Source organism: Streptomyces sp. NPDC000983, from assembly GCF_040299205.1.
In the GTDB taxonomy this organism is placed as follows: Bacteria; Actinomycetota; Actinomycetes; order Streptomycetales; family Streptomycetaceae; genus Streptomyces.
Map to the genome: position 1 here is coordinate 1 of NZ_JBEPBM010000004.1, position 113656 is coordinate 113656.

The following is a 113656-nucleotide window of genomic DNA, read 5'->3' on the forward strand; positions in this document are numbered from 1 at the left end:
CTGTTTTTTCTTCCTCTCTCTCTGTTGTACCGGGGGGTCCGCTCCCCGGGGGGGGCCCCGCGCGCGCACCCGCGCCCCCCCCACGCCTCTCTTCGTTATCGCCCCGCCCGTTCCGGCGGGGGTCAGAGGAAGTCCGCGAGCCCGTCGAGGAGGCGGTCCACGTCGTCGGCGGTGTTGTAGGGGGCGAGGCCCGCGCGCAGGGCGGGGTCCTCCAGCTTGAGCGCGGTGAAGGGCTCGTACGCGTAGAACGAACCGGCCGGTGCCACCACGCCCCGCGCCGCCAGGTGGGCCTGCGCCTCGCGCGCGTCGCGGCCCTCCAGGGTCATCAGCACGGTCCCCGTCCGCTCGGCGGCCTTCGAGTGCAGGGTGACGGCGTCGCCCAGGGCCCGCAGACCGTCCTCCATCCGGGTGCGCAGCACCTGCTCGTGGGCGTGCAGGGAGTCCAGGGAGTGCGCCAGCCGCTCCCTGCGCGAGGTGCCCGCACCCGGGTCCAGCGCGGCGAGGAAGTCGACGGCCGCCGAGGCGCCGGCCAGGACCTCGTAGGGCAGTGTGCCGAACTCGAAGCGCTCGGGCACGGCGTCGGAGGAGGGCAGCAGCTTGTCCGGGCGCAGGGTCTCCAGGAACTCGGGCGACCCGGCCAGCACCCCGCAGTGCGGCCCGAGGAACTTGTACGGCGAGCAGACGAACAGGTCCGCGCCGAGCGCGGGGACGTCCACGAGAGCGTGCGCCGCGTAGTGGACACCGTCCACGTACACCAGGGCGCCCTCCTCGTGCGCCCGGTCGGCGATCCGGCGTACGGGCGGCTTGGTGCCCAGCACGTTCGAGGCGGCCGTGACCGCGACCAGCCGGGTCCGGGACGACAGGGCCCGCTCGTAGGAGTCGAGGTCGAGTTCCGTGGTGCCCGGGTCGATCTCGATCCAGCGGACCGTCGCCCCGGCACGCTCGGCGGCCTGGATCCAGGGCCGGACGTTCGCGTCGTGGTCGAGACGGCTCAGGACGATCTCGTCGCCCGGCTGCCAGGTCCTGGCCAGATGCCGGGAGAAGTCGTACGTGAGCTGCGTGGCGCTGCGGCCGTGCACGATGCCCTGCGCGGGAGTGTTCAGCAGGTCGGCGTAGGCGGCGCGGAAGTCGGTCACGGCACGCTCGGCGTTGCGCTCCGACGGGCTGACACCGCCCCGGTTGGACAGCGGGCCGGTCAGCGTCGCGGCGATGGCGTCGGCGACCGGGCGCGGGGTCTGCGTCCCGCCCGGGCCGTCGAAGAAGGCGAGGCCCGAGTCGAGGGACGGGAAGTGGGACCGCAGGGCGGTGAGATCGATGGCCATGGCCTCTGCTTTCTGCCGGGTGCGCGCCCGGCGTCGCGGTTCCTCTACTCTGGCGGCGACCGGTCGACACGTAAAGCGACGGATCTCGAAGCGAAAGTTCACGATCCATGAAGTCCTCCGATCCATGAAGTCCCAGCCGGATCTGAAGCTCCTGGCCACGTTCATGGCCGTGGTGCGCCGGGGCTCGATGGCCGAGGCCGCGTCGGAGCTGGGCTATGTGCCCTCCGCGGTGTCCCAGCACATCGCCGCGCTCGAACGCGAGACGGGCATCGAGCTGATCGTCCGCCGCCCCGGCAGCCGGCTGATCCTCACCGCCGCCGGCCGCTCGCTCGCCCGGGCGGCCGAGACGCTCTTCGACGCCACCGCGCGCTTCCAGGACGCCGCCCACGCCATCGCCGCCCAGGAGGTCGTCGAACTGCGCGTCGGCGTGTACCCGAGCGCGATGACGTACCTCTTGCCGCGGGTCCTGGCCACGCTCAGGGACCGCCGGCCGGGGCCCCGGATCCGTCTGGTGGTCGTGGAGACCGACGAGGGCGTGCCGCGGGTCAGATCGGGGGACATCGACCTGCTCGTCGCCTACCGCTATCTGCCCGAGGACCCGCCGCTGCCGTCCGAGGCACTGGCGGTCTCGGTCCTGGGGAGTGAACCGCTGATCCTGGTCACGGGCGCCGAGCCGGCGCTGGGCCGCCCGGTGGAACTGGCCGACTGCCTGGAGCGCGAATGGGTCTCGGGCCACGCGAACAACCCCGACCGGCGGCTGCTGCACCGCTGGGCCGGAGGGCTCGGCATCGCGCCCCGGGTGACGCTGGAGACCGACGATCTGCACAGCATGCTCGCCATGGTCAGGGCCGGGCCGGCGGTGGGCCTGATCCCGGCCACGCTCCTCGGGCAGGGCGGGGACACGGGCGTCGACAGGGTGGTCCTGCCGCCCGGCGTCACGCCCCTGCACCGCGAGATCCTCGCCGTGAGCCGCCCCGGCGCCCGGCCCCCGGTCGTCGAGGACCTGCTCGCGCTGCTCGGCCGGGCCGTCGCGGACGTGGTGTCACCGGAGGCGGCCGAGGGCCGTCAGTAGAAGGACGGCCCGTACCGGCCGAGGGCCGTCAGTAGACCGACAGCCCGTACCGGGTGAGGGCCTCCTGGATCGGCTGGTAGTAACTGGTCCCGCCGCTCGTGCAGTTGCCGGAGCCGCCGGAGAGGATGCCGATGACCTTGTCGCCCGCGTAGAGCGGGCCGCCGCTGTCGCCGGGCTCGGCGCAGATGTTGGTGCGGATCAGCCCGTAGACGATGTGGCCGCCCGCGTAGTTGACGGTGGCGTTGAGCGCGGTGACCACACCGCAGCGGACGCCGGTGGTCGCGCCCCGGCGGCAGACGCTCTGGCCGACGTAGGCGTTCGCGGTGCCGGTGACGTCGAGGGTGCCGATCGTGCCGGGGCGCGGTACGGCGTCGTTGGCGTACCGGACGATGCCGAAGTCGTCGCCGGGGAAGCTGGTTCCGGTGGTGGGGCCGATCGCGGTGGTCTGGGCGGAGGCGGTGTACCAGGTCGCCGCCGAGGCGGTGCAGTGGCCGGCGGTGACGAAGTAGTAGGCGTTTGCGCTGCGCACGTTGACCCCCGCCGAGCAGCGCAGGCCGGAGGCGAAGACCGCGTCGCCGCCGGACAGGAGGGTGCGCAGCCGCCCTTCGTCGCGTTCGAGGACGACGGCTCCGCCGGAGCGCGCGGCGAGCTGCCGCAGCCGTACGAGGTCGGCGTCCGGCACGGTGGCGTCGGCCCGCACCCGCAGGGTCCCGGTGTCCGCGTCGACCGCCCAGGCGGTACCGGCGATGTCCAGCGCCTCCACGGCCGACGCGGCCCGGGCGGTCGTGTACGGCGGGGGAGTGGCGGCCGAACTCGTGCCCGGCAGGGCCAGGACCGCGGCGGCGAGCAGGCTCAGCGCGCAGGTGACCGACCGGAACCGTGCCGTCGTACTACGGCGTGCTCGCATCGCCCACAACTCCCCGAGGACCGTTGGATGGTTGGCCAGGTGCGCATGGCTGCGGTGCGGTGGCACCGGTGTGCCGAGACGGGCCACGCGGCGTGCGCGTGCCGCCTGTCGAGAACGGGCAGCGCCCATTGTGCCGGGGCAACCGGAGCGGGGGTAGGTCGCCTTCCGGCCGTGCTCGGGGGCGGGCCGGTCAGCCGTACGGGCCTGAACCGAAGGACACGCGCCCGCGCGGGCGCGACGGGCGCGTGTGTCGTCCGTACGGGCGTCAGTCGCCCTTGGGGGCCGCCTGCTGGACCACGTCGAAGGACCACAGCGTGGAACCGGAGGCCGCCGGCCGGGGACGCTCGCCGCCCTCCGCGCCACCGCCCTGGCCCTGGTGGGCCGCCTTCATGGGGCCCTCCATCCACGCCTGGAAGGACTCCTCGTCACGCCAACGCGTGTACACCAGATAGCTGTCGGTGCCCTCGACGGGCCGCAGCAGCTCGAACCACTCGAACCCGTCGGAGTTCTCCACGGCGTGCGCGCGGGAGGCGAAGCGCTTCTCCAGCGTCTCGCGCTGCTCGGCCGGGACGCTCAGTACATTGATCTTGACTACGCTCATGCCGCTCATCCTGCCGCACGGACCTCCGGGGAAGGCCGCCGCCCCGCGCCCGTCGGCGGGCCAGCCGCGGCTCACGCCTGGTCGGCGAGGAGTTCCCCGAGGTGCTCGCCCGACGCCCAGCGGCGCAGTGCCGGGCCGTCGACCAGGCGGGTCCTGCCGTCCCGGTGCGCCCAGCGGACGTCACGGGCCGCGAAGGTGCCCCGGTGCACGACCAGCCGGAGGACCTCCTCGTCGGGCTTCCCGCGGCGCGTGTGCGGGTGTGCCGGGTCCTCGTCGGGGAGCGGTTCCGCGACCGGCCGGAAAGCCACGTCCAGGTGCCGGCCCTCGGCGCTCCGCGCGCAGACCCGCGGCCGGTCGGCCGCGGGCATCAGCCGCACCCGCCACCCGTCCCGGCGCAGCATCCGCGCCACCGCCAGCGCCAGGCCCTCGGTGTCGAGGTCGAGCAGTTCCTCCCGGGTGTAGTACCCGACGCGCCTGCGGGCGCCCGGCCGGCGGCGGCGCAGCCAGAGCGCGACGGCACCCGTGACGGCCAGGACCCCGGCGACCGGCGCCGCGATCCCCACCGAGCGGTAGCCGAGGGCCAGCAGCGCGACCAGGGAGCACACCGCGGTGACGAACAGGGCCAGCGGAGTGAGCACTTCGCGGAATCTCGGTCCGTACAGCCCGCGGGCCCGCAGCACTCGTACCGTCTGCCGCCGCCTCTGACGGCGTGATGTGCAGGGCCCGGACGTCCATGACAGGCGCGCCACCAGTCAGTCCCCCCATGCGTCCCCGATGCCACCCGTCTTGTGGATACCCACTGGGCGGTCAAGTAGCTTGCGGATCAAGGGATTTGGGGCGGCGCACTCCCGCGTGCGGGCGTGCGGGCGGCGCGTGGGGGCGCGTTCGGCGGTGCTCGGCAGCAGGCCTCCGCCGGTGCGCCTTTTATGGTCATTCGCACCTATTGGTCGCGATGTTCTTTATTGCCGCCAGGAGGGGCACCCGAGCGTGAACCCGCTGGTCGGCGCCCAGTAGAGTGCGCCCCTGTTGCCACCGCGCGTTGTCGCCGAATCCCGAGGTGCCGAGCTTGACCGCCGTACGTCCACAACCGCCGACCCCCGCCGTGACCGTCGTCGGGATCGGGGCCGACGGCTGGGACGGGCTGTCCGACGCCTCGCGCGCCGCCCTGCGGGACGCCGAGGTCCTGATCGGCGCCCGGCGCCAACTGGACCTGCTGCCCGCGCCGTGCGCCGGGGAACGCGTCACCTGGCCCACGCCCCTGCGTCCCGCCGTCCCCGCGCTGCTCGCGGCCCACGCCGGCCGCCGGATCGCCGTACTGGCCAGCGGGGACCCCATGTTCTACGGCATCGGACGCGCCCTCGCCGAGGAGACCGGCGGGGCGGGCGGGCTGCGTGTTCTTCCCCACCCCTCCTCCGTGTCCTGGGCCACGGCCCGGCTCGGCTGGCCGCTGGAGGACGTCGAGGTCGTCACCCTCGTCGGCCGTCCCACCGCCCGCCTCGCCGCCGCCCTGCACGAGGGCCGCCGGCTCCTCGTACTCAGCGCCGACGCCGGCACCCCCGCCGCCGTCGCCGAACTCCTGCGCGACCGCGGCTTCGGACCGAGCCGGATGCGGGTCCTGGAGCAACTGGGCGGCCCGAAGGAGCACATGGGCGCCGAGACCACCGCCGACGAGTGGCCGGAGCGAGCGGACGGCGACCCCCTCAACCTCGTCGCCGTCGAGTGCCACCGCGCCCCGCACGCCCTCCGCCTCGGCGCCGTACCCGGCCTGCCGGACGAGGCGTACGAGCACGACGGGCAGCTCACCAAACGGCACATCCGCGCCGCGACGCTCGGCGCGCTGGCCCCCGCTCCCGGCGAGACGCTGTGGGACGTCGGCGGCGGCTCGGGCTCCATCGCCATCGAATGGATGCGCACCCACCCCTCCTGCCACGCCTACACCGTCGAGCGCGACCCGGTGCGGGCCGCCCGCATCGCCCGCAACGCCGACCGGCTCGGTGTGCCCGGCCTCGTCGTCGTCACCGGCCGGGCCCCCGCCGCCCTCTTCGAACTGCCGCTGCCCGACGCCGTGTTCGTCGGCGGCGGCCTCACCGCGCCCGGTCTCCTCGACGCCTGCTGGCAGGCACTGCCCACCGGCGGGCGGCTGGTGGCGAACACCGTCACCCTGGAGTCCGAGGCGCTGCTCGCGGACGCCCACCGGCGGCACGGCGGCGAGCTGGTGCGGCTCGCGGTCGCGCACGCCGTGCCGGTGGGCGGCTTCATCGGGTGGCGGCAGGCGATGCCGGTCACCCAGTGGGCCGTACGGAAAACCCTCGACACCCCTGCAGGAGTGGACACATGACCGTGTACTTCATCGGCGCCGGACCGGGCGCGGCGGACCTGATCACGGTGCGCGGCGCCCGCACGCTCGCCGCCTGCCGGGTCTGCCTGTACGCGGGCAGCCTGGTCCCGCGCGAGCTGCTCGCCGAATGCCCGCCGGACGCACGGCTGGTGGACACCGCCGACCTCGACCTGGACCAGATCACCGCCGAGTTGGTGCGCGCCCACGAGGAAGGGCACGACGTGGCCCGGCTGCACTCGGGCGACCCGTCCGTGTTCAGCGCGGTCGCCGAACAGATGCGCCGGCTGGACGCGGCCGGGGTCCCGTACGAGGTCGTCCCCGGGGTGCCGGCCTTCGCCGCGGCGGCCGCCGCCCTGAAGCGGGAGCTGACCGTGCCGACCGTCGGCCAGACGGTCATCCTCACCCGGGTCGCCAATCGGGCCACGCCCATGCCCGAGGGCGAGGACCTGGCCACCCTCGGCCGCAGCGGCGCGCTGATCGTGCTGCACCTCGCCGCCAAGCTGGTCGACCGGGTGGTCGGCGAACTCCTCCCGCACTACGGCGCCGACTGCCCCGCCGCGGTCGTCGCCTACGCCTCCCGCCCCGAGGAGCTGATCATCCGGGGCTCGCTCGGCGAGATCGCGGGGAAGCTGAAGGAGTCCGGTGTCGAGCGCACCGCCGTCATCATGGTGGGGCGGACCCTGGGCGCCGAGCAGTTCCGCGACAGCCACCTGTACTCGGCGGAACGCGAACGGCACAACTGCTGACGGAGGTCCCGGACATGGACGAGGAAGTCATCCCGATCCTGCGGGTCCGCGACGCCGCCGCCGCGGTCGCCCGGTACGCGCGGCTGGGCTTCACCCGGAGCTGGGAGCACCGGTTCGAGCCCGGTCTGCCCGTCTTCACCGAGGTGGCGCGCGGGCCGGTCCGGCTGTTCCTGTCGGAGCACGAGGGGGACGCGCGGCCGGACACGCTGGTGTATCTGCGGCTCGCCGACCTCGACGCGGTCGCCGCGGAGTTCGGCGCGGTGCCCGAGGAGGCGCCCTGGGGCCGCGAGCTGGAGCTGCGGGACCCCGACGGCAACCGGCTGCGTGTGGGCGCGGCCGGCGCGTGAGCGGTATCCGCGCTCACGCCACCGTGCTGCGCCCCACCACCGTGCCGGCCCGGTCGATGCAGATCACGTCGACCGCGACCGGCGCCCCCCGCAGCACGGACAGCGCCTCGTCCCGGGCGGCCTCGGCGACGAGGTCGCCGAGCGGCACCCCGGCGGCCAGGCACGACTGGAGCGCGGCCAGCCCGGTGTTCGCCCCGGCCACCGCCTCCGCCAGCGCCTCGTCCGCGCCGCCGCGCCGGGCGAGGCCGGCGAGGAAGCCCTTGTCGACCTGGGAGCGGGCCGAGTGCAGGTCGAGATGGCCTGCGGCCAGCTTGGACAGCTTCGCGAAGCCGCCGCACACGGTCAGCCGGTCCACCGGATGGCGGCGGATGTACTTCAGCACGGCGCCCGCGAAGTCGCCCATGTCCAGCAGGGCGTCCTCCGGCAGGCCGTACTCGGCGACGACCGTCTTCTCCGACGTCGACCCGGTGCACCCGGCGACGTGCGTACGCCCCGCCGCCCGCGCCACGTCCACGCCCCGCCGGATGGAGTCGATCCACGCCGAGCACGAGTACGGCACCACGATCCCGGTCGTACCGAGGATGGACAGCCCGCCGAGGATGCCCAGGCGCGGGTTCCAGGTGGAGCGGGCGATCTCCTCGCCGTGGTCGACGGAGACGGTGATCTCCACGTCCCCGGTGCCGCCGTGCCGGGCCGCGACCTCGGCGACATGGTCGCGCATCATCTTGCGCGGCACCGGGTTCACGGCCGGTTCCCCGACGGGCAGCGGCAGCCCCGGGCGGGTGACCGTCCCGACCCCCGGCCCGGCCCGGAACACCACACCCGCCCCGGCCGGCAGCGGCCGCACCGTGGCCCGGACCAGCGCCCCGTGCGTGACGTCGGGGTCGTCACCGGCGTCCTTGACGACGCCCGCCATCGCGAACCCGTCGCCCAGCTCCTCCGCGGCCAGGGCGAACGCCGGGGTGTGCCCCCTGGGCAGGGTGATCGTCACCGGGTCCGGGAACTCCCCGGTCAGCAGCGCCGTGTACGCCGCCGTCGTGGCGGCCGTGGCGCAGGCGCCGGTCGTCCACCCCGGCCGCAGCCCGGTGTGCTCCAGCTGGGCCCTGCGGCCGCCCTTGACTTCGTTGCTCATGAACGGACCTGGACTTCCATGCATGTACTGATTCTCGGCGGGACCACCGAATCCCGCCGACTTGCCGAACTGCTCCACGGCACGCCGGGCCTGACCGTCACCAGTTCACTCGCCGGGCGCGTGGCCAGCCCCCGGCTGCCTCCGGGCGAGGTCAGGATCGGCGGCTTTGGCGGAGTGGAGGGCCTGACCGCCTGGCTCGGCGAGCACCGGGTGGACGCGCTCATCGACGCCACCCACCCTTTCGCCGGGACGATCAGTTTCCACGCGGCGCGGGCCGCCGCCACCGCCCATGTTCCCCTCCTCGCGCTGCGCCGCCCCGGCTGGGTCCCTGTGCCGGGCGACGACTGGCACGACGCCGCCTCCCTGGAGGCCGCCGCCGCCCTGCTGCCCGCCCTGGGGCGGCGGGTGTTCCTCACCACCGGGCGGATGGGACTGGGCGCCTTCGCCGGCCTCGACGACCTGTGGTTCCTGGTGCGGTCCGTCGACCCGCCCGAGGCCCCGCACCCGGCCCGCATGGAGGTGCTCCTCGACCGCGGCCCCTTCGGCCTGGACGGGGAGCGCGAGCTGCTGCGCCGCCACCGTATCGACGTCGTCGTGACGAAGGACAGCGGCGGAGCGGCCACGGCACCGAAGCTCACGGCCGCCCGGGAGGCGGGGGTGCCGGTGGTCGTGGTGCGCCGTCCGCCGATGCCCGAGGGGGTGCCGGTCGTGGACGGCCCGGAGGAGGCCGCCCACTGGGTCGGGAGGCAGGACGGCAGGGGCTGACCGCCGGGAGCGGCACCGGTCCGGCGCCGCTCCCCGCGCTCACGCCTCCGGATAGCGGCGCGGGGTCCACACGATCCGCGTGCCGTCCCCCCGCCGTACGGACTCGGTCTGCGAGGAGCCGACCAGCAGGATCGTGCGCATGTCGACCTCGGCCGGGTCCAGCTCGCCCAGCTCCACGATCCGCACGCTTTCGTCCGGCCCGCCCACGTCCCGCGCGACCACCACCGGAGTGCCGGCCGCCCGGTGCTCCAGCAGCAGGTCGCGGGCCTTGCCCACCTGCCAGGTACGGCTGCGCGAACCGGGGTTGTACAGGGCCAGGACCAGGTCGGCCGCCGCGGCGGCACGCAGCCGCTCCGCGATGACCTCCCACGGCTTGAGCCGGTCCGACAGCGAGATCGTGGCGTAGTCGTGCCCGAGCGGGGCGCCCGCGCGGGCCGCCGCCGCGTTCGCCGCGGTCACCCCCGGAAGCACCCGCACCGGAACGTCCGCGTACTCCTCCTGCGAGGCGGCCTCCAGGACCGCGGTCGCCATCGCGAAGACACCGGGGTCGCCGCCCGAGACCACGGCCACCCGCCGCCCCCGCCGCGCCAGCTGGAGCGCGAACTCGGCGCGCTCGGCCTCCACCCGGTTGTCGCTGCCGTGCCGCGCCTGGCCCGCACGCACCGGCACCCGGTCCAGGTAGGTGGTGTAGCCGACCAGGTCGTCGGCGTCCGCGAGCGCGCCCCGTGTCTGGGGCGTCAGCCACAGCGGCCCGGCCGGACCGGTGCCGACCACGACGACCTCGCCCCGCTCCCGCGCCGACGGACGCTCGGCGTCCACCCGGCTGGGCAGCACCGCGACCGAGAAGTACGGCACCGACTCCGGGTCCACCTCCGCCAGCTCGCCGACCCGCTCGCCCTCCATCGTGGCCCGCTCGACGTACCGCGCCTCGGCCAGCCGGCCGGAACTCTCCAGCGCGCCGCGCACCTTGGTGAAGGTCCGCCCCAGCTTCATCACCACGGCCGTGTCCGTCGACGCCAGCCGCGCCGCCAGCTCCTCCTCGGGCAGGGTGCCCGGCAGGATCGTCAGCACCTCCTCGCCCTCGACGAGCGGGGTGCCGAGGCGGGCCGCCGCCGCGGACACCGAGGTGACACCGGGGACGACCTCGGTGTCGTAGCGGTCGGCGAGCCGCTTGTGCATGTGCATGTAGGAGCCGTAGAACAGCGGGTCGCCCTCCGCGAGGACCGCGACCGTCCGCCCGGCGTCCAGGTGCGCGGCCAGCCGCGCCGACGCCTCCGCGTAGAAGTCCTCCATGGCGCCCTTGTAACCGCCGGGGTGGTCGGTGGTCTCCGTCGTGACGGGATAGACCAGCCGCTCCTCGATGTGGTCGGCGCGGATGTGCCGGGCCGCGATCGAGCGGGCGATGGACCGGCCGTGCCGCGCGCTGTGGTACGCGACCACGTCCGCCCCGGCGATCACCTCGACCGCCCGTACCGTCATCAGGGACGGGTCGCCGGGGCCGAGCCCGACGCCGTACAGCCGCCCGGCAGCCGTCTTCTCGCCGCTCACTCTTCCTCACTCGCAATCGCGTTGAGCGCGGCGGCGGCGATGGCACTGCCACCCCGCCGTCCGCGCACCACCAGGTACTCCAGGCCCGACTCGTTCGCGGCGAGGGCGTCCTTGGACTCGGCGGCGCCGATGAACCCGACCGGTGCGCCGATGACGGCGGCGGGCCGGGGCGCGCCCGCCTCGATCATCTCCAGCAGCTGGAACAGGGCGGTCGGCGCGTTGCCGACGGCGACGACCGCGCCCTCCAGCCGGTCCCGCCACAGCTCCAGCGCGGCCGCGCTGCGCGTGGTGCCGAGCTTCGCCGCCAGCTCCGGCACGGCCGGGTCGGAGAGCGTGCAGAGCACCTCGTTGTCGGCGGGCAGCCGCTTGCGGGTCACCCCGCTGGCGACCATCCGCACATCGGTGAGGATGGGCGCGCCGGCGCGCAGCGCCGCACGGGCGCGGGACACGACTGCGGGGGAGTAGGCCAGGTCCTGGACGAGGTCGACCATCCCGCAGGCGTGGATCATCCGGACCGCGACCTGGCTGACGTCGGACGGCAGGCCCGTCAGGTCCGCCTCCGCGCGGATGGTGGCGAAGGACTGCCGGTAGATGGCCGCGCCGTCCTTCTCGTATGCGTACGTGGTCACGGGATCTCTCGCTGCTTTCGGTCGGCAACGGGCTTGCACGGGCCCGTTCGGCTCATGAGGGTGGTGCGTGCCCGGCGGGGCACGCGGGTCGTGCGGCTCAAGGGGTGATCGCCGCCAGCGCGGCGGCGAGGGCGGACGGGCCGGGCATCGTGGTGGCAGGGGTGTCCTGTCCGGCCACCGCGGTGGACAGCCGGTAGCCGCCCTCGGCGACGGCGACCACGTCGACCCGGTCGCCCGGGGGATGCCCGCACCGGCGTTCGCAGCCCGACCAGTACAGGGGCAGGCCGCGGGCGCCGACCGCGGGCAGGGAGGCGGCGGCGTCGGCCCGTACGTCCGCCCGCGACTTGGCGCAGCCGGGACTGCCGATGCACGCGCCCACCCGCGGCCAGGGGGAGGCGGGGTCGACGACGAGGCCGTCGGCCGCGACCCCCGCGAGCACCTCGTCCGTGGGCGGTGCCGATGTGGGAAGTACCACACCGCGCCAGGGAGTCAGCCGCAGTTCACCGGCGGCGAGGCCGGCCAGCCGGCGCCACTGACCGGCCGAGAGACGTCCCAGGGGGATGTGCACGCAGAGGCTGTCGCCGATCGCTCCCGGCGGCGGTCCCGGCGTGTACGAGCGGTCCCTGGACCGCCCTTCGTGAACGATGCCGGCGGCCGCCAGACGGGTACGCGCCAGTTCGAGGAACTCGGCTCCGTTCAAGGGGAGTTCGGCGATCCGCCAGACGCGCGCGTCGCTCGCCGACACGGCCTCCAGGAACGTCTGAGCGGCCACCAGCGCGGCCCGCGGGGCGTCCCGCTCGGACACCAGGAGCGCCTCCCGGTGCGCCCCCAGGGCGAGTTCCGCGCCGCCGTCGGCCGCGCGCACCGTCACATCGGCACCGAGCGCGGCGACGTCCCCGCGCCCGTCGTCGAGCGCGAACAGAAAACGTCCGGAAAGCGACCGTGCCGAAGCGCTCGCGCACAACCGCGAGTCGAGGTCGCCGAGCCAGGGCCGGACGTCGAACCGGCCCCCTCCGTCGAGCCCCGACAGGGGCGAGGCCACGATGTTGCGGACCCGTTCGTGCGTGGCCGAGGGCAGCAGGCCGGCCGCCTCCAGCGAGGCCGCCAACTCCCCACCGCAGCCGCCCTCCAGGCCCCTCACCTGCACATTGCCCCGGGAGGTCAGATGAAGATCCCCGTCGCCCAGCCGCGTGGCCACGTCGGCCAGCGCCAGGGCCTGCGCGGTGGTCAGCACCCCGCCGGGAATCCGTATCCGGGCCAGGGCCCCGTCGTCCGCCGAGTGCAGCCGCAAGGTCCCCGGGCAGGCGTCCCCACGACCCCGTGCGACCACGGTGGCCTGGGGCGATGAGTTGAGGGAAGCCGACATGGCGGCGAGCATACATACCCTCACATGGGGTGTATCCCCGGACCGGATGCGGTGACCCTTACTATGCTCAACGGCGGACCAGTCCGGTCCGCCATCGCCATGACGGCGACAGGGGAGGAAGCCCGGTGAGACTCCGGCGCGGTCCCGCCACTGTGAACCCGGCCCACACGGTCCGGGCGAGCCAGGAACTCCCGCCGTCCGACACCGCCCGGGGCGCGGACACCCCGAGGAAGGCAGACGCAGCATGCCGCGTTCCACCGGGGCACGACCCCAGCACTCCCGCATCCTCCTGCTGTCGACGTCCGACACCGACCTCCTCAGCGCCCGCGCGGCGGCCGGCCCCGTCGAGTACCGCTTCGCCAACCCGGCCCGGCTGGCCCTCGACGACCTGCCCGCGCTCCTCGACGGCGTCGACCTGACCGTCGTACGCCTCCTCGGCGGCCTGCGCGCCTGGCAGGAGGGGATCGACCTGCTCCTCGCCGACGGCCGGCCCGTCGTCGTCCTCACCGGCGAACAGGCCCCGGACGCCCAGCTCATGGCCGCCTCCACCGTCCCGGTCGGCATCGCCGCCGAGGCCCACGCCTACCTCGCGCACGGCGGACCGGCCAACCTGGAGCAGCTGGCCCGCTTCCTCTCGGACACCGTCCTGCTCACCGGGCACGGCTTCGACCCACCCGCCGCCGCGCCGAGCTGGGGCCCGCTGGAGCGCGCCGCCCGCACGGACGCGCACGGCCCGACCATCGCCGTGCTCTACTACCGCGCCCACCACATGAGCGGCAACACCGCCTTCGTCGGCGCCCTGTGCGACGCGATCGAGGACGCGGGCGCCCGCCCGCTGCCGCTGTACGTGGCCTCCCTGCGCAGCCCCGAGCCCGAGCTGATCGACGAACTGCGCGCCGCCGACGCCATCGTGACCACCGTCCTCGCCGCGGGCGGCACCAAGCCCGCCGAGGCGTCCGCGGGCGGGGACGACGAGTCGTGGGACGCGGGCGCGCTCACCGGCCTCGACGTGCCGATCCTCCAGGCCCTGTGCCTCACCGGCTCACGCGCCGACTGGGAGGAGAACGACGAGGGCGTCTCCCCGCTCGACGCGGCCAGCCAGATCGCCGTCCCGGAGTTCGACGGCCGGCTCATCACCGTCCCGTTCTCCTTCAAGGAGATCGACCCCGACGGCCTCCCGGCCTACGTCGCCGACCCCGAGCGCGCCGCCCGCGTCGCCGGTATCGCCGTACGCCACGCGCGACTTCGGCACATCGCCAACGCCGACAAGCGGCTCGCGCTCGTCCTGTCCGCCTACCCCACCAAGCACTCCCGCATCGGCAACGCGGTCGGCCTGGACACCCCCGCCAGCGCGGTCGCCCTGCTGCGCCGACTGCGCGACGAGGGCTACGACTTCGGCGGCGCCGACATCCCCGGCCTCGCCTCCGGCGACGGCGACGAGCTGATCCGGGCGCTGATCGAGGCGGGCGGCCACGACCAGGACTGGCTCACCGAGGAGCAGCTCGCCCGCAACCCGGTCCGCATCCCGGCGGCCGACTACCGCCGCTGGTACGCCGAGCTCCCCGAGGAGCTGCGCACGGCGGTGGAGCGGCACTGGGGACCGGCGCCCGGCGAGATGTTCCTCGACCGCAGCCGCAACCCGGAGGGCGACATCGTCCTCGCGGCCCTGCGCTTCGGGAACCTGCTGATCCTCATCCAGCCCCCGCGCGGCTTCGGCGAGAACCCCATCGCCATCTACCACGACCCCGACCTGCCGCCCTCCCACCACTACCTGGCCGCCTACCGCTGGATCGCCGCCCGCGCGGACGACGGCGGCTTCGGCGCCGACGCGATGATCCACCTCGGGAAGCACGGCAACCTGGAGTGGCTGCCCGGCAAGAACGCCGGCCTGTCCGCCGCCTGCGGCCCCGACGCCGCCCTCGGCGACCTTCCCCTGATCTACCCCTTCCTCGTCAACGACCCCGGCGAGGGAACCCAGGCCAAGCGCCGGGTCCACGCCACCCTCGTCGACCACCTCGTCCCGCCGATGGCCCGCGCCGACTCCTACGGCGACATTGCGCGCCTGGAGCAACTCCTCGACGAGTACGCCCAGATCTCCTCCATGGACCCGGCCAAGCTCCCGGCGATCCGGGCCCAGATCTGGACCCTCATCCAGGCCGCGAAGCTCGACCACGACCTCGGTCTCGACGACCGCCCCGAGGACGACGGCTTCGACGACTTCCTGCTGCACGTCGACGGCTGGCTCTGCGAGGTCAAGGACGCCCAGATCCGCGACGGCCTGCACGTCCTCGGCACCCCGCCGGGCGGCGCGGACCGCGTCAACCTGGTCCTCGCCATCCTCCGCGCCCGCCAGATCTGGGGCGGCACCACCGCCCTGCCCGGCCTGCGCGAGGCGCTCGGCCTCGACGAGTCCGCCGCGACCCGCACCACCGCCGACGAGGCCGAGGCCGAGGCCCGCGCCCTGGTCGAGCGGATGGAGGAACTCGGCTGGGACCCCGACTCCGCGCCGGACACGCACGGCGAACAGGTCACCGCCATCCTGGAGTTCGCCGCCCGCGAGGTCGTCCCGCGGCTGGCCGCGACCACCCTCGAACTCCACCATGTCGTGCACGCCCTCAACGGCGGCTTCGTCCCGGCCGGCCCCTCGGGCTCACCGCTGCGCGGCCTGGTCAACGTCCTTCCGACGGGCCGCAACTTCTACTCCGTCGACCCCAAGGCCGTCCCCTCCCGCCTCGCCTGGGAGACCGGGCAGGCCCTCGCCGACTCCCTGCTGGAGCGCTACCGCACGGACAACGGCGACTGGCCCACGTCCGTCGGCCTGTCCCTGTGGGGCACCAGCGCCATGCGCACGGCGGGCGACGACGTCGCCGAGGCCCTCGCCCTGCTCGGCGTCCGCCCCGTCTGGGACGACGCCTCCCGCCGGGTGACGGGCCTGGAGCCCGTCCCGTACGAGGAGCTGGGCCGCCCCCGCATCGACGTCACCCTGCGCATCTCGGGCTTCTTCCGCGACGCGTTCCCGCACACCGTCGGGCTGCTCGACGACGCCGTACGGCTCGCCGCCTCGCTGGACGAACCGGCTGAGGCCAACCATGTGCGCGCCCACGTCCAGGCCGACCTCGCCGAGCACGGCGACGAACGCCGGGCCACCACCCGGATCTTCGGCTCCCGGCCCGGCACCTACGGCGCCGGACTGCTCCAGCTGATCGACTCCCGCGACTGGCGCACCGACGCCGACCTCGCCGAGGTGTACACCGTCTGGGGCGGCTACGCCTACGGCCGTGAGCTGGACGGACGGCCGGCCCGCGAGGAGATGGAGACGGCGTACAAGCGGATCGAGGTCGCCGCCAAGAACACCGACACCCGCGAGCACGACATCGCCGACTCCGACGACTACTTCCAGTACCACGGCGGCATGGTGGCCACCGTCCGCGCCCTGCGCGGCACCGCCCCCGAGGCGTACATCGGCGACTCCACCCGGCCCGAGACGGTGCGCACCCGCACCCTGGTCGAGGAGACCTCCCGGGTCTTCCGGGCCCGGGTGGTCAACCCGAAGTGGATCGAGGCGATGCGCCGCCACGGCTACAAGGGCGCCTTCGAACTCGCCGCCACCGTGGACTACCTGTTCGGCTACGACGCCACCACCGGCGTGATCGCCGACTGGATGTACGACAAGCTCACCGAGACCTACGTACTGGACCCGGTCAACCGCGAGTTCCTCCAGGAGGCCAACCCCTGGGCCCTGCACGGCATCGCCGAGCGGCTGCTGGAGGCGGAGTCGCGCGGTATGTGGGAGAAGCCGGACCCCGCGGTCCTGGAGGCGCTGCGCCAGGTGTACCTGGAGACCGAGGGGGACCTGGAGGACGGGGACTGACGCTCCCTCACGTCCGACCTCACATCGGACCTCACATCCGACCCGAAGGGCCCGTGCGCGATCCGCGCACGGGCCCTTCGTCGTGTGCTCGAAGCACGCGCCCTTGATGCTGATAGCGTGCAGTTGCATATCGTTCGCAATAACGTCGGAGGACGTCTGACATGGCGCTCTACACGCTTCCGGAACTTCCCTACGACTACGCCGCGCTGGCTCCGGTGATCAGCCCCGAGATCATCGAGCTGCACCACGACAAGCACCACGCGGCGTATGTGAAGGGGGCCAACGACACCCTCGAACAGCTCGCCGAGGCGCGGGACAAGGAGTCCTGGGGGTCGATCAACGGGCTGGAGAAGAACCTCGCGTTCCATCTCTCCGGCCACATCCTGCACAGCATCTACTGGCACAACATGACCGGCGACGGCGGTGGCGAGCCGCTTGCCGCGGACGGCGTGGGCGACCTCGCGGACGCCCTCACCGAGTCCTTCGGCTCGTTCGCCGCCTTCAAGGCCCAGCTGACCAAGGCCTCGGCCACCACCCAGGGTTCGGGCTGGGGCGTCCTCGCCTACGAACCGCTCAGCGGCCGGCTGATCGTCGAGCAGATCTACGACCACCAGGGCAACGTCGGCCAGGGTTCGACCCCGATCCTGGTCTTCGACGCCTGGGAGCACGCCTTCTACCTCCAGTACAGGAACCAGAAGGTCGACTTCATCGACGCGATGTGGCAGGTCGTCAACTGGCAGGACGTGGCCCGGCGTTACGGCGCCGCCAAGGAGCGCGGCGACAGCCTGCTCCTCGCGCCGTGACGGCGTAGCGCCACCTCGGGAGAGAGCGGTGCGGGTGCCGGGCGGAACTCCGCCCGGCACCCGCGTCCGTGTCCCCGCCTACTTGAGGTAGGGGCCGGCGGTGCCGATCTGGCCGGTGCCACCCAGCACGTACACCCGCAGGTTGCCCTTGCCGGGGGCGGCGACGGTGAGGCTGCCGTTGGTCACCTGGCGGACGTCACCCGTGACGGCGTCCACGTAACGGCCGTTGGGGACGCCCGTGAAGGTGGCCCCGTCGGTGACGGCGACCAGTGCGAAGCTGTCCGTCGACCCGCTGGTGTACCGGCGCTTGAAGGCCATGCCGCCCGAGACGCCCTCGGTGGAGTACTGCCCCATCTGCAGGGCGGGGACGGCCCGGCGGATCTGGTTCAGCCGCTGCACATGCTTGACCAGCGGCTTCTCCAGCGTGGTCGCGACGGCTCCGCTGGCGGACTCCACCTTGGAGAAGTCGGCGGCCTTCACCTCGCCCGCGATCTGGTCGCCGAAGTAGGCGCGACCGGTCGTGGCGAGCGGGCAACTGGGCCCGCAGTCGATCTTCTTGCCCGCCTGGAACTCGACCTCGGAGCCGTAGTACAGGGTCGGGATGCCGCGGAAGGTCCACATCAGGGACATGTTCTCGGCCCAGGCGTCGGTGCCGCCGGTGTAGCGCTCGCTCGACTTGTTCGGCCCGTAGTCGTGGCTGTCGACGTAGACGACGTTGTACGTGGCGTCGTTGTAACTGTCGTCGGAGTCCTTGCCGTTGGAGAAGGCGTTGTGCGCGTCACCGAAGTTCATGTGCATCCGCATGTCGATGACGTGCATACCGGAGAACTGCGAGTGGTCCGGGGTGTGGTAGCTGTTGCCCTGGAGGAAGGCGTTGGTCGACGTGGGCTGGTTCCCGGTGCCCTGCTGCTGCTCGTAGTCGTACATCTCCAGCGCCGCCTTGGCGTCGTCGGCGTCGTACTCCTTGCGCTCCTTCCAGGTGAAGAACTGCGCCGAGTGGTTCACCGAGCCGCGGTTCCACTTGTCGTTGACGAAGGCCGCGACCTCGCCGAAGACGAAGAAGTTCTTCGCGGCCTCGGCACCGAACCGCTGGGTGACGCGCTCCTGGATGGCGGGCAGGAAGCGGCGGTTCCAGGTGGTGCGCGGGATGTGTACGGCCGTGTCGACCCGGAAGCCGTCGACGCCCATGTCGATGTACTTGTTGTACGCGCCGATCAGGTAGTTCTGCACGGTGGCGTTCTCGGTGTTGAAGTCGGCGAGGTCCTCGTGCAGCCAGCACGAACGGGAGTCCTCGCCCTCCCAGTTGCCGATCCAGCACTGGTGGTAGAGCGCCTTCGGGAACATCCCCGAAGTCGGGCTCGGCCACTGGCAGTTGTAGAGGGTGTAGCCCTCGGCGCTCTTGCCGCCGGTCGGCTTGCCCCAGTTGAGGCAGGTGTTGCCGGTCGGCTCGGCCGTCGACCACAGGTCGCCGTTGTAGTACGACTTGCCGCTCTTGGTCTCGACGGTCAGCCCGTCGTACTCGAAGCCCTCGTTCTTCTCGTCGTAGTACCAGCTCCACTGCGTGTCCCGGACGCCGTACACGGTCGGCGTGTACAGGCCCTTGGCGCCCCAGCGGGAGGAGTGGTTGTAGACGACGTCCTGGTAGATCTTCATGCCCTTGGCGTGGGCCGCGTTGATCAGGTCCTGGTAGGTGGCGCCGGCCGACTCCAGGCGCTGGTCGACCTTGTAGAAGTCGTAGCCGTGGTACCCGTGGTAGTCGTAGTCGGAGCGGTTGAGCACGACCGGGGTGATCCACACGGCCGAGAAGCCGAGGGACTTGATGTAGTCGAGCTTGTGGACCAGGCCCTTGAAGTCGCCGCGGAACATGGGGTCGTTGTTGGCGGCGTTGCCCGACTTGGTGTGCTGGCTGCCGCCGCGGTTGTTGGAGCTGTCGCCGTCGTAGAAGCGGGCGGTCAGCACGAAGTAGATGGGGTCCTTGCGCGGGTCGGTGCCGAGCGGAGTGCCGGCCGCGGGGGCGTCGGGCTTCTCGCCGGTGGTCACCTTCACGGCGGCGGAGGCGGCGGAGACGTTGCCGGCCGCGTCCACGGCCCGCACGGTGTAGGTGTACTCGGTCTCCTCCTCCAGGCCGGTGTCGGTCAGGACGGTCGAGCCGACGTCCGTGACCGTCGTGCCCGCCCCTCCGGAGCGGGTGACCTGGTACTTGCTGACGCCCTTGTCGTCGGTCGACGGCTCCCAGGTGAGGACGACCGAGACGCCGTCGGCGCTCGCGCTCACCCCGCTGGGGGCGGTGGGTGCCTCGGTGTCCGGCTCCTCGGCGGCGCACGGGTCGGCGGCGTCCCCCACGACGGTGCGGTTCTTCACGGTGCTGGTGCCGGCGGGGACGGCGTAGTCGGCGCCGTTGTTGTTGTCCCAGGTGCCGTTGCCGTTGTTGAACGCGGCGGTCAGGGAGGTGGCCGAGCCGAGGGCGACGGTCTGCTTCCACCACCCGGTACAGGCGGCCTGCATGCCGATGCCGGGGACGGTCGTCCAGGCGCCGCCCGCGGGCTTGTAGTGGATGTTCGCGGTCGACCAGCCCAGGGACTCCGTCGAGTAGTAGACGGTGGCCGAGTTGTCGCCCGGTGTGCCCGTGTCCGCGCAGGGGTCGGAGTGGGCCACCACGCCGTCCTTGACGGTGATGTTCCCGGTGCCGAGCGCGTAGTTGGCGCCGCCGTTGTTGTCCCAGGTGCCGCTGCCGTTGTTGAAGGTGGCCTGCAGACCGCTCGCGGAGCCCAGGTCCACGGTCTTCTTGACCCAGTCCGTGCAGGCGGCCTCCATGGCCACACCGGGGACGGTCGTCCAGGAGCCGCCGTCCGGGGCGTAGTGCAGGTTGTACTGGGACCAGTTCCTGGTCTTCGTGTAGTAGAAGACCGTCGCCGTGTTCGCCGCCTGGGCGACCGGTTCCGCGGGCAGTCCGGCGTCCCGGGGGACGGCTTGCAGCAGGCTGAGCAACGAGCCGGCTATCACCAGCGCCGTCAGCGGCCGTCTCAGCCGCCGGGCGGTACTGCGTTCCATGGGAGAACTCCCTCGTGAGCGGACCGTGCTCGGACAAGCGCGGCCGTGGGCGCACTCACGACGGCAGGCGAGAGCCCTGGGGAGGCCGCGCCACCGACGCAAGATGATTCGGAAACTTGCAGCAAGCGATTTCGTCGGTGGAAGTTACCCGCGTGTGAGCGCCGCGTAAAGAGAAGCCACATTCCTTTCCGTGTAACGGAGTTGAGCCGTCCGGATGATGGTCCGGGGCAGCCGGAATCCGGACGCGCGACGGTGTGGCCCGGTCCGGAGCGATGAGTTCGGCGGCGCCGGACGGTCTGATCCGGCGGAGGCCCGACCGCGGCCGCCCGGAGAGGTGTCACTCCCATGAACAAGAGCAAGGTCGTCCTGCACGTCACCATGTCGCTCGACGGCTTCATGGCGGGCCCCGATGTGAGCGTCGAGCACCCGATGGGCCGAGGCGGCCTGCGCCTGCACGACTGGATCCTGCGGACCCCCACCGACGAGGTCGACTCGGCCGTCGGCGAGGAGGTGTCCGCCGCCACCGGCGCGGTCGTCCTCGGCCGGCGCACCTACGACGTCGGGGTGGAGGTCTGGCAGGACACCCCCTTCCCGCTGCCGTGCTTCGTGCTCACCCACCGCCCCCTGGCGCCGTGCGGAATGAAGAGCGGCACCTTCACCTTCGTCCCCGACGGCCTGGCCGACGCACTGCGCAGGGCCGAAGCCGTGGCCGGCGGCAAGGACATCGCGCTGATGGGCGCGGACGTCGCCCAGCAGGCGCTCGCCGCGGGCCTCCTCGACGAGATCAACCTCCAGCTCGCGCCCGTGCTCATGGGCGACGGACGGCGGCTCTTCGAACACCTCGGCGCGGACCGCGTCGAACTGGAGCGGACCAGACTCCTCGCCTCGCCGCGCGTCACCCACCTGCGCTTCCGGATCGACCGCGGGAACTGACCGGCGCGGACCCCGTCCGCCACCGTCCGGACAGGGGACCGACAGGTTCGTCGCATAGCCTCGTGACAGGGGACACCGCATGCGACGGGTGTCCACGGCGAGGGGAAGACGATGCTCGGACGGGACACGCGGCTTCTCGCGAGTGCCATGATCGTGGCCTGTCTGGCCCTGGTCGGCCCCAGCACACCCATCGGCGCCCTCGTCTCAGGTGCGCTGCCCGCCCGGGGCGCCGAGGACGTCGTACCCAACCGGGTCCTGACCTGGAACCTCTGCAACCCGTGCGACGAGAGCAACGTCGAACGGGCCGCCGAGATCGCCGCGTACGCGCCCCAGGTCATCGGCGTGCAGGAGGCCTGTGTCAGCGACGTGGAGCGGATCCGGGAACATCTGGAGAACCTGCACGGGCTGGTCTACCACGTCGAGTACGGCGCGGTTCTCAGGAACTGGGGCCGCTGTGGCGGACTGCCGTGGAACCCGGGAGGCTACGGGCAGGCGATCCTGTCGGCGTCGCCCATGACGGACCACGTCAGCGTGGAGTACCCCGAGGGCGGATCCGAGGACCGCGGGTACATGGCGGTCACCACCGAGGTGGCCGGCCGGCCCGTCCGCGTCTTCAACACCCACCTCGCCGAGCGGCGCCAGGAACCGATCCGGGAGGCCCAGACCCGCGTGCTCGCCGCCGCCGTCGCCCGCTACGACCGGGCCCTGGTCATCGGCGACTTCAACGCCGTCCCGGACGCCCCCGAACTCGCGCCGATGTGGAAACTCGCGGTCGACGCCGACCCCGACTGCCACCCCTCGCCCGGCGCCGGCTGCGCCACCACGACCGACTGGCAGAGCAAGTTCGACTACATCTTCCTCCGCGACATCACCCCGCTCACCCAGCGGGTACGCCCCACCGAGGTCTCCGACCACGACATGGTGTACGCGGACCTGGCCCCGCTCACCTGACCCCTTCCGGGGTCCTCACCTGGGGGTTTCACCGCCGGGCACGGTCCGAGGGCGGGCTGACACCGGAGTGCGACCGTGCTGAAAGCGGGCGCGCGCAAGCTCTGCTCATCAGGAAAGCGGAGCGGCCCCGCAGCGGGGGCGCCACGGACCCACAGGGAGCAACCAGCCATGACCGTCACCCCCGCCCTCACCGACCAGGACAAGAACACCCTGCGCACCGCGGCCTACGGCGCCGTGTCGCTGATCGCCGCCACGGCCGGCTCGGCCCACAAGGCGGCCACGCACGGATCCCTCGCCCTCGCCACGGCCGTCGGCCCGGTCGGGCACGTGCTCGCCGAGCGGTCCGCGGTCCGAGACCTCGGCGGGAGGTCCGTGGCGGAACTCGCCGACCGCGTACTGCCCGCGCTGACGGCGGCGATGGGTCTGCTCAAGGAGCGGCATCCGGCCGAGGCGGACGACTTCCGCGGCATCGTCCTGGTCGCCGTCGAAGCGGCGGCGCGGGTCAGCAAGGGCGGGCCCGGTCCCGTCGCGGCCGACCTGACGCGCAGGATCACCGGCGCCCTGGACGCCGCCTGACCGGACGCGGGGGAGGGCCGGACCGGTTCGGCCGGCCCCCCGCCGCGTCCTTCGGTCACTGCCGCTTCTCGACGTCCTTCACCGAGGACGGTCCCAGCTGCTTGGCGTCGGCGTACTCCGGCATCGACATCGGCTTGTCGAACAGGAAGAACGACTGGTTCGTACCGACCGTGAACTCCATGTACGCGTTCGTCGTGGCGTCGAAGCCGTAGTACGCGTTGCACGTGGAGCCCGAGGTGTACGTGCCGTCCATGCCGGGCTGCGCGAGGACCGCGATGCCGTTGGAGGAGGACTCCACGCGCTCGGTCGGCGTGAGCATCTTGCAGCGCGGCACCGGCAGGCCCTTCATGATGAAGTACCCGTACTCGCCCTTGGCGTTCTGGATGTAGACGTACGACAGTTTCCCGCGTTTGCCCCATGTGCTGACCCATTGGTTGATCGCCTCGCGGGTCGGCGAGTACTCCATGCGGCCCGCCGGCTGCTGCGCCACGAGACGGTCGTAGTTCTCCTGCTTGGCCGCGTTCTCCTTGTCCTGGCTGGAGTCGTCGGTGCAGGACGTCAGGGCGACGCCCACGACGAGCGCGAGGACGGTGGCCTGTGCCATGCGTACGAACTTCTTCATGCGGTGCTGCCCTCTTCCCTGGGTGCGTCGGGGATCAGTCGGTGCAGGTGGTGCGCTCGGCGTCGAGGTCCAGCCGGTACGGCAGGTCCTTGTCCCGGAAAGCGGCGCGGTGCTCCTGGGCCGCCTTCGAGTTGTAGGAGTTGACCGACTCGATCCGGGTCGTCGTCAGCGCCGTGATCGACTGGTCGATGTGCGTCCTGCGCGTCTCCGAGGCCGTGTCCCGCTCCTCCTGGAGCGCCTCGATCGTCCCCTCCGCGTTCTGCGCGGCGGCGCACAGGTCGAAGAACTCCTCGTACGTCGTCTGCCGGAACTCGCCCGAGGCGACGGTGTTCTCCCGCTGGTCCGCCTCACCCCGGAACGGCGCCGTGATCCAGGCCGCGCCGCCGAAGGCGAACACCCCGACCACGTACAGCACCGCCAGGCCGACGATCCCGGCGACCGCGTACGCCCCTAACCGTGCTCCCTCTCGTAGCTGCCCCACGACAGGCCCCCTTCCCAGGCGGTCCCCGGCGTGGAACCACCTCCCGCGAAGGAGGACACGAGGCCCGAGTGAACGGTTCCGCCTCCCCGCGGTGTTGTCGCACGGGCGTTCGTTCTAGCCTGGCCTGATGATCGATGCCGACGACGGTGACGAAGAGGCGCGCGCGATCCGCGACTTCTGGGGCGGGCTCGGGCTGCCCGGGCTGATCGACGTGCACACCCACTTCATGCCGGAGCGCGTGCTGCGCAAGGTCTGGGAGTACTTCGACACCAACGGGCCGCTGATCGGCGGACTGGGGTGGCCGATCACCTACCGCGAGGAGGAGACCGAACGGACGGCGGTGCTGCGCCGGTTCGGGGTGCGGGCCTTCACCGCGATGCTCTACCCGCACAAGCCCGGCATGGCCGAGTGGCTGAACGGCTGGGCGGCCGACTTCGCCGCCCGCACCCCCGACTGCCTGCACACCGCGACCCTGTTCCCCGAGCCGGGCGTCGAGCACTACGTCCGCGCGGCCGTCGAGTCGGGGGCCCGGGTCTTCAAGGCCCATGTGCAGGTGGGCGACTACGACCCGGCCGACGAGCGCCTCGACGCCGCCTGGGGAGTGCTGGCCGAGGCCGGTGTCCCCGTGGTGACGCACTGCGGTTCCGGACCCGCGCCGGGCAAGCACACCGGCCCCGAACCAGTGGCCCGCGTCCTGGCCCGCCATCCCCGACTGCGGCTGATCGTCGCCCACATGGGCATGCCCGAGTACGAGGAGTTCCTGGGCCTCGCGGAACGGTACGACCACGTCATGCTCGACACGACGATGACGTTCACCGACTTCTCCGAGTCCTTCATGCCCTTCCCGCGCCGGGCCCTGCCCCGGGTCGCCGCCCTCGGCGACCGCGTTCTGCTCGGCTCCGACTTCCCCAACATCCCCTACCCCTACCTGCACCAGCTCCGAGCACTGGAAGGGCTGGAGCTGGGCGGGGAGTGGTTGCGGGCGGTGTGCCACGACAACGCGGCCCGGGTGTTCGGGCTGTAGCCGCTGTCTGGGGCGGCTTCTGCGCCTAGGGGGCGCTGACCTGCGCGGTGGACCCTCGGACGACCAGTTCGGGTTCGTAGAGCAGCTCGCCCATGGGGACCTCGCTGCCCTGGATCTGCGCGACGAGCAGGTCGACGGCGGCCCGGCCCATGGCCTCGATGGGCTGACGCACGGTGGTCAGCGGGGGCTCGGTGCAGGTCATGAACGCGGAGTCGTCGAAGCCGACGACCGACACGTCGCCCGGCACCTTCAGCCCCGCGCGGCGTACCGCCCGCACCGCCCCGAGCGCCAGGGGGTCGCTGGCGCACACGATGCCGGTCACACCGCGCTCCAGCAGCCGGGCGGTGGCGGCCTGGCCGCCCTCCAGGGAGAACAGCGTCCGCTCGACGAACTCGTCGGTCAGTTCGCGGCCCGAGGCGGTGGCCGCCCGCTGGGCCGCCGCGAGCTTGCGGCGCGAGGGCGCGTGGTCGCCGGGGCCCAGGACCAGGCCGATCCGTTCGTGTCCCAGGGAGACCAGGTGCCGCCAGGCCTGCTCGACGGCGACCATGTCGTCGCAGGACACCGTGGGGAAGTCCAGCCCTTCGGTCGGCGCGTTCACCAGCACCACCGGGATGTTCCGCTCCTGGAGGAGGCGGTAGTGCTCGTGGGAGGCGTCGGCCTGGGCGAACAGGCCGCCGGCGAAGACCACCCCGGACACCTGCTGCTGGAGCAGCAGCTCGACGTAGTCGGCCTCGGACACCCCGCCCTTGGTCTGCGTGCACAGCACCGGCGTCAGCCCCAGCTGCGCCAGCGCGCCGCCGATGACCTCGGCGAACGCGGGGAAGATCGGGTTCTGCAGTTCGGGGAGGACCAGCCCCACCAGACGCGCGCGCTCACCGCGCAACTGGGTCGGCCGCTCGTACCCCAGGACGTCCAGGGCCGTCAGCACCGACTGGCGGGTCGCCTCGGAGACCCCGGGCTTGCCGTTGAGGACCCGGCTGACCGTGGCCTCGCTGACCCCCACCTTCTTCGCCACCTGAGCAAGTCGTCGCGTCATGCGCGCAAGACTAGCGCAAATTCTGCAAGCCGCTTGCCTTTGGTAGTCAGACAGCCGTTCCGGCCCGCGCCGGGGCCCGGGGTGGAGCGGTCCGGGTGGGCCTCAGCCTTCCGCAGCCCATCGCGCCTCGGCGACGGGCTGCAAAAGGTGCTGTCATTGTTGAAATCAAGGTGGAAGTAGTGAGGAAATTCCTTGCATCACCGGTCTTGCGTCATTGCCTCACCGGCTCGGTTCACCAGGTCGAGGGTGCCGGGGGAGGCACGACCGGAGGGCGGTCGTCACAGGTGATGGTGTTGGGCAGCAGCCACGCGCCGAGCCATCCGCCGTCGTTGCCGCCCCGGTCGGCCAGGGTGAACTCCGAGCCGGTCGGCGGGAAGTTGAACGACCCGCAGTTGTTCACCCCGACCGCGCCGACCCCGCGGGCGTCGACGTTCTCGAAGGTGGCGGACCCCTTGACCCGGGCGCTCACGACCGAGGTGCCCGTCCCGTCGACCCGGACGTCCTTGAAGTGCACGTTCGGGATGGAGTACCGGTCCTTCACGCCGTACTCGCTGACGAGCATGATCGCGTTGTAGGTGCTGTCGAGGTAGTGGTCGCCGGTGACGCGCACGTCCGCGTCGATGCTCCCGTCGAGGGCGTAGAACCAGATCGAGCCCAGTCCGATCCTCCAGTTCAGGTCGAGGGTGCCCGCGCGGACGGTGGTGTTGTCGGTGAAGTCGAGCCGCCCGGCGAACGCCTCGGAGCCGAACCGGGCGCCCGCGTGCAGCCCGCTGCCCTCGCGCACCGGGTCCGCGACGAGGTTGCCGGCGACGGTGTTGTCCCGGCCTCCGTAGACCGCGATGCCGTTGGCGAGGACGGGGGACTGGACGGTGTTGCGGGAGAAGACGTTGCCGGTGTTGGCCGTCTTCTCGGACCACATGGCGAGTCCGTCGTCGCCGGTGTTGCGGACGAAGTTGTTGTGGACGAGCGAATCGGTCACGCCGGTGTGGAAGTTGAGCGCGTCGGCGATCTGGTCGGTGATCACGTTGTTGGTGACCCGGACGTTCGACATGGGTCCGTCGAACCAGAGGCCGACCTTGGTGTGGTGGATGTACAGCCCGTCGATCGTGGAGTCGCTCATGGCTCCGCCGACGCCGTTGACCTGGTCGGTGTCGATGCGCTCGCGTACGTCGCCCTCGATGGCGAAGCCGGAGAGGTGGACGTCGCGGCTGCCGCCGTCGGCGGCGCTCTTCCCGTAGAACCCGACGCCGGTGTGCAGCGAGCCGTCGGGCGCGGGCTCGTCCAGGGTGACCTGGCGGCCCTTGACGATCGTGTGCCAGCTGCCGGCGCCCTTGACGGTCACGTCGTCGACCACGATGTGCCGGCTGACGCTGAAGGTTCCGGCAGGGAGATAGACGGCGCGGCCGGTGCGCCGGGCCACCTCGACGGTTCGCTCGATGGCCGGTGCGGCGTCCCTGCGGCCGGTGGGGTCGGCGCCGAAGCGCCGGACGTCGATGCCTCTCGGGTCGACGTACGCGGGCTTCACCAGTTGGGAGTCGAGCAGGTCGACGACCGTCCAGGCGGCCGGGGCACCCGCGGGCACGGTGAGCCGTACGCGTTCACCCGCGCGGAACGTCCGGTCCAGGAGCAGGCGTTGCTCGTCGTAGAAGTGGGTGGGCCGGAACGGCTTGGAGATCCGCGGGGGTTCCTCGGCCTGCGAGGGCACGCAGGAGCACTCGGTGATCCACCAGTCGGGGTGGAGCAGGTCGGCCTGCGGGTCGTTGGTGAAGGGGTACTGGTTGTAGAGCCAGGAGTACGCGGAGGTGAGCTTCATCGAGGTCTGGTGCCCGCCGGACACGGACACCCGGAGCGGGGAGGTGATGCCGCCCCCGCCGGGCGCGTCCGGGATGCTGTAACGGACCGTCAGCGCGTTCGCGGCGCGCGGCAGCACGAACTCGACGTACTGGCCGGGCAGCAGTTTCACCGCCTTCCGTCCCGACGCCTCGGACGGCAGCGTGTACGGCGTCCGGTCGGGGCCGATGACCTCGCCGTCGGTGCGGGCGTTCTCCGCCTCCTGTTCGTCGAAGTCCACGGCGGCCCCGCGGCCCGCGACGAGCGCCGGGTCCAGAGCGGCCCGGGTCACGACCGGTGCCCGGTGGCGGTCCGGGGCGTCGGGCCGGGCGGGTGCCGCCGAGGCCGCGCCCTGGAGCAGGGTGGCGACCGCGAGCGTCACCGACAGGAGAGCCGCGGCCCTCGTGCCGCTGTCCGACCGGCGTTGAGCATGTCTCCTGAACATCGTGGCTCGCTTCTGTCGGTGGCGGGAGCGCTGGGACAGTAAGCGCGCCATGTCCGGTCACACAAGGTGTGCGCACACTTTTGCGTTCTTGTGTGTGGAGATTGAGTGACAACTCTCTCCAAGTTGCGCCCTGCGGGAGCGTTCCCAACTTCCCGTCGCGTCACGGCCGTTGACAAAGCCGTCACCCGGTAGAAACCTGTGGCTCATGTGATGCAAAAGATTGACTGAATACCTCAAAAGATCAAAGTGCGCACTGTGAATTGTCGCCAGGCCGCCGTCGGTCACCTGGTGACGAGCCCTGTCGTGGCCGACGTCCCCACACCTGGAACAAGAGGGTTGTCCATGAGATGGAAGCGGCATTGCTGGCGCACGCTCGCCAGTACGGTGATCGGCGGCATGATCGCGGTCGGTCTGCTGCCCGTCACCGCGCAGGCGGCCGACGGGCCGAACCTGGCGCTCGGCAGACCGGCCACCGCCGGCGGGACACTGGGCGGGTTCCCGGCCGCCAACGTCACCGACGGCAGCCAGGCCTCGTACTGGGAGGGCCCCGCGGGCTCGTTCCCGCAGTGGGTCCAGGTGGACCTGGGCGGCGCCACCGAGGTCACCGAGGTGTCCCTGAAGCTGCCGACCGCCTGGGAGGCGCGCACCCAGACGCTGAGCGTCCTGGGCAGCACCGACGGGACGTCGTTCAGCGCCCTGTCGGCGTCCTCGGCCCGGGCCTTCAACCCGGGCGGCGCCAACACGGTGAACATCGCCGTCCCCGGGACCAGCGTGCGCTACGTACGGGTCCAGGTCGCCGCCAACACCGGCTGGAACGCGGCCCAGCTCTCGGAGCTGGAGGTGTACGGCACCGGTGACGACCCGGACGACCCGCCTCCGGTGGACGGCACCAACCTGGCCCGGAACAAGCCCATCGAGGCGTCCTCGACGACGCAGACGTACGTGGCGGCCAACGCCAACGACGACAACACCGGCACCTACTGGGAGTCCGCGGGCTTCCCCTCGACCCTGACCGCGAAGCTCGGCGCCAACGCCGAACTCCAGGCCGTGGTCGTCAAGCTCAACCCCGACGCCGTCTGGGGCGCACGCACCCAGAGCATCCAGGTGTGGGGACGTGAGCAGAACGCGACCGGCTTCACCTCCCTCAAGGCGCGGGCCGACTACGGCTTCAGCCCCTCGGGCAACCGGAACACGGTCACCATCCCCGTCACCGGACGTTACGCCGACGTACGTCTGGAGCTGTTCTCGAACACCGGGGCCCCCGGCGGACAGGTCGCCGAGTTCCAGGTGGTGGGAACCGCCGCGCCGAACCCCGATCTCACCGTCACCGGCCTCACCTGGACCCCGGCCTCCCCGTCGGAGGCGGACGCCGTGACCGTCGAGGCCACCGTGCGCAACAGCGGCACCGCCGCCTCGGCCGCGACCACCGTCGACATCAGCCTGGAGGGCACCGTCGCCGGAACCGCCCAGGTCGGCGCGCTGGCCGCCGGGGCCTCGGCCACCGTGCCGGTGAACGTGGGCAAGCGGCCCGCCGGCAGCTACGCCGTGACGGCGGTGGTCGACCCGACCGACACCGTCGCCGAACAGGACGACACCAACAACAGCCGGACCGCCGCGTCCAAGCTCGTCGTGGGCCAGGCACCCGGACCCGACCTGGTCGTCACCGGCATCACCACGAACCCCGCCAACCCCGCGGTCGGCGCGCAGGTCGGCTTCACGGTCTCCGTACAGAACCGCGGCACCAGCGCGGTCACCACGAACACGGTCACCCGGGTGGTCGTCGGCAACACCCTGCTGAACGGCACCACGGGCCCCATCGCCGCGGGCGCCACCGCCTCGGTGCCGATCAGCGGGACCTGGACCGCCACCAACGGCGGGGCCACCCTCACCGCCACCGCCGACGCCACCGAGGTGCTCGCCGAGACCAACGAGGGCAACAACGTCTTCGCCCGCTCCGTCGTCGTCGGCAGGGGAGCGGCCGTGCCGTACACGGAGTACGAGGCGGAGGCCGCCCAGTACAACGGCACGCTCCTGGAGACCGACGCCGAGCGGACCTTCGGGCACACCAACTTCGCCACCGAGTCCTCCGGACGCAAGTCCGTGCGGCTCAACTCCACCGGTCAGTTCGTGGAGTTCACCTCCACCAACGCGGCCAACTCCATCGTGGTGCGCAACTCGATCCCGGACGCGGCGGGCGGCGGCGGGCAGCAGGCCACCCTCAGCCTCTACGCCGACGGCCAGTTCGTCCGCAAGCTCAACCTCTCCTCCAAGCACAGCTGGCTGTACGGGTCCACGGACGACCCCGAGGGCCTGACCAACACCCCCGGCGGTGACGCGCGCCGGCTCTTCGACGAGTCCAACGCGCTGCTGACCCAGACCTACCCGGCCGGCACCAAGTTCCGCCTGCAGCGCGACGCCTCCGACACCGCCTCCTACTACATCGTCGACCTCATCGACCTGGAGCAGGTGGCCCCCGCGGCGACCCAGCCCGACGGGTGCACCTCCATCACCACCTACGGCGCCGTGCCCAACGACGGCATCGACGACACGGCCGCCATCCAGCGGGCCGTGACCGCCGACCAGAACGGCGAGATCGGCTGCGTCTGGATCCCCGCGGGGCAGTGGCGCCAGGAGCAGAAGATCCTCACCGACGACCCGCTCAACCGCGGCACCCACAACCAGGTCGGCATCCGCGACGTCACCATCCGCGGCGCGGGCATGTGGCACTCCCAGCTGTACACCCTGACCCCGCCCCACCAGGCGGGCGGCATCAACCACCCGCACGAGGGCAACTTCGGCTTCGACATCGACGACAACACCCGGATCTCCGACATCGCCATCTTCGGCTCGGGCACGATCCGCGGCGGCGACGGCGGCGCCGAGGGCGGTGTCGGCCTCAACGGCAGGTTCGGCAAGAACACCCGGATCAGCAACGTGTGGATCGAGCACGCCAACGTCGGCGTGTGGGTGGGCCGCGACTACTCCAACATCCCCGAGCTGTGGGGACCCGGAGACGGCCTGGAGTTCACCGGGATGCGGATCCGCAACACCTACGCCGACGGCATCAACTTCGCCAACGGCACCCGCAACTCGTCCGTCTACAACTCCTCGTTCCGCAACACCGGCGACGACGCGCTCGCGGTGTGGGCCAGCAAGTACGTCAAGGACCAGTCGGTGGACATCGGCCACGACAACTCCTTCCGCAACAACACCGTCCAGCTGCCCTGGCGGGCCAACGGCATCGCCGTCTACGGCGGTTACGGCAACAGGATCGAGAACAACATCATCTCCGACACCATGAACTACCCGGGGATCATGCTGGCCACCGACCACGACCCGCTGCCCTTCTCCGGGCAGACCCTCATCGCCAACAACGCCCTGCACCGCACCGGCGGGGCCTTCTGGGGCGAGGCGCAGGAGTTCGGCGCGATCACGCTCTTCGCCGCCTCCTCCGACATCCCGGGCGTCACGATCCGGGACACGGACATCCTCGACTCCACCTATGACGGCATCCAGTTCAAGAACGGAGGGGGATCGACACCGGGTGTGCAGATCCAGAACGTCGACATCGACCGGTCCAACAACGGTTCCGGCATCCTGGCGATGGGCGGCGCCAGGGGGAGCGCGACCCTGACGGACGTGACCGTCACCAACTCGGCCCAGGGGCACGTGGTCGTCGAACCAGGGTCCCAGTTCGTGATCAACGGGGCCGCCTCCTAGCCCCTTCCTGCGGGCACCTGACGCCCCAGGGCCTCCTCACGGGCACCTGACGCCCGAGGGCTTCCGCGGCCACCGCTCCGGTGACCGCGGAAGCCCGCTCAGCCATGCCCGCCGTCAGGTGTACCACGGCCCTGCGCACACCCCGGTCTCCCAAGTGAAATCACCGACTCCGAACCGGTAGACGAAGCGACGGATCTCTGCAACTCTCCGATCGCTCAACGAAAAAATGAAACGTTGAGCGTCTCGCACTTCCGACTGAGCCGTGCCCCGCCGTCCGCAGGGCGGGCGGGGCCGAGATCGGGGACAGATGAGAACCCAGCACTGGAGATCACGGAGCATCTGCGCCGTGATCGTCACCAGTCTCCTGGCTCTGGGCACCACGACGCTGTCGGCCTCCGCCGCCGGAGGCCCCAACATCGCCCTCGGTGACCCCGCCGCCGCCAGCAGCACCCAGTCCGGCTACGGCGCCGCCAACGTGACCGACGGAAACCAGGCCACCTACTGGGAGGGCGCGGGCGCGTCACTGCCCCAGTGGGTCCAGACCGACCTCGGCGCCACCACCCGGGTGGACGAGGTCGTCCTGAAGCTGCCCGCCTCCTGGGAGAGCCGCAACCAGACCCTCTCCCTCCAGGGCAGCAGCGACGGCACGAGCTTCACCACGCTCAAGACCTCCGCCACGTACGCCTTCACTCCCGGCGACGGCAACACCGTCACCGTGGCCTTCCCGGCCGCCCAGACCCGCTACGTCCGCGTCAACGTCACCGCGAACACCGGTTGGCAGGCGGCCCAGCTCTCCGAGTTGGAGGTGCACTCCGCCGACGGCTCCTCCGGCAACCTCGCCGCCGGCCGGACCCTGACCGCGAGCGGCAGCCAGGGCGGCTACGGCACGCCCAACGCCAACGACGGCAACAAGGCCACCTACTGGGAGTCCGCCAACAACGCCTTCCCGCAGTGGCTCCAGGCCGACCTCGGCGCCGGCCGCAGCATCGACCGCGTGGTGCTCCGGCTGCCGGACGGCTGGGGCGGCCGCAGCCAGACCCTGAAGATCCAGGGCAGCTCCAACGGCACCGCGTTCACCGACCTCACCGCGTCCCAGGCATACGCCTTCAACGCCGGGAACGGCCAGTCCGCGACGATCTCCTTCGACCCCACGACCACCCGGTACGTCAGGGTCCTCGTCACCGCCAACACCGAGCACCCGGCGGCACAGATCTCCGAGCTGGAGATCTACGGCCCCGCCACCGGTGACACCCAGCCGCCGACCGCCCCCACCGGCCTCGCCTACACCCAGCCGGCCACCGGGCAGATCAGGCTCACCTGGAACGCCTCCACCGACAACACCGGTGTGACCGGGTACGACGTCTACGCCAACGGGGAGCTGCTGACCACCGTCTCCGGCAGCGTCACCACCTTCACCGACACCCGCCCGGCCGGCCAGACCGTGTCGTACCGGGTACGCGCCAAGGACGCCGCCGGGAACGAGTCCGGCGACAGCAACACCGTGACCCGCATCGGCGAGTCCGGCGACACCCAGGCACCCACCGCGCCGGGCAGCCTCCAGTACACCGAGCCCTCGGCCGGGCAGATCCGGCTCGCCTGGACGGCTTCCAGCGACAACACGGGCGTGACCGGCTACGACGTCTACGCCAACAACGTCCTGCGGGACAGCGTCGCCGGGAACGTCACCACCTTCACCGACACCCAGCCGGCGTCGGCGACGGTGACCTACCAGGTGCGCGCCAAGGACGCCGCGGGCAACGTGTCGGCGTTCAGCAACTCCGTTACCCGCAACGGTACTTCGGGCGGGTCGAACCTCGCGGTCGGCAAGCCGATCGAGGGCTCCTCGACGACGCAGACGTTCGTCGCGGCCAACGCCAACGACAACAACACCGCCACCTACTGGGAGTCGGCCGGCCTCCCCGCGACGCTCACCACGAAGCTGGACGCCAACGCCGAGGTGAGCAGCGTCGTGGTCAAGCTCAACCCGGACGCGGCCTGGGGCGCACGCACCCAGAACATCCAGGTCCTCGGCCGTGAGCAGAGCGCCTCGTCCTTCAGCAGCCTGGTCGCCGCCCGCGACTACGCCTTCAACCCGGCGTCGGGCGCGAACACGGTCACCATCCCCGTGGCCGCGCGCGTCGCCGACGTCCAGCTCCGCTTCACCTCCAACACCGGCGCGCCCGGCGCGCAGGTCGCCGAGGTCCAGATCATCGGCACCCCAGCTCCCAACCCCGACCTCGTGGTCACCTCCCTGACCACGACGCCGTCCGCGCCGGTCGAGTCCGACACGATCACCGTCTCCGCGGTCGTCCGCAACAACGGCGACGCCGCCGCGGCCGCCAGCAGTGTCGCGCTGCGCCTGGGCGGCACCAAGGTGGCCTCGGCGGACGTCGGCGCCCTCGCCGTCGGGGCGCAGACCACCGTCACCGCCTCCCTCGGCGCCCGGGACGCCGGCACCTACCAGCTCAGCGCCGTCGCCGACGAGGGCGAGCGGGTCATCGAGCAGAACGAGAGCAACAACACCTACACCAGCCCCACTTCGCTCGTCGTACGGCCGGTGGACAGCTCCGACCTCGTCGTCTCCTCCGTGACGACCTCGCCGTCCAGCCCGTCCGCCGGGCAGAACGTGACCTTCAAGGCCACGGTCAGGAACCATGGCACGGTGGCCTCCGCGAGCGGTTCGCACGGGCTGACCCTGACGCTGGTCAACTCCTCCGGCGACACCGTCAGGACGCTGACCGGCGCGCACAGCGGCGCCCTCGCCGCGGGTGCCTCGGCCACCGTGGACCTGGGACCGTGGACCGCGGCCAACGGCTCCTACACGGTGAAGGTCACCGTCGCCGCCGACGGCAACGAGCTACCGGTGAAGAGGGAGAACAACACCACCTCACAGCCCCTGTTCGTCGGACGCGGCGCCAACATGCCGTACGACATGTACGAGGCGGAGGACGGCACGGCCGGCGGAGGCGCCGCCGTCGTCGGGCCGAACCGCACCGTCGGTGACATCGCCGGCGAGGCGTCCGGCCGCAAGGCGGTGAACCTGGACGCGACCGGCGAGTACGTCGAGTTCACCACCCGCGCAGCGACCAACACCCTGGTCACCCGCTTCTCCATCCCGGACGCCGCGGGCGGCGGCGGCATCGACTCCACCATCAACGTCTACGTCAACGGCACCTTCAAGAAGGCGATGCCCCTGACCTCCAAGTACGCCTGGCTGTACGGGGCGGAGGCCTCGCCGGGCAACGCGCCGTCGGCGGGCGGACCCCGGCACATCTACGACGAGGCGAACATGTTCCTCGACGAGACGGTGCCCGCGGGCAGCAGGATCCGTTTGCAGAAGGACGCGGCGAACACCTCGACGTACGCGATCGACTTCATCAACACGGAGCAGGTCGCCCCCGTCGCCAACCCCGACCCGGCCCGCTATGTCGTCCCGGCCGGCTTCACGCACCAGGCCGTGCAGACCGCCCTCGACCAGGCGCGCATGAACACCGCCTACGAGGGCGTCTACCTGCCGCCGGGCACCTACGAGACCGGCAGCAAGTTCCAGGTGTACGGGAAGGCCGTGAAGGTGGTCGGCGCCGGACCCTGGTACACGAGGTTCAAGGCGCCGTCCACGCAGGAGAACACCGATGTGGGCTTCCGCGCGGACAACACGGCCAAGGGCTCGCTGTTCCAGGGCTTCGCCTACTTCGGCAACTACACCTCGCGCATCGACGGACCCGGCAAGGTCTTCGACTTCGCGAACGTCACCGACGTCACCATCGACGACATCTGGAACGAGCACATGGTGTGCCTGTACTGGGGCGCCAACAGCGACCGGATCACCATCAAGAACTCCCGCATCCGCAACATGTTCGCCGACGGCGTCAACATGACCAACGGGTCGACGGACAACCACGTGACCAACAACGACGCCCGCGCCACCGGCGACGACAGCTTCGCGCTGTTCTCCGCCATCGACGCCGGCGGCGCCGACATGCTGAACAACGTCTACGAGAACCTCTCGACCACGCTCACCTGGAGGGCGGCGGGCCTCGCCGTCTACGGCGGCTACCGCAACACGTTCCGCAACATCCACATCGCGGACACGCTGGTCTACTCGGGCATCACGATCTCGTCGCTGGACTTCGGCTACCCGATGAACGGCTTCGGGACCGAGCCGACGACCTTCGAGAACATCTCGATCGTCCGGGCCGGCGGGCACTTCTGGGGCAACCAGACCTTCCCCGGCATCTGGGTGTTCTCCGCCTCGAAGGTCTTCCAGGGCATCCGGGTCAACAACGTCGACATCGTCGACCCCACCTACAGCGGGGTCATGTTCCAGACGAACTACGTCGGCGGTCAGCCGCAGTTCCCGATCAAGGACACCGTCTTCACCGACATCTCCATCACCGGCGCCCGCAAGAGCGGGGACGCCTACGACGCCAAGTCCGGCTTCGGGCTGTGGGCTAACGAGATGCCCGAGGCGGGGCAGGGGCCGGCGGTCGGTGAAGTGACCTTCAACGGCCTGACGATGAGCGGCAACGCGGTGGACATCCGCAACACCACGTCCACGTTCCGGATCAACAGAAACCCGTAGTTCCCGAGCGGGCGCACACACGCGCTTGCAAGCCGCCGAGGCCCCTCCAGGGCCTCGGCGGCACTGTCGTGCCCGTGAGGGCCCACGCCCGCGGGCGAGCCGCCCACGGTCGCACCAGGGATTCCCCCGCCTCGTCGAAAGTTTGCAGCGGCTTACCTGTGCATCGTGCGCCGATATGAGAGGGAGCGGGCCCGTGCAGCCGATCAGCTTCAGAGTCTTGTCGAGCAATTACGAAATCAGCGCGAGATCTTGCGCTCACTTGTCGGTGGTGGTTGAGTGTGCCACGCCTCACAGCGCATCAGCGATGGGGCGACTTCCACGCACATGCCCGAAGGGGGCCACTCATGAGAAGTGCCCGGATCCGCCGTGTCCGCCGTGTCTGCGCGGTCACCCTCGTTTCCGCACTCACGCTGACCGCGCTCGCCGCCTGCGGCACCAGCAGCAGTAACGACAGCGACGACGAGTCCGGGAACAACTCCTCGGCCGACCCGTCCGCGCCCCTGGACCCCAAGACGAAGGTGACGATCACCATCGACTGCATGCCGCCCAAGGCGAAGGCGGCGGAGCTGAAGGAGTGGAACGAGGACGTCGCCGAGTTCAACAAGACGTACCCGAACGTCACGATCGAGGGCCGCTCCACCCCCGGACAGTGCCTGGAGCCGCCGCGGTTCACCGCCATGCTCAAGGCGAAGTCGCAGCCCGACGTGTTCTACACGTACTTCACCGACCTGCCGCAGGTCCTCGACCACGACGGCGCGGAGGACATCACCGCCTACGTCAACGACAAGTCGGTGCCCCTCCTCAAGGACATCGACCCCAACGTCCTCGGCTCGCTCCAGCACGAGGGCAAGCTCTACGGCCTGCCCACCAGCAACTACACGATGGGCCTGCTCATCAACCGCAAGCTCTTCAAGGACGCCGGCCTCGACCCCGACAGCCCGCCGCGCACCTGGGAGGAGGTCCGCACCGCCGCCAAGAAGATCGCCGACCTCGGTGACGGCGTCGCCGGATTCGGCGAGTACAGCGCGGGCAACACCGGCGGCTGGCACTTCACCGCCCAGATGTACAGCGTCGGCGGCGAGGTCGTGGACGCGAGCGGCAAGAAGGCCGCCTTCAACACCGACCTCGGCAAGCAGGTCGCCGAGAACCTCCACGCCATGCGCTGGGAGGACGACAGCATGGGCAAGACCCAGCTGCTGAAGTGGGGCGACCTGCAGAAGCAGATCGCCACCGACAAGCTCGGCATGTTCCTCGCCGCGCCCGACGACATCGCCTACATGGTCCAGCAACTCGGAGCCGAGTACGAGAACTTCGGCATGGGCCCGATCCCCGGCGGCAAGGCCACCCTGGCCGGCGGCAACAACTACATGATCAAGAAGGGCATTTCGTCCGACAAGGTCAAGGCCGCGATCGCCTGGCTGAACTTCAAGAACCTCACCGTCGGCAAGGGCCAGTTCGACTGGGCGCGCACCAAGGCCGACAAGCTCCCCGTCGGCGTCCCGCAGCCCAACTTCTGGCTGAACGAGTCCAAGACGAAGGACGACGCCGCACGCGCCGAGAACGCGACCATGCCCGTCGCCAACTTCAGGACGTTCATGGACAACCCCGTCGCCGGCAAGGCCGAACCGGCCAAGGCGCAGGAGGTCTACAAGGTCCTCGACAACGTCATGTCCGGCATCCTCACCAACGAGAAGGCCGACATCGACAAGCTCCTCGACACCGCGGAGTCCCAGGTCAACCAGGTCCTCGCCACCGGCTGACCGGCATCCCCGGCCGGGGCGGGCTCCACCCCCGCCCCCGCCGGGCCGCCGCGCACCCCGGACCACCCCGGCCCGTGTCAGACAGCAACCCGGCCATCAGCACCAAGGAGCGACGATGTCGGCCCCGAGCCTGACCCCGACAAAGGCGAACACCCCCCGCCGCTCGACCCCGCCCCGAGCGGGCTCCAGGCCCGACGGCGGCCGTTTCGCCAAGGAACTGCGCCGCAACGTCACCGCCCACGGCTTCCTCATCGGCGCGGTCCTCTGCTTCGCGTTCTTCTCCTGGTACCCGATGATCAGGGAGTTCCTGCTCGCCTTCCAGAAGACCGAGGACGGCACCACCACCTGGGTCGGCCTGGACAACCTCCGGACCGTCGTCAACGACCCGGCGTTCTGGCAGGCCTGGCGCAACACGCTCCTGTTCACGGTGCTGGCCCTGCTGCTGGGCTTCGTGGTGCCGTTCGTCGTGGCCCTCGTCATCAACGAGTTCCGGCACGGCCAGGGCTACCTGCGCCTGCTGGTCTACCTGCCCGTCATGCTCCCGCCGGTCGCCTCGGTCCTGCTCTTCAAGTACCTCTACGACCCCGGCTACGGCCTGCTCAACGAGGTGTTCGGCTTCCTCCACCTGCCCGAACAGCAGTGGCTCCAGGACCCCGACCTGTCCATGCTCTCCGTGGTCGTCGCGGCGACCTGGATGAACATGGGCGGCGCCACCCTCATCTACCTCGCCGCCCTCCAGGGCATCCCCGGCGAGCTGTACGAGGCGGCCGAACTCGACGGCGCCGGCCTCCTGCGCAAGATCTGGCACGTCACCATCCCGCAGACCCGCCTGATCCTGTCGCTGATGCTGCTCATGCAGATCGTCGCCACCATGCAGGTCTTCGTCGAACCCTTCCTGCTCACCGGCGGCGCCGGCCCCGAAGGATCCACGACGACCGTCGTCTACCTCATCTACCAGTACGCCTTCAACTTCAACAACTACGGCGCCGCGGCGGCGCTCGGCCTGCTCCTGCTCGTCCTGCTCGCCGCGTTCTCGGCGGCGTACGTCAAGCTCAGCCGCTCCGAAGACGAGTAGATCCGGAGAGACCCCATGTCCACACGCACCCTCATCTCACCGGCCCAACTCGCCAAGCCCCGCGGCCGGTTCCTGTACTGGGCCACCTTCGCCGTCGTCGTCGGCGGCTTCACCCTGGTCTTCCTCGGCCCTCTGTACTGGCTGGTCTCCAGCGGCTTCAAGGACACCCAGGAGGTCATCCGGACCCCGCCGACCCTGGTGCCCGAGTCCTTCACCCCCGAGAACTACAGCCGCGCCTGGGAGGTCATGGACCTCGCCACCCTGCTGCTGAACACCTGCTTCTACGCCTTCGGCGCGCTCGCCTTCCAGCTCGTCCTCGACGTCGCGGCCGCCTACTCGCTCTCCCGGCTGCGCCCGGTGCTCGGCAAGGCCATCCTCGGCATGATGCTGGCCACGCTGATGATCCCCGCCACCGTGCTCGTCGTACCCCAGTACCTGACCGTCCTCGACGTGCCGATCTTCGAGCGGAACCTGCTCAACACACCGTGGGCGATCTGGCTGCCGTCCGTCACCAACGCCTTCAACATCTTCCTGCTCAAGCGCTTCTTCGACTCCATCCCCCAGGAACTGCTCGACGCGGCGGCCATGGACGGCGCCTCCCCGACGCGCATCCTGTGGTCGATCGTCCTGCCGATCTCCCGGCCCATCCTGGGAGTGGTGTCCATCTTCGCCGTCGTGGGGATCTGGAAGGACTTCCTCTGGCCGATGCTCACCCTGCCCGACCCGGCCAAGCAGACCCTCAACGTCGGTATCTACTCCCTCTCCAACGGCGTACCGGTGAACGTCCTGATCGCCGCGCTGACCATCGCCTCCCTGCCGACCCTGCTCATCTTCCTGGTCTTCCAGCGCAACATCATGAGCGGCCTGACCGCCGGCAGCCTCAAGGGCTGACCCGCGCGCGGACCATCCGCCCGGCCCGCTCGTCCACCATGAAGCCTTCGCCGCCGTCCCGTCCGACCACGCCCCGCAGCGTCCGGGACGGCGGCGAAGAACCAGCCCTGCCCGAAAGGACCGTCACGTGGCAGCCCCTCTCCCGCCCCGCACCGACGACTGGTGGCGCGACGCCGTCATCTACCAGGTGTACCCCCGCAGCTTCGCCGACGGCGACGGCGACGGCTCAGGTGATCTCGCGGGCGTACGGGCGAGACTGCCCTACCTCGCCGAACTCGGCGTCGACGCCATGTGGTTCACCCCCTGGTACGCCTCGCCCATGGTCGACGGCGGCTACGACGTCGCCGACTACCGGGCCGTCGACCCCGCCTTCGGCACCCTCGACGAGGCCGAGAAGCTGATCTCCGAGGCCGCCGCCCTCGGCATCCGGGTCATCGTCGACATCGTGCCCAACCACGTCTCCGACCAGCACCCCTGGTTCCGGGCCGCCCTCGACGCCGGCCCCGGCAGCCCGGAGCGCGCCCGCTTCCACTTCCGCCCCGGACGCGGCGAACACGGCGAACTCCCGCCCAACGACTGGCCGTCGGAGTTCTCCGGCACCACCTGGACCCGGGTACCCGACGGCGAGTGGTACCTCCACCTGTTCACCCCCGAGCAGCCCGACCTCAACTGGGCCCACCCCGAGGTGCGCCGGGAGCACGAGGACATCCTGCGCTTCTGGTTCGAGCGCGGAGTCGCCGGAGTCCGCATCGACTCCGCCGCCCTGCTCGTCAAGGCCCCCGAACTCCCCGACCTCGCGGCGGGCGCCGACGTCCACCCGTACGTCGACCAGGACGAACTGCACGACATCTACCGCTCCTGGCGGGCCGTCGCCGACGAGTACGGCGCCATGTTCGTCGGCGAGGTCTGGCTGCCCGACGCCGAGCGCTTCGCCCGCTATCTGCGCCCCGACGAACTGCACACCGCCTTCAACTTCAACTTCCTCACCTGCCCCTGGGAGCCGGCCCGGCTGCGTGCCGTCATCGACGCCACCCTCGCCGAGCACGCCCCGGTCGGCGCGCCCGCGACCTGGGTCCTGTGCAACCACGACGTCACCCGGACCGCGACCCGCTACGGCCGCGAGGACACCGCCTTCGACTTCGCGACCAAGGCGTTCGGCACCCCGACCGACCTCGCGCTCGGCACCCGGCGGGCCAGGGCGGCCGCCCTGCTGACCCTGGCCCTGCCCGGCTCGGTCTACCTCTTCCAGGGCGAGGAACTGGGACTGCCCGAGGCCGACATCCCGCGCGAACGCATCCTCGACCCCATGCACTACCGCTCCGGCGGCACCGACCCGGGCCGCGACGGCTGCCGCGTCCCGCTGCCCTGGACGCAGGAGGGCCCGCACGCGGGCTTCGGCACCGACGGGCCGAACGAGCCCTGGCTGCCCCAGCCCGCGCACTGGGCCGCGTACGCCGTCGACCGGCAGAGCCTCGACGCCTCGTCCATGCTCGCGCTGTACCGACAGGCGCTGCTGATCCGCCGTACCACCCGCGGCTTCGGCGACGGCACGATGAACTGGCTGCCCTCACCGGACGGCGTGCTCGCCTTCGCCCGCTCCCAGGGCGTGCGGTGCGTGGTCAACTTCTCCGACGACGCCGTCGCCCTGCCGGAACACCGGGAACTGCTGCTCGCCAGCGGCCCGCTCGACGGACACGGGCGGCTGCCGCGGGACACGGCGGTGTGGCTGCGCGTGTGACGCCCCGCGCGACCGGGAGCCCGGACCCGGCGAGCCGCCCCGCGAGGGCGGCATCCCGGCCGGGCCCGGTGACCCGGGGCGCGTAAACTCGCAGAATGTCTCCCACCCCGCCCCGGGCCAACCTGTCCGGTGTCCGCGCCCCCAAGCAGGAGCGCAGCCAACGCTCCTTCGACCGAGTGCTCGACTGCACACTGGAACTGCTGGGCGAGAAGGGGTACGCGGGGTTCACCCTCACCGAGGTCAGCCGCCGCAGCGGGGTGTCCGTGGGGTCGATCTACACCCGGGTCGACGGCAAGGACGAACTGCTCAGGGCGGCCCAGGCCCGCTTCCACGACCACATGCTGGAGGTGGGTTCCCAACTCACCGACCCCGCGCGGTGGGAGGGCGCCGGCCTGGGCGAACTGCTGCCGGGACTGGTCGCGGAGTTCTCCGTGCTCCTCCAGCGCGAGGGCAAGGTCCTCGGCGCGTTCCAGCAGCGCGGCGCCATCGACGAGGACGTCGCCCGGCTGGGCAAGGCCGAGTACCTGGACATGCGGGAGCGGTTCACCGCCCTGCTGCTGACCCGCCGTGACGACATCGGCCACCCCGACCCGGAGCGGGCCGTGATCTCCTGCTTCACCACCGTCTACGCCGTCCTGGCGCGTGCCCTCGCGCTGGACGTCGCGCCGACCGCGGCGGAGGGCAGCGATCTGCCGGTCCTCGTCGAGGATCTCGGCTCCATGTGTCTGGCCTTCCTGCACCACACCGCCCGGCCCTGAACTCGGGGCCGGGCGACGCTCACGCCCTGCCCGGGCCGTCGGCCGGTGCCGCGCCCGGGCCCGGCAGAAGCCGGCCCTCCGCGTCCACGTACACCGCGAAGCGCTGGAAGACGTCCCGGCTGGAGCGGGCGATCCTGATCTCCCAGCAGCCCTCGCGGACGGCCCAGCCCCGCTCGCTCCACTCGGAGAACGCCCGGGGGTCCAGGCCGACCTCCACGCAGCGCTCCTCGCCGGGCGCGAGACGGGCGGTGGCGAAGCCGGCCAGCTGCTGTTCGGGCCGGCCGGCGGGCGTCTCCCGGCCGGCGTCCAGCGGAGCGAGGTACACCTGGACGACTTCCTTGCCCGCGCGGTCGCCGTGGCAGCGCAGGGTGGCCGAGACGGTCGCGGTGTCGCCCGCGGTGCCGGGGCTCAGCCGGGCCGAGCGCCAGCGGATGTCGGCGTAGCCGAGGCCGTGCCCGAAGGCGTGGCGCGGCCGGATGCCGTGCCGGTCGAAGTGGCGGTAGCCGGTGAGGAGCCCTTCGGGGTAGGCGAGCCGGCCGTCGCCGTCGGGCGCGGTCGACAGGGCGCCGTGGTCCGCGTCCCGCAGGGCCAGGGTCACGGGCAGGCGTCCGCCGGGCTCGCTGCGGCCGAGCAGGACGTCGGCGACGGCGGGTCCGTACTCCTGCCCGGCGAACCAGGTGAGCAGCACGGCCGCGGCCTTGTCGGCCCAGGGCATGTCGACGGCATAGGGCGCGTTGACCACGACCACGGTGCGCGGGTTGGCCTCGCACACCCGGCGGATCAGTTCCTCCTGGTCGGCGGGGAGCGCCAGGCTCGTGCGGTCCTGGCTCTCCAGCGAGCTGTCCTGGGTGACCCCGGCGAAGACGACGGCGGTGTCCGACTCCCGTGCCGCCCGGACCGCCCGGTCCAGGAGGCCGTCGGGGACCGGCGCGCGCCCGCCGAAGGACAGACCGTGGGCCCGCCTGCCGCCGCCGAGGCGCATCTCGACCTCGATCCGCACCTGTCGGCCCGCCGTCAGTTCGACCGGAACGCGGGTCACCTCGCCGCGCAGCAGTGCCCCCATCACATCGGCGGGCAGGGCGCGGGAGCCGCCGGTGCCGACGCTCTCGCCGTCGACGCGCAGCGTCACCGATCCGGTGCCGGCGATACGGAAGTCGTAGGTGCCGGTCCGAGCGGGGGTGAGCAGGCAGGAGGCGCGGACCAGGGCGCTCTCCTCGGACGGCAGCTCGTCGAGTGCGCCGATCCCGGGCAGCTCCGTGAACCAGACGACGAGATGGGTGTTGCGTACGTCGCGGAACAGGGGTGCCGAGGGCGTGCCGTCCGCGGCGAGACGGTGGTAGGTGACCGTGAAACCGGGCTGCGTGGGGTCGTCGGCCGCCACGGGGGAGAGCGGGGCCAGGGGCGGCACGCGGTCGCGCGCCTCGGTGCCCTGCTCGTGACGGATCCGGCCCGCCCCCGCCTCGGCCCGGAGCGCCTCCAGCGGGGTGCGGACCCGTGGGTCGAGGGAGACACGGGCGAAGGTGCCGCCCTGGAGGACGGGATCGGCGGCACCCGGGCCCACCACGGCCAGCGTGCCGCCGTCGGTGAGCGAGGGCAGCGGCAGCAGCGACCGGTCGTTCTTCAGCAGCACGAAGGCGTCGGCGGCCGCCCGGCGCAGCAGCTCCCGCGCCGCCCGCGGAGCCCGGCGGGGGTCCGCCTTCACCGCGGTGCGCCGGGACAGCTCCGCCAGCCGCGCCGCCGTCACCTCCAGCCGCTCCCGGGTCGCCTCCCCGGCCCGGACCGCGTCGGCGGCCCGCGCGCCCAGTTGCCGGGCGGGGCCCGGCATCTCCAGGTCGAGCCCGGCCGTGAGGGAGGCGGTGGTGGAGTGGGTGCCGAACCAGTCGGACATCACCACGCCGTCCCACCGCCACGTCCGGCGCAGCACCTCGTCGAGGAGCCCCGGGTGCTCGGCGCAGTGCACGCCGCCGACCTTGTTGTAGGCCGCCATCATGGTCCAGACGCCGGCGCGCGCAGCGGCTTCGAACGGGGCCAGGTACACCTCGTGCAGCGTCTGTCCGTCCACCCGCACATCCAGCCGGTGCCGGTCGGTCTCCGAGTCGTTGCACACCAGGTGCTTGGCGCAGGCGGCGACGCCCTTGCTCTGCAACCCCTCGATCCAGGCCGCCCCGAGCGCTCCGGCGAGGCGCGGGTCCTCCCCGAAGTGCTCGAAGGACCGGCCGCTCAGCGGGCTGCGGGTGAGGTTGAGGTTGGGGCCGAGCAGGATGTCGACGCCGTACTCGGCCGCCTCCTCGCCCAGCAGCCCGCCCACCTCGCGCACCAGCGCGTCGTCCCAGGTGGCGGCCAGGGCGGTGGCGCAGGGGGTGAGCAGGGCGATGTCCCGCTCGTCCAGGCGCCCGCCGGTGACGCCCATCGGGCCGTCCACCAGGCGCAGGGCGCGCACGCCGAGCGCGGCACCGGAATGGGTGCTGTGCATGTCGGCGCCGGCCGTGAGGCGGGCGAGATCGTCGACAGTCGTCATCGTGGGGGAGGTCCTCGGTAGGGGAGCGGCGGGGGTGGAGGCGGGGCCGGTCAGACGCCGGCCGGAGCCGGGCTGTGCGCGCGGGCGAACTCGTACACCTGGCCGCCGAGGAGGTCCAGCTGGGCGGCGGCCGGGGCGACGCAGGTGCCGTCGCCCGCGAAGAGCGGGCCCTGGGCCGAGTTCAGCATCACGCCCAGCGGCGTCGGCCAGCCGCGCATCGCGTGCACCACGGAACGCAGCGCCGCCAGCGTGGTGCCGCCGGCCTGCCAGCCGGCCGCGGTCACCACCAGGCCGACGGCGCGCCCGTCGAAGTAGACGCGGCTGTCGTCGCGGAGGTCCTCCAGCAGGTCCAGGGCGTTCTTCACCAGGCCGGAGAAGCCGCCGTGGTAGCCGGGGGAGCCGATCACGATGCCGTCGGCCCGGCGGACCGCCTCCACCAGGCGGAGCTGTTCGGCGGTGCGCTCGGGGCGTTCGGGCGCGTAGTGCGGCAGGGCGGCGAGGAACGCCCCGCCGAAGTGCTCGGTGTGCGCGCCCCGGGCCCCGGCGGCGTCGAGGGCCGCGCGGACGGCCAGCTCGCTGCTGGAACCGGGCCTGGTGGTACCGCCGATACCGACGATGAGGTGGCTCATGGAGGGACTTCCTTCTTCTTGCGGTCGGCGCCGCGGAACCGGGGCGTCACGCGGTAGGCGAAGCCGTGATCAGAATGTACATTCTGAAAGTAGGCGGGCCCGGCGGATCGAGTCAACCCTTCCCAGCCCTTTAACAGAATCAGAATTTTGTATTGACTTCGCCCGGGGCGGCATGACAGCTTTCCGGCCATAGCCGCCGCGCCGAGCCGCGCAGTGCCGCGACCGCGACGTCCCCGCTCTCGCTGTCGCCGGGCGGCGACTTCATACCTCCACGACGAAGTGAGTGTGAGCCGTCATGGCAGAGCAGACCCTTGCGGCCGTGCCCACGAGCACCGCCGACCGGCGCCTGACCAGAACCGAGAAGGCCGGTTTCGGCCTGGGTGACCTGGCCTCCAATCTGGCCTGGAACTTCACCGGCAGCTTTCTGCTGTACTTCTATACGAACGTCGCCCTGATCTCGGCAGGCGTCGCCGGCACCCTGATGCTCGTCGCCCGGGTCATCGACGCCGTCGCGGACCCGGTGGTGGGCGCCGCGGTCGACCGCACCCGCAGCAAGTACGGCAGGGCCCGGCCCTACCTCCTCTACGGCGCCGTGCCCTTCGGTGTCCTTTCCTTCCTCACGTTCGTCACCCCCGAGGCGTCCCACACGACGAAGGTCGTCTACGCCGCCGTCACCTTCCTCCTCATGGGCATGGTGTACTCCGCCGTCAACGTCCCCTTCGGCTCCCTGATGCCGCTGATGACCAGGGACGACGGCGAGCGCATGCAGCTGGGCACGGCCCGCGCGATCGGCATGTCGGTCGGCACGATCTTCGTGGCCGTCGCCGCACCGCACCTGGTCACCGCCTTCGGCGACGGCAGCGAACGGCGCGGCTACCTCATCACCGCCGCGGTGCTGGGCGTCGCCAGCACGGTCCTGTTCCTCGTCACCTTCCGCGTCACCACCGAACACGTCAGCGACGCCGCGGGCGCGGGACACCACGGCCCGAGCACCTGGACCTGCGTCAAGCAGATGTTCCGTAACGGCCCCTGGGTGCTCGGCGCCCTCTTCATGGTCGTGAACTTCACCCGGATCGGCCTGCTCACCACGGTGACCGTCTACTTCTCCCTCTACGTGCTGGAGAAGCCCTGGACCATCTCGGTGCTGCTGCCGCTCATCACCGGCTCGCTCATCGTGGGCTCCCTCGTCGCGCCCGCCTACTTCGCCCGCCTCGGCAAGCGCAAGGGCAACGTCCTCGCCCTCGGCGCGGCCGCCGCCCTCTACGCGGTCATGCCGCTGACCGAGTCGGTGCTGCCGCTGCTGATCGCCGTCTACGTCGCCGCGTGCCTCGTCGTCAGCCTCAGCATGACGTCGAGCTTCACCCTGGTCGCCGACGCGGTCGACTACCACGAGTGGAAGTTCGGCCACCGTTCCGTGGGCCTGCTCAACTCCGCCCAGTCCCTCGCCACGAAGGGCGGCACCGCCATCGGCAGCGCCCTGGTCGCCCTCGTCCTCGCGGTCACCGACTTCAACCCGGCCGACGTGGGCTCCGGCACCGTCACCGGTCTGCGCTGGCTCTACTACGGCGCCCCGGTCGCCCTCCTCCTGCTCCAGCTGGCGGTCATGTCCTTGTGGAAGATGGACGAGCAGCGCGCGGACATCATCGGCGCCCTCCGTGACAGGGAGTCGGGCGGCAAGGCGTAGACGCCGACCGGCGGGGCTCCCCGTCTCGCGGGGGCCCCGCCGGTCCCGTAGATTCCCGCTAGGCCGTGTCCGGCACGGCCCGGGGCGGGCGGCGGGGTTCCTCACGGGTTGCGAGACCGGAGCCGCGCGGCCCGCGGGGATCTTCCGTACGGGGTGCCCGGCCCCTGCGGCCGAAGCCATGGAGGCGCGCTCATGTCAGGGCAGTTCGAGGCGACCGTCGAGATCGACCGACCCATCGAAGCAGTGTTCGAGTACCTTGCCGATGGGCGCAACGACCCCCAGTTCAGCCCTCGTGTGCAGCGCATCGACCGGATGCCCGACGGGCCCACGGCCGAGGGGACGGTGTTCCGCAGCACCGTCAAGGACGCCGGCATGAAGACGGCCAGGGAGTTCCGCATCACCGAGTTCGAGGCCCCCGTGCGCCTGCGGTGGGCCGAGGTGTCGAAGAACAGCGTCACCGCGAGCGAGGGCGGCTACGACCTGGAGCGGTTGGCCGACGGCCGGACCCGGGTCCGTATCTTCAACACCCTCGAAGGCCACGGGCTCGGCAAACTCCTCGTCGGCCTGGCCCTGGTCGCCGCCCGCAAGGACGCCCCGGCGTTCGGCGCGCGGATCAAGGCGGCCGCCGAGGCCGCGATCGCCCCGCGCTGACGCCTGACCCGCCCCCTCGGGGTCAACCCCGCGCCTACCCACGGGTCGGCCCCGGGTTGACCCCGAGGTGCTTCACGCGTCCCGAAGCCGACGGACGGTTCGACCCTGCGCCGGACGCCGTCGGCCTCCCGCTCTCCTAACCTTCTCGTGTCGCCGGGACCCGACCCGTCACGGCGGACCACGACGAGAGAAGGGGCCGGGCCCGCCCGGCCCACGGGGGAAACACATGAACACTGTCATCCGCACCGACCGCGGCACCACGGGGAAGTCCGGCGGCCGCAGCCCGTACGCCGTAGCAGCCGTGGCCGTCGCCGCGCTGCTCACGGCCACCGCCTGCCGGCCGGGGACGGACGACGGCGCCGACCCGGCCCCCTCGGACCGGCCGAGCGCCACCGCAGCCGCGCCGACCGCGACCGGAGCGGCGAAGCCCGGCACGACGGCCTCCGAGGGCACCGAAGGCGCCGAGAGCACCGGCGGGAAGGGCGGCGGCACCGCGGCCGCCTGCGCCGCCGAGGACCTCACCTTCGGCACCACCCTGCAGGACGCGGAGGACGAGGTGCCCAAGCACCTCCTCATCACCGTCACCAACGTCGGCGCCGACAAGTGCAGCGTCCACCACTACCCGCACATCTTCCTCGGCGACCACGCCGACGCCCGCCACCCGATGGACGTCTACGAGGACAGCGACCCCGGCCCCGACGCCGGGCCGGTCACGCTCGCCCCGGGCGAGGAGGCGTACGCCGCGATGCTCGCCTCCGGCGTCCCCATGGACCAGTACGAGACCGACCACGTCACCCTCCTCCTGCACGGCAGCGAACACGGCAGCGACGGCAGCGGACCGATCCGCGTCGACCTGCCGCGCGAGGTGCCGTTCGACGACGGCGCCAAGGTCACCTACTGGACGTCCGCGTCCGGCTTCGCACTGGACTTCATCGTCTCCTCCTGACGGACGGCGACCGGGTCCACCGCCCGCGCCCCCGAACACGCCACCCCGGGGGCCGTCCCCGGCGAACTCCCGGTGGGAGCCGATCAGTCGGGAACCGCCGTCCACCCTGACCGGATGCCCGCGACGCAGGCGCCCCGCCCGCGCCCGGCGAACCCCGCCCTCGCCGCGGGACGCGCCGGCGTCACGCCGGGTCACCACATCAGCGTGCCCGGCGCGCCCTTGAACGGCCCCCTGACCTCCGCGGTGATCCAGCCGCCGTAGAAGTCGCCCTCCTGCGCGCCGACCTCCTCCCCGTCGACCGTGCAGCGGTCGACGCGGCTCGGGTAGAACGCGACGCAGCCCGCGAGGAGTTCGTAGCCGGGATCGGGGTGCGGGTAGCTCCAGGCGGCGCGCTCACGCACCTCGCCCGCCACGGCCAGGTCCCAGTACTGGGCCCAGCCCTTCCACTCGCAGCGGGTCCGGCCCCCCGGCACCGGACGCAGCAGGTCCATACGGACGTCCGCCGGGGGGACGTAGAACACGGGCGGATGGCTGGTCTCCAGCACCCGGAGGGCTCTGCGTGTGTCGGCCAGTACCTCGCCGGCGCACTCGACGCGGACCCGGCGGCCGTCCTCCCGCAGCGCCGGCGGACGCGGGTAGTCCCAGACGGACTCCGGCGGGCGCTCGACGGGGCAGGGCCGTCGGCCGTCGTGCGGCGGATCGAGGTACACCTCGTCCTCGTAGCACCAGGCCCAGTCCTGGCCGGAGGAGAGGGAGCGGGCCACCGGGTGGCCGCTGGCGGCGAAGTGCGCGTGGGCGTGTGCGCCGGGGGAGCTGTCGCCGCAGCCCACATGCCCGCAGGTCAGACAGAGCAGCAAATCGGAACGGGTCCGCCCGCGGGCCGCGCAGGCCGGACAGGCCGTGCCGGCAGGGGCCGGGTCGGCCGTCAGCGTGTGCGCGCACCCACGCCCCGAGGGGCGGCCCCCGTCGGGCCGCAGCGTCCATACAGGCACGGTTCCTCCTCCGGCTCTGGTTCCTCCCCTGCTTCGCCCCGACCGCATCCGCCGGATGCACGGTCCCGGAACCAGGAGAGCGGGGCCCCTTCAGGGGCGGCATACAGTGGACCACCTGCACCCCCCTGCACCGCCGCCGCGGGCGTCCACGCACCATCGGGACCGGAGACCTCATGCGCCACTCCACCGGACCGGACGACGACTCCGGCACCCTCTTCGGACTGGACGCCCTCGACCCGGCCACCCCCACGACCGGCCCCGGATCGCCGCCCGCCGACGACACCCCGCGCTTCCGGGACTCCGCCGCCGCCCGCCGGATGCTCCCCGTCCGGGAGATCCACGCGGAGCCCGCGGCGGCGGCCTCCCCGCGCGGACGGCAGATCCTGAACCGCTTCCCCGAGGCACGCCTGGTCACGGTGGACTCCCACTGGCGGATCCCGGCGGTCCACGGCGACCGGACCAACGTCGACCGCTGGGTCCGCGTCAAGGGCGAGACACTCGTGCTCGGCGAGCGCAAGACCCTCACCACCCGCCCCAACGGCAGATCCGCCGACTGGATCGCACCGGGCGCCGCCAACGGCTGCGCGATGGCCTGCGCCTACTGCTACGTGCCCCGGCGCAAGGGCTACGCCAACCCGGTCACCGTCTTCACCAACATCGACGCGATCATCGCCCACCTCGCCCGCCACATCGCCCGCCAGGGCCCCAAGACCGAGCCCAACCAGTGCGACGCCGGGTCCTGGGTGTACGACATCGGGGAGAACGGCGACTGCTCGGTCGAGGCGCTGATCTGCGACAACACCGCCGACCTGGTGCACGCGTTCCGGCACTGGCCGACCGCCAAGGCGTCCTTCGCCACCAAGTTCGTCAACCCCGACCTGCTCGCCCTCGACCCGCGGGGCCGCACCCGGATCCGCTTCTCCCTCATGCCGCCCGACGACTCCCGCCTCCTCGACGTACGGACCTCACCCGTCGCGGAACGCGTCACGGCCGCGGAGGACTTCCTCGACGCCGGGTACGAGGTGCACTTCAACCTCTCCCCGGTGGTGATCCGCCCGGGCTGGCGGGAGGCGTGGGCGGAGCTGCTGAGGCGGCTGGACGACGTCCTGCCGGAGCGGGTGAAGCGGCAGGCCGCCGCCGAGGTGATCATGCTCACGCACAACCGGGAGCTGCACGAGGTCAACCTCGGCTGGCACCCCCGCGCCGAGGACGTCCTGTGGCGGCCCGAACTCCAGCAGGCCAAGCAGTCCCGGAACGGCGCGCTCAACGTCCGCTACCGCACCGACGTCAAGGCGAGGGCGCTGGAGGAGCTGCGCACGCTGATCGGCCTGCACACCCCCTGGCTGCGCGTCCGCTACGCCTTCTGACAGCGAGCAGACGCTACGGGCCCGTGTGTGAGGCGCCCGTGCCGCCGCCGTGAAGATCCAGCGGCCGCCGACATGGAACCGGCGCGCCGGGTGAGGAGCGGGAGGTCCCTCCCCGGGCACCGGGAGACCCCTTCCGCAGGGGCAGCCGCGTGCCCGCCGGCCCCGAACGAAAGCGCTCTGGAGAATCCCCGTTGTCGTCCTCCGCCCCGCCCACGTCGCTCCACCTCGCCAGCCTGACCAGCCGCATGGACGCCCTGCCCGACTGGCTCACCGGCAACGCCGACCTGCTGATCGGCGTCCCCCTGCGCATCGCGCTGATCGTCGTGATCGCCGCCCTGATACGACTGGTGGCCGAACGGGCCATCACCCGCGTCGTCCGGCGCATCCTGGAACCCGCCGACCCCGACGCCGCACCACGCCGAGGCACCCGCGGCCCGCTGGTCCTCCAGCGCGACAACGGCCGGGCCGGTGAGCGCCGCCAGCAGCGGGCCCGGACCATCGGCTCGGTGCTCAGCAGCATCGTGACGATCGTCATCGCGGTCACCGGGGTGGCCATGATCCTGGACCAGATCGGGATCGCCCTCGGCCCGCTGCTGGCCAGCGCCGGAGTCGTGGGGCTCGCCATCGGCTTCGGCGCGCAGAGCCTCGTCGCCGACTACCTCTCCGGCATGCTCATCATGGTCGAGGACCAGTACGGCGTGGGCGACTCCGTGGACCTCGGCGAAGCCGTCGGCGAGGTCGAGCACGTCGGGCTGCGCCTGACCCAGATCCGCGACCTCAACGGCGGCCTCTGGCACATCCGCAACGGGGAGATCCTCCGCGTCCGCAACGACAGCCAGGAGTGGGCCCGCGCCGTCCTGGACGTCTCCGTGGCCTACGACTCCCACCTCGACGCCGTCTACCAGGTCCTGGAGGAGACCGGCCGCTCGATGCGGGAGGACCCCGAGTTCGCCGGCACCCTCCTCGAAGAACCCGCCGTGTGGGGCGTGCAGTCCCTCGACGCCGACGGAGTCGTCGTCCGCGTCTGCGTCAAGACCGTCCCGCTCAAGCAGTGGGCCGTCACCCGTGAACTGCGGCGCCGGGTGAAGGACGCCTTCGACGGCGCGGGCATCGAGATGCCCTTCCCGCAGCGTGCCGTCTGGCTGCGCCAGGAGGACGGGAAGCGGTCCGACCTCACGGGCACGCTCACCAGCCCCCAATGAACGGAGACCTGGGACGCGGGATCTACCTCGACCGACCGAGTCCTTCGGGGACGGTGCCCAGGCCGGCCGGCGTCTGCGTCGCGCAGCCGTCCGGCAGTTGCCGGCACATCTGGTGCCCGGCGTGCATGCCCGCCCGGTACGAGGCCTCCACGATCTCCTGCACCTTGGAACGTGTCTGCTCCTCGGCCTCGGCCTGCGCCCACAGGGTCCCGGTCCAGAGGCAGGCGGCCACCAGCACGATGCCGGCGAGCCAGAGCTTGAAGACCTTGGTCGCCCACGGCTGGACCCTGAGCTCGCCGCTGAGCGAATGGCGTGGCGTGACAACCGGGTTGGGGCCGTCCAGGAGCAACTTGTAGGTGATCTGCTGGCCCTTGTGGATGACGTGGGGCCGGACGTACAGGGTGTCGTCGGTGAAGTCCGCCGGCGGCACCCGCCGGTGGTCCCCGGTCTCCTCGCCCAGCTTGGCGACGATGCGCGAGCCGAGGGCGAACTCCACCGGCCTGTCGTTGAAATGGGCCGCCTCGAACTCCCCGTGCCCCACGTTCGTCAGCTTCAGTGTCATCGTGTGCGGATGCGCGAGGCGCTGCCCTCCCCGGTACACGGTCACATCGCTCACCCCGCCCGTGAGGAGCGGGGTGATCTCGACGGTGTACTCGGCCCTGCGCCGCGGCACGTTGGCCCGGTACCCCCAGTAGATCGCGGCGATCCCCACCACCACGGCGGCGATCGCCCCCACCGCACCCGCCGCGTCGGTCACGTCACTGGCCCAAGTCACGCTGGTCATGGTGGGTTTATAGCAGCGGCGCATGACCAGGTCGCCCATTTCTGGGGTAATTGGTCCCCCCCCGACGAGGTCGCGGCTCCTTGTCCCTGACAGCGCCGCTACTCGTCCCCGTCGGAGCCGGCCGGGGTCAGTCGGGCAGGCGGTCGAGGACCCAGCGGCCGATGTCCTCCGTCATGAGGGCGTGTGGGTCGTTGTCCTGGGACAGGAGGAAGTCGTGGAGTTCGGACTCCTCCGGCGGCAGCTGGTCGATGTTGACGTACAGGTCCTCCTGCCGGTCCAGGTCACGGACGGCAACCGCACTCACGGAGGGCACGAAGCATCCGGAGCGGTGGACCAGTTCGATGCTCTCACCGACGCCGGCAAGGGCGTCGCCGACGATGCCGAACGATTCGAGCGTGCCGCCCGGCGCGCCGTCCAGCTCGGGGAAGCCGCTGGTGGTGATCGGGTGCGGCCCGCCGAGCACCCCGTTCAGGACAGCCACCTCCGCCTCCTCGCCCTGGGACTGGGCGAGGAAGTACGTGCCGTCGAAGAGCGGCCCGGCGCAGCTCAGGGTCTTCGCCCCGGCCCGTACGCCGTTGCCCGTGCCGTCGCCGCGTCCGCTGGACACCCCGAGCAGATGCGGGATCTGCGGCCACGAGCCGACCTTCTGGAGCTCTTCCTTGAACTGGGTCCGCAGCGGGCTCTCCTGCGGCGTGCCCTTCATGTCGTCCAGGTAGCGCCAGAGCATCTGCTGCGAGGCCGGGCTGCTGATCTGCCGCAGGTAGGTGTCGTCGACTGCGGCGGTGTAGTGCGCGAAGGCCTGGAGTCCGATCGGCACCCACGCCCCGCGGTGCGGGCTGTCGAACGACACGTAGACGCCGACCCGGTGGTCCATGCGCCGCTGTTCCATCTTCGCCAGCGCGTAACGGGTGACAAGGCCGCCCATGCTGAACCCGCCGGCCAGGAGCCGGGTGTCGTCGAGCTGCTCGGCACTGGTCCGCAGGATCGCGGCCATCACCGTCTCGGCGTTGCGGAGGATCGACTCACTGCGCTCGTCGAACCCGACGAGGACGAGTGTGCGTCCGCGTCGGCGGAGTTCGCTGATGAACGGGAACCGGCCGTTCTCCAACTGGTCCCAGAGCCAGTCGAAGTCGCTCGGCCCGAGGTTGAACCCGTCGGCCAGGACCACGGGCCGGACCACGCCCTTCTGCCCCTCCCCGTAGTACACCCGCGCGCTGCCGCCCGGCAGCTCCCACGCCTCGTCGGCCGGGGGTGCCTGTGGGGCGGTCGCCCCGCCCGTGGGTGTCACCAGTCCGAACGTCCCGGCGGCCTTCCTGATCTTCTCTGTTCTGCTGTCGGTCACGACAGTCCCTTCGTGCGGTGCTGACATGCGGTTTCGAGGCCATGCGCGACGGTCACGTCCGATCGGCATATGCCTTCTGCATGGACAGCCCTACCAGGGGTGATCGCCACATTTCGCCGCCGGACCGGGGGGATTGCCACGTTCGGGTTGTTCCGTTCCACCGCGCGGCCCAATGCGGCGTAACCCCGCAGCCGTGACCGCGGGTCCGGGCCCGGCGGACGGACAAAGGGGAGGCGTGCCCGGGACCAGTGGTGTCAGGATGCCGTGCATGGAGAACGGGACGGCCGACCGCGTCCGGGTGCGAGCGGGGCGCTCCACGGACAGCGCCGCGCTCGCCGCCGTCGACCCTGCCGCGGCGGCCGGCGACGACGAGCGGATCGCGCACATCCGACGGTGGCTGGAGCAGGGCACGGTGATCGTGGCCGAGGGCCCGACGGGCATCCTGGGCTACGGCGTCCTTGAGTACACCTTCTTCGAACAGGGCTTCGTGACCATGGTGATGGTCGCGCCGGACGCCCGTCGGCGCGGCGTCGGGGCGCGGCTGCTCCGGGCGGCCGAAGCGGCCTGCTCCGCACCGAAGTTGTTCACCTCGACGAACGTCTCGAACCAGCCGATGCAGTCCCTGCTGCACGCGCTCGGCTGGCAGCCGGCCGGGCTGGTCCACGGCCTCGACGAGGGTGATCCCGAACTCTTCTACCTCTGCCCACCCGCACGCGGAGCCTGACAGGGCGGGAACCTCGTCAGGACGGTGCGAGGACGCAGAACTCGTGCCCCTCCGGGTCGGTCAGACACGTCCACGCAACGTCGCCCTGCCCGAGGTCGAGATCGGCGGCACCGAGAGCCCGCAGGCGAGCCACCTCCGCCGCCCTGTCCTCGCCGGGGTGCGGCAGCAGGTCGAGATGGAGGCGGTCCGGCACCGTCCTCCCGCCCGGTGTGCGCAGGAACTCCAGATACGGGCCGAGCCCTCGCGGGGAGCGCAACACCGCCTGGTCGTCGGTGACTTCGCGCACGGTCCAGTCCGTCGCCGCACCCCAGAACCCGGCCATCGCCCGCGGATCCTCGCAGTCCACCACGATCGCCGCGACCGGCCCGGTGTCCCGGTAGACCTCCCGCGGCTCCAGCACACAGAACTCGTTGCCCTCCGGGTCGGCTAGGACCGTCCACGGCACGTCACCCTGACCCACGTCGACGGGGATCGCGCCGAGGGCTTGAAGGCGCGCCACCAACTCCGCTTGATGGGCTGGGGAGTTGCTGGCGAGATCGAGGTGTATCCGGTTCTTCGTGGCCGACTTGGCCTCCGGGACCGGAACGAAGTCGATCCCGACGAAGACCGGGTCCGGCCAGACGAGTTCGTCGCGGGGGCCGACGTAGGTGGTGACGCCGGGCCGGAAGACGTTCCAGCCGAGCGCCTCCGCCCAGAACCTGCCGAGCGCCGGGCCGTCGACAGCCTTGACGTTCAGGTGAGCAAGTCTCAGCGCCATGCTGGCGATCCTAAGGGGCCGTACGCTCCCGGTCAGCGGCCGGCCGTCGCGGTGAGGCGGCTCAGCGCCGCCCGGGCCGGCGGGCCCCAACTCGGCTTGCCGCCGGGTAGGCCGCGTGCTCCGGCGTCGGCGATGAACACGCAGGCCAGTGCGCGCAGCACCGCCCAGCCGCGGGCGCGGCACAGCGTCGCGGTGTCGACGGCGTGTCCGTAGGCGGTGCGGAAGCGGTCGGCGCCGCCCTGCGGCAACAGGGTCCAGGCGGCGGCGAGATCGCAGGCCGGATCGCCCGCGCAGAGGTCGCCGAAGTCGATCACGCCGCAGAGGGTGCCGTTCGTGGTGAGGACGTTGGCCGCGTGCAGGTCGCCGTGCAGCCAGAGCGCCGGACCGTCCCAGTCGGGTGCGGTGACGGCGTCCTCCCAGACCGAGCGGACGGCCTCGGGGTCGGCGATCAGCCCGGCCTCGGCGGCCGCGGTGAACCGCGGGACGAACCCCTCGGCATGGCCGGCCAGCGGCCCGCCGCGGTCCCGGCCGACCGGCGCGTCCGGGGGAGCGGGGCGGTGCAGGACGGTCAGGAAGGCGGCCAGAGCCTCCGCGGCCTCCGTGGCCCGGGTGACGGGGGCCCGGTCGGCGGGCTCACCGGGCACCCAGGTGGTGACGGTCCAGGGCCGCGGGAACCGCTCCGAGGGCTCGCCGAGGCGCCGCGGCACGGGGACCGGCAGCGGCAGGCCCGGTGCGAGGCGGGGTAGCCAGGTGTACTCCTTGCGCAGCAGTTCGTCCGCCGTCGGCGTCGCCCAGGGCAGGCGGACGGCGAGGTCGTCGCCGAGCCGCCACAACTGGTTGTCCCAGCCCTTCGCGCCGAGCCGTATCGGACGACCGGCCAGGTCGGGGTGCTGGTCGAGCAGCAGTTCCCGGACCAGTTCCGCGGTGATCTCGATCTCGGTATCAGTCACGCGGGGCCACGCTAGCCGCCCGCGGCCGCCCCTCAGCGAGCCGCCAGGTCCAGGGTCCAGTGCTGGCCGACCAGGTCGTGGCCGAAGGAGTGCTGGGGTTCCTCGTCGGAGAGGGTGAAGCCGAAGTGCTCGTAGATACGGCGGGCCGAGGTCAGGTTGGCGGTCGTCCACAGCGTCACCCGCTCGTAGCCGGCCTCGCGGGCGAAGGTCAGGCAGCGCTCGACCAGGCGCGTGCCCAGACCGTGGCCGCGGGCGGCGGGTGTGACGAGCAGGACGCGGAGCTTGGCCACGGACGGCTCGTCGCCGGCGACCAGGAACACACAGCCGGCGCGCTCGCCGTCGATCTCGGCGATCCAGGCCGCCTCGGTGGCCGGGGAGTGCTGTACGGCGTAGTCACCGACGATCTTGGCGACCAGCGCCTCGAACTCGGTGGTGTAGCCGAACTGCCGGTCGTACAGCTCACCGTGGGCCATCACCACCCAGCCCAGGTCGCCGGGCCGGTCGGCACGGCGGATCACGGCCTGCCCCTGGCGGGCTTCGCCGGCTTCCTTCAACATGACGCACTCTCCGTAGCGGGTCGGCACTCAACGCAACTGACACGGTCGTGTCAGTTGCTCTAGGCTAGGTCCGTGCCCCCGAACACCGCAAACCCCTCCGCCCGCCAGATCGAACTGCTCGACGCCGCCTACGCGTACGCGCTCACCCACGGCCTCGCCGACCTGTCGCTGCGCCCGCTCGCCGAGGCCATCGGCTCCAGCACCCGCGTGCTGATGTTCCTGTTCGGGAACAAGGACGGTCTCGTCCGCGCGCTGCTGGAGCGCGCCCGCGCCGACGAGCTCGCCCTGCTGGCCGACCTGCGCCGGGCCGACCGTCCGGCCGGCCTCGCCGCGGCGGTCGAGCAGGTGTGGACCTGGCTCGCGGCGGACGAACACCGGCCGCTGCTGCGTCTGTGGGCCGAGGCGTACGCCCGCTCCCTCGTCGAACCCGACGGTCCCTGGAGCGGGTTCGCCCGGGCCACCGTCGACGACTGGCTCGACGTCCTGGCCGCCTGCCAGCCCGAGGCGGAACGGACCGGCGAGGACGGCGCAGTCCGCCGCACCCTGACCCTCGCGGTCCTGCGCGGAGCGCTGCTCGACCTCCTCGCCACCGGCGACGAGCACAGGACGACCGCCGCGGTCCAGCGATACCTGGGCCGTTAGGGCCCTTCTGATGGGTCTCCGCGGCGTCGCGGCGATCCATCAGAAGGACCCCAGGTCCGCTGTCGCAGGTCTCTATGCGCGGGGCAGCCGGACGGTGACCACGAGGCCGCCGCCGTCCCGTGGGGTGAGGGTGAGGGCGCCGTCGTGGGCGCGGACCACGCCGTGCACGATGGCCAGGCCCAGGCCGACTCCCGCGTGCTCGTCGGTCCGTACGCGCTCCGTGCCGCGCTGGAACGGTTCGGTGAGGGTCGGCACCAGTTCCGGCGCGAGCACCGGCCCCGTGTTCTCGACGCGCAGCACGCTCGTGGCGCCCGTCTCCTCGGTGCGGACCGTCACCGTGCCCCCGGCGGGGAGATTGTGCACGACGGCGTTCTGCACGAGGTTCGTCACCATCCGCAGCAGCAGTTCCGGGGAGCCGCCGGCGCGGGCCGTGGAGCCGCCGACGCCGAGGGCGATCCCGCGCTGCTCGGCGAGCGGGAGCAGCGTCTCGGCGGCCTCCTCGGCGACCAGGGAGAGGTCGACGCTCTCGCGGGCGAAGCCGCCGCGGTCGCTGCGGCTGAGCAGCAGCAGCGCCTCGGTGAGGCCGATCGCGCGGGAGTTGACGGCGTCCAGGCGGTCGAGGAGTTCCTCCCGGTCCCGGGTGGGGTCCTTGCGGGCGACGTCGAGCAGGGTCCGTGAGATCGCCAGCGGGGTGCGCAGTTCGTGGGAGGCGTTCGCCGCGAACCGCTGCTGCTCGGCGACGTGCGACTCCAGTCGGCCGAGCATGGTGTCGAAGGCGTCGGACAGCTCCCGGAACTCGTCCCGGCGGCCCTCCATACGGATCCGGTGCGAGAGCGAGCCGGTCGCCGCGGTCCGGGCCGCGGCCGTGATCCGGGTGAGCGGCGCGAGCATCCGCCCGGCGAGGATCCACCCCCCGACCAGGCCGAACACCAGCAGGAAGGCCATCGCGGCGGCCGCGGCGGGTGCGAACGTGTGCACCAGGAGGTAGCGGTTGGGGGACACCCCCAGCAGACCCTGCGAGTTGTCCGGCACATGGCGCAGCAGGAACGCCCAGACCACGGCCAGCAGCAGGGCCCCGGCGACGGCCAGGAACCCGGCGTAGCTCAGCGTGAGCTTCAGGCGGGCGCTGAACCCCGGCCGCCGTCTAGCCACGCGCGCGGCCGCAGTCGCCGTCGATCCGGTAGCCGACGCCCGGCACCGTCGCGATGATCCACGGCTCGCCGAGCCGTTTGCGCAGGGCGGAGACGGTGATGCGGACGGCGTTGGTGAAGGGGTCGGCGTTCTCGTCCCAGGCCCGCTCCAGCAGCTCCTCGGCGCTGACCACTCCGCCCTCGGCGGCGACCAGCACCTCCAGCACGGCGAACTGCTTACGGGTGAGCGCGACGTAACGCCCGTCGCGGAACACCTCCCGGCGGAACGGGTCCACGCGCAGCCCCGCGATCTCACGGACCGGGGGCCTGGCGTACGCCCGTCTGCGGTCGAGCGCCCGGAGCCGCAGGACCAGCTCCCTCAGCTCGAACGGCTTGGTGAGGTAGTCGTCGGCGCCCAGCTCGAACCCGGACGCCTTGTCGTCGATCCGGTCGGCGGCGGTCAGCATGAGGATCGGGATGCCGCTGCCGGACGCCACGATGCGGCGGGCCACCTCGTCGCCGGAGGGGCCGGGGATGTCCCGGTCGAGGACCGCCAGGTCGTAGGAGTGGACGCCGAGCAGTTCCAGTGCGGAGTTGCCGTCGGCGGCGATGTCGGCGGCGATGGCCTCCAGTCTCAGGCCGTCCCGGACGGCCTCGGCCAGGTAGGGCTCGTCCTCCACGATCAGTACGCGCATTTGCGCAGACTAGACAGAGGGGGGTATCGCGGGCGTATGCGAGGCCGTGGCGCCCTCGCGTTGCCCGCCGCCTCGGCGGACGATCCTGGGCTGATCGGCTGACCTCATGGTTTCGGCTGCGGCGCCGAGGGGGCTGGTCGCGTAGTTCCCCGCGCCCCTGGGTGGGTGGGCCTGTCCGGCGTTGGGGGGTTGGCGGTTCTGGGGTGATGGGCTGATCTTGCGGTTCGGCTGCGGGGTTGTGGGGGCTGGTCGCGCAGTTCCCCGCGCCCCTGGGTGGGTGGAGTTGTGCGGTACCGGGAGGTTGCCGTTCGTGCAGGCCCCGCGGGGTGCGCTCACGAGGTGAAGCCGTGTATCGACACGGGCCCGCGCCCCTGGGTGGGTGGAGCTGTCCGGTACCGGGAGGTTGCCGTTCGTGCAGGCCCCGCGGGGTGCGCTCACGAGGTGAAGCCGTGTGTCGACACTGCCCCGCGCCCCTGGGTGGGTGGAGCTGGACGTGCGTGGCGGAGCCGTGTGTCGACACGGGCCCGCGCCCCCGGGAGGTGTCCGAGTGCGCAGGGCTCAGGCCGCTGGGACCTTCGCCCGGAGGGGCGCCTCCGTCGGTGTCGTCACCGGCGTGTGCCACCAGGCTCGGGAGGCCAGGGCGGCAAGGGCCGCGCCTGTCGTGTTGACCAGTACGTCGTCCACGGAGGACACACGGTCCAGTTGCAGGACGTACTGGGCCGTCTCGACCAGGATCGAGCAGCCCGCGCCCAGCGCCAGGACGCGTGGGAGGGAGGCCAGTGCCGTGAAGCGGATCGGGGCGAAGCAGCCCAGCGCGGCGAAGACCAGCAGGTTGCCGATGATGCCGCCCGGGCCCATCGTGACCAGGTCCCGCAGCGGCACCAGGCTCACCCTCGCGGGAACGACGCCCGCCCCGCCGCCCGGCATCATCGTCATCCACACGAACGGCACCGTCCCGTGGACCATGCCCACCTCCGCCAGCGACAGCCGCCACGCCCCCTCGACACCGGCGGCCCGCCAACGGCGCGCCAGTACCCACACCACCAGCAGGGCCACCGGCACCGTCGCCAGGGTCATGAACACCACCCCGTTGAACGTGTCCAGGCAGCCGTGCCACTGCCCGGACACGCACCTCGGAGCCGACATCAGCAGCGGCCGCCGCAGGACGTAGAAGGCGCCGATCAGGGCGAGGAGCGGCAGGCCCAGCAGCACGGTCCGGCGCACACGGCCGGACGAGCCGGAGAGAGAGGAGGTCATGCACCCATGGGAGCGGGTGGGCCGTTGCCGGGGCGTATGCGGTTCGCCATACGCCCGCGATACAGCCATCGGCCCCACCGGCCTGCCGGAGAGCGCTCCCCAAGCTCCCGGGCAGCGGGTAGGGTGCGGGCATGATCAGGCGGCTGCCCACGCTGGAGGACGTCGCGCGGGAGGCGGGGGTCTCACGCGCCACGGTCTCCCGGGTCATCAACGGGGTGCGCAACGTCGACCCCGCCATCCAGAGCGCGGTGCGCGACGCCGTCGCCCGTACCGGGTACTCGCCGAACCGGGCCGCGCGCTCCCTGGTGACCCGGCGGGCCGAGACGATCGCCCTGGTCGTCTCGGGAGCCGGGGAACCCGAGGGGGAGCGCAGCTCCTTCGCCGCGCGGATGCTGGCCGACCCGTTCTTCGGCCGTGTCGCGGGCGGCGTCATCGACTTCCTGCGCCCGCGCTCCATGCACCCGGTGCTGATGTTCGCCGACTCCGAGGCCACCCGCGCCGACGTCGCCGCCTACGTACGGCAGGGCAGCGCGGACGGCGCCCTGGTCGTCTCCACGCACGCCGAGGACCCGCTGCCGGAACTGCTCGCCGAAGCGGCCCTGCCCTGCGTACTGTTCGCACGGCCCGCCCGGCCGGTCCCGGTCAGCTACGTCGACCTCGCGCACGCGGACGGCGGACGGCTGGCGGCGGAACACCTCCTCGCCCGCGGCTGCCGGCGGCCCGCGACGGTCACCGGGCCGCTCGACGTGCCCGCCGGCCAGGACCGGCTCGCCGGATTCCGCGACGCGCTGGCGCGGCACGGACACCCGTACATCCCGATCGCCGAGGGCGGCTTCACCTACGACAGCGGCGCCGCGGCGATGGCCCGGCTGCTCGCCGAACACCCGCAGATCGACGGGGTGTTCGTCGCCAACGACCTGATGGCGCAGGGCGCCTGCGAGGTGCTCAGGGAGTCCGGCCGGCGGATTCCGGACGACGTGGCCGTGATCGGGTTCGACGACTCCAGCGCTGCCCTCGCCTGCCGGCCGGCGCTGACCACCGTGCGGCAGCCCATGGAGGAAATGGCGGCCAGAATGGCCCAGTTGCTCCAGGAGCGCATCGAGGGAGCCCGGACCGAACCCACCTCCGTCATCTTCGAACCGGAGCTGGTGGTACGGGCGTCGGCGTAACGGCAGACGGGTGCCCGGCCCGTTCCGCGGCGGGTCAGGGAGCGCGGAACGGGCCGGGCGGTCGATGGGGCGGCAGCCTTACGGCAGCCGGTAGTCGGGGCCCAGCGCCGCGCCCTCCCCGGGGTGGGTCTCGTCGTAGCCGCGGGCGTTGCACTGGAGTCCGCCGACCACACAGTGCTCGACCAGGGCCGCCAGGGTCGGCTCGTGCCACGCGTTGAAGAAGTCGTAGTGGAACGAGTGACCGGTCCCGCTGGCCAGCCTCACCCGCGACATGTCACCGTCCACCGGGAAGGCCATCTTGAACTCGACCATCGGCACGGCTACCGGGTGACTGGCCGGACAGACGTTGTTGTTCGTGCCGGGCTTCACCACCGGGTACGCCATGTGGCTCTTGTGATCGGGCGTGTCCAGGTAGCGGCCGTCCCAGCAACTCGGCGACTGCATACGGATGTTGAGCTGAGTGTTGGCAGGGCAGTTCGAGGGGAAGTCGGGGTTGCGGTAACTGTCCCCGCACTCCCAGCCCTCCACCCAGCCGGGGTGGCCGCGGAACTCCGCGGCGCTCTGCGTCGGGCTGCCGACCACGAACCTCAGCCCTTTGGGGAAGGGCCGCACACTGGTGTAGTCGGTGACCCCCGCCTTGTAGTAGATGACCTGCGGCCCCGTCGGCAGCACCTTCCGGTCGCCGTTGAACAGCGACGGCATCCAGTACGCCGACGAGTCGCCCGGCGCCTTGCAGGTGGTGCGTCCACCGTAGAGGGAGCCGGTGGTGCTGTGGGCGTTGGTCGTGGTGTTGCCCATGAAGGTGTGGTCGTGCGAACTGCCGGGCTGCGACGGGTAGACGATCGGGTCGTCCGGCGCGGTGTGCGTGACGTCGCAGTTGGCCTGGAACTCGTGGAAGTAGCGGGGCGCGGGCTCCCTGTCGGACGGGGTGACGCCGGTGACCGGCGGGTTCGCGGGGATGTAGCCGTCGCCGTCCGGGTCGTCCCCGGACGGCAGCGCGGACACCGCCATGGTGTGGCCCTCGTGCCCGGAGGCGGCGGTGTCGGTGGCGGCCTTCGCGGTGTCGGGGCCGGAGGCCATCGCGGTCGAGCCCACCCCGAGCAGGGCGGCCAGCAGGGCGACGGCGATCAGCAGGACGGGTACGGGTTTGGCACGTGCGTTCATGAAGTCTCCCGGGAAGGTGGGGTGTCGGGCCGTCAGCGGTAGATGCCGAACTCGTGCAGGGAGTAGCCCCAGCCGGTGCCGCGCTGGGTCAGATGCAGCCGCACATGGCGGGCCGTCGTCGCGGCGAACTCGATGCCGTCCACGTCACCGTCGCCGCTCGTGGTGGCGTGCACCGTGCGCCAGTCGGTGCCGTTCTCCGACACCTGCACCTCGTAGGCCTTGCCGTACGCGGGGTCCCACACCAGCTGGAGCCTGCCGACCGTGGTGGGGGCACCGAGATCGACCGCGATCCACTGCGGGTCGCTCCAGTCGCTGGCCCACCGGGTGCCGGTGTCACCGTCGACGGCCTTGGCGGGCGTGCACGGGCAGTCGCCGTACTGCGCCTGGTGCGAGGAGGCCGTGACCGGCCGGTTCAGCGCCAGGTTGGTGCCCGCGACGGGCGGCGGGACCACCTTGACCGACCTGGTCTCGATCCCGGCGTTGCCGCGTCCGTCCTCCGACTGGAGGTAGACCTTCCACACGCCCAGCTTCTGCGGCGCGGTGACGGCGAAGGTGCCGTTGCCGGTGGACCGCCACTTGGCCTCGACGAGACGCTTGTCGCCGCTCGCGTAGTTGCCGCTGAGGAAGATCCGGTGGGTGAGCGGGTCGCCGTCCGGGTCGCGGACGTCGGCGCGGACGGTGAACTCCCCGCCCGCGGGCGCCGATCCGGCCGGGGTGACCGACATACCGGTGATGACGGGCGGGGTGTTGTCGCCGGCCGTCGAACCGGCGTAGGCCGCCTTCACGGCGTAGTAGGACAGTCGCTTCAGACCGTCGGGGAGCAGGTTGAACCAGACGCCGCCGAAGTCGTGCTCGGTGCCGTAGTGGAAGAGGGTGGCGCCGAGCGCGACGCCCTGGTGTCCGGTGACGCAGTTCCACGCCTTGGTGTAGCCGTCGCGCTTCTGCACGTCGGTGGGCTCGTCCGGAACCCCGTTGGCGTCGTCCGGCACCTCCCACTCGCCGGCCGGACCGCCCTCGGTGATGATGTACGGCTTGGTGTAGCCGCCCTCCTCCCAGTCCTGGCGCACACCGCAGATGTCGCCGTAGGCGTTGACCGCGTACAGGTCCAGGTCCGGGGCGTTGCGCTTGTAGTACGGCCAGGCGCCGGTCCAGGCGTCGGTGGAGGTGACCGGGTGGTCGGGGTCGATCGCGTGGATCCGCTTGGCGGCGTCGTTGACGAAGGTCGTGTACGCGTTGCGCTGGCGCTCCAGTTCGTCACCGCTGTAGCAGTTCTGCAGGCCGAGCACCGACTCGTTGCCGACGTTCCACAGCAGCGTCGCCGGGTGACTCCGGTACGCCTCGACCCACTTGGCGATCTCGCCGAGCATGGTGCTCTTGTAGGCGTCGTCCGTCACGTAGTTGACGCAGCCGCCGCTGCCGGGGCCGCCGCCCGGTTGCAGCCAGAAGCCGTTGATCACGCGGATGCCGTTGGCGGCGGCCTCGTCGAGGAGCGGCTTGGTGGAGCCGTCGGTGCCCCAGGTGCGGATGGTGTTGACGCCCATGGACCTGACGTCCGGGAGGTGGCGCGCGGCGTCCGCGACGGCCGGCCCCCAGGTGAGGCCCTTGACCGTGTACGGGCGGCCGCCCACGGTCAGCTGCCAGGCGCCCTGCGCGCCGGTCACCTTCACCGCTCCGCCGGCGGGCGGCGGGTCCTCGCCCGCGGCGCCGTAGACCTGGAACTCCCACAGCGAGTAGCCGTAGGAGCCGGGCCGTGCCGTGCCGTGCATCCGCACGTAGCGGCCGGAACCGGAGACCGCCAGTTCGTCGGTGCCGCCGTTGCCGTCGGTCACCGAGGTCAGGGTCCGCCAGTCGGTGCCGTTGTCGGACGCCTGGATCTCGTACGCCTTGCCGTAGGCGGCCTCCCAGGTGAGGACCACGCGGCTGAGGTTCTTGCGGTCGCCGAGGTCGACCTGGATCCACTGCGGATCACGCCATTCGCTGGCCCACCGGGTCCCGGTGAGATTCCCGTCGACGGCGGCGGAGGCGGGGAAACCCGCGCCCTCGGCGGAGGAGGCGGTGGCGGGTCGGCCCTGGGAGAGCAGGGCGTCGGCGGCTCGCGCGGACGGTGCGGCCAGGACGGTCAACGACGAGGCCAGCAGGGCCAGCAGGGTGAGGAGAAGGGTCCCGGCGCGGGTGGGCGCGACGAGGTGGATGTGGGGTCTGAACACGTTCTCTCCTGAACGAAGGAGGGGGATCGGCGTCCCGTGTCGATGGGAGAGCGCTCTCCCGGAGCCTGACGCGGAGACATGGGCCTGTCAATCCATTGGGACTCAACTCCTTGTGTGGCGAGTGTTTTCGCTGGGCCGATGGGCGGCGGCTTCCGCGGGCCGGGGCCCGTTGACAGGAGCGGCGTCCTTCCGCACCATCGGGAGAGCGCTCTCCCGGACGGTGAGGGCGGCCACAGGGGGTGGAATGACCGAGGAAGAACTCGCGCGGCTGGCGGAGAAACTGGATCTGCGGCAGCGGATCCGGCTGCTCACCGGGGCCACGACCTGGCGTACGCACGCCGAACCGGTCGTCGGACTGGCCGAGATGACGACGTCCGACGGGCCCGCCGGGATCCGGGGCGAGGCGTGGGACGAGCGGGACACGTCCCTGCTGCTGCCCTCGGCCTCCGCGCTGGGCGCCCTGTGGGACGACGGACTGGTCGAACGGCTCGGCGGACTGCTGGCGGCGGAGGCGCACCGCAAGGGCGTGGACGTCGTCCTCGCGCCGAACCTCAACCTCCACCGGTCCCCGCTGGGCGGCCGCCACTTCGAGTGCTTCGCCGAGGACCCGCTGCTCACCGGCCGTACGGGCGCCGCCCTGATCCGCGGCATCCAGCGGCACGGGATCGCCGCCACGGCCAAGCACTACGTGGCCAACGACTCCGAGACGGACCGGCTCACCGCCGATGTCCGGGTCGGCGAGCGGGCCCTGCGCGAGGTGTACCTGGCTCCCTTCGAGGCGGCGGTGGCGGCCGGCGTGCGGGTGGTGATGACCGGCTACAACGGGGTCAACGGCACCACGATGACGGAGAGTCCGCTGCTGGCCGAGCCGTTGAAGGGCGAGTGGGGGTTCGACGGCGTCGTGGTCTCCGACTGGGGGGCGGTCCGCACCACCGCACCGAGCGCGCGCGCCGCCCTCGACCTGGCCATGCCCGGCCCCGGCGGCCCGTGGGCGGAGGCCCTGCTGCGGGCGGTGGAGAGCGGGGCGGTACCTGTCGACGCGGTCGACGACAAGGTGCGGCGACTGCTGCGGCTCGCTGAGTGGGTGGGGGCGCTCGGTGAAGGGCGGGGGGACAACTCCGTTGCCGGGGAGGGGACTTCGGTCGGGCGGGAAGGCTCGGTCCGGCCGACGACGGTGTACGCCGGGCGCGACGACTTCGGCGGGTGCGGTGACTCCGTCGGGGCGTCGGAGGCTTCGACCCGTCGTGACGACTCGGTCGGGCCGGCGGGACTGTCCGCCGGGCGCGATGAAGTGGTCGGGTCGCCGGCGCTGTCCGTCGAACGCGGTGACTGGGTCCGGTTGCCGGCGCCCTCCGCCGAACGCGACGACTCCGTGCGGCCGTCGGCCCCTTTCGGCGAACACGATGCAGCCGCCCAGCCGTCGGTCCTGGCCGCCGGTCGGCACGATGCGGTCGGGTGGTCGGCGCCCTGCGCCGAGCGAGAAGCCGTCGGCCGGTCGTCGGGGCTCTCCGGCGAGCGCGAATCCGCCGCCCAGTCGTCGGCGCTCTCCGCCGAGTACGAAGCCGCCGTCCGGTCGTCGGCGCCTTCTGCCGAGCGCAAATCCTCAGTCGAGTCGTCCGTCTCGTCCGCCGAGCGGGGGCTGTTGCGACAGGTCGTCGCCGCCGGCTCGGTTCTGCTGCACAACCGTGGCGTACTCCCGCTGGACCGGGAGGAGTTGGGCACCGTCGCCGTGATCGGCGCCCATGCCGCGCACCCGCGCACTCAGGGCGGCGGCAGCGCGGGGGTGTTCCCGGGCCGTGTGGTCACCTTCCTGGACGGCATCCGCCGTGAACTGGACGGCCGGGCCACGGTCGTCCACGTACCGGGGCCGGCCCTGGACGCACCGCCGCCGCCCCTCGACGCGTCCCGCTGCCGCGACCCGCGCGACGGAGCCCCCGGAGTCCTGCTGCGCGTGCTCGACGCGGATGGCCGCGAACTGCACGCCGAACACCGCCTGTCCGGGCGTCTGTTGGAGCCGCCTCAGCCGCCCGGTGCGCACACCGTCGAGATCAGCGCCCTGCTGCCCTCCGGGAGCGGCGGACCGTGGTGCTTCGGCGTCGGCGGCTTCGGCCGTATGACACTCACCGTGGACGGCCGCGATCTGATCGACGACGAGTTCCCACCGCTCACCGGCGACCCGGCCGTCCTCCACGTGAACCCGCCGGGCCAGTACGCCCGTACGGAGGTTCCGGGCGGGAAGGACCTGCACGTCGTGGCCCGCCGGGAACTGGCCCCCGGCACGGGCCGGGCCACGGTCCTCAGCGCCGCCCCGCCCGAGCCCGCCCCGGACGCCGCCGTCGCCGAGGCCGTCGTGGCCGCCCGCCGGGCGGACGCCGTGGTGCTGGTGGTGGGCGCCACCGAGAACAGCGAGTCCGAGGGCCACGACCGCACCACGCTGGCCCTGCCCGGGCACCAGGACGACCTGGTCCGCGCCGTCTGCGCGGCCAACCCGCGCACGGTGGTCGTCCTCAACACCGGCAGCCCGGTGGAACTGCCCTGGCGGGCCGAGGCCGGGGCGCTCCTGCTGACCTGGTTCCCGGGGCAGGAGGGCGGCGCGGGAGTCGCCGACGTGCTGTTCGGGCACGTCGAACCGGGCGGGCGGCTGCCCACCACCTGGGGCGCCGCCCTCGGCGACGTACCGGTGAGCCGGACCCGCCCGGAGCACGGCGTGCTCGACTACACCGAGGGCCTGCACATCGGCTACCGGGCCTGGCTGCGGGCCGGCCGCGAACCCGCGTACTGGTTCGGACACGGACTGGGCTACACGACCTGGGCGTACGAGGGCCTGACGGTCCTGGCCGAGGCCCCCGCCGCCGGGCGCGAGGGCGGCAGCGGTTCGGGGACGGCCGACGCCGTCCGTACCGTCCGCGTCCGGCTCCGCAACACGGGCCGGCGCAGGGGCCGCGAGGTGGTCCAGGTGTACCTGGCCCGGCCCGTGTCACGGGTGGATCGGCCGCTGCGCTGGCTCGCCGGGTACGCGTCCGTCGAGGCGGATCCGGGGGAGGAGGTGACGGTGGCGGTGCGGGTGCCGCGGCGGGCGTTCCAGCACTGGTGCGAGGAGGACGGCGGCTGGCGCACCGAACCGGGCGAGTGGCTGGTGCTGGCGGGCCGGTCGGCGGGCGAACTTCCGCTGCGGGCCCTCGTCGACGACCACCACCTTGACCTCGGGGTTTCCCGGTACGACGCCTGACAGCGAGGGTGCATGCCCGCCGCAGCGCCGGGTAGGCCCCTCCGGGACGAGGACGTCACGGGAGCGTCCGTGGAGCGAGGAGTGCCGGAAGTGATTCGAAAGCTGCAGGCGGTCGCGCTGGACTGTGCCGATCCGGTGGCGCTCGCCGAGTTCTACGCGGAACTGCTCGGCGGCCGGGTGGTCAGGGACTCGGCGGACTCCGACTGGATCGAGGTGCACGGGTTCGAGGGGACACCCCTGGCCTGTCAGCGGGTGGACGGCTACCGGCCGCCCGAGTGGCCGGGCCAGGACCGCCCGCAACAGCTCCACCTGGACTTCGACGTCGACGACCTCGACGCCGAGGAGCAGCGGGCGCTCGCCCTCGGCGCGACCCTGCTGGAGCCGACGGACCGGATCCGCCCCGACGCCAACTGGCGGGTATACGCCGACCCGGCCGGCCACCCCTTCTGCCTCTGCCTGCACTGAACGGACGGCCATCCGCCCCACGGGGTCACGAAGGGTCGGTGGCAGCCGGACCGATCCAGCGGCGGTAGGCGGCGGCATCCACGTTGCCGCCGCACACGACGGTGACGACATGGCGCCCGGCGAAGCGGTCGCGGTCCTCCAGGACCGCCGCGACGCCGAGCGCCGCCGAGGGCTCGACGACGAGGCCGGCGTGGTCGAGGAGCAGTCGCATCCCGGCGACGATCGACTCCTCCCGGACCAGTACGGCGTCGTCGGCCACCACGAGCAGGTCGTCCAGGACGGCCGGGATGGGAAACCGGCCGGCGACGCCGTCGGCGATGGTGTCCGCCGAGTCCGTGGTCACGACCCGCCGCTCGCGCCACGAGAGGGTCAGCGCCGGTGCGCCCGACGGCTGGACGCAGATCACCTCGATCCCGGGGGCGAGGTCCTTGAGGACATGACCCACGCCGGTGGCCAGGGCGCCGCCTCCGAGGGCGAGCAGTACGGTGTCGAACCGCGGCGTGGCGGCGGTCAGTTCCAGCCCGATGGTCGCCGCGCCCTCGCAGGTCTCGATGTCCAGGCTGTCCTCCAGCAGCCGGATGCCGTCGCGGCGCGCCCTGTCCGCCGCGCGCTCGCGGGCCGACTCGTGGTCCCCGTCCACGAGTTCAAGGGCGGCGCCCAGGGCGCGGATCCGGTCGAGCTTGGCCGGGGTGGCGAAGCGGGACGCCACCACGGTGACGTCGAGGCCCCGGTTCCGGCCGGACCAGGCGAGGGCCTGGCCGAGGTTGCCCGCGCTGGCGCACACCACGGCACGGTCGCCGCCGTCGGCGAGCCGGGTCGCGGCGATCTCGGTCCCGCGCGCCTTGAAGCTGCGGACCGGGTTCGCCGTTTCCAGTTTCACGCTCACCGCGCAGCCGAGTTCCGGCTCCAGCGCCTCGCAGCGGTACAGAGGGGTGTCGAGGAAGACGGGGTCGATCAGCCGCCGTGCCGCCCGTATCCGATCGGTGTCCAGCCGCGTACCCCGCATGGCACGGCAGCGTAGCGTCACGCGGGGAGGTGGGAGCCGGGTGTCACTGCCTCGGGACGGGTTTCCAGTCCTCGGCGAGGAGGCCGAGGACGACCTCGTCGAGGAACTCGCCCATGACCCAGGCCGCGGAGCGCAGGACGCCTTCGCGGACGAAGCCGTTGCGTTCGGCGGAGCGCAGCATCGCGGTGTTGTCCGAGAGCGTCTCGATCTGGAGCCGGTGCAGGCCGCGTACGACGAAGCCGTAGTGGCACAACGCGGCGACCACGTCGGTGCCGTACCCCTTGCCGCGCTGCGCGGGCAGCAGGCCCAGGCCGATGTGCGCGTTGCGGTTGTGCGGGTCGACGCCCCACAGGGTCGCGCTGCCGATGAGGGTGCCGCCGTCCAGTTCCACCACGGAGAACGGGACGTTCGCCTCTTCGCTGTCGTCGACCTTGAGCCGGTCCCTCGACGTCGGTGCGATCGGCCGCCACGGCTTGGTCTCGGACCGGGAGGCGTTGACCACGTCGTTGAACAGCTCGTCCAGCAGGATGGGGATGTCGTCCTCGTGGCGGGCCCTGAGCCCGACCTTGTTGCCCTTCAGCATGCGGGATTCCTATCCGACGGCGCGCGCCCGCGGCAACCGAATAGTGGGCGGTCCCCGGCGTGAACAGGTCTGTTCCGCAGGCCGGTTCAGTCCTGGTCGCCCACCCGTCCGGCGGTGATCTGCCGGCCCCGGGTGGAATCGACGACCACCGGGATGCCGTCGGGGACCTGCCCCTGGAGATCGTCGAGGAGGTCCTCGACGGGCGGCAGGTCGCCCGGCCCGCGGACGTGGATGTACAGGGTCCTGGACTGGTTGGTGACGTTGGTGACGGACGCGCCGGGGCTGTCCGACAGCCACCGCTCGGCGGCGGACTTGGTGTGCGAGGTCCAGGTGGTGAGCAGGACGGCCGTGACGGTGTTGGCGGTGAGGGGGAGCAGTACGGCGGCGAAGAGCAGTCCGAGCATGAGGTACGCGCGGCGCGGTCCGGGGCCGGTGCGCCGCTCGCCGGAGCGTACGTGCCCGAGCGCGGCGAAGACGACCATCCCGGCGAAGACCAGGGCGAAGAGGTTGGAGAGGAAGAGCACCAGGGCGCCCAGCGCCAGCCACCAACTGGCCTGTCCGGCACAGACACCGGTGACGACCAGCGGCGGGACGAGGGAGATGGCGATGGCTACTCCGGGCAGGACCGCGGCGACGTCCCTGCGGGACAGCGCGACGGCACCGGCGAACCCCGTCGCCAGGGCTGCGATCAGGTCCAGCAGGCCGGGGGAGGTCCGTCCGGAGATCTGGCTGTTGGTCAGCAGCGGATAGTTCTGGGGCACGACGAGTGAGGCCGCCGCGCCGATCAGCATCACCAGCAGGCAGCCGAGGGCGACGAAGGCGAGGGCGGCGGAGCGGCGGCGCCGCACCGCGCCGAGGGCGATGCCCATGATCGGCGTCGACAGCGGGGCGATGATCATCGCACCGATGACGGTGGCCGTGGAGTCGGTGAGGATGCCGCCCGCCGCGATGACCGACGACAGCGTGAGCATGGTCCAGAAGGCGGACTGCTTGGCCTGTCTGTCGCCCGACGACAGGTCGAGATCCTCCCGCAGGTCTTCCAGTGAGCGCCGCTGATGGGCCGGGAGGACCTTTTCACGCAGGTGGCTGAGCATGCGCACAAGTATGAGGAACCGTGCATATCGGACCCCGCAGGGACACGGGCCGTCCGGCACTCACCTTCCGCACTCACCTGCCGCGACGCACGACCAGGCTCTCCACCGCGTACGACATCTCGTCCACCGAGTCGTCCGGGGCCGGGTGGTAGCGGCCCGCGCACACGGACAGGTTGACGATGAGATAGGCGTGCCAGCTCGAACCGACCCCGCGTCCGTCGGCGAAGACCTGCTTGCCGTTGAGGAGCCACACCACACTGCGTCTGCCGAAGGTCACGCTCAGACTGATCACCTCCCCGGGGCCGACGGCGCTGTCGCGGACGTATCTCCCGCTCCGGCGGACGTGGTTCGTCAGTTCCAGCAGGTCCGGGTTGTCCGGGTGGTACTCGAAGACGTCGACCTCGTTGCCGCCGTCCCGCCAGGTCCAGATCGCCGGCCAGGCGCCCGTCTCGACCGGCAGGCGCACCCTGGTCTCCAGCCGGTCGCCGGTGCGGACCATGAACCCCTCCGGGCTCTCCTCGGTGGTGAGCAGCCCGGCGTCCCACAGTCCGTCGGGCCGGCGGGTGGCGCGGAACGTGCCCTCCCGGCAGTAGGCGGGATCGTCGGTGAGATGGTCCAGTTTGTTGTCGCCCCGGTTGGTGGGGCCGCCGTCCGGATAGGCCCACGACCGCCCGGCCACCCACTGGTCCTCGGAGGAGAAATCTGCGACGAAGACGACTTCACTCACGCCCGGCTCCCTGGTCGCTCGCTACGCATGTGCTGACCGGGTGATCCCCGCCGTGGTCGGCGTCATGCGGGGCCCCGGCGCGCCGCGCCCTGTTTCATACGAACGGGTGACGCGGGCCGGCGCGGTCCGGTGGTGACAGGGGGCGCGCACCCCGGCGTGGCCCGCGCGAACCGGTCAGGATTCGAGAAGCGTGTGCCGTACGGCCGCCCTAGTCTCGTCGGCATGACTTCCATTGACTTCGTCGCCCTCGAGGTGGCGGACACCGCCGCCGCCGACCACTTCTACACGTCCGTGCTCGGGCTGGGCGACGAGGTGCGGGTGCGTGCCTCCGAGGCCGCCACCAGCGGATTCCGCGGGTTCACCCTCTCACTGGTGGTGTCCCAGCCGGCCAACGTCAACGCGCTCGTCGAGGCCGCCGCGGAGGGCGGTGCCACGGTGGTCAAGCCGCCCGCCAAGTCGCTGTGGGGCTACGGCGCCGTCGTGCAGGCCCCGGACGGGACCGTGTGGCAGGTCGCCTCGTCGTCGAAGAAGGACACCGGCCCGGCCGCCCTGGACGTCGACGAGATCGTGCTGCTGCTCGGCGTGGAGAACATGAAGGCCAGCAAGGAGTTCTACGTCGGACACGGCCTTGCGGTCGGCAAGAGCTTCGGCAGCAAGTACGTGGAGTTCGCCACCGGCCGGGGCGCGGTGAAGCTGGCCCTCTACAAGCGCCGGGGCCTGGCCAAGGTCGCGGGCGTCTCCCCCGAGGGCTCCGGTTCGCACCGCATCGTCATCGGCGCCGACGCCGGGGTGTTCGAGGACCCGGACGGGTTCGCCTGGACGACGGCCGCGTAGCGCCGGCATGGCACGGGCCGCCCGTACGAGGCGCGCGGGAGGTGCTACTTCACGGCACCCGCCGTCAGGCCCGACTTCCAGAACCACTGGAGCAGCACGAACGCCACCACCAGCGGCAGCAGCGCCAGCAGTGATCCGATCACCATCAGCGGATAGAAGTCCGGGTTGATCGGAGCGGCGGCGTTCCAGCTGTAGAGCCCCAGACTCAGCGGGTACAGGGACTCGTCGTTGAGCATCACCAGCGGCAGGAAGAAGTTGTTCCAGATCGCCGTGAGCTGGAACAGGAAGATCGTCACATAGCCGGGGCCGACCATCCGCAGCCCCACCGAGAAGAAGCTGCGCAGTTCCCCGGCCCCGTCGACGCGCGCCGCCTCCAGCACCTCGCCCGGCACGTACGAGGCCGCGAACAGCCGCCCCAGATACACCCCGAACGGGTTGAACAGCACGGGGACGAGGACCGACCACACCGTGTTGGCCATGCCCAGACCGGAGACCATCAGATACAGGGGCAGCGCCAGGACCGTCGCCGGCACCATCACCGACAGCAGGACCAGCGTGAACAGGTGCCGCCTGCCCGTGAACTCGAACTTCTCGAAGGCGTACCCGGCCGCCACGCTGATCAGGGCGCCGAGCGCCGCGCCGCCCACTGCGTACAGCAGGCTGTTGCCGTACCAGCGCAGGAAGATGCCGTCGCCCTCGTCGAGCAGGGCCCGGACGTTGTCCAGGAGCGCGAATTGCGACGGGTCGAGGAAGTCGGAGGCGAAGAGCGCCTGCGCGTCCACGGCCGACGCCATCAGCAGCCAGACCAGCGGCAGCAGCGCGTACAGGGCGCTCAGCGCGACCAGCAGGTTGGCGACGGACCGGCTCGACCAGCGGCCGGCGGCGGCCGGGGCCGTCGGGTCCGCGGTCCGGCGGCGCGGACGACGGCGGCGCGGGACCTGGAGCGTCGTCACGGGGTCACCTTCCTGGGGTTCTCGGCGGTCAGCCGGGTGACGGCGAAGGACAGCAGACAGCACACGGCCAGCAGCAGTACCGAAGCGGCCGCCGCGAGGCCGTAGTTGTTGCGGGTGAACGCCGCGTCGTAGATGTACATGTTCGGCGTGAACCGCGGCCCGACCAGCGGGCTCGCCTTGCTCAGCAGCATGGGCTCGGTGAACAGTTGCAGCGCTCCGATCGAGGAGAAGATCACCACCGTGGTCACGGTCGCGCGCAGCAGGGGCACCTTGATCCGCAGCGCGGTACGGACCGGCCCCGCCCCGTCCACGGCCGCCGCCTCGATCACATCGCCCGGTATCGCGCGCAGCGCGGCGAAGAAGATCACGGTCGTGTAGCCCAGACCGCTCCACAGCGCGATGTTCACCAGCGACGGCACCAGCATCCCCAGCGACAGGAAGTCGACGTCGACGGAGAGGTCCTCCAGCACGCCCAGTACCGGGGAGATGCCCGGCGTGTAGAGGTACAGCCAGATCACCGTGGCGATGATGCCGGGCACGGCGTGCGGCACGAACAGCAGGGTCTGGCTCAGTCGGCGGGCGCGGATCCAGCCGGAGTCGAACAGCAGCGCCAGCACCAGGGCTCCGGCGACGGCGGCCGGCACGAACACCAGCGTGTACAGCAGGGTGATGCCCACGCCGCGCACGAACGACGGATCGTCCAGGACGGCCGCGTAGTTGCGCAGCCCCGCGAAGGACGTGTGCGCGCCGTCGAAGCCGAGCCCCTCGTGCGTGGTGGAGAAGAAGCTCAGGTGGATCGCGTACAGCGTGGGCAGCACGAACACGGTCAGCAGCAGGACGACGAAGGGGCCGAGGAGCACCGCGACCGCCGTCCGCCGGGAGGCGTCGCCGGTCCGCCGGGGCGGCGCCGCGACCTCGTGGCCGGTGCGGGCGGAGCCGGCCGTTCGGGGCTGGGTGACGGCGCTCATACGGTCCTCATCGCGAGTCCCAGGCTGCGCATGTCGGGCAGGGTCTCCGCCTGTGCCGCGCGCAGCGCGTCCGTGATCGTGGTGCCGTACCTGAGCCGGGCGGGGACCGCCCGGATTGCGACTCGGAGGTGCTGGAGTTCGTCTTCGCCAGGCCGCCCGGCACCACGAACACCTCCGGCCTGCCACGCCGCACCACCCTCCAGAAGACGCTGCTGAACCACCTCGACCAGGGCGGCCACTGGCACATGGGCCGAGGCTGGACACCGCTCCCCTGAACCGCCGCCGCCCACGGACCGGGCGCCGCCCACCGGCCGGGCGCCGCCCACCGGCCGGGCGCCGCCCACCGGCCGGGCGCCGCCCGCCGGTTGGGTGTTCGTCCACCGGTCGGGTGCCGTCCACCGGTCGGGTGCCGCCCACCGGCCGGGTGCCGCCCACCGGCCGGGCGCCGCCCACCGGCCGGGCGCCGCCCGCCGGTTGGGTGTTGTCCGACGGCTGGGTGCCGTCTGCCAACGAAGCGCCGTTCACTGGCCGCGCGCTACCCGCGGGCCAGGTGTCGTCCACCGGCCGTGCGTTGTCCACCAGCCAGGCATCGTCCGCCGGTGAGGCGCCGTCTACCGGCTGGGCGCCGCCCACCGGTCAGGCGCCGCCCACGGACCTGCCGCCGCCCACGGACCTGCCGCCGCCCACCGGTCAGGCACCGCCCACCAGCAAGACATCACCCGCCAGCCCGCCGCCGTCCACCACCCACCCAACAACCCCGCCCAACAACCCCGCCCCACCCCGCCAAGACCCCGCCGGGCCCTCGGTCAGCCCAGCGCCGCCGTGATCGCGTCCAGTTGCTCCGCCACCGGGCCCAGCGTGATCAACCCCGTTCCCGCGCCCGCCACTTCGGTCGAGGCCGGTAGCAACTGGGTGTGGGCCCGGGACAGGACCGTGCGGTCGCCCACGGCGATCGCCGCACGGGCCAGCAGGCACCACATCGCCTCGAACATCAGGTCCCGAGGCGGGGAGGGGACGACGCGCAGCGCGGCACGAGCCTCCTCCGCACGGCCGGCCTCGGCCAGCAGCAGCGGCCGTACCCACGGCTCGTAGGGCCCCCAGTCCGCGTCGGCGGCGGCGCCGTCGTCCGGCAGGGCCCCGTGCCGCAGGCGTACGCACAGCCGGGCCAGCGGCAGCAGTCCCGACTCCAGTCCGGGCATCCCCGCGCCCGCCAACGACAGGGCGGCTTCCGCGTAGGCGGCCTCCGCGGCGGCCGGCTCCGCGGTCGTGGCCGTCCGCAGCGCGCGGAACCACGCCGTGAAGACGGACACCAGCGGCAGCTCGTGGCGGGCCGCGAGCTCGTCCGCGGCGGCGGCGTGCCGGTCGGCGGCGGCCAGGTCGGCCAGGGCGGACTTCGCCTGGAGACGGACGAGGTGGCCGAGCACCTCGTACCGGACCAGACCGTGCCCGGCGGAGAGCGCGACGATCTCCGTGCCGATCGCGTCACGCCGGTCGGCGAGCCCGGCGCGGCGGAACGACTGCATGAAGACGCCGTTCAGGGCGAAGGCCAGCAGGGAGGCGTCGCCCAGCCGTCGGGCGATCTCCTGCGCCTGTCCGGCCGCCCGGAGCGGTCGGGCCAGGACACCGGAGGGCGGTTCGTCGGCCGGAAGCGTCCCGCGTGACTCCACCGCGACCGTCGCCAGGAGGCGGCAGCGGGCCGCGTCGTGCGCGCCCGGATCCAGCGCGCGCAGCGTCCGCTCGGCGGCATCCACCAGCCACCGCGCCTGCTCGGGGTCGTCGGAGCGGGTCCAGATCGCGGGCACGTCGTAGACGCCGATCACCCGGGCGGTCAGCTCGGGATCCCCCAGCTGTTCCGCCGCCGCCACCGCGGCCACCCGGTGCCTGCGGGCCGCCTCCAGCCCGCCGCCGCCCGTCACCGCCAGATCGCGCATCAGCCCGACCGTGGACTCCAGCCGGGTACGGGCCCTGCTGCCCAGCACCCCCTCGTACGCGGCCGTCGCCCGCGCCCACACCCGGTCCACGGACGTACCGGCGTCCGGGTCGAGGTGCTCGGCGTGCAGCAGGACGTCGTCCTCCAGGCGCCGCAGCCGCGGCCCGGGGTCCACGCCCAGGTGCTCGCGCAGCATGGCCGCCGCGCGGCGCAGCACCGACAGGGCGTCGGCCTGCCGGCCGGCGCGGTACAGGGCCAGCGCCAGCAGCCGCCAGCCCTCCTCCCGCCAGGGGTGGTCGGTCACATGCGCGTCCAGCTCGGGGACCGCCTCGGCCGCCCGGCCCAGCGAGATCAGGGCCTCCGCACGCGCCTCGACCGTGTTCAGCCGCAGCCCGGTCAGCCGGGAGCGCTCCGCCCGCAGCCACCGTTCGTCGTCGAAGTCGGCGAAGGCCGGCCCGCGCCACCAGGTGAGCGCCTCGGTCGTCCGCTCCAGCACCTCGGCCGCGCCCACGTCCCCGAGGGCGCCCGTCGCGGCCTCGAACCGCCAGGCGTCCACGTCGTCCTTCGCGGCGCGCAGGGCGTACCCGGCGCCTTCGGTGACCAGCAGACGGGACGGGGTCCTCGGCGGCCGGTCCGGCTCCAGCGACCGGCGCAGATCACCGACGAAGGTGCGCAGCGCCCCCACCGCGTTGCCGGGCGGCTCGTCCCACAGGTCCTCCACCAGCCGGGAGACGGGCACGACCTGCCGCCGGGCCGCGACGAGCCGGGCCAGCACCGCGCGGTGCCGGGGCCCCTTCAACCCGAGCCGCCCGCCCTCCTCGTCCCAGGCCACCACCGCGCCCAGCACTCCGAACCTCACCCGCACGCTGTCGTCCGTTCCGCTCCGCCACCTGCTCGTTCACGCCAACCTACCGCCGCCCCACGACGTTGATCCGCTGCTGATCCAAGGCCCGCAGGCTGATGTCGACGGCCCGGAGGAACGGGCCCCGCACCACACCGGAAGGGCACACAGCCATGACACCCGCAATCCCTGGATTCGACTACCGGCGCGTCACCGTGGACGAAGGAGTGGGACTGAACGTCGCCGTCGGCGGCTCCGGCGCCCCGCTGGTGCTGCTGCACGGCTTCCCCCAGACGCACCTGATGTGGCGGCACGTCGCCGAGGACCTGGCGGCCGACCACACGGTGATCTGCCCCGACCTGCGCGGCTACGGCGACAGCGACAAGCCCGCGGAGAGCGGACCGGACGTCTACTCCAAGCGCACCATGGCCCGTGACATCGTGCGGCTGGCACGAGGGCTCGGCCACGAGCGGTTCGCCCTCGCCGGCCACGACCGGGGCGCCCTGGTCGCCTTCCGCGCCGGCCTCGACCACCCGGACACCGTCACCCACCTGGCCTGCCTGGACGTACTGCCCACGCTGGACATGTGGGACGCGCTGCACGGCGTGCGGGCGGCCATCGGATTCCACCTGTACCTGATGGCCCAGCCGCCCGGGCTGCCGGAGCGGATGATCGGGGGCAGCGCCGACGCGTTCTTCGGCTACTTCCTCGACGTCTGGGCGAACGACCCCGAGGCCGTGCCGCCGCACATCCGCGAGGTCTATCTCGAAGCCTGCCGCGACGCCGTTCCGTCCATCGTGGCGGACTACCGGGCCTCCGCCGGCATCGACGTCGAGCACGACAAGGCCGACCGGGCCGAGGGCCGCCGGCTGACGATGCCGGTCTCGGTCCTCCAGCAGGACTGGGGCGCGGCGCTCGGCTACGAGGCCGCCGCGTTGTGGGGTGCCTGGGCCGCCGACCTCGACCACTCCACCGTCTCCTGCGGGCACTTCATGGCCGAGGAGGACCCGGAGCGGATCGCGAAGGAGCTGAGGGCGCTGCTGACCCGCTGACGGCGAGAGGCCGCACGGGACCGGTGGCGACCCGGTCCCGTGCGCGGCGGCCGTCAGCCCTTCGCGGGGGTGAGCGGCACGTCGAGGCGGTCCGCGAGGGCGTCGAAGGAGATGCCGAACGTCTCCAGGACGACGGCGCCGGCCGGGCCCACGGCGAAGGTGGCGACGTCGGTGTAGACGCGGTCGACGCAGCCCAGGCCGGTGACCGGGTAGGTGCACTCGGGGACCAGCTTGGGGGTGCCGTCCTTGGCGAACAGGCTCATCATCACGAACACCTGCTTGGCGCCGATCGCCAGGTCCATGGCGCCGCCGACGGCCGGGATGGCGTCGGGGGCGCCGGTGTGCCAGTTGGCCAGGTCGCCGGCGGCCGAGGTCTGGAAGGCGCCGAGGACGCACACGTCGAGGTGGCCGCCGCGCATCATCGCGAAGGAGTCGGCGTGGTGGAAGTACGACGCCCCGGGCAGCTCGGTGACCGGAGCCTTGCCCGCGTTGATGAGGTCGGGGTCGACCTGCCCCTCCCGGGCCGCCGGGCCCATGTGGAGCATGCCGTTCTCCGTGTGCAGCACCACTCCGGAGCCCGCCGGGAGATGGTCGGCGACCAGCGTCGGCTGGCCGATGCCCAGGTTGACGTAGGAGCCCGGCGGGATGTCCCGGGCCACGATCGCGGCCATCTCGTCCCTGCTCAGGGGCGCGCGGTCGAGGTGCTCCACGAGTGCGGTCGTCGCGTTCATACGGTCGGTGCCACCTTCACGACTCGGTCCACGTAGATGCTCGGGGTCACGACGGCCTCGGGGTCCAGGGCGCCCGTCTCGACGATGTCGCCCACCTGGGCGACGACCGTGGTCGCGGCGGTGGCCATCACCGGGCCGAAGTTCCGCGCGGTCCTGCGGTACACGAGGTTGCCCATGCGGTCCGAGCGGTGGGCGCCGATCAGCGCCACATCGCCCTTGATGGGGTACTCCAGGACGTGCGTACGGCCCTCGATCTCGCGGGTCTCCTTGCCCTCGGCGAGCAGCGTGCCCGCCCCGGTCGGGCAGTAGAACGCCCCGATGCCCGCCCCGGCCGCGCGCAGCCGCTCGGCGAGGGTGCCCTGCGGCACCACCTCCAGTTCGATCCGTCCGGCCCGGTAGAGCCGGTCGAAGACCCAGGAGTCGCTCTGCCGCGGGAACGAACAGATGATCTTGCGGACGCGGCCCGTGTCGAGCAGCGCCGCCAGCCCGGAGTCGCCGTTGCCGGCGTTGTTGGAGACGACGGTCAGTCCGCTCGCGCCCTGCCGGATGAGCGCGTCGATCAGCTGGACCGGCATCCCGGCCATGCCGAACCCGCCCACCAGGACGGTCGACCCGTCCTCGACGCCGGCCACCGCGCTGTCGGCGTCGGTGTGGAAGGTGGTGGTCACGAGGTCCTCCCGGAGACGTTCTCCAGTACGACGGCCAGGGCCTGGCCCACGCCGATGCAGATCGCCGCCACGCCCCACCGCCCGCCCGACTCGCGCAGCCGTGCGGTGAGCGTGCCGAGGAGCCGGCCGCCGGAGGCGCCCAGCGGGTGCCCCAGGGCGATCGCGCCGCCCTTGGCGTTCACCAGGTCCGGATCGATCCCCCAGGCGTCGACGCAGGCCAGCGACTGGACGGCGAAGGCCTCGTTCAGCTCCACCGCCGACACGTCGGCCCAGGTGATCCCGGCCGCGCGCAGCGCCCGGTTCGCGGCCTCGACCGGGGCGAAGCCGAACAGCTGCGGGTCCAGGGCCGACACCCCGCGGCCCGCGATCCGCGCCAGCGGGTCCCGCCCGATGCGTGCCGCCGCCTCACCGGAGCCCAGCAGCACGGCGGACGCGCCGTCGCTGAGCGGCGAGGCGTTCCCGGCGGTGATCTGGCCGTCGGCGCGGAACGACGGCTTGAGCGCGGCGAGCTTCTCGACCGAGGTACCCGGCCGGATGCCCTCGTCCCGGCCCAGCACGCCGCCGTCCCGGCCGCCCGTCTCCACGGGCACGACCAGGTCGTCGTAGAAGCCGCTGTTCCAGGCTTCGTCGGCGAGGCGGTGCGAGCGGGCCGCGAACTCGTCCTGGCGGGAGCGCGGGATGCCGAACTTCTCCCCGAGGAGTTCGTTGGCCTCGCCGAGGGAGACGGTCCACTCCTTCGGCATGCGGTCGTTGACCAGCCGCCAGCCCAGCGTGGTGGAGACGGCCGTCAGGTCACCGGCCGGGAACCCGCGGGACGGCTTGGGCAGGACCCAGGGCGCGCGGGTCATCGACTCGACACCGCCGGTGAGGACGATGTCGGCGTCCCCCGTCTCCACCGCACGGGAACCGATGATCGCCGCGTCCAGCGAGGAGCCGCACAGCCGGTTGACGGTCGTGGCGGGCACCGAGGTCGGCAGCCCCGCCAGCAGGACGGCCATACGGCCGACGTTGCGGTTGTCCTCACCGGCCCCGTTGGCGTTGCCCCACACCACGTCGCCGATGGCGGCCGGGTCCAGGGAGGGCGTGGTGCGCAGCAGCGCGGACACGGCGGTGGCGGCGAGGTCGTCCGGCCGGACGCCAGCGAGTGCCCCGCCGAACCGCCCGAAGGGAGTTCTCACGGCTGAGTAGAGGTAGCTGTCGACCATGCCCTCACGCTAGGCCCACGCCATTCATCCGATCCAATACCTAGTTACACTCAATCCATCGGCCGCACTTATGAATGGCGCGCGGGGAGGCGGTGGCGTGGAGATCCGGCAGGTCCGCTACTTCCTCGTCCTGGCCGAGGAGTGCCACTTCGGCCGCGCCGCCGCCCGCCTCCATGTGGCCCAGCCGGCCCTGTCCCAGCAGATCAAACAGCTGGAGCGGGAGACGGGCAGCGCCCTGTTCGACCGCTCCACCCGGCGCGTGGAGCTGACGGACGCGGGACGCCGGCTCGTGACGCACGCGCGGGCCATCCTCGCCGAGGTGCAGCGGGCGGAAGCCCACATGGAGATGCTGGCCTCGGGACATGCCGGACGCGTCTCGGTGGGTTTCGTGGGCACGGCCACCTACGACGTCCTGCCCCGCGTCGCCCGCACCCTGCGCACCGAGATCCCGCACGTCGACGCCGAACTGCGCGGCGAGCTGCTCGCCCCCGAACTGGTGACGGGGCTGCGGGAGGGCACCTTCGACCTCGCGCTCCTCAGATCCGCCGCCCCCGTCGACGCGGACGTCGAGGTCGTCCCGCTGCGGTCCGAGCGCCTCGTGGCCGTCGTCCCGAGCGGGCACCGGCTGGCGGGCCGCTCCCGTGTCCCGGTCGCCGAACTCGCGGGCGAGCCGTTCGTCGTCCACCCCTCCCAGGGCCGGTCGTCCATGCACGGCCGTGTCCTCGCGGCGTGCGCGCGGGCCGGGTTCGAGCCCGCCACCCTCGTCGAGGTCGGGGAGACGGCGACCCTCGTGGTCTTCGTCGCCGCCGGCCACGGCGTCGCCCTGGTCCCGGAGTCCGTCCAGAGCCTCCGCCTCGACGGCGTCACCTACGTGCCCCTCGCCGAGAAGGAGACGGTGGACCTGGGCCTGGCCAGGCGGGCCGGGCACGACCTCCCCGTCGTGGGCCGGGTCGCCGAGGTCATCCAGGCGTGCGTACGGGGCTGAGCGGCCGGAGAAGCCGGGACCTTCGGAGGCCCCGGAGATCCACCGGAAGGGCCCTATCCGCCCGAGCGGCCGAATATCCCCAGGTGCGTCGCACCGCCGTCGGAGTGGAGAACGACGTAGTAGCCCGTCCAGCTCATACGGCATTCGCCGAGCAGGCTCCGCTCGAACGCGTCATGGCTCGTCGCCCCGTTGCCGGCGGCGGCGAGCCCCTCGTACTGCTCGACGGTCGGGCGGTCCGTGCCGAAGTGGTGCCTCACACGGCTCGCCGCCAGCGGGCGCAGGGTTCCGTAGTCGGCCGGACGCAGCGGTGCGGGCGGCGTGTCCGTGGCCACCACCCGGTCGATGTCGAGGATGGAGTGGGTGCCCTCGGAGCCCATGAACTCCTTGTCCTCGCAGAGGTCCTCAAGGCTCCGGTACTCGCCGTCGTCGCCGTACTCCTCCTGGAACACCCGGGCCCGCAAAGTCCCCAGAGCCGCTTCGACGTCGCCGTCGTACCCGGTGACGTAGTCCCATCCGCTGGCACCCACAGCGCCACCCCTCCCTCGAAGACCGTCAGGGAGGGAACGATAGGGGCGGGCACTGACAGCGGCCCGGCCCGGCCCGGCCGGCTAGGATATCTCGATGATGCCCAGGGGTTCGCTGGTCGGCTGGTCCGAGCCGCCGGCCGGTTCGACGGTGATGCCGACGGCCACCGCCTCGCCGAGGGGGCCGGCCAGGGTGCGGGAGGGCCGGTTGCCGCTGCCGGGCATGAGGCCGGCCGGGCGGAGACCGCCCGACGGGGCCGCGTACCACAGCTCGTACACCTGGCCGTCGTCGAGGGCGGGCAGGTCCGCGGCGAGGAAGGCGGCCCGGTCGGCCGAGCGGGAGACGACCACGGTGGCGTCGGCGCCGCCGCTCAGCTCCGCGGTGTGCAGGGTGGCGTCCGGGGCGGTCAGCACTTCGGCCAGCGCCTGCCGGTCGTCCCACAGGGCGTCGGCGCGGGCGCGGGCGTCGTCGGCCCGGTCGTGCTGCCAGGCGGCGACGCCGCCGAGCCCCGCGACGGCGGCCAGGCTCGCCGCCAGCGCCCACACCAGCAGACGCCGGCGTCGCTCGCCGCGCACCGGTCGGCCGGGCGGGCGGTCCCGCGTGCCGTGGCCGGTCTCCCGCAGCACGCGGTCGAGGAGGTCGGGCGGGACGTCGGCGGTCTCGGTGCACGCCAGGCGGGCCGCGACCTCGCTGAGCTGAGCCGCCTCCAGCGTGCAGGCCGGGCAGCCGGCCAGGTGCTCCTCGAAGGCGGCCTCCTCGTCCGGCGGGAGGGCGTGCAGGACGTAGGCGCCGACGGCCAGGTGCGGATCCTCCTCGGGAATCATGACCGGGCCTCCAGACAGTCGCGCAGCAGGCGCAGTCCGGTGCGCATCCGGGACTTGACGGTCCCGGCCGGCGCGGAGAGGGTCGCAGCCGTCTCCAGGTAGGTCAGCCCCTGGTAGTAGGCCAGCCGCAGCGGAATCCGGTACTTGCGGGCGAGCCGGTCCAGGCACTCCTGGACGCGCCGTCGCTCGTCCTCGTCCTCGACCGCCTCGGCGACCTCGTCGTGCTCGCGGCCCCCGATGACCGCGCCCGCCCGGCGCTCGCGCTGCGCCGCGGCCTGGGCGTGGCGGACCCGGTCCACCGCCCGGTGATGGGCGAGGGTGAGCACCCATCCCTTGGCGCTCCCGCGATCGCGCCGGTAGCGGCCGGCCGTGCGCCACACCTCGACCATCACCTCCTGCGTGACCTCCTCCGCCTGCGACGGGTCGTGCAGGATGCGACAGGCCAGCCCCATCACCGGACGCGCCAACGCCTCGTACACGCCGGTGAAGGCGGCCTGGTCGCCGTCCGCGACCCTGGCGAGCAGCGCCTCGACGCTCCGGGGGTCGTCGCCCTGCGGACCGGGACCACTGAAATGGGCCGTGCTCGGCATGTGTCTCACGTTCCGTCGACGTGTCTCTCGTCCGATGGTCCGCCGCGGGAGAGGGCCCCGCAGCCCGGGGGAGGTCGTCCGCCCCGGCTTGCGGAATCCGCGCGACCGTGGATCGGCGCGGCGGCGAGGTGGCACCGTCCCACCTGGGATTCGACACCGCGGCCGCCGCGGATGTTCGTGCTGTGTGCCTTCGGGCGGATTTTCCTGCCGCCGGAACTCATACGTGACGTCCTGTGCCTCGAATCCCTTACGCCTGTGCATCCAGCTCGGAAAAGAGGTGAGCCTCCATGGCTGCATCCATGCGAGTCCGCCGTCTGGTGGCCGGTGCCTCGGCCGCGGGACTGCTGGCCGGTGGCGCCGCCCTCGGCCTCTCCGGCACCGCCAACGCGGCCCCCGCGACCACAACGGCGGTCACGTCGAAGGCGGTTGACCACCATCACGACCACGACCGCTGCCAGTGGAAGAAGGGCCACTGGGAGAAGAAGTGGGTCAAGGGCCACTGGGAGAAGAAGGCCTACTGGACGAAGACCTGGCACAAGGGCCACTACGACAAGCACGGTGAGTGGCACAAGGGCTACTGGGACCACGACCGGCACCACAAGTGGGTCTACGTCCACGGGCACTGGTACCACTACTGGGTGAAGGGCCACTGGGACTGCGGTCATCGGTGACCCCGCCCGCCAACACGCCGGTGCGCACCGCACAGTTGGTGCGCACCGTCGGCGGGTCCCGTCGGCGGAGCGACCCCGTGCGAGGATGTCGGGCGTGACCGGAACGTCTTCCTCGCCCGTCGCCGAGGACACGCCCCACCACCGACACCTGGGCCCGAGGGCCGCCGCCGCGCTGGTCTTCGGCTCCTCGGCCGCGGTCCTGGTCGTCGAGATCGTGGCACTGCGACTGCTGGCGCCGTACCTCGGCCTCACCCTCGAAACCAGCACCATGGTGATCGGCATCGCCCTGACCGCCATCGCCTTCGGCTCCTGGCTGGGCGGACGCATCGCCGACCAGATCGATCCGCGCCGGCTCATCGGCCCCGCGCTCGGCGTGTCCGGCGCGGTCGTCGCGCTCACCCCCGCCGCCCTGCGCTCGACCGCCGAGTGGTCCCCGGCGCTGCTGATGCTGATCGCGTCGATGACCATCCTGGTGCCGGGCGCGCTGCTCTCCGCAGTGACACCGTTCGTCACCAAACTGCGCCTGACGAGCCTGGCCGAGACGGGCACGGTCGTCGGCCGGCTCTCCGGGGTGGGCACCGTCGGCGCCATCGTCGGCACCGTCCTGACCGGGTTCGTGCTGGTCGCCAGGCTGCCGGTCAGCGGCATCCTGATCGGCCTCGGCGTCCTGCTGGTGGCGGGCGCCGCGCTCGTCGAGTGGCGCACACGCGGCTGGACGGGCACCCCCGCCCTCGCCCTCGTGACCGTCGCCGGCGGCCTCGCCGTCACCGTCGCCCCCGGCGCCTGCGACACCGAGACCAGGTACCACTGCGCCCGGGTGGTCGCCGACCCCGACCGGCCCGGCGGCCGCACCCTGCTCCTGGACGGACTGCGCCACTCCTACGTCGACCTCGACGACCCGACATACCTGAAGTTCCCCTACGTGCGCGCCATCGCGTCGGCCGTCGACGCCACCTTCGCCGAGGGCGAGCCGCTGGCCGCCTACCACCTGGGCGGCGGCGGACTCACCTTCCCGCGCTACCTCCACGCCACCCGGCCCGGGACGGAGAGTCTCGTCTCCGAGATCGACGGCGGCATCGTGCGCATCAACCGCGACCGGCTCGGCCTGCGCACCGGGGACGGCATCGACGTACGGACCGAGGACGGCCGGCTGGGTCTGCGCCGGCTGGACACCGACAGCCGCGACCTCGTCGTCGGCGACGCCTTCGGCGGCATCAGCGTCCCCTGGCACCTCACCACCGTCGAGGCGATGGCGGACGTACGGCGGGTCCTCGACGAGGACGGCCTGTACGTCGTCAACCTCATCGACCACGGCACCCAGGACTTCGCCCGCGCCGAAGTCGCCACGCTCGGCGAGACGTTCGCCCATGTCGCCGTCGTGGGCGAACCCGCCGACATCGGCCTCGACCCGGCCGCCGCGGCCGAGGGCGGCAACCTCGTCGTCCTGGCCTCCGACCGTCCCGTCGACGTCCCCGCGACCCAGGAGGCGCTCGACGCCCGCCGCACCGGCTGGCGGATCGCCACCGGCGACGCGCTCACCTCCTGGATCGGCGACGCCCGGCCGCTCACCGACGACTACGCGCCCGTCGACCAGCTGCTCCAGCCCTTCGGCCCGGGCGACGGCGCGTAAAGGCCGCCATTTCCCGTGCACGCCTATGGGAAGTTTCGGGACGGGTCGTTACTCTCCGCCCATGATTCCCACGGTGGTCTGGGGTACGGGGAACGTCGGGCGCGCGGCCATCCGTGCCGTCGCCGCCCATCCGCTGCTCGGTCTGTCGGCCGTCCTGGTGTCGAACCCGGCGAAAGTCGGCCTCGACGCGGGCGAGTTGGGCGGACTCGACCGGCGCCTCGGGGTGGCGGCGACCGACGACGTGGACCGGGTCCTCGCCGAATCCCCCCGCGCGGTCGTGTACGCGGCCTCCGGCGACGTCCGCCCGGACGGCGCCCTCGACGACGTCGCCCGCGCGCTGCGCGCCGGAGCGGTGGTCGTCACGCCGTCCCTGTACGGCATGTACGACTGCGTCAACGCCCCGCAGGAGATCCGCGGCCCCCTGCTGGAGGCGGCCCGGGCCGGCGGCGGCGCGCTGTTCGTGTCGGGCGTGGACCCCGGCTGGGCCAACGACGTACTGCCCCTGCTGGTCAGCGGGTTGGGGTCGGAGATCGACACGGTCCGCTGCCAGGAGGTCTTCGACTACTCGACGTACGACCAGGAGGACGCGGTGCGTCACCTGATCGGCATGGGGCATCCGCTGGACTACCAGCCGCTGATGCTCGCCGAGGGCATCCCGGAGATGATCTGGGGCGGTCAACTGCGCATGATGGCAAGGGCGTTGGACGCCGAACTGGGCGGCATCGAGGAGAAGCTGGAGCGCCGCGCGCTGGAAGTCCCGGTGGTCACCGCCACGATGGGGGAGTTCCGGGCCGGCACCCAGGGCGCGGTGCGCCTGGAGGTGCGGGGGCTGGTCGGAGGCGAACCGCGCATCGTCATCGAGCACGTCACCCGGATCCACGCCTCCTGCGCCCCCGACTGGCCCGTCCCGCCCGGCGGCGGGGCAGGTGCGCACCGCGTGATCATCGAGGGGCGTCCTCGTATCGAGGTCACGGTGGAGGCCACGGACGAGGGGGAGAACCGGGCCGCCGGCGGCAACGCGACGGCCGTGGGCCGCCTGGTGAACGCCGTCGACTGGCTCACGGACGCCGGGCCCGGCCTCTACGACGCGCTCGACGTCCCGCTGCGCGCCGCGGCGGGCCGACTCGGAAAGAGGTGACCGTGGAGATCGACATCCCGGCGGGAGCCGACCCCCTCACCCATGTGTGGGGCGTGATGGTGCCGGGCATCGGCCCCGCGGCCGGCGCCCTCTCGCTCGCCGTCTACGAGCACACGACGCTGGGGCTGCGCGAGTTCGAGGCGGCCCGGCTGTGCGTCGCCCGGATCAACGGCTGCCTGTTCTGCCTGGACTGGCGCACCGAACGGGACGGCGAGAAGGTCGAGGAGGGCTTCCTCGACGCGGTCGCCGACTGGCGCACGACGGACGCCTTCGACGTACGCACCCGGCTCGCCGCCGAGTACGCGGAACGCTATACCTGCGACCACCACAACCTGGACGCCGGGTTCTGGGCGCGGATGAAGGCGCACTACAGCCAGCGGGAGATCGTCGAGCTGACCATGTGTATCGGCTCGTGGCTGGCGTTCGGGCGCCTCAATCACGTCCTGGGCCTCGACAGCGTCTGTGTCCTGCCGTCCCTGCCGGGGTCCTGACTCAGGCCGCCTTGGCCGCCTCGTGCTTCCAGAAGCCCGAGAAGGTGATGCGGTCCTTCGGCAGCCCCGCCCGGTGCAGGTGCCGTCGGCCCTCGGTGGCCAGGGCCGACTCGCCGACGAGGAACGCGTATCCCTTGGCGTCCGGCGAGGTCAGCCGGCGCAGCTCGCGCAGGGCGGCGGTGCCCGGCACGGAGGAGTCGCCCCGCCGTACGACCCAGGAGACGTCGACCCCGGCCGGGCCGTCGAGGGGGCGACGGTCGTCGTCGGTGGGGATCTCCTGGATGAGCCGGCCGACGGTCTGCCGGGGCAGGGACCGCAGGATGCCGGCGGCGGCGGGCAGCCCGGTCTCGTCGGCGACGATCGTCACCTCGGAGGCGTCGCCCGGGCAGTCGAAGAGGACGCCCTGGTCGAGTACGGCGAGGGCGTCGCCGGGGACCGCGCGGCAGGCCCAGACGGCGGCCCGGCCCTCGATCTCGCCGTCGGCTCCGCGGTGCACGACGAAGTCGATGTCCATCTCCCGCGCCTCGGGCCGGAAGTCGGCCACGGAGTAGTTGGCGCAGTGCGGCCGCTCCTCCTCGGGGATGGCCAGGTACGGCTGCCACCACTGGGCGCCGGTGAACTCCGGCAGCCGCAGGTCCCGCTGGTGGGGGAGGCGGAGGAAGAGGCGGAACCAGTGGTCGTAGCCCTGCCAGGGGAACGCGGCGAGGTCGGCGCCGGTGACGGTGAGGCGCTGCATGGAGGGGGACACACGTTCGGCGCGCACGACGTGGGCGCGGAACATCCTGGGGTGCTGGGGGACCAGCCGACGGGTCTTCGCCATGCAGGCAAAGCTAACCTAAGTTGATCGTTCCCGGTGTGTCGGCCCGCCGCCCGAAGCGCCTGACCCGGCCCGCCAAGGGCCCTTCGGCGATGCCCGTCGCCGTGCCGGGTGAGAGACTTGCCCTGTCCGGTGCCCAGGGGCCTCGCCGTGCGGTGACGCCCAGACGGAGGCCGCCCGGCCCGGGAGTGGTCGATGTTCCGCAGACGGCACACCCCTGACGGCGAGGAGTTGCTGGCCAGGCTCGCCACGCTGACCGTCCAGACGCGCGAGCTGGCCGAGCTGCGCCGCTCACAGGTGGAGCTGGCCATCGCACTCCAGCGCGACATGCTCCCCACGGACCTGCCCGAGGTCCCCGGCTTCCACCTGGCCGCCCGCTACGCCCCCGCCAACACCGGGCTGAACGTCGGCGGCGACTGGTACGACGCCTTCGTCCTGCCCGACGGCCGGATCGGCCTGTCCGTCGGCGACGTACAGGGCCACACCATCGACGCCGCCGCCTTCATGGGCCAGATCCGGGTCGGCCTGCGCGCGCTCGCCACCGTCACCAGCGACCCCGGCGAACTGCTCAGCTGGACCAACGACCTGCTCCTCTCCCTGAACAAGGACCTCTTCGCCACCTGCACCTTCATGCGCTTCGACCCGGCCACCGGCGTCCTGGAGACCGCCCGCGCCGGGCACATCCCCTGCGTCTGGGCCACCGCCGACGGGCACGCCGCCGTCGCCGAGGACGAGGGAGGACCACCCCTGGGCGTCGTGAAGGGCTCCGCCTACCCCGTCACCTGCTACCAGCTCACCGTAGGCGGATTCTTCGTCCTGCTCACGGACGGCGTCGTCGAGGGCCCCTCCCTCGCCGTGGACGAGGGGCTCGACCGGATCGTCCGGCTGGCGAGCGTGGCCGCCGTCGCCGGCATGGAGGCGCACTCGCTGGCCGCGGCCGTGCTGAAGAACGCCGAACTCGTCGGCCACGAGGACGACGCGGCCGTCCTGGTCGTCGGCCACGACACACGCGCGGTTACCCCACAGGGCGGCACCGGGAGCCGTTCGCCTCGCTGACCCGGCCGCGCCGGTGTCTGATGGCTCCTGTGGTGAGCATCCGTGATTGGCCGCGACCGGTCGTCCTCACCTGCGAGACGCTGCTCTTCGCAGCCTGCTACTACGCCGCAGGGCGACTGGGGCTGTCACAGCAGCTGTCCGCGGACGGGGCGGTCGTCTCCCCGTTCTGGCCGCCCACCGGTCTCGCGGTGGCCGGCCTGCTGATCTACGGCGTCCGGTGCCTGCCGGGCATCGCGCTCGGCGCGCTGCTCGTCGTCGCGTCCCTGACCGTGCCCGGACTCCCGGCCCTGGCCGTCGTCGTCGGCAGCACCCTCGCCCCCCTGCTCGCCTGGCAGATGCTCCGCATGGTCGGCTTCCGGCAGAACCTGAGCCGGCTGCGCGACGGACTCTCCCTGGTGTTCCTGGCCGCGCTCGTCGCCATGCTCATCAGCTCCGGGGTCGGCATAGGCATGCTCGTCGCCACCGACCGCCTCGGCTCCGACGACGTGTGGCTCATCTGGCTGGCCTGGTGGGTGGGCGACGCCATGGGCGTCGTCCTCGTCACCCCGCTGGTGCTCCTGCTCCACCGGGCCCGCTGGCCCCCGCCGACCAGCCGCTGGGCCGAGGCCCTCGCGCTCACCGCGGCCGTGTGCGTGCTCATCCCCGTGGTCACGTACAGCTCGCTCAGCCTGCTCTTCCTCGTGTACCCGATCCTGATCTGGGCCGCGATCCGCTTCCAACTGGTGGGCGGCATATCGTGCGCGCTGTTCGCCTCGGTCCTGGCGACCGCGGCGGCCCGGGAGGGCAGAGGCTCCTTCGTCGGGATGTCGGAGGTGGCTGCCATGATGAAGCTCCAGGCGTTCAACGGAACACTCGGCCTGACCGCGCTCCTGCTGTCCGCCCTCATCACCGAGCAGCTCAACACCAGACGCTCGGTCGAGGAGGCGTGCCACGAACTCATCGAGGCCCTCCAGCACCTGAACACGGAAGGCTCGGAGAACGCGGGCACACCCGAGAGCGACAAGCGGTGAACCGGAACGGTCGAACCGGCCCGCGGAGGGATTCCCGGATGCGCAGCGTGACCTACTCGATGAGCAGTTCCCTGGACGGCTGCATCGTCGGACCCGACGGCAGCTTCGACTGGACCGAGCCCGACGACGAGGTGTTCCGGTTCTGGCTCGACGAGATCCGCGGCCTCGGCGTCCACCTGCTCGGACGGCGCCTGTACGAGTCGATGCGGTACTGGGAGACCGCCGCCGAGGACCCCTCGCTCGACGAGGCCCACCTCGAATGGGCCGAGCGGTGGAACGCGCTGCCCAAGGTCGTCTTCTCCACCACCCTGTCGACGGTCGAGGGCGGCAACACCCGCCTGGCCGCCGGCGGCCTCGCGGAGGAGATCGAACGGCTGCGGGCGGAGCCCGGCGAGGGCGACATCGCGCTCGGCGGCGCCGCCCTGGCCGCCGAGGCGGCCGCGCTGGACCTGATCGACGAGTACCAGGTCATGGTCTGCCCCGTACTGGTCGGCGGCGGCACCCCCCTGTTCGCCCGGGACGAGCGCCGGGTGGACCTCGAACTCGTCGAATCCCGCCCGTTCGACTCGGGCCTCCTCCATCTGCGCTACCGCGTGGTGCGCCCGGCGGCGTGACCGGGCCGCCGCCCGCGTCCGAAGGGGCGGGCGGGGCCCGGGGGTGTCAGACCCCCGGCCCGCCCCCGCGGCGCAACCGCTCCAGCAGCGCCGCCTCCGCCGCGCCCGCGCCCTGGTCGTCCCAGCGGTCCGACAGGGGCACCGAGCGCAGGAGCCGGCCCCGGGGGTCCAGGACCTGGCCCGCGTGCTTGAGCTGCCACAGCGTGAGGGAGCGGTCCCTGACCCGTAGTTCGGGGATGCGCTGCACCAGGGAGGCCTCGAAGGGCTGGATGTCGTCGGCGGAGCGCAGCCACACCGTCGTCATCAGGTTCGACGGACCCGACAGGGACGCGCACATCCGTGTCTCCCGCATGCCCGACAACTGGGCCACCACCCGGGAGAGGTCCGCGGCCGGAACCGTCGCCCACAGGGTCGCGCTCACCGGCCAGCCCGAGACCGAGCGGGCCGCCTCGCAGCGGTAGGAGATGGCCCGCGCCGCGTCCAGGCGGGCCAGCCGCCGCCGTACCGTCGTCGGGCTCAGCCCGCTGTCCCGGGCCAGCCGCTCCACGCTCTGCCGGACGTCCCGGGCGAGCAGCAGGATCAGTTCGAGGTCGGCCTCGCCCAGGGTGCGGGCGCCGGCGGGGGGCCGCTCGGGCTGCGCGCCCTGTGCCGGGGCGCGCAGCCGGTCCAGCCGCCAGCGGCTGCCCTCCGTGTGCAGGGCGGTGGCGATCTGCGTCCGGGTGGCGGCCACCCCCGCCAGCGCGTCCAGCCGGAACCCGACGTAGCGGGCGAGATCGGCGTGCCCGCGCAGCACCACCGTCAGCAGCAGGTCGCGGGAGCCCGTGGTGTGCTCGATGTTGAACAGCGGCGCCTCGTCGACGAGCTGCTCGGACACCTCGTGCAGCCGCCCCCGTACGCAGTCGATCTCGATGAACGCCACCACCGCGTCACCGAGCACCGCGGGCGAGGGATGGCAGGACAGCCAGGCCAGGCCCTCGCCGGTCAGCCGGGACCAGCGCCGCGCCGCCGTCGTCGCGTCCACCCCGACGAGCGCGGCCACCTTGCGCCAGTCCGCGCGCGGAGCGTGCTGCAACGCGGTGATCAACAGGTAGTCGACCTCGTCGAGGACGGCGTCGGCCATGCTCACTCCTCGGATACGGTGACGCCTCGGCGCCCCGGCGGATCCCTGCACCATGATGCGGGTGATCGCCCGATTCCGGCGACTCGGCAGGGGCCGCTGACCCCAGGTGCACCATACCGGCCATGTTCACGTACGACGACGCCCTGCCCCTGGCCGACGAACTCGCCGAGCTGCGCCACCGCCTGCACCGCGAGCCGGAACTCGGCCTGCATCTGCCCCGCACCCAACAGAAGGTGCTCGACGCCCTGGCCGGGCTCCCGCTGGAGATCACCACGGGGGAGCGGCTCAGCTCCGTCACCGCCGTGCTGCGCGGCGGCCGTACCGGCCCCGCCGTGCTGCTGCGCGCGGACATGGACGCACTGCCGGTCGCCGAGGACACCGGGTTGCCGTACGCCTCCGAGGTGCCGGGCGTGATGCACGCCTGCGGGCACGACCTGCACACCGCCGGACTGGTCGGCGCCGCGCGGCTGCTCGCCTCCCGGCGCGAGGAACTGGCCGGTGACGTGGTGCTGATGTTCCAGCCGGGCGAGGAGGGCGACGGCGGCGCCGGCATCATGATCGAGGAGGGCGTCCTCGACGCGGCGGGCCGGCGGGTCTCGGCCGCGTACGGTCTGCACGTCTTCTCCACCCAGCTGCCGACCGGGATGGCCGCCACCCGGGCCGGCACGTTCCTCGCCGCCAGCGACGCCTTCGACGCCGTCGTCGTCGGCCGCGGCGGCCACGGCTCCATGCCGCACCTGACGCGCGACCCGCTGGTCGCGGCCTGCGAGATGGTCACCGCGCTCCAGACCCGGATCGCCCGCGAGATCGACGTCAACGACCCGGCCGTCCTCACCGTCGGCGCCCTGCACGCGGGCGAGGCCCGCAACGTCGTCCCGTCCCGCGCGGAGTTCCGGGCCACGGTCCGCACCTACAGCGAGGCCGGCCGGGTGGCCGTGCAGACGCTGGTGGAGCGCACCCTCCAGGGCATCGCCCTGGCCCACGGCGTGGACGTCGAACTCACCTACACCCGGCAGTACCCGGCGACCGTCAACCCCGCCGACGAGGCCGCGTACGCGCTGGAGACGGCACGGGAGCTGTTCGGGCCGCACGCGGTCGTCGAGGTGCCCACGCCGGTCTCCGGCTCGGAGGACTTCTCGATGGTGCTGGAGCGGGTGCCGGGCGCGTTCGTCGCCGTGGGCGCCGTCCCGCCGGGCACCGACCCCGCGACCGCCCCGGTCAACCACGCGGCGCAGGCCGTCTTCGACGACGGGGCGCTGCCCGTCCAGGCCGCCCTGCTGGCGCGCCTGGCCACCGGCGCCATGGACCGGTACGCGGCGGCCCCGGACGGCACCGCGGGGAGCGGCTCATGACGAGCACCGGGGCGGCCCCGCAGCGCGCCGCGGAGAACCGGCAGGCGCCCGCCTCCGTCCGGGCCGTCGTCGGACTGCTCGTCCTGTTCGAGCTGACCAGCGGCTTCCTCCAGACCGGTGTGGTGCCGCTGCTGCCCGAACTGGGCGAGCACCACGGGGTCGGCGACTCGGAGCTGAACTGGGTGACCTCGGTGCAGCTGCTCTCCGGCGCCGTGCTCGTCCCGGTCTTCGGACGCCTGGGCGATCTGTACGGGTACCGCAGGATGCTGCGGGTCTCCCTGGCCTGCCTCGCCGTCGGCTCCCTCCTGGTGGCCCTCGCGCCGAACTATCCCGCGCTGCTGCTCGGGCGGGTCCTCCAGGGCACGCTCGTCGCGCTGCTGCCGCTGGAGATCGCCCTGGTCCGGGACCGGCTGCCGGCCGACACGGCCCGCTCGGCGATCGCCCGGCTGGTCGGCGCGCTGACCCTGGGCTCGCTCCTCGGCGCGGTCGTCATGGGCGCCCTCGCCAAGTCGGTCGGGGACATCCGGATCACCCTGCTGGTGCCCGCCGTCCTCGCCGCGCTGTGCGTGCCGGTGAGCTTCCTGTTCATCCCCGAGAGCGTCCCGAAGCGCGGCGGCCGCCCCGACTGGCCCGGCGCCGTCCTGCTGGGCCTGGCCCTGGTCTGTCTGCTCGCCGGTGTCTCGCGGCTGGAGGAGGACGGGGGCCTGTCCGCCTCCGTGCTGCTGCCGGTGGCGGCGGCCGTGGCGGTCGGCGCGGTGTGGGCGCGGCACGAACTGCGCAGCGCGGACCCGCTGGTGGACCTGCGGGCGATGCGCGGGCGCGAACTGGCGCCGTTCTACCTGACGTCGTTCCTCTTCGGCGTCATGTACTTCGGCAGCCAGACCCCCAACGCCACGTTCCTGGCGGCCGATCCGGACACGGACGGCTACGGCTTCGCGCTGCCGGCCCTGAACATCGCCCTGGTGAGCCTGCCGGCCACGCTCGCGGCGCTGGTCACCTCCAGCGCCACCGCGGTGATCGCCCGCAGGCTCGGCTACCGGCGGACCCTCATGGCTGCGTTCTCCCTGATGACGGCCGGATTCGCGTCCCTGGCGTGCTTCCACTCGTCGGTGTGGCAGATCGTGGCGGCCCTGCTGGTGAGCGGCACCGGCGTCGGCGCGGCGCTCGGCGCCATGCCCACCGTCATCGTCGAGGCGTCCGACCCGGCCCGCGGCGGGGTGGCCACGGCGCTGTACAACAACGTCAAGACCGTGGGCGGCGCCGTCACCGGCGGTGCCGTCGCCGCCCTCCTCTCCGCCTTCACCACCGGCTCCTCGGGCAGCCCGGACGAGAGCGGCTACGTGCTGGTCTGGGCCCTGTGCGCCGTCGCGGGCGTCGCCGCGGTGGCGGGCGTGGCGCTGTCCCGGAGGAACGAGCACGGGGACTGAGCCGGGGCGCCGGCGCCGGGCCTCAGCCCATGAACACAGCGCCGCCGCCCGGGGATTCGCCGGGCGGCGGCTTCAACTTCCGTTACACGTACGCTCGGTGCTCCGGACGAGTCGGCCCGCAGGGCGCAGGCGGTGTTCCGGCACTACCCCTGATCCAGTGCCGCGGCGGTGACCGGGCGACCCGCGACCGCGGCAGCCGCGAGCCTCCCCAGGTCCACCCGGTCACCGTCGACGAACTCCGGCAGCAGCGCGTCCGCCGCGACGGCCCGGGCCCGTGTGTCCCCGTCCAGGGCGATCAGGGCCTCGCGGGTTTCGAGCCCGAGCCAGGAGCCCACCGAGGAGGGTCCCTCCACGGACAGCAGACCGGCTTCGTAGAGATCGGTGACCAGCAGGTTCCCGACATGCAGCGCGCCCTCGACGAACAGCACGCACTCGCTGCGGCAGAGCAGGCTCCCGGCGGTGACGGAGCCGGTGACGCACAGCGTCGAGTAGTGGCCCTCGTTGTAGAAGTACAGCGAGCCCTCGACGGTCAGATCGCCGTCGATCACATGCACCGCCTCGACGTCCTCACGCGCCTCGACGTCGTCGACGCCGCACCCGACGGCCACGCCCCCGGCCACCGTCAGATCGCCCCAGTGGACGAGGACTTGCTCAGGCTCCTCGCCGAACAGCGCGTCGAACTCCAGGTCCGGCCCGAGCAGGAACGGGAAGCGCCGTACCGCCTCCTCCCAGGGGAGCGGTTCCCAGGCCGTGGTCAACTGGCTGAACAGCATTGCTCTCCCCCTGCGTACGCGGTCGCGGGAAGGCATCGTACGGCCCCGGTCCGACAACGACGCGGAGTACGGCGGACGCCGCTGTACTCCGCGGACGCATCACCGCACTCAGGGCATCATCTCGTACGCCCCGGACAGTGCCTCCACCCGCTCCCACACGCGCTGGGAGCGCTCGGTGTCGACGACCGGGCGTCGTACCGCGCCGAGTGCCCAGTGCTGCTGGGTCTCGGTGGCGGAGTCCTTGCCGTGCAGTTCCACGGCGTGGGCGGAGAAGTCGCGGACCAGGACGGCGAACAGCTCGTCGAGGACGTCCTCGTCGAGGCCGGTCAGCGCGGCCTGTTCGAGGACCAGTTGGCCGTGGACGACCAGCGCGAAGAGCTGTCCGACGGCGAGGAGCAGGTCGAGGTCCCGGCTCTGCTGCTCGTCCGGCGCGGCCGTGCGGACGAACTCGCAGAGCGCGTCGGCCTGATCGCGGAAGCGGGCGACGTTGGCGAGGCGGGCGTAGGCGTCGAAGGCCGGGCGCCAGTCGTGGAAGCGGACCGAGCCGAGGCCGCGGGCCGGGCCCTGCCGGAAGAGGAAGTCGTCGTCGGCCGCGTCGAGGCGGGTCGGGACGGCCTCGTAGGCGACCGGGTCGAGGAGGTGGTTGCGCATGAACTTGAGGATCAGCGCCAGGTTGACGTGGACGGTGCCCTCCAGCTTCGGCAGACCGCGGATCTCCACGGCGGCCTGCGCGAAGTAGTTGTCCTTCTCGAAGCCCTTGGCGGCGATGACGTCCCACATCAGGTCGATGACCTTCTCGCCCTCGGTGGTCACCTTCATCTTCGTCATCGGGTTGAAGAGGAGGTAACGCCGGTCGTCGGGGCCGGCGGTGCGGAAGTAGTCGACGGCACGGTCGCTGAACAGCTTCATGCCGACCAGCCGGACGTAGGCGTCCGTCAACTCGCGTCGTACGTGCGGGAACGCGGTGACGGGGCGGCCGTAGAGGATGCGGGTCCGGGCGTGGGTGACGGCCTCGTACATCGCGTGCTCGCAGATGCCGATCGAGGCGGTGCACAGGTTGAACTTGCCGACGTTGACGGTGTTCAGGGCGGCGTCGAAGGCGGCGCGGCCCGTGTGCAGCACGTCCTCGGCGGCGACCGGGTAGTCCTCCAGGCGGAACTCGCTGACGTACTTGGAGGAGTCGACGACGTTCTTGACCAGGTGGTACGAGGAGTGGCGGCTGTCGGCGGCGAAGAAGACGTAGCCGTCGGGGCCCTCGACGTCGGTGCGGCGGCCGAAGACGGAGACGAGGCCGGCCTTGTTGCCGTTGCCGATGTAGTACTTGGAGCCGGTGGCCCGGAAACCGCCCTCGCCGTCGGGCTCCAGGAGCATGTCGGTGGAGTAGATGTCGGCGCCGTGGGTCTTCTCGGACAGGCCGAAGGCGAACACCTCGCCCTCGGAGAGGAGTTCGGCGGCACGGGCGCGGGCGTCGGCGTTGTCGCTCTGCCAGACCGGGCCGAGACCGAGGATGGTCACCTGCCAGGCGTACCAGTAGTCGAGGCCGTAGAAGCCGAGGATCTCGTTGAGCGCGGCGATGCGGGCGGTGTCCCAGCGCTTGTCGCCCTCGCCCTCACCGGCGGCGGAGGCGGGGGTGAGGAAGGTCGCGAAGAGGCCCTCCTTGGCGGCGAAGGCGAGGAAGTCGCCCAGCCAGGCGCGGGTGCGGTAGTCCTCGATCAGCCGGCGCTTGCCCCGCTCCTCGAACCAGTCGACGGTCGCGCGCAGCAGCCTGCGGGTCTCCGGGTCGAAGTGCGCGGGGTCGTACGTCCGCGGGTTGAGGAGCAGCGCGTCGGTCATGGTGCCGCCTTTCGGCTGGGAGGGTGAGGGTGTGGTGCGGGCCCGGGGCCCGGGGGTGCCCGCTCGGCCGGTCAGTGCTCGGCGCGGAAGCGGGCGAGGGTGGCGAGGACGTCGTCGAGCCAGGCGATCATCATGCGTTCGTAGGCGATGCCGCCGCGCAGGACGACGTGCTGGAGTTCGCGTTCGGCGTCGAGCGGACCGGCGGGGGAGGGGGCGGGGGTGCCGAAGTCCCTTTGCTCGCCCGCGAGATAGTGCGCGAGGCGGTCCGTGTGCGCCTGCCGGTGCCGTTCGACCTCGCGGATCAGGGCGGCGGGATCGTCGAAGGCGGCGCCCCTGACCTTCACCGCGAGATCGTGCCGGACGCTCTCGGGCTCGGTCGGCTCGTGCAGCCACGCGGAGAGCGCGGCCCGTCCGGGCCCGGCGACGGAGTACTCCTTCTTGTCCGGGCGCCCGTACTGCTCGACGTCCCGCACGTCGATCCAGCCGTCGGCCTCCATGCGCTTGAGGACGCGGTAGATCTGTTGGTGGGTGGCGGTCCAGAAGTAGCCGATGGACCGCTCGAAGCGCCGGGCCAGCTCATAGCCGGAGCCCGGCTTCTCCAGCAGGGAGACGAGGATCGCGTGGTCGAGCGCCATGGGCACGATCCTCCTATGCACTTTGTTGCATAGCAACGCCGGCGGGGTGAGACACCGCTCACCCCGCCGGACGTCAGGGGCGCCCGGGGTCCGCCGGGCCCGGTCGCAGATGGCTCAGGACGAGGTGGGTCAGCTCGTCGATGAACTCGTCGCGGTCCAGGGGCGGCCGGTCCAGCAGATAGCGGACGGTCATGTGCTCCACCGTGCGCACCAGCAGCCATACGGCCGTGTCGAGCGGGGCGTCCGCGCGCAGCCGGCCGCGCTGGGTCGTCAGGTAGGCGCGGACCAGGTCGCCGACGCGCTCCTCGAAGGCGAGCAGGGTGCGGCCGCCGTCCAGGGCGGGGCCCTGCTCGACCGCCGTGCGCAGCAGGGGCGGCTCGACGTCGAGGCCGTCGAGGAGCGCGGTGAGCGTCGCGCGGACGAGTACCGGGGCCGGCTGCTCGAACTGGCCGGTCATCCTGGCCGTGACCCGGGAGACGAGCCGGTCGCTGAAGCGGGTGAGCACCGCCGAGACGATGGCGTCCTTGTGCGGGAAGTACCGGTAGAGCGAGCCCGGACTGATGCCCGCCGCCGCCGCGATCCGGCTGGTCGACGCGCCCTCGTACCCGGCCTCGGCCAGGACCTCCTGGCCGGCGTCCAGGATGCGGCGGACCATCTCCCGCGAGCGTTCCTGACGTGGGGTCCGGCGCGGCGAAACGCGAGCGGTCCGGGCCGGCGGGGCCTTCCTGCGCGGCGCTGTCATGGGCTTTCGCAGGCGAATTGAACGCGAGTACGACGAGCCGTCACCATCGCTGCATGGTTGCACACCAGGCATCTCGGCGGTCCGACTCCACCGGCTCCCCGGACACCCCCGCCCCGCCGAGCGGCGCCACGGCGCCCCGGGTCCGGTTCCCGCGCCGGTTCCGGGCGAGCGAGGACGTCACCCGGCGCCTCGCCCGGCCGCTGCGCCTGCTGCGCCCCGGCCCCGTCGACCCGGCGCTGCTGGAGCGGATCGGTGAGCGGCTGACGGCCCGTGACGAGGTCGGGGCGTCGCTCGCGGCGGCCCTGCGCGGCACGGACCCGGCCGATCCGGACCGGGTGACGATGCGGCAGTTCCGGCAGGCCCTGGACCACGGCATCCACACGGTGCCGAACCCGCCCGCCCCGTTGCGCGACTTCTTCGACGTGGTGGACGAGGTGCCCGACTGGGTGGACTTCGACCTCCTCCACGAGGGCGGCAGGGTCAGCCGCCGGTTCGGGCGCAACACCGCCGATGTCATGCTGCAGTTGGCGCTCATCGGCTCCTACCGCTTCGAGGGGCCGCCCAGACTCCTGGTCGGGACCGGCGGCCTGACGGGCGGGTCCGCCCTGCTGCGCATCGCCGAGACGCAGAAGTGGGCGACCGTCGTCTGCGGCGAGGACGCCATGCGGCGCGACGGCGAGGGATTCCGGCACACCGTCCACGTACGGATCGTGCACGCCCTGGTCAATCACGAGTTCGAGCGCAACGGCCGCTGGGACGCCGAGAGTTGGGGACTGCCGGTCAACCGCAGCGACCTGGCGGCCACCCTCGGTCTGTTCAACGCCGTGCAGTTGCTCGGGGTGCGCCTGCTGGGCGTCCGCGTCAGCCGCGCGGACTCCAGGGCCCTGATGCACCTGTGGAAGTACATCGGCTGGCTGATGGGCGTCGACGAGGACTGGCTGTACGACCACGAGCGCGCCCAGCACCGCCTCAACTACCACCTCCTCCTCACCCAGGAGTACGGCACCCCGGCGGGGCCGCCGCTGGCGAACGCCCTGGTGGAGGCCCAGGGCGCTCTGCACTTCCGCCGGTTCGCCCGGGTGCGGCGCGCCTACGCCCGGGCCCGGCTGCTGAGCATGCTGCGCTACTTCCTGGGCGCGAAGGGCATGCGGGACCTCCGACTGCCGTCCGCCCGGCCGTGGGCGGTCCCGCCGCTCGTGCTGTCGAACCTCCTGCGCCACCACGTCGTCGGCCGCAGCGCCGCGGGCCGCGCCCTGCTGGTGCGGCGCGGCGACCGTTTCGTCGCACGGCACCTCCGACGGCACTTCGGCGACCGCGCCGAGAGCGTCGGAGAGGCCGCCGCCGGTTCGCGGTGAGGGCGCCGTTACGCGTCCCGCCGGCGCAGCTCGTCCTTGATGACCTTCCCGCCCGCGTTGCGGGGCAGCCCGGCCGCGACCACGAGGTCCTTGGGCATCTTGAAGGAGGCGAGCCTGCCGCCCAGGAACTCGACCAGCCCCGGCAGCGACAGCTCCGTCCCCGGTGCCAGGGTGACGTGCGCGACCGGAACCTGGCCCCAGCGCTCGTCGGGCCTGCCGACCACCGCGACCTCCAGGACCGCGGGGTGCTCGGCGATCACGTTCTCCAGCTCGGCGCAGTAGATGTTCTCCCCGCCGCTGATGATCATGTCCTTCTTGCGGTCGACGACCCAGACGAACCCCTCCTCGTCCTGTCTGACCAGGTCGCCGGAGTGGAACCAGCCGCCGTGGAAGGCGTCGGCGGTCTCCTGGGGCTTGTTCCAGTACCCCTGGGTCACCGTCGGGCCGCGGTAGACGATCTCGCCGACCTCGCCGACGGGGACGTCGTTCATCTCGGCGTCGACGACGCGGTACTGGATCGTCGGGATCGGCCGGCCGACCGAGCCGAGCTTGCGCAGGGAGTCCGCGCCGCGCAGGACACAGGTGATGGGGGAGGTCTCGGTCTGGCCGAAGACCGCGACGTTGAGGGCCTGGGGGAAGCTCTCGTCCATCGCGCGCAGGGTGGCGTCGCTCGCGGGCGCGGCACCCCAGCTGATCACGCGCAGTTTGAGGTCGCGCTTGTCGATGTCGGGCTGGGCGCAGATGAGGTCCCACTGCTGGGGGACGTTGAAGACGACGGTGGCGCCCTCGCTCTCGTAGGCGTCCAGCACGGCCTTCGGGTCGAAGGCGCCGAGGGGGTGGAGCACCACCGTGCTGCCGACCACGAAGTTCGCGACGATCGAGCCCAGTCCGGCGATGTGGAAGAAGGGGGCGGTGAGGAAGCCGACGTCGGAGTCGTCGAAGATGTCCATCGCCTGGATACAGGTGATCGCCTGGATCTGCAGGTTGCGGTGGGACAGCTGCACACCCTTCGGCCTGCCGGTGGTGCCCGAGGTGTACATGATCAGCGCGGTGGACTCCTCGCTGACGTCGGGCAGTTCCATCGGCTCGTGCGCGGTCAGGAACTCCTCGTACCGTACGGCGCCCCCGGAGCCGATGAAGTCGTCCGCGGCGTCGTCCGTCCCGCCGACGACGATCACCGTGGCGATGGACCCGGCGCCGGGCACGGCCCGGAACAGCGGCAGCAGCCGGGCGTCGACCAGGACGGCCTTCGGGGTGCAGTCGTCGATGATGTGGCCCAGCTCCGGCGGTGCGAGCCGGACGTTGAGCGGGACGGCCATGGCGCCCAGGCTGTTCGCCGCGAACACGGTCTCCACGAACCACGGGTGGTTCAGGGTGAGCGTGGCCACCCGGTCGCCGGCCCCGACGCCGCGGTCGGCGAGCGCCGCCGCCAGCTGGAGCGACCGCCGCGACAGCTGGGCCCAGGTCGTGGTGGCGCCGAGGTGCCGCAGGGCGGGCTTGTCGGGCCGCATCAGCGCGTGGGTGGCCGCGTGCGCCATCCAGTGGTGACGGAAGGACCAGGCGGGAGCCGTCTGTGTGGACATGCCACTCCTCGGATTCCAGGCGGGTGGGGGTGCGGGATTGTGCGTCATTATGCTCTCGGCGGGGCCGTTCAAGAAGCGTCTTGTTAATGGAAAATCACTTGGATGTGAAGCGGGAATCACCTGCGGGGCGGTCCGGGCCGTGAGGGATCCCGGCCCCCGATGACCATGTGATTCACTGGGGCGCATGGTCCTGTCCCCGCGTACCCCCGCCCGCCGGTGAGCGCCGAACCGATCGCGGCCACCCGGCCGCGCAACCGCAGGCAGCTCATCGTCGAGGCGGCGGGCCGCGTGTTCAGCGAGCGCGGCTACCACGCGGCGTCCATGGAGGAGATCGCCGCCGGGGTGGGGATCAGCGCGGCGGCCCTGTACCGGCACTTCCCCAACAAGTACGCCCTGTTCGCCGAGTGCGCCAACGTCCTCGTGGACCGGCTGGTCGCGGCCCTCGACGAGGTGCCGGCGGAGGCGGAGCTGGCCGAGGTCCTCGGCGCCGTCACCCGGGTCGCCGTGACGCACCGCGCCTCGGGCGGCCTGTACCGCTGGGAGGCCCGGTACCTCGAACACGAGGACCGCCGGCTGCTGCGGGGGAAGTTCGCCCGGGTCGTGGGCCGGGTGACCGAGGCCGTGCGCCGCGAACACGACCGGCCCGAGGCGGAGTTGTGCGCCGAGGCGGCACTCGGTGTGATCGGCTCCATCAGCATGCACCACGTCTCCATCGCCCAGCGCCGGGCCGAGGAGTCGCTGCTGGCGTCCGCCGTGCGGGTGGCCACGGCCGACCCCACGGCCGCCGTCGGCGGGCCGGCCTCCGTGGAACTGCCCGCCCGGCCGGTGGCGCGCACCCGCCGGGCGGAGATCCTGGCCGCCGCCGTCCCGCTCTTCGCGCGGGACGGGTTCGCCAAGGTCACCAACGGCCAGATCGCGGAGGCGGTGGGGCTCGCCCCGTCCGCGATCTACCGCCACTATCCCAACAAGATGGACATCCTGGTGGCCGCGTGCCTCCAGGCGGCGGCCCTGCTGGCGCAGGCGGTCGACCACAACCTCGGTGAGGTGACCGACCCGCGTGACGCGCTGGTCGCCCTGGCCTCGACGTACGTCGCCTACAGCTTCGAGCACACCGCGCTCACCAGCGTCGCCGAGGCGGAACTCGCCGGACTGCCGTCCGATCTGCGGCAGCCGCTGATCATCGCGCAGCGCGACCACATCGCCGTTTGGGAGCAGCAACTGCTTCAGGTACGGCCGGAGTTGGACCCGCGGCGGGCGCGGGTCCTGGTGCACGCGGGGTTCGGTGCGGTGGTCGAGGCCGGACGCGGACTGCGCTGGCGGGACACCCCCGGCAACCGCGGCGCCGTCACCGCCCTCGCCGTGGCCGCGCTGGGCCTGCCGTAGCGGCGTAGCGCACCACCACCACCACCCCGCGACCGGGCCGCTCCCTGTGGGCATCCGCCCGGTCGGGCGTCCGGCCGGTTCGCACCGTCGGGCGTGCCGACCTGCCCGCACGCGCGGCCGGGCGTGCCGACCTGCCCGTACGTGCGGCCGGGCGTGCCGACCTGCCCGTACGTGCGGCCGGGCGTGCCCACCGGCCCGTACGCCTCGCCGAACACGCCGCCCGGCCGGTGCGCGCCGCCGGGGGCGCCGACCGGCCGGTACGCCTCGCCGGGGACGCCGATCGGCCTCGCCGTGGCCCCGATCGAGGGCGTTCACCCTCTCCTCGGATTCTTCATTCACTTGCCCACTCTTTCGTGCCGCGTGAAGTCGCCCTGATGGTGGGCTTGATGTGCGCGTCAGGCGTTGTCGCACTGTTGTCTTCGCTTGTGATTTCTGATTAACATAACGACGCGTTCGGTCGTCGGCAAGACCTCTGCGCGCCCAGCACTCGCACAGGTCGTCCGGTGCCACGGACCCCACCGGCGCCCCGCCCCGGCGACGGAGAGACCGAACCGCGGCCGCCCCCCGACCCGCATCCGTCCGGCATCCCTAGGAGCCCCATGAACACGGAGCAGGACCAGACCGAAGCGCCACCCTCCCCGGCGGCGGCCGGCCCGCGACCCGACTGGGTCACCGACGAACTCCTCGCACGGTGGTGCGCGTGGGTGCACCGCGACGCCACCCGCAAAGGTCCCGGGGCCGCCGAGCCGACCACGGCCCTCGCCCCCCACGACCTGTCGCCCGTCGCACCGGTCCCCGCCTGCGCCCCGGACGACGTCGCATCCGCCGCCGCCACCGCCCGGGACGCCCAACAGGACTGGGCCCGCACCCCGTTGAAGCGCCGGGCCGAGATCGTCCTCACCTTCGGCGACCTGCTCCTGAAGCGGCAGGACCAGGTCCTCGACCTGATCCAGTGGGAGACCGGCAAGGCCCGCTACCACGCCTGGCAGGAGGTGGCGCAGGTCGCCACCCTCGCCCGGCACTACGCCCGCCGCGCCGGCCACTACCTCGGCGCCCGCCGGGTGCGCGGCATGATCCCCGGACTCACCAAGGTCAGGGAGGTACGGCTGCCCAAGGGCGTCGTCGGCATCGTCTCGCCGTGGAACTACCCGCTCTACCTCGGCGTCGGCGACGTCCTCCCCGCGCTGCTCGCCGGCAACGCCGTCGTCTCCAAGGCCGACCCCCAGACCGCGCTCACCCTGCTGTGGACCCGGTCCCTGTTCGACGAGGCCGGACTGCCCGCCGGACTCTGGCGGATCGTCTCCGGCGACGGCCCCACGGTCGGCACCGCCGTGGTCGACAACGCCGACTACGTCTGCTTCACCGGCTCCACCGCCACCGGACGCACCGTCGCCGAACGCGCCGCCCGCAGACTGGTCGGCGCCTCCCTCGAACTCGGCGGCAAGAACCCCCTCATCGTCCGCGCGGACGCGGACATCGCCGCCGCCGCGGCCGGGACCGCCGTCGCCGCCTTCGCCAACACCGGTCAGATGTGCATCAGCATCGAACGCGTCTACGTCCACGAGAGGGTCTACGACGCCTTCCGCGACGAACTCGTCCGGGTGACCGAGGCGCTGCGCCTGGGACGGGCCTACGACTACACCGCCGACCTCGGCTCACTGGTCTCCCCGGCCCAGCTCGCCGCGGTGCGCGCCCACCTCGACGACGCGCTCGCCAAGGGCGCGAAGGTCCTCACCGGCGGCCGGGCCCGGCCCGACATCGGCCCCCTCTTCCACGAGCCCACCGTCCTGGAGGGCGTCACCCCCGACATGGCCGTCTGCGGCGAGGAGACCTTCGGCCCGGTCGTCTCCCTGTACCCGTACGCCACCGACGAGGAGGCGGTGCGGCTGGCCAACCAGGGTTCCTACGGCCTGTCCGCGTCGATCTGGTCCGCCGACACCCGCGCGGCCGCCCGCATGGCCGCGCTGATCCGCTCCGGGTCGGTCAACGTCAACGACGGCGCCGCCGCCGCGGCCGGCAGCATCGAGGCCGGCATGGGCGGCATGGGGGACAGCGGACTCGGCCGCCGGCACGGAGCCGAGGGCATCCTCAAGTACACCGAGAGCCAGGCGGTCGCCGTACAGCGCCTGATGCCGCTCGGCCCGCCGCCGAAGCAGCCGGTGGAGACCTTCGTCCGCCGCACCAACGGCCAGCTCGCCCTGCTGCGCCGGCTGGGGGTGCGATGAGCGACCGCATCCCCACGCCTGCCGAGCGATGGCACGCCCTGCGCACGGCGGCCGGACCCGTCGACCCGGGCGAGCTGGACGCCCTGTGGGCCGACCTCGACACCGTCGACGCGGCGTCGATCCTGGGCTCCTGGAAGGGATTCGCCTTCCCCACCGGCCACCCCGTCGAAAAGGTCCTCGCGGGCAGCCGCTGGCACGGCAAGCGGTTCGTCGCCCTCGACGACGCCAAACCGCTGATCTGCCGCACCGAGAACGGCGAACTCTTCTCCGACACCCGCTCCGGCCGCGGCGAGGCCAGCCTGTGGAACGTCGAGTTCCGCGGTGAGGTGACCGCCACCATGGTCTACGACGGCATGGCCGTCCTCGACCACTTCAAACGGGTCGACGACACCACCCTCATGGGCGTGATGAACGGCAAGGCCAGTGCGGTCTCCGCCGACGGCCACCTCTTCTACTTCGGCCTGGAGCGAGAATGAGGATCTCCGCGCTGCTCTCGCGCGGGGCCGGACCCAGCGAACTCGTCGACGCCGAACTGGACGAACCGCGCTCCGACGAGGTGATCGTCCGCATCGAGGCGGTCGGGGTGTGCCACACCGACCTCCACACCCGCGGCGCCCTGCGCGAGCGGCCCGCCGTCCTCGGGCACGAAGGGTGCGGCACCGTCGAACGCCTCGGCGACGCCGTCGACGGGCTCCGGGTCGGCGACCGGGTGGTGATCTCCTTCGCCTCGTGCGGAGGATGCGCCCAGTGCCGGGACGGCCTTCCCGGGTACTGCGCCTGGGCGAGCGCCCTCAACGGCTCGGGGCGGCGGCTGGACACCTCGCCGACCATCCGGGTCCGCGACGAGCCCGTCTTCGGCGCCTTCTTCGGTCAGTCCTCCTTCGCCACCGCCGCGCTGGCCAACGCCCGCTCGTGCGTGCCCGTCGGCGACCTGCCGGCCGCCGTCGCCGCGCCCCTGGGCTGCGGATTCCTCACCGGCGCCGGCGCGGTCCTCAACGTGCTGCGCCCCCGGCGCGGCGACCGGCTGCTCGTCGTCGGCGCCGGGGGAGTGGGGGCGGTCGCCGCCCTGACGGCCCTGTCCGAAGGCGTCGAGGTCGTGGTGGCCGAGCCCGTCGAGGCGCGCCGCGCGCTCGCCGCCCGGTGCGGCGCCACCACCGTCGCCTCACTGGACGAACCGGTGCCGCCGGTGACCCACGCACTCGACACCACCGGACGCCCCGAGGCGATCGCCGGCGCCCTCGCCGCCCTGAAGCCCCGCGGAGTGCTCGCACTGGTCGGCCTCGGGCCCGCCGAAGTCCCCCTCGACGTACGGTCCTTGATGCTGCGCGGACTGCAGGTGCGCGGCTGTGTCGAGGGCGACGCCGACCCGTCCGTCCTGATCCCCGAACTGGCCCACCGCTACCGGCGCGGACTGCTGCCCCTCGACGGCCTGGTCACCACCTACACCCTCGCCGACTTCGACCGCGCGGTCGCCGACCAGCGGGCCGGCCTGACCCTCAAACCAGTTCTCCTGCCCGGGAGTTGACCCCGCCCGCCGCCTGTCACAGCCCCCTTGAGCGATTCCTGAACAGGAGCCCCGATGACCCATGTGATCTCCGCCGAACGGTCGCTCTACGACGACGACCACGAACTCCTGCGGGACACCGCACGCGCCTTCGCCGACAAGCACGCCACCCCGCACGCCGAACGCTGGCGCGCCGAGGGCAAGGTCGACCGCGAACTCTTCGAGGAGGCCGCCCGCGCCGGAATCCTCGGCTTCAACATCCCCGAGGAGCACGGCGGCGGCGGAGTCCGCGACTACCGCTTCAACGCCGTGATCGGAGAGGAGTTCTCCCGCCATCCCGCCGCGGACGGACTGGCCGCCCTGACCCTGTCCAACGACATCGTCGTGCCCTACTTCACCGACCTCACCGACGACGCGCAGAAGGCCCGCTGGCTTCCCGGCATCGCCGCCGGGGAACTGGTCGTGGCGGTCGCGATGACCGAGCCCGGCACCGGCAGCGACCTCGCCGGCATCGCCACCACCGCCGTCCGCGACGGCGACGAGTACGTGATCAACGGCAGCAAGGTCTTCATCTCCAACGGCCAGAACGCCGACCTCGTCGTCACCGCCGTACGGACCGGCCCGGAACGCCACGCGGGCATCAGCCTGATCGTCGTCGAGGCGGACCGGCCCGGCTTCACCCGCGGACGCAACCTCCAAAAGGTCGGCCTGCACGCCCAGGACACCAGCGAACTGTTCTTCCAGGACGTCCGCGTGCCCGCCGCCAACCTGCTCGGCGAGGAGGGCACCGGGTTCAAGTCCCTGGTGCGCAACCTGCCGCAGGAGCGCGTCTCGATCGCCGCCAACGCCCTGGCCTCCATCGAGGGCGTCCTCGAACGCACCCTGGAGTACGTCAAGGAACGCAAGGCGTTCGGCAGGGCGATCGGCTCCTTCCAGAACACCCGCTTCGAACTGGCCGACATGGTGACCACCGCCCGGGTGGGCCGCGCCTACCTCGACGACCTGCTCGCCCGCCACTCCCGCGGCGAACTCTCCGCGGTGGACGCCGCCGCCGCGAAGTTCTGGGCCACCGAGCGCTACGTCGACATCGTCGGCCGCTGCCTCCAACTCCACGGTGCCTACGGCTACATGCTCGAGTACCGCATCGCGCACGACTACCTCGACTCGCGCATCACCACGATCTACGGCGGCACCACCGAGATCATGAAAGAGATCGTCGGCCGCGACCTGGGCCTGTAGCGCCCCGCCGAACTCCCCCTCTCCGGAACCGAGTCCCGCCCCCAGAAAGGGAGCGTCATGCCCGACGCCTACATCTACGACGCCGTCCGCACCCCGCGCGGCAAGAACCGCGGTGGCGCACTGCACGGCACCAAGCCCGTCGACCTGGTGGTGGGCCTGATCCACGCGATCCAGGAACGCAACCCCGCACTCGACCCCGACCGTATCGACGACATCGTGCTCGGCGTCGTCTCGCCCGTCGGCGAGCAGGGCGGCGACCTCGCGCGCACCGCCTCCCTCGTCGCGGGTCTGCCCCACACGGTCGCCGGTGTCCAGGTCAACCGCTTCTGCGCGTCCGGTCTGGAAGCGGTCAACCTCGCCGCCCAGAAGGTCGCCTCCGGCTTCGAGAGCCTCGTCCTCGCGGGCGGCGTCGAATCGATGTCCCGGGTCCCGATCGGCTCCGACGGCGGCGCCTACGCACAGGACCCCACCACCGCGTACGACGCCTACTTCGTGCCCCAGGGCATCGGCGCCGACCTGATCGCGACGATCGAGGGCTTCAGCCGCGAGGACGTCGACGCCTACGCCGCCCGCTCCCAGCAGCGCGCCGACACCGCCTGGCGCGAGGGACGCTTCGGCAGGTCCGTCGTCCCCGTCCGCGACCTCAACGGCGTCACCCTGCTCGACCACGACGAGCACCGCAGGCCCGGCACCTCGGTGGAGAGCCTGGCCGCGCTGCCCGCCGCCTTCGCCGGCGTCGGCGAGCAGGCCGGCTTCGACGCAGTCGCCCTGCAGAAGTACCACCACCTGGAGCGGATCGACCACGTCCACCACGCCGGGAACAGCTCCGGCATCGTCGACGGCGCCGCGCTGACCCTGATCGGCAGCCGGGAGATCGGCGAGCTGCTCGGCCTCACGCCCCGGGCCCGGATCGTGGCGACCGCCGTCACCGGCGCCGAGCCGACCATCATGCTCACCGGCCCGACCCCCGCGACCAGGAAGGTCCTCGGCCTCGCGGGCCTGGACGTCGACGACATCGACCTGTTCGAACTCAATGAGGCCTTCGCCGCCGTCGTCATGAAGTGGCAGCGGGACCTGAAGGTCCCCGACGACAAGGTCAACGTCAACGGCGGCGCCATCGCGCTGGGCCACCCCCTCGGCGCGACCGGGGCGATGATCCTCGGCACCGTCCTCGACGAACTCGAACGCACCGGCGGCCGCCGCGGCCTCGCGACGCTCTGCGTCGGCGCCGGGATGGGCATCGCCACCGTCATCGAACGCCTCTGACCTCCGGTCCGGCCGTCACCGGGCCCCTCTGATCTCCGGTCCGGCTGCCACCCGTACCCCTCTGATCTCCGGTCCGGCCGTCGCCGAACACCCCCGACGTCCGGTCCGGCCGCTACCGGACCCTTCTGATCTCCGGTCCGGCCGTCACCCGTACCCCTCTGATCTCCGGTCCGGCCGTCACCGAACACCCCGGCGCCGGGGCCGACCGTTGTCGCCCACGGCACTCCGTCCGGCCGCCGTCGGACGTGCCCGACACCACGTCCGACCGGTCCCCGGACGTCCCCGACCCAGCCGGTCCGACCGCGCACCGAAACGGAGCCACCGACATGACCGCGTCCGCCATCACCTACGCACGCGACGCCGACGGAGTCGTCACCCTCCTCCTGGACGACCCCGCCTCCTCCGCCAACACCATGAACGACGCCTTCATGACCGGCCTGGAGGAGTGCGTACCCCGCCTGGAGGCCGAGCGGGACACCGTCACCGGAGTCCTGCTGAAGTCCGCGAAGAGGACCTTCTTCGCGGGCGGCGACCTGAACCGCCTCAGCGCGGGCAGCGCCGACCGGGCGGCCGAGGAGACGGCCTACATCAACGGGATGAAGGACCTCATGCGCCGGCTGGAACGCCTCGGCAGGCCGGTCGTCGCCGTACTGGACGGCACCGCCCTCGGCGGCGGCCTGGAGGTCGCCCTCTGCGCCCACCACCGCATCGTCACCGACCGGCCCGGCACCCGCCTCGGCCTGCCCGAGGTCAGCCTCGGTCTGCTGCCCGGCGGCGGAGGCATCACCCGCACCGTGCGCATGCTCGGCCTGCACAAGGCCCTGTCCGAAGTGATCCTGCCCGCCCGGACGTTCACCCCCCGGGCGGCCCTGGACCTCGGCCTCGTCGACGCACTCGCCGAGGACGCGGACGACGCCGAGACACGCGCCCGCGCCTGGATCGCCGAGCACCCCGACCCCGTGCAGCCCTGGGATGCCAAGGGCTTCCGGCTCCCGGGCGGGGACGTGACGAGCCAGAAGGTCGCCGCGACCCTGCCCGCGCTCTCCGGTCTGCTGCGCAAGCGGACCAGAGGCGCGCCGATGCCCGCGCCGCGCGCCGCCCTGGCCGCCGCCGTGGAGGGCGCCCACCTCGACTTCGACACGGCCTCCCTGGTCGAGACCCGCTACCTGGTCAGCCTGATCGGCGGTCAGGTCACCAAGAACATGATCAAGGCGGCCTTCTTCGACCAGCGGCACATCACCTCCGGCGCGAGCCGCCCCAAGGGGTTCGAGCCGTTCACCGCGCGCAAGGTCGGTGTCATCGGCGCCGGGATGATGGGAGCGGGCATCGCCTATGTGAGCGCCCGCGCCGGACTCGACGTCGTCCTCAAGGACGTCACCCCCGAGGCGGCCGAGAAGGGCAAGGACTACGCCCGCGGCCTGGAGGCGAAGGCCCTGGCGGCCGGCCGGACCACCCAGGAGAGGTCCAGCGCGCTCCTCGGCCGTATCCGCACGAGTGCCGAGGCCGCCGACTTCACCGGAGTGGACCTGGTCATCGAGGCGGTCTTCGAGTCACCGGGTCTCAAGCAGCGCGTCTTCCAGGAGGTGCAGGAGATCGTCGAACCCGACGCGGTCCTCGGCTCCAACACCTCCACCCTGCCCATCTCCCTGCTGGCCAAGGGCGTCGCCCGCGAGCGGGACTTCATCGGCATCCACTTCTTCAGCCCCGTCGACAGGATGTCCCTGGTCGAGATCGTCCGCGGTGCGCGCACCAGCGACGAGACCCTCGCCAAGGTCTTCGACTTCGTGCTGAAGATCGGCAAGACACCCATCGTCGTCAACGACTCGCGCGGCTTCTTCACCTCACGCGTCATCAGCTGCTTCATCGCCGAGGCCGTCGCGGCCGTCGGCGAGGGCGTCGAACCGGCCAGCGTCGAACAGGCCGCGCTCCAGGCCGGCTACCCTGCGGGCGCGCTGCAACTCCTCGACGAACTCACCCTGTCCCTGACCCAGAAGATCCGCATCGAGACCCGTGCCGCCGAGGAGGCCGAGGGCAGGGCGTGGACGGCACACCCCTCCGAGGAGGTCGTCGACTGGATGATCGAACAGGGCCGCGTCGGGCGCCGGGAACGCGCCGGCTGGTACGACTACGACACCTCCGGCAAGCGGCTGGGCATCTGGCCGGGCGTGCGCGACCGCTACAGCTCCGGCCGGTGCGTACCGCCCCTGAAGGACCTCCAGGAGCGGATGCTGTTCGCGGAGGCCCTCGACGCCGTCGACTGTCTGGAGACCGGCGTCCTGACCAGCGTCGCGGACG

At 72.3% G+C, this 113656-nt stretch carries 95 protein-coding genes, 1 pseudogene and 1 riboswitch (1 of these 97 cut by a window edge); of the genes and pseudogenes, 49 read left to right on the top strand and 47 right to left on the bottom strand.

Going from position 1 to position 113656, the window contains the following annotated elements; genetic code table 11:
- Positions 1 to 122 precede the first annotated feature (122 nt).
- Positions 123 to 1322, bottom strand: coding sequence for a cysteine desulfurase-like protein (locus ABT296_RS05720; RefSeq protein WP_351923589.1), 1200 nt, complete (start codon positions 1320 to 1322; stop codon positions 123 to 125).
- A 124-nt stretch (positions 1323 to 1446) separates the two neighbouring features.
- Between ABT296_RS05720 and ABT296_RS05725 the strand changes: the two genes are divergently transcribed.
- Positions 1447 to 2394 (top strand): LysR family transcriptional regulator, encoded by a 948-nt coding sequence (locus tag ABT296_RS05725; RefSeq protein WP_351923591.1) that lies wholly within the window; start codon positions 1447 to 1449, stop codon positions 2392 to 2394.
- 28 nt (positions 2395 to 2422) lie between these two features.
- On the opposite strand, the gene ABT296_RS05730 is transcribed toward ABT296_RS05725, so the two are convergent.
- From ABT296_RS05730 to ABT296_RS05740, 3 genes are all read right to left on the bottom strand, one after another.
- Positions 2423 to 3301 carry a S1 family peptidase gene (locus tag ABT296_RS05730; RefSeq protein WP_351923593.1) on the bottom strand — a complete coding sequence of 293 codons (879 nt, stop codon included), beginning with the start codon at positions 3299 to 3301 and terminating at the stop codon, positions 2423 to 2425.
- Between the two features lie 265 nt (positions 3302 to 3566).
- Complete coding sequence (locus tag ABT296_RS05735) at positions 3567 to 3902, bottom strand: antibiotic biosynthesis monooxygenase family protein (protein WP_351923595.1); 336 nt, start codon at positions 3900 to 3902, stop codon at positions 3567 to 3569.
- A gap of 71 nt (positions 3903 to 3973) precedes the next feature.
- On the bottom strand, positions 3974 to 4540 hold the full coding sequence (locus ABT296_RS05740) for a hypothetical protein (protein WP_351923597.1): 567 nt from the start codon (positions 4538 to 4540) through the stop codon (positions 3974 to 3976).
- Positions 4541 to 4968: 428 nt separating this feature from the next.
- On the opposite strand from ABT296_RS05740, the gene cbiE reads away from it, so the two are divergent.
- From cbiE to ABT296_RS05755, 3 genes are read left to right on the top strand one after another with little or no spacing between them, the layout of a single operon-like run.
- A complete protein-coding gene (gene cbiE, locus ABT296_RS05745; RefSeq protein ID WP_351923599.1) occupies positions 4969 to 6240 on the top strand; it encodes a precorrin-6y C5,15-methyltransferase (decarboxylating) subunit CbiE in 1272 nt (423 codons plus the stop codon).
- A complete protein-coding gene (gene cobM / locus ABT296_RS05750) occupies positions 6237 to 6986 on the top strand; it encodes a precorrin-4 C(11)-methyltransferase (protein WP_351923601.1) in 750 nt (249 codons plus the stop codon). Before cbiE ends, cobM begins: the two co-directional genes overlap by 4 nt.
- Before the next feature lie 14 nt (positions 6987 to 7000).
- On the top strand, positions 7001 to 7333 hold the full coding sequence (locus tag ABT296_RS05755) for a glyoxalase superfamily protein (protein WP_351923603.1): 333 nt from the start codon (positions 7001 to 7003) through the stop codon (positions 7331 to 7333).
- Between the two features lie 13 nt (positions 7334 to 7346).
- Here ABT296_RS05755 and ABT296_RS05760 read toward each other — a convergent pair whose 3' ends face one another.
- A complete protein-coding gene (locus ABT296_RS05760; protein WP_351923605.1) occupies positions 7347 to 8465 on the bottom strand; it encodes a cobalt-precorrin-5B (C(1))-methyltransferase in 1119 nt (372 codons plus the stop codon).
- An 18-nt stretch (positions 8466 to 8483) separates the two neighbouring features.
- Here ABT296_RS05760 and ABT296_RS05765 point away from each other — a divergent pair, with 18 nt between their 5' ends.
- Positions 8484 to 9230: a cobalt-precorrin-6A reductase gene (locus tag ABT296_RS05765; protein ID WP_351923607.1), complete on the top strand. Its 747-nt coding sequence runs from the start codon at positions 8484 to 8486 to the stop codon at positions 9228 to 9230.
- Positions 9231 to 9269: 39 nt separating this feature from the next.
- Here ABT296_RS05765 and ABT296_RS05770 read toward each other — a convergent pair whose 3' ends face one another.
- The 3 genes from ABT296_RS05770 to cobG form a co-directional block, all read right to left on the bottom strand.
- Entirely contained in the window at positions 9270 to 10778 is a 1509-nt protein-coding gene (locus ABT296_RS05770) for a precorrin-2 C(20)-methyltransferase (protein ID WP_351923609.1), read from the bottom strand.
- A complete protein-coding gene (locus tag ABT296_RS05775; RefSeq protein ID WP_351923611.1) occupies positions 10775 to 11407 on the bottom strand; it encodes a precorrin-8X methylmutase in 633 nt (210 codons plus the stop codon). Before ABT296_RS05775 ends, ABT296_RS05770 begins: the two co-directional genes overlap by 4 nt.
- 97 nt (positions 11408 to 11504) lie before the next feature.
- A complete protein-coding gene (gene cobG / locus ABT296_RS05780) occupies positions 11505 to 12785 on the bottom strand; it encodes a precorrin-3B synthase (protein ID WP_351923613.1) in 1281 nt (426 codons plus the stop codon).
- Between the two features lie 72 nt (positions 12786 to 12857).
- A riboswitch (cobalamin riboswitch) is annotated at positions 12858 to 12970 on the top strand.
- 47 nt (positions 12971 to 13017) lie between these two features.
- On the opposite strand from cobG, the gene cobN reads away from it, so the two are divergent.
- Together cobN and ABT296_RS05790 are read left to right on the top strand one after the other, a co-directional pair.
- The gene (gene cobN, locus ABT296_RS05785) at positions 13018 to 16644 is read left to right on the top strand and encodes a cobaltochelatase subunit CobN (RefSeq protein ID WP_351923615.1); all 3627 of its coding nucleotides are present in this window, start codon (positions 13018 to 13020) and stop codon (positions 16642 to 16644) included.
- Between the two features lie 161 nt (positions 16645 to 16805).
- The gene (locus ABT296_RS05790) at positions 16806 to 17447 is read left to right on the top strand and encodes a superoxide dismutase (protein ID WP_351923617.1); all 642 of its coding nucleotides are present in this window, start codon (positions 16806 to 16808) and stop codon (positions 17445 to 17447) included.
- A gap of 78 nt (positions 17448 to 17525) precedes the next feature.
- On the opposite strand, the gene ABT296_RS05795 is transcribed toward ABT296_RS05790, so the two are convergent.
- Complete coding sequence (locus ABT296_RS05795) at positions 17526 to 20498, bottom strand: carbohydrate binding domain-containing protein (RefSeq protein ID WP_351923619.1); 2973 nt, start codon at positions 20496 to 20498, stop codon at positions 17526 to 17528.
- Between the two features lie 345 nt (positions 20499 to 20843).
- On the opposite strand from ABT296_RS05795, the gene ABT296_RS05800 reads away from it, so the two are divergent.
- The 3 genes from ABT296_RS05800 (at position 20844) to ABT296_RS05810 (ending at position 22958) form a co-directional block, all read left to right on the top strand.
- Positions 20844 to 21431, top strand: a complete 588-nt coding sequence (locus ABT296_RS05800) for a dihydrofolate reductase family protein (RefSeq protein ID WP_351923621.1) — start codon at positions 20844 to 20846, stop codon at positions 21429 to 21431.
- Between the two features lie 111 nt (positions 21432 to 21542).
- Complete coding sequence (locus ABT296_RS05805) at positions 21543 to 22382, top strand: endonuclease/exonuclease/phosphatase family protein (RefSeq protein WP_351923623.1); 840 nt, start codon at positions 21543 to 21545, stop codon at positions 22380 to 22382.
- A 168-nt stretch (positions 22383 to 22550) separates the two neighbouring features.
- Positions 22551 to 22958 carry a hypothetical protein gene (locus ABT296_RS05810; protein ID WP_351923625.1) on the top strand — a complete coding sequence of 136 codons (408 nt, stop codon included), beginning with the start codon at positions 22551 to 22553 and terminating at the stop codon, positions 22956 to 22958.
- A gap of 55 nt (positions 22959 to 23013) precedes the next feature.
- Here the strand turns inward: ABT296_RS05810 and ABT296_RS05815 are convergent, their stop codons facing one another.
- Positions 23014 to 23580 (bottom strand): hypothetical protein, encoded by a 567-nt coding sequence (locus ABT296_RS05815; protein WP_351923627.1) that lies wholly within the window; start codon positions 23578 to 23580, stop codon positions 23014 to 23016.
- A gap of 34 nt (positions 23581 to 23614) precedes the next feature.
- Entirely contained in the window at positions 23615 to 24061 is a 447-nt protein-coding gene (locus ABT296_RS05820; RefSeq protein WP_351923629.1) for a hypothetical protein, read from the bottom strand.
- 127 nt (positions 24062 to 24188) lie between these two features.
- Between ABT296_RS05820 and ABT296_RS05825 the strand changes: the two genes are divergently transcribed.
- On the top strand, positions 24189 to 25085 hold the full coding sequence (locus ABT296_RS05825; protein WP_351923631.1) for an amidohydrolase family protein: 897 nt from the start codon (positions 24189 to 24191) through the stop codon (positions 25083 to 25085).
- 25 nt (positions 25086 to 25110) lie between these two features.
- Here ABT296_RS05825 and ABT296_RS05830 read toward each other — a convergent pair whose 3' ends face one another.
- Both ABT296_RS05830 and ABT296_RS05835 read right to left on the bottom strand, forming a co-directional pair.
- Positions 25111 to 26121 carry a LacI family DNA-binding transcriptional regulator gene (locus ABT296_RS05830; protein WP_351923633.1) on the bottom strand — a complete coding sequence of 337 codons (1011 nt, stop codon included), beginning with the start codon at positions 26119 to 26121 and terminating at the stop codon, positions 25111 to 25113.
- Between the two features lie 232 nt (positions 26122 to 26353).
- Positions 26354 to 28396, bottom strand: a complete 2043-nt coding sequence (locus ABT296_RS05835; protein WP_351923635.1) for a glycosyl hydrolase family 28-related protein — start codon at positions 28394 to 28396, stop codon at positions 26354 to 26356.
- 342 nt (positions 28397 to 28738) lie between these two features.
- Here ABT296_RS05835 and ABT296_RS05840 point away from each other — a divergent pair, with 342 nt between their 5' ends.
- The 7 genes from ABT296_RS05840 to ABT296_RS05870 all read left to right on the top strand — a co-directional run bounded on the left by ABT296_RS05840 (position 28739) and on the right by ABT296_RS05870 (position 42920).
- Positions 28739 to 32116 (top strand): CARDB domain-containing protein, encoded by a 3378-nt coding sequence (locus tag ABT296_RS05840; RefSeq protein WP_351923637.1) that lies wholly within the window; start codon positions 28739 to 28741, stop codon positions 32114 to 32116.
- A 307-nt stretch (positions 32117 to 32423) separates the two neighbouring features.
- The gene (locus ABT296_RS05845) at positions 32424 to 36698 is read left to right on the top strand and encodes a discoidin domain-containing protein (RefSeq protein WP_351923639.1); all 4275 of its coding nucleotides are present in this window, start codon (positions 32424 to 32426) and stop codon (positions 36696 to 36698) included.
- A 344-nt stretch (positions 36699 to 37042) separates the two neighbouring features.
- Positions 37043 to 38458, top strand: coding sequence for an ABC transporter substrate-binding protein (locus ABT296_RS05850; RefSeq protein WP_351923641.1), 1416 nt, complete (start codon positions 37043 to 37045; stop codon positions 38456 to 38458).
- A 115-nt stretch (positions 38459 to 38573) separates the two neighbouring features.
- Complete coding sequence (locus tag ABT296_RS05855; protein WP_351923643.1) at positions 38574 to 39533, top strand: carbohydrate ABC transporter permease; 960 nt, start codon at positions 38574 to 38576, stop codon at positions 39531 to 39533.
- Positions 39534 to 39548: 15 nt separating this feature from the next.
- On the top strand, positions 39549 to 40424 hold the full coding sequence (locus ABT296_RS05860; protein ID WP_351923645.1) for a carbohydrate ABC transporter permease: 876 nt from the start codon (positions 39549 to 39551) through the stop codon (positions 40422 to 40424).
- A gap of 127 nt (positions 40425 to 40551) precedes the next feature.
- Complete coding sequence (locus tag ABT296_RS05865) at positions 40552 to 42162, top strand: glycoside hydrolase family 13 protein (RefSeq protein WP_351923647.1); 1611 nt, start codon at positions 40552 to 40554, stop codon at positions 42160 to 42162.
- Between the two features lie 95 nt (positions 42163 to 42257).
- Positions 42258 to 42920, top strand: a complete 663-nt coding sequence (locus ABT296_RS05870) for a TetR/AcrR family transcriptional regulator (protein WP_351923649.1) — start codon at positions 42258 to 42260, stop codon at positions 42918 to 42920.
- 19 nt (positions 42921 to 42939) lie between these two features.
- On the opposite strand, the gene ABT296_RS05875 is transcribed toward ABT296_RS05870, so the two are convergent.
- Both ABT296_RS05875 and ABT296_RS05880 read right to left on the bottom strand, forming a co-directional pair.
- Entirely contained in the window at positions 42940 to 45438 is a 2499-nt protein-coding gene (locus ABT296_RS05875) for a glycoside hydrolase family 3 protein (protein ID WP_351923651.1), read from the bottom strand.
- Positions 45439 to 45488: 50 nt separating this feature from the next.
- Positions 45489 to 46067: an NADPH-dependent FMN reductase gene (locus tag ABT296_RS05880; RefSeq protein WP_351923653.1), complete on the bottom strand. Its 579-nt coding sequence runs from the start codon at positions 46065 to 46067 to the stop codon at positions 45489 to 45491.
- Between the two features lie 319 nt (positions 46068 to 46386).
- Here ABT296_RS05880 and ABT296_RS05885 point away from each other — a divergent pair, with 319 nt between their 5' ends.
- The 3 genes from ABT296_RS05885 to ABT296_RS05895 all read left to right on the top strand — a co-directional run bounded on the left by ABT296_RS05885 (position 46387) and on the right by ABT296_RS05895 (position 49348).
- Complete coding sequence (locus tag ABT296_RS05885; protein WP_351923655.1) at positions 46387 to 47751, top strand: MFS transporter; 1365 nt, start codon at positions 46387 to 46389, stop codon at positions 47749 to 47751.
- A 192-nt stretch (positions 47752 to 47943) separates the two neighbouring features.
- Positions 47944 to 48402, top strand: coding sequence for an SRPBCC family protein (locus tag ABT296_RS05890; protein ID WP_351923657.1), 459 nt, complete (start codon positions 47944 to 47946; stop codon positions 48400 to 48402).
- 226 nt (positions 48403 to 48628) lie between these two features.
- On the top strand, positions 48629 to 49348 hold the full coding sequence (locus ABT296_RS05895) for a DUF4232 domain-containing protein (RefSeq protein ID WP_351923659.1): 720 nt from the start codon (positions 48629 to 48631) through the stop codon (positions 49346 to 49348).
- Between the two features lie 191 nt (positions 49349 to 49539).
- Here the strand turns inward: ABT296_RS05895 and ABT296_RS38700 are convergent, their stop codons facing one another.
- The gene (locus tag ABT296_RS38700; protein WP_502977194.1) at positions 49540 to 50058 is read right to left on the bottom strand and encodes a DUF427 domain-containing protein; all 519 of its coding nucleotides are present in this window, start codon (positions 50056 to 50058) and stop codon (positions 49540 to 49542) included.
- Positions 50050 to 50277: pseudogene (locus ABT296_RS38705) on the bottom strand (UBP-type zinc finger domain-containing protein); the annotation flags it as partial. The gene ABT296_RS38700 and the pseudogene ABT296_RS38705, both read right to left, overlap by 9 nt.
- A 236-nt stretch (positions 50278 to 50513) precedes the next feature.
- On the opposite strand from ABT296_RS38705, the gene ABT296_RS05905 reads away from it, so the two are divergent.
- Both ABT296_RS05905 and ABT296_RS05910 read left to right on the top strand, forming a co-directional pair.
- Positions 50514 to 51707 carry a spore photoproduct lyase family protein gene (locus tag ABT296_RS05905; RefSeq protein ID WP_351923666.1) on the top strand — a complete coding sequence of 398 codons (1194 nt, stop codon included), beginning with the start codon at positions 50514 to 50516 and terminating at the stop codon, positions 51705 to 51707.
- Between the two features lie 191 nt (positions 51708 to 51898).
- A complete protein-coding gene (locus ABT296_RS05910; protein ID WP_351923668.1) occupies positions 51899 to 52909 on the top strand; it encodes a mechanosensitive ion channel family protein in 1011 nt (336 codons plus the stop codon).
- Between the two features lie 22 nt (positions 52910 to 52931).
- On the opposite strand, the gene ABT296_RS05915 is transcribed toward ABT296_RS05910, so the two are convergent.
- Both ABT296_RS05915 and ABT296_RS05920 read right to left on the bottom strand, forming a co-directional pair.
- On the bottom strand, positions 52932 to 53693 hold the full coding sequence (locus ABT296_RS05915; RefSeq protein WP_351923669.1) for a hypothetical protein: 762 nt from the start codon (positions 53691 to 53693) through the stop codon (positions 52932 to 52934).
- 127 nt (positions 53694 to 53820) lie between these two features.
- Positions 53821 to 55035: an esterase/lipase family protein gene (locus tag ABT296_RS05920; RefSeq protein WP_351923670.1), complete on the bottom strand. Its 1215-nt coding sequence runs from the start codon at positions 55033 to 55035 to the stop codon at positions 53821 to 53823.
- Positions 55036 to 55303: 268 nt separating this feature from the next.
- Here ABT296_RS05920 and ABT296_RS05925 point away from each other — a divergent pair, with 268 nt between their 5' ends.
- A complete protein-coding gene (locus ABT296_RS05925; RefSeq protein ID WP_351923672.1) occupies positions 55304 to 55759 on the top strand; it encodes a GNAT family N-acetyltransferase in 456 nt (151 codons plus the stop codon).
- A 16-nt stretch (positions 55760 to 55775) separates the two neighbouring features.
- Here the strand turns inward: ABT296_RS05925 and ABT296_RS05930 are convergent, their stop codons facing one another.
- From ABT296_RS05930 to ABT296_RS05940, 3 genes are read right to left on the bottom strand one after another with little or no spacing between them, the layout of a single operon-like run.
- Positions 55776 to 56516 carry a VOC family protein gene (locus ABT296_RS05930; RefSeq protein ID WP_351923674.1) on the bottom strand — a complete coding sequence of 247 codons (741 nt, stop codon included), beginning with the start codon at positions 56514 to 56516 and terminating at the stop codon, positions 55776 to 55778.
- 32 nt (positions 56517 to 56548) lie between these two features.
- Positions 56549 to 57466, bottom strand: coding sequence for an aminoglycoside phosphotransferase family protein (locus ABT296_RS05935; RefSeq protein WP_351923676.1), 918 nt, complete (start codon positions 57464 to 57466; stop codon positions 56549 to 56551).
- Positions 57467 to 57498: 32 nt separating this feature from the next.
- On the bottom strand, positions 57499 to 58023 hold the full coding sequence (locus ABT296_RS05940; protein ID WP_351923678.1) for a GNAT family N-acetyltransferase: 525 nt from the start codon (positions 58021 to 58023) through the stop codon (positions 57499 to 57501).
- Positions 58024 to 58095: 72 nt separating this feature from the next.
- Between ABT296_RS05940 and ABT296_RS05945 the strand changes: the two genes are divergently transcribed.
- Complete coding sequence (locus ABT296_RS05945; protein ID WP_351923680.1) at positions 58096 to 58665, top strand: TetR/AcrR family transcriptional regulator; 570 nt, start codon at positions 58096 to 58098, stop codon at positions 58663 to 58665.
- A 72-nt stretch (positions 58666 to 58737) separates the two neighbouring features.
- Here ABT296_RS05945 and ABT296_RS05950 read toward each other — a convergent pair whose 3' ends face one another.
- The 3 genes from ABT296_RS05950 to ABT296_RS05960 all read right to left on the bottom strand — a co-directional run bounded on the left by ABT296_RS05950 (position 58738) and on the right by ABT296_RS05960 (position 61747).
- The gene (locus tag ABT296_RS05950; protein WP_351923682.1) at positions 58738 to 59817 is read right to left on the bottom strand and encodes a sensor histidine kinase; all 1080 of its coding nucleotides are present in this window, start codon (positions 59815 to 59817) and stop codon (positions 58738 to 58740) included.
- A complete protein-coding gene (locus tag ABT296_RS05955) occupies positions 59810 to 60490 on the bottom strand; it encodes a response regulator transcription factor (protein ID WP_351923684.1) in 681 nt (226 codons plus the stop codon). Before ABT296_RS05955 ends, ABT296_RS05950 begins: the two co-directional genes overlap by 8 nt.
- Before the next feature lie 558 nt (positions 60491 to 61048).
- Positions 61049 to 61747: a VanZ family protein gene (locus tag ABT296_RS05960; RefSeq protein WP_351923686.1), complete on the bottom strand. Its 699-nt coding sequence runs from the start codon at positions 61745 to 61747 to the stop codon at positions 61049 to 61051.
- 131 nt (positions 61748 to 61878) lie between these two features.
- On the opposite strand from ABT296_RS05960, the gene ABT296_RS05965 reads away from it, so the two are divergent.
- Positions 61879 to 62916, top strand: coding sequence for a LacI family DNA-binding transcriptional regulator (locus ABT296_RS05965; protein WP_351923688.1), 1038 nt, complete (start codon positions 61879 to 61881; stop codon positions 62914 to 62916).
- Between the two features lie 78 nt (positions 62917 to 62994).
- Here the strand turns inward: ABT296_RS05965 and ABT296_RS05970 are convergent, their stop codons facing one another.
- A complete protein-coding gene (locus ABT296_RS05970) occupies positions 62995 to 64080 on the bottom strand; it encodes a DUF1996 domain-containing protein (protein WP_351923690.1) in 1086 nt (361 codons plus the stop codon).
- A gap of 32 nt (positions 64081 to 64112) precedes the next feature.
- A complete protein-coding gene (locus tag ABT296_RS05975; protein ID WP_351923692.1) occupies positions 64113 to 66287 on the bottom strand; it encodes a discoidin domain-containing protein in 2175 nt (724 codons plus the stop codon).
- A 244-nt stretch (positions 66288 to 66531) separates the two neighbouring features.
- Here ABT296_RS05975 and ABT296_RS05980 point away from each other — a divergent pair, with 244 nt between their 5' ends.
- A complete protein-coding gene (locus ABT296_RS05980; RefSeq protein ID WP_351923694.1) occupies positions 66532 to 69516 on the top strand; it encodes a glycoside hydrolase family 3 C-terminal domain-containing protein in 2985 nt (994 codons plus the stop codon).
- Positions 69517 to 69606: 90 nt separating this feature from the next.
- Complete coding sequence (locus ABT296_RS05985) at positions 69607 to 69981, top strand: VOC family protein (protein WP_351923696.1); 375 nt, start codon at positions 69607 to 69609, stop codon at positions 69979 to 69981.
- A gap of 25 nt (positions 69982 to 70006) precedes the next feature.
- Here ABT296_RS05985 and ABT296_RS05990 read toward each other — a convergent pair whose 3' ends face one another.
- The 4 genes from ABT296_RS05990 to ABT296_RS06005 all read right to left on the bottom strand — a co-directional run bounded on the left by ABT296_RS05990 (position 70007) and on the right by ABT296_RS06005 (position 73391).
- The gene (locus ABT296_RS05990) at positions 70007 to 70987 is read right to left on the bottom strand and encodes a threonine ammonia-lyase (RefSeq protein WP_351923698.1); all 981 of its coding nucleotides are present in this window, start codon (positions 70985 to 70987) and stop codon (positions 70007 to 70009) included.
- A 43-nt stretch (positions 70988 to 71030) separates the two neighbouring features.
- The gene (locus ABT296_RS05995; protein ID WP_351923699.1) at positions 71031 to 71570 is read right to left on the bottom strand and encodes a GNAT family N-acetyltransferase; all 540 of its coding nucleotides are present in this window, start codon (positions 71568 to 71570) and stop codon (positions 71031 to 71033) included.
- An 86-nt stretch (positions 71571 to 71656) separates the two neighbouring features.
- Positions 71657 to 72664 (bottom strand): DUF389 domain-containing protein, encoded by a 1008-nt coding sequence (locus ABT296_RS06000; protein WP_351923700.1) that lies wholly within the window; start codon positions 72662 to 72664, stop codon positions 71657 to 71659.
- 73 nt (positions 72665 to 72737) lie between these two features.
- Positions 72738 to 73391 carry a beta-glucanase gene (locus tag ABT296_RS06005; protein WP_351923701.1) on the bottom strand — a complete coding sequence of 218 codons (654 nt, stop codon included), beginning with the start codon at positions 73389 to 73391 and terminating at the stop codon, positions 72738 to 72740.
- Positions 73392 to 73613: 222 nt separating this feature from the next.
- Here ABT296_RS06005 and ABT296_RS06010 point away from each other — a divergent pair, with 222 nt between their 5' ends.
- Positions 73614 to 74225, top strand: a complete 612-nt coding sequence (locus ABT296_RS06010) for a glyoxalase (protein WP_351923703.1) — start codon at positions 73614 to 73616, stop codon at positions 74223 to 74225.
- Between the two features lie 44 nt (positions 74226 to 74269).
- Here the strand turns inward: ABT296_RS06010 and ABT296_RS06015 are convergent, their stop codons facing one another.
- Entirely contained in the window at positions 74270 to 75178 is a 909-nt protein-coding gene (locus ABT296_RS06015; RefSeq protein WP_502977186.1) for a carbohydrate ABC transporter permease, read from the bottom strand.
- Positions 75175 to 76146 (bottom strand): carbohydrate ABC transporter permease, encoded by a 972-nt coding sequence (locus ABT296_RS06020; protein WP_351923705.1) that lies wholly within the window; start codon positions 76144 to 76146, stop codon positions 75175 to 75177. The genes ABT296_RS06015 and ABT296_RS06020 overlap by 4 nt, the downstream gene beginning before the upstream one ends.
- 50 nt (positions 76147 to 76196) lie before the next feature.
- Between ABT296_RS06020 and ABT296_RS06025 the strand changes: the two genes are divergently transcribed.
- Positions 76197 to 76421 carry a hypothetical protein gene (locus tag ABT296_RS06025; protein WP_351924097.1) on the top strand — a complete coding sequence of 75 codons (225 nt, stop codon included), beginning with the start codon at positions 76197 to 76199 and terminating at the stop codon, positions 76419 to 76421.
- A gap of 531 nt (positions 76422 to 76952) precedes the next feature.
- Here ABT296_RS06025 and ABT296_RS06030 read toward each other — a convergent pair.
- A complete protein-coding gene (locus ABT296_RS06030; RefSeq protein ID WP_351923707.1) occupies positions 76953 to 78941 on the bottom strand; it encodes an AfsR/SARP family transcriptional regulator in 1989 nt (662 codons plus the stop codon).
- Between the two features lie 149 nt (positions 78942 to 79090).
- On the opposite strand from ABT296_RS06030, the gene ABT296_RS06035 reads away from it, so the two are divergent.
- Positions 79091 to 79969, top strand: coding sequence for an alpha/beta fold hydrolase (locus ABT296_RS06035; protein ID WP_351923709.1), 879 nt, complete (start codon positions 79091 to 79093; stop codon positions 79967 to 79969).
- A 53-nt stretch (positions 79970 to 80022) separates the two neighbouring features.
- Here the strand turns inward: ABT296_RS06035 and ABT296_RS06040 are convergent, their stop codons facing one another.
- The 3 genes from ABT296_RS06040 to ABT296_RS06050 are packed head-to-tail and all read right to left on the bottom strand — an operon-like array spanning position 80023 to position 82573.
- Positions 80023 to 80700 (bottom strand): 3-oxoacid CoA-transferase subunit B, encoded by a 678-nt coding sequence (locus ABT296_RS06040; RefSeq protein WP_351923711.1) that lies wholly within the window; start codon positions 80698 to 80700, stop codon positions 80023 to 80025.
- Complete coding sequence (locus ABT296_RS06045; RefSeq protein ID WP_351923713.1) at positions 80697 to 81368, bottom strand: 3-oxoacid CoA-transferase subunit A; 672 nt, start codon at positions 81366 to 81368, stop codon at positions 80697 to 80699. Before ABT296_RS06045 ends, ABT296_RS06040 begins: the two co-directional genes overlap by 4 nt.
- The gene (locus ABT296_RS06050) at positions 81365 to 82573 is read right to left on the bottom strand and encodes a thiolase family protein (protein WP_351923715.1); all 1209 of its coding nucleotides are present in this window, start codon (positions 82571 to 82573) and stop codon (positions 81365 to 81367) included. The genes ABT296_RS06045 and ABT296_RS06050 overlap by 4 nt, the downstream gene beginning before the upstream one ends.
- A 97-nt stretch (positions 82574 to 82670) precedes the next feature.
- On the opposite strand from ABT296_RS06050, the gene ABT296_RS06055 reads away from it, so the two are divergent.
- The gene (locus ABT296_RS06055) at positions 82671 to 83558 is read left to right on the top strand and encodes a LysR substrate-binding domain-containing protein (protein ID WP_351923717.1); all 888 of its coding nucleotides are present in this window, start codon (positions 82671 to 82673) and stop codon (positions 83556 to 83558) included.
- 53 nt (positions 83559 to 83611) lie between these two features.
- Here the strand turns inward: ABT296_RS06055 and ABT296_RS06060 are convergent, their stop codons facing one another.
- The 3 genes from ABT296_RS06060 to sigK form a co-directional block, all read right to left on the bottom strand.
- Positions 83612 to 84085 carry a hypothetical protein gene (locus tag ABT296_RS06060; protein WP_351923719.1) on the bottom strand — a complete coding sequence of 158 codons (474 nt, stop codon included), beginning with the start codon at positions 84083 to 84085 and terminating at the stop codon, positions 83612 to 83614.
- Between the two features lie 81 nt (positions 84086 to 84166).
- On the bottom strand, positions 84167 to 84907 hold the full coding sequence (locus ABT296_RS06065) for an anti-sigma factor (RefSeq protein WP_351923721.1): 741 nt from the start codon (positions 84905 to 84907) through the stop codon (positions 84167 to 84169).
- Positions 84904 to 85497, bottom strand: coding sequence for an ECF RNA polymerase sigma factor SigK (sigK, locus tag ABT296_RS06070; RefSeq protein WP_351923723.1), 594 nt, complete (start codon positions 85495 to 85497; stop codon positions 84904 to 84906). The genes ABT296_RS06065 and sigK overlap by 4 nt, the downstream gene beginning before the upstream one ends.
- Positions 85498 to 85784: 287 nt before the next feature.
- Here sigK and ABT296_RS06075 point away from each other — a divergent pair, with 287 nt between their 5' ends.
- From ABT296_RS06075 to ABT296_RS06090, 4 genes are all read left to right on the top strand, one after another.
- Complete coding sequence (locus tag ABT296_RS06075) at positions 85785 to 86168, top strand: hypothetical protein (RefSeq protein ID WP_351923725.1); 384 nt, start codon at positions 85785 to 85787, stop codon at positions 86166 to 86168.
- Positions 86169 to 86262: 94 nt separating this feature from the next.
- The gene (locus tag ABT296_RS06080) at positions 86263 to 87798 is read left to right on the top strand and encodes a fused MFS/spermidine synthase (RefSeq protein ID WP_351923727.1); all 1536 of its coding nucleotides are present in this window, start codon (positions 86263 to 86265) and stop codon (positions 87796 to 87798) included.
- 61 nt (positions 87799 to 87859) lie between these two features.
- A complete protein-coding gene (locus ABT296_RS06085; RefSeq protein ID WP_351923729.1) occupies positions 87860 to 88936 on the top strand; it encodes an NAD(P)H-dependent amine dehydrogenase family protein in 1077 nt (358 codons plus the stop codon).
- A gap of 56 nt (positions 88937 to 88992) precedes the next feature.
- The gene (locus tag ABT296_RS06090) at positions 88993 to 89427 is read left to right on the top strand and encodes a carboxymuconolactone decarboxylase family protein (RefSeq protein ID WP_502977195.1); all 435 of its coding nucleotides are present in this window, start codon (positions 88993 to 88995) and stop codon (positions 89425 to 89427) included.
- A gap of 1 nt (position 89428) precedes the next feature.
- On the opposite strand, the gene ABT296_RS06095 is transcribed toward ABT296_RS06090, so the two are convergent.
- Positions 89429 to 90247, bottom strand: a complete 819-nt coding sequence (locus tag ABT296_RS06095) for a siderophore-interacting protein (RefSeq protein ID WP_351923733.1) — start codon at positions 90245 to 90247, stop codon at positions 89429 to 89431.
- Positions 90248 to 90439: 192 nt separating this feature from the next.
- Here ABT296_RS06095 and ABT296_RS06100 point away from each other — a divergent pair, with 192 nt between their 5' ends.
- The 3 genes from ABT296_RS06100 to ABT296_RS06110 are packed head-to-tail and all read left to right on the top strand — an operon-like array spanning position 90440 to position 92924.
- Positions 90440 to 91300: a PP2C family protein-serine/threonine phosphatase gene (locus ABT296_RS06100; protein ID WP_351923735.1), complete on the top strand. Its 861-nt coding sequence runs from the start codon at positions 90440 to 90442 to the stop codon at positions 91298 to 91300.
- 20 nt (positions 91301 to 91320) lie between these two features.
- A complete protein-coding gene (locus ABT296_RS06105; RefSeq protein ID WP_351923737.1) occupies positions 91321 to 92310 on the top strand; it encodes an MASE1 domain-containing protein in 990 nt (329 codons plus the stop codon).
- A 38-nt stretch (positions 92311 to 92348) separates the two neighbouring features.
- Positions 92349 to 92924, top strand: a complete 576-nt coding sequence (locus tag ABT296_RS06110; RefSeq protein WP_351923739.1) for a dihydrofolate reductase family protein — start codon at positions 92349 to 92351, stop codon at positions 92922 to 92924.
- A 46-nt stretch (positions 92925 to 92970) separates the two neighbouring features.
- On the opposite strand, the gene ABT296_RS06115 is transcribed toward ABT296_RS06110, so the two are convergent.
- A complete protein-coding gene (locus ABT296_RS06115; RefSeq protein WP_351923741.1) occupies positions 92971 to 94044 on the bottom strand; it encodes an Lrp/AsnC family transcriptional regulator in 1074 nt (357 codons plus the stop codon).
- 122 nt (positions 94045 to 94166) lie between these two features.
- On the opposite strand from ABT296_RS06115, the gene ABT296_RS06120 reads away from it, so the two are divergent.
- Both ABT296_RS06120 and ABT296_RS06125 read left to right on the top strand, forming a co-directional pair.
- Complete coding sequence (locus ABT296_RS06120; RefSeq protein WP_351923743.1) at positions 94167 to 95396, top strand: M20 metallopeptidase family protein; 1230 nt, start codon at positions 94167 to 94169, stop codon at positions 95394 to 95396.
- The gene (locus ABT296_RS06125; protein WP_351923745.1) at positions 95393 to 96823 is read left to right on the top strand and encodes an MFS transporter; all 1431 of its coding nucleotides are present in this window, start codon (positions 95393 to 95395) and stop codon (positions 96821 to 96823) included. Before ABT296_RS06120 ends, ABT296_RS06125 begins: the two co-directional genes overlap by 4 nt.
- Positions 96824 to 96966: 143 nt before the next feature.
- Here the strand turns inward: ABT296_RS06125 and ABT296_RS06130 are convergent, their stop codons facing one another.
- The 4 genes from ABT296_RS06130 to ABT296_RS06145 form a co-directional block, all read right to left on the bottom strand.
- Entirely contained in the window at positions 96967 to 97596 is a 630-nt protein-coding gene (locus ABT296_RS06130) for a hypothetical protein (RefSeq protein WP_351923747.1), read from the bottom strand.
- A gap of 108 nt (positions 97597 to 97704) precedes the next feature.
- Positions 97705 to 99429, bottom strand: coding sequence for an acyl-CoA dehydrogenase family protein (locus ABT296_RS06135; RefSeq protein WP_351923749.1), 1725 nt, complete (start codon positions 99427 to 99429; stop codon positions 97705 to 97707).
- Positions 99430 to 99500: 71 nt separating this feature from the next.
- On the bottom strand, positions 99501 to 100064 hold the full coding sequence (locus tag ABT296_RS06140) for a PadR family transcriptional regulator (protein ID WP_351923751.1): 564 nt from the start codon (positions 100062 to 100064) through the stop codon (positions 99501 to 99503).
- Positions 100065 to 100137: 73 nt separating this feature from the next.
- Positions 100138 to 100719, bottom strand: a complete 582-nt coding sequence (locus ABT296_RS06145; RefSeq protein WP_351923753.1) for a TetR/AcrR family transcriptional regulator — start codon at positions 100717 to 100719, stop codon at positions 100138 to 100140.
- Positions 100720 to 100859: 140 nt separating this feature from the next.
- Between ABT296_RS06145 and ABT296_RS06150 the strand changes: the two genes are divergently transcribed.
- Positions 100860 to 102161 (top strand): oxygenase MpaB family protein, encoded by a 1302-nt coding sequence (locus tag ABT296_RS06150; RefSeq protein WP_351923755.1) that lies wholly within the window; start codon positions 100860 to 100862, stop codon positions 102159 to 102161.
- Positions 102162 to 102169: 8 nt separating this feature from the next.
- Here ABT296_RS06150 and ABT296_RS06155 read toward each other — a convergent pair whose 3' ends face one another.
- Positions 102170 to 103744 (bottom strand): long-chain-fatty-acid--CoA ligase, encoded by a 1575-nt coding sequence (locus ABT296_RS06155; RefSeq protein WP_351923757.1) that lies wholly within the window; start codon positions 103742 to 103744, stop codon positions 102170 to 102172.
- 216 nt (positions 103745 to 103960) lie between these two features.
- Between ABT296_RS06155 and ABT296_RS06160 the strand changes: the two genes are divergently transcribed.
- The 7 genes from ABT296_RS06160 to ABT296_RS06190 form a co-directional block, all read left to right on the top strand.
- Entirely contained in the window at positions 103961 to 105127 is a 1167-nt protein-coding gene (locus ABT296_RS06160) for a TetR/AcrR family transcriptional regulator (protein ID WP_351923759.1), read from the top strand.
- A gap of 599 nt (positions 105128 to 105726) precedes the next feature.
- On the top strand, positions 105727 to 107352 hold the full coding sequence (locus ABT296_RS06165; RefSeq protein WP_351923761.1) for a succinic semialdehyde dehydrogenase: 1626 nt from the start codon (positions 105727 to 105729) through the stop codon (positions 107350 to 107352).
- A complete protein-coding gene (locus ABT296_RS06170) occupies positions 107349 to 107828 on the top strand; it encodes a DUF4334 domain-containing protein (protein WP_351923763.1) in 480 nt (159 codons plus the stop codon). Before ABT296_RS06165 ends, ABT296_RS06170 begins: the two co-directional genes overlap by 4 nt.
- The gene (locus tag ABT296_RS06175) at positions 107825 to 108877 is read left to right on the top strand and encodes an alcohol dehydrogenase catalytic domain-containing protein (RefSeq protein WP_351923765.1); all 1053 of its coding nucleotides are present in this window, start codon (positions 107825 to 107827) and stop codon (positions 108875 to 108877) included. The genes ABT296_RS06170 and ABT296_RS06175 overlap by 4 nt, the downstream gene beginning before the upstream one ends.
- 54 nt (positions 108878 to 108931) lie before the next feature.
- Positions 108932 to 110095, top strand: a complete 1164-nt coding sequence (locus ABT296_RS06180; protein WP_351923767.1) for an acyl-CoA dehydrogenase family protein — start codon at positions 108932 to 108934, stop codon at positions 110093 to 110095.
- A gap of 57 nt (positions 110096 to 110152) precedes the next feature.
- The gene (locus ABT296_RS06185) at positions 110153 to 111361 is read left to right on the top strand and encodes an acetyl-CoA C-acetyltransferase (protein WP_351923769.1); all 1209 of its coding nucleotides are present in this window, start codon (positions 110153 to 110155) and stop codon (positions 111359 to 111361) included.
- A gap of 326 nt (positions 111362 to 111687) precedes the next feature.
- Positions 111688 to 113656, top strand: partial view of a 3-hydroxyacyl-CoA dehydrogenase NAD-binding domain-containing protein gene (locus ABT296_RS06190; protein WP_351923771.1) — the 5' portion only. 194 nt of this gene lie beyond the right edge of the window; the window shows 1969 of its 2163 coding nt (coding positions 1-1969); it begins with the start codon at positions 111688 to 111690; its stop codon lies off the right edge, out of view.

Excerpts from the sequence above, each read along its gene's own strand:
- ABT296_RS05720 (WP_351923589.1), bottom strand. The coding sequence starts at position 1,322 with ATGGCCATCGATCTCACCGCCCTGCGGTCCCACTTCCCGTCCCTCGAC.
- ABT296_RS05725 (WP_351923591.1), top strand. The coding sequence starts at position 1,447 with ATGAAGTCCCAGCCGGATCTGAAGCTCCTGGCCACGTTCATGGCCGTG.
- ABT296_RS05730 (WP_351923593.1), bottom strand. The coding sequence starts at position 3,301 with ATGCGAGCACGCCGTAGTACGACGGCACGGTTCCGGTCGGTCACCTGC.
- ABT296_RS05735 (WP_351923595.1), bottom strand. The coding sequence starts at position 3,902 with ATGAGCGTAGTCAAGATCAATGTACTGAGCGTCCCGGCCGAGCAGCGC.
- cobM (WP_351923601.1), top strand. The coding sequence starts at position 6,237 with ATGACCGTGTACTTCATCGGCGCCGGACCGGGCGCGGCGGACCTGATC.
- ABT296_RS05755 (WP_351923603.1), top strand. The coding sequence starts at position 7,001 with ATGGACGAGGAAGTCATCCCGATCCTGCGGGTCCGCGACGCCGCCGCC.
- ABT296_RS05760 (WP_351923605.1), bottom strand. The coding sequence starts at position 8,465 with ATGAGCAACGAAGTCAAGGGCGGCCGCAGGGCCCAGCTGGAGCACACC.
- ABT296_RS05765 (WP_351923607.1), top strand. The coding sequence starts at position 8,484 with ATGCATGTACTGATTCTCGGCGGGACCACCGAATCCCGCCGACTTGCC.
- cobG (WP_351923613.1), bottom strand. The coding sequence starts at position 12,785 with ATGCTCGCCGCCATGTCGGCTTCCCTCAACTCATCGCCCCAGGCCACC.
- cobN (WP_351923615.1), top strand. The coding sequence starts at position 13,018 with ATGCCGCGTTCCACCGGGGCACGACCCCAGCACTCCCGCATCCTCCTG.
- ABT296_RS05790 (WP_351923617.1), top strand. The coding sequence starts at position 16,806 with ATGGCGCTCTACACGCTTCCGGAACTTCCCTACGACTACGCCGCGCTG.
- ABT296_RS05795 (WP_351923619.1), bottom strand. The coding sequence starts at position 20,498 with ATGGAACGCAGTACCGCCCGGCGGCTGAGACGGCCGCTGACGGCGCTG.
- ABT296_RS05800 (WP_351923621.1), top strand. The coding sequence starts at position 20,844 with ATGAACAAGAGCAAGGTCGTCCTGCACGTCACCATGTCGCTCGACGGC.
- ABT296_RS05805 (WP_351923623.1), top strand. The coding sequence starts at position 21,543 with ATGCTCGGACGGGACACGCGGCTTCTCGCGAGTGCCATGATCGTGGCC.
- ABT296_RS05810 (WP_351923625.1), top strand. The coding sequence starts at position 22,551 with ATGACCGTCACCCCCGCCCTCACCGACCAGGACAAGAACACCCTGCGC.
- ABT296_RS05815 (WP_351923627.1), bottom strand. The coding sequence starts at position 23,580 with ATGAAGAAGTTCGTACGCATGGCACAGGCCACCGTCCTCGCGCTCGTC.
- ABT296_RS05825 (WP_351923631.1), top strand. The coding sequence starts at position 24,189 with ATGATCGATGCCGACGACGGTGACGAAGAGGCGCGCGCGATCCGCGAC.
- ABT296_RS05830 (WP_351923633.1), bottom strand. The coding sequence starts at position 26,121 with ATGACGCGACGACTTGCTCAGGTGGCGAAGAAGGTGGGGGTCAGCGAG.
- ABT296_RS05835 (WP_351923635.1), bottom strand. The coding sequence starts at position 28,396 with ATGTTCAGGAGACATGCTCAACGCCGGTCGGACAGCGGCACGAGGGCC.
- ABT296_RS05840 (WP_351923637.1), top strand. The coding sequence starts at position 28,739 with ATGAGATGGAAGCGGCATTGCTGGCGCACGCTCGCCAGTACGGTGATC.
- ABT296_RS05845 (WP_351923639.1), top strand. The coding sequence starts at position 32,424 with ATGAGAACCCAGCACTGGAGATCACGGAGCATCTGCGCCGTGATCGTC.
- ABT296_RS05850 (WP_351923641.1), top strand. The coding sequence starts at position 37,043 with ATGAGAAGTGCCCGGATCCGCCGTGTCCGCCGTGTCTGCGCGGTCACC.
- ABT296_RS05855 (WP_351923643.1), top strand. The coding sequence starts at position 38,574 with ATGTCGGCCCCGAGCCTGACCCCGACAAAGGCGAACACCCCCCGCCGC.
- ABT296_RS05860 (WP_351923645.1), top strand. The coding sequence starts at position 39,549 with ATGTCCACACGCACCCTCATCTCACCGGCCCAACTCGCCAAGCCCCGC.
- ABT296_RS05870 (WP_351923649.1), top strand. The coding sequence starts at position 42,258 with ATGTCTCCCACCCCGCCCCGGGCCAACCTGTCCGGTGTCCGCGCCCCC.
- ABT296_RS05875 (WP_351923651.1), bottom strand. The coding sequence starts at position 45,438 with ATGACGACTGTCGACGATCTCGCCCGCCTCACGGCCGGCGCCGACATG.
- ABT296_RS05880 (WP_351923653.1), bottom strand. The coding sequence starts at position 46,067 with ATGAGCCACCTCATCGTCGGTATCGGCGGTACCACCAGGCCCGGTTCC.
- ABT296_RS05890 (WP_351923657.1), top strand. The coding sequence starts at position 47,944 with ATGTCAGGGCAGTTCGAGGCGACCGTCGAGATCGACCGACCCATCGAA.
- ABT296_RS05895 (WP_351923659.1), top strand. The coding sequence starts at position 48,629 with ATGAACACTGTCATCCGCACCGACCGCGGCACCACGGGGAAGTCCGGC.
- ABT296_RS05905 (WP_351923666.1), top strand. The coding sequence starts at position 50,514 with ATGCGCCACTCCACCGGACCGGACGACGACTCCGGCACCCTCTTCGGA.
- ABT296_RS05915 (WP_351923669.1), bottom strand. The coding sequence starts at position 53,693 with ATGACCAGCGTGACTTGGGCCAGTGACGTGACCGACGCGGCGGGTGCG.
- ABT296_RS05925 (WP_351923672.1), top strand. The coding sequence starts at position 55,304 with ATGGAGAACGGGACGGCCGACCGCGTCCGGGTGCGAGCGGGGCGCTCC.
- ABT296_RS05930 (WP_351923674.1), bottom strand. The coding sequence starts at position 56,516 with ATGGCGCTGAGACTTGCTCACCTGAACGTCAAGGCTGTCGACGGCCCG.
- ABT296_RS05940 (WP_351923678.1), bottom strand. The coding sequence starts at position 58,023 with ATGTTGAAGGAAGCCGGCGAAGCCCGCCAGGGGCAGGCCGTGATCCGC.
- ABT296_RS05955 (WP_351923684.1), bottom strand. The coding sequence starts at position 60,490 with ATGCGCGTACTGATCGTGGAGGACGAGCCCTACCTGGCCGAGGCCGTC.
- ABT296_RS05960 (WP_351923686.1), bottom strand. The coding sequence starts at position 61,747 with ATGACCTCCTCTCTCTCCGGCTCGTCCGGCCGTGTGCGCCGGACCGTG.
- ABT296_RS05965 (WP_351923688.1), top strand. The coding sequence starts at position 61,879 with ATGATCAGGCGGCTGCCCACGCTGGAGGACGTCGCGCGGGAGGCGGGG.
- ABT296_RS05970 (WP_351923690.1), bottom strand. The coding sequence starts at position 64,080 with ATGAACGCACGTGCCAAACCCGTACCCGTCCTGCTGATCGCCGTCGCC.
- ABT296_RS05980 (WP_351923694.1), top strand. The coding sequence starts at position 66,532 with ATGACCGAGGAAGAACTCGCGCGGCTGGCGGAGAAACTGGATCTGCGG.
- ABT296_RS05990 (WP_351923698.1), bottom strand. The coding sequence starts at position 70,987 with ATGCGGGGTACGCGGCTGGACACCGATCGGATACGGGCGGCACGGCGG.
- ABT296_RS05995 (WP_351923699.1), bottom strand. The coding sequence starts at position 71,570 with ATGCTGAAGGGCAACAAGGTCGGGCTCAGGGCCCGCCACGAGGACGAC.
- ABT296_RS06000 (WP_351923700.1), bottom strand. The coding sequence starts at position 72,664 with ATGCTCAGCCACCTGCGTGAAAAGGTCCTCCCGGCCCATCAGCGGCGC.
- ABT296_RS06010 (WP_351923703.1), top strand. The coding sequence starts at position 73,614 with ATGACTTCCATTGACTTCGTCGCCCTCGAGGTGGCGGACACCGCCGCC.
- ABT296_RS06020 (WP_351923705.1), bottom strand. The coding sequence starts at position 76,146 with ATGAGCGCCGTCACCCAGCCCCGAACGGCCGGCTCCGCCCGCACCGGC.
- ABT296_RS06035 (WP_351923709.1), top strand. The coding sequence starts at position 79,091 with ATGACACCCGCAATCCCTGGATTCGACTACCGGCGCGTCACCGTGGAC.
- ABT296_RS06040 (WP_351923711.1), bottom strand. The coding sequence starts at position 80,700 with ATGAACGCGACGACCGCACTCGTGGAGCACCTCGACCGCGCGCCCCTG.
- ABT296_RS06050 (WP_351923715.1), bottom strand. The coding sequence starts at position 82,573 with ATGGTCGACAGCTACCTCTACTCAGCCGTGAGAACTCCCTTCGGGCGG.
- ABT296_RS06065 (WP_351923721.1), bottom strand. The coding sequence starts at position 84,907 with ATGATTCCCGAGGAGGATCCGCACCTGGCCGTCGGCGCCTACGTCCTG.
- sigK (WP_351923723.1), bottom strand. The coding sequence starts at position 85,497 with ATGCCGAGCACGGCCCATTTCAGTGGTCCCGGTCCGCAGGGCGACGAC.
- ABT296_RS06075 (WP_351923725.1), top strand. The coding sequence starts at position 85,785 with ATGGCTGCATCCATGCGAGTCCGCCGTCTGGTGGCCGGTGCCTCGGCC.
- ABT296_RS06085 (WP_351923729.1), top strand. The coding sequence starts at position 87,860 with ATGATTCCCACGGTGGTCTGGGGTACGGGGAACGTCGGGCGCGCGGCC.
- ABT296_RS06090 (WP_502977195.1), top strand. The coding sequence starts at position 88,993 with ATGGTGCCGGGCATCGGCCCCGCGGCCGGCGCCCTCTCGCTCGCCGTC.
- ABT296_RS06095 (WP_351923733.1), bottom strand. The coding sequence starts at position 90,247 with ATGGCGAAGACCCGTCGGCTGGTCCCCCAGCACCCCAGGATGTTCCGC.
- ABT296_RS06100 (WP_351923735.1), top strand. The coding sequence starts at position 90,440 with ATGTTCCGCAGACGGCACACCCCTGACGGCGAGGAGTTGCTGGCCAGG.
- ABT296_RS06105 (WP_351923737.1), top strand. The coding sequence starts at position 91,321 with ATGGCTCCTGTGGTGAGCATCCGTGATTGGCCGCGACCGGTCGTCCTC.
- ABT296_RS06110 (WP_351923739.1), top strand. The coding sequence starts at position 92,349 with ATGCGCAGCGTGACCTACTCGATGAGCAGTTCCCTGGACGGCTGCATC.
- ABT296_RS06115 (WP_351923741.1), bottom strand. The coding sequence starts at position 94,044 with ATGGCCGACGCCGTCCTCGACGAGGTCGACTACCTGTTGATCACCGCG.
- ABT296_RS06120 (WP_351923743.1), top strand. The coding sequence starts at position 94,167 with ATGTTCACGTACGACGACGCCCTGCCCCTGGCCGACGAACTCGCCGAG.
- ABT296_RS06125 (WP_351923745.1), top strand. The coding sequence starts at position 95,393 with ATGACGAGCACCGGGGCGGCCCCGCAGCGCGCCGCGGAGAACCGGCAG.
- ABT296_RS06130 (WP_351923747.1), bottom strand. The coding sequence starts at position 97,596 with ATGCTGTTCAGCCAGTTGACCACGGCCTGGGAACCGCTCCCCTGGGAG.
- ABT296_RS06135 (WP_351923749.1), bottom strand. The coding sequence starts at position 99,429 with ATGACCGACGCGCTGCTCCTCAACCCGCGGACGTACGACCCCGCGCAC.
- ABT296_RS06140 (WP_351923751.1), bottom strand. The coding sequence starts at position 100,064 with ATGGCGCTCGACCACGCGATCCTCGTCTCCCTGCTGGAGAAGCCGGGC.
- ABT296_RS06145 (WP_351923753.1), bottom strand. The coding sequence starts at position 100,719 with ATGGTCCGCCGCATCCTGGACGCCGGCCAGGAGGTCCTGGCCGAGGCC.
- ABT296_RS06150 (WP_351923755.1), top strand. The coding sequence starts at position 100,860 with ATGGTTGCACACCAGGCATCTCGGCGGTCCGACTCCACCGGCTCCCCG.
- ABT296_RS06155 (WP_351923757.1), bottom strand. The coding sequence starts at position 103,744 with ATGTCCACACAGACGGCTCCCGCCTGGTCCTTCCGTCACCACTGGATG.
- ABT296_RS06165 (WP_351923761.1), top strand. The coding sequence starts at position 105,727 with ATGAACACGGAGCAGGACCAGACCGAAGCGCCACCCTCCCCGGCGGCG.
- ABT296_RS06170 (WP_351923763.1), top strand. The coding sequence starts at position 107,349 with ATGAGCGACCGCATCCCCACGCCTGCCGAGCGATGGCACGCCCTGCGC.
- ABT296_RS06175 (WP_351923765.1), top strand. The coding sequence starts at position 107,825 with ATGAGGATCTCCGCGCTGCTCTCGCGCGGGGCCGGACCCAGCGAACTC.
- ABT296_RS06180 (WP_351923767.1), top strand. The coding sequence starts at position 108,932 with ATGACCCATGTGATCTCCGCCGAACGGTCGCTCTACGACGACGACCAC.
- ABT296_RS06185 (WP_351923769.1), top strand. The coding sequence starts at position 110,153 with ATGCCCGACGCCTACATCTACGACGCCGTCCGCACCCCGCGCGGCAAG.